General features: G+C 66.2%; 94 protein-coding genes and 2 tRNA genes. 45 read left to right on the top strand and 51 right to left on the bottom strand.

The window, feature by feature from the left end:
* The first annotated feature begins 113 nt into the window (after positions 1 to 113).
* Complete coding sequence (locus GXY47_17115) at positions 114 to 254, top strand: hypothetical protein (protein NLV32862.1); 141 nt, start codon at positions 114 to 116, stop codon at positions 252 to 254.
* A 347-nt stretch (positions 255 to 601) separates the two neighbouring features.
* Here the strand turns inward: GXY47_17115 and GXY47_17110 are convergent, their stop codons facing one another.
* The 3 genes from GXY47_17110 to GXY47_17100 all read right to left on the bottom strand — a co-directional run bounded on the left by GXY47_17110 (position 602) and on the right by GXY47_17100 (position 4,134).
* Positions 602 to 2,452, bottom strand: coding sequence for a hypothetical protein (locus tag GXY47_17110; protein NLV32861.1), 1,851 nt, complete (start codon positions 2,450 to 2,452; stop codon positions 602 to 604).
* Positions 2,449 to 3,219: an ABC transporter ATP-binding protein gene (locus GXY47_17105; GenBank protein ID NLV32860.1), complete on the bottom strand. Its 771-nt coding sequence runs from the start codon at positions 3,217 to 3,219 to the stop codon at positions 2,449 to 2,451. The genes GXY47_17110 and GXY47_17105 overlap by 4 nt, the downstream gene beginning before the upstream one ends.
* A 465-nt stretch (positions 3,220 to 3,684) precedes the next feature.
* Positions 3,685 to 4,134, bottom strand: coding sequence for a DNA-binding protein (locus GXY47_17100; GenBank protein NLV32859.1), 450 nt, complete (start codon positions 4,132 to 4,134; stop codon positions 3,685 to 3,687).
* A gap of 154 nt (positions 4,135 to 4,288) precedes the next feature.
* On the opposite strand from GXY47_17100, the gene GXY47_17095 reads away from it, so the two are divergent.
* Positions 4,289 to 5,791, top strand: coding sequence for a long-chain fatty acid--CoA ligase (locus GXY47_17095; protein ID NLV32858.1), 1,503 nt, complete (start codon positions 4,289 to 4,291; stop codon positions 5,789 to 5,791).
* Positions 5,792 to 6,173: 382 nt separating this feature from the next.
* Here the strand turns inward: GXY47_17095 and GXY47_17090 are convergent, their stop codons facing one another.
* Positions 6,174 to 10,295 carry a DUF3857 domain-containing protein gene (locus GXY47_17090; GenBank protein NLV32857.1) on the bottom strand — a complete coding sequence of 1,374 codons (4,122 nt, stop codon included), beginning with the start codon at positions 10,293 to 10,295 and terminating at the stop codon, positions 6,174 to 6,176.
* 336 nt (positions 10,296 to 10,631) lie between these two features.
* Between GXY47_17090 and GXY47_17085 the strand changes: the two genes are divergently transcribed.
* The 4 genes from GXY47_17085 (at position 10,632) to GXY47_17070 (ending at position 14,026) form a co-directional block, all read left to right on the top strand.
* Positions 10,632 to 11,267 (top strand): RNA polymerase sigma factor, encoded by a 636-nt coding sequence (locus GXY47_17085; protein ID NLV32856.1) that lies wholly within the window; start codon positions 10,632 to 10,634, stop codon positions 11,265 to 11,267.
* Positions 11,264 to 12,553: a hypothetical protein gene (locus GXY47_17080; GenBank protein ID NLV32855.1), complete on the top strand. Its 1,290-nt coding sequence runs from the start codon at positions 11,264 to 11,266 to the stop codon at positions 12,551 to 12,553. Before GXY47_17085 ends, GXY47_17080 begins: the two co-directional genes overlap by 4 nt.
* Positions 12,550 to 13,452 carry a hypothetical protein gene (locus tag GXY47_17075; GenBank protein NLV32854.1) on the top strand — a complete coding sequence of 301 codons (903 nt, stop codon included), beginning with the start codon at positions 12,550 to 12,552 and terminating at the stop codon, positions 13,450 to 13,452. The genes GXY47_17080 and GXY47_17075 overlap by 4 nt, the downstream gene beginning before the upstream one ends.
* Positions 13,453 to 13,855: 403 nt before the next feature.
* On the top strand, positions 13,856 to 14,026 hold the full coding sequence (locus GXY47_17070; GenBank protein NLV32853.1) for a zinc ribbon domain-containing protein: 171 nt from the start codon (positions 13,856 to 13,858) through the stop codon (positions 14,024 to 14,026).
* A 310-nt stretch (positions 14,027 to 14,336) separates the two neighbouring features.
* On the opposite strand, the gene GXY47_17065 is transcribed toward GXY47_17070, so the two are convergent.
* The 4 genes from GXY47_17065 to GXY47_17050 all read right to left on the bottom strand — a co-directional run bounded on the left by GXY47_17065 (position 14,337) and on the right by GXY47_17050 (position 19,681).
* Positions 14,337 to 15,347 carry a radical SAM protein gene (locus tag GXY47_17065; GenBank protein ID NLV32852.1) on the bottom strand — a complete coding sequence of 337 codons (1,011 nt, stop codon included), beginning with the start codon at positions 15,345 to 15,347 and terminating at the stop codon, positions 14,337 to 14,339.
* A gap of 87 nt (positions 15,348 to 15,434) precedes the next feature.
* Positions 15,435 to 16,517 carry a methyltransferase gene (locus GXY47_17060; protein NLV32851.1) on the bottom strand — a complete coding sequence of 361 codons (1,083 nt, stop codon included), beginning with the start codon at positions 16,515 to 16,517 and terminating at the stop codon, positions 15,435 to 15,437.
* A 138-nt stretch (positions 16,518 to 16,655) separates the two neighbouring features.
* On the bottom strand, positions 16,656 to 18,044 hold the full coding sequence (locus tag GXY47_17055; protein NLV32850.1) for an esterase family protein: 1,389 nt from the start codon (positions 18,042 to 18,044) through the stop codon (positions 16,656 to 16,658).
* Positions 18,045 to 18,124: 80 nt separating this feature from the next.
* Entirely contained in the window at positions 18,125 to 19,681 is a 1,557-nt protein-coding gene (locus GXY47_17050; protein ID NLV32849.1) for an FAD-binding protein, read from the bottom strand.
* Between the two features lie 298 nt (positions 19,682 to 19,979).
* Between GXY47_17050 and GXY47_17045 the strand changes: the two genes are divergently transcribed.
* Positions 19,980 to 20,861, top strand: coding sequence for a hypothetical protein (locus GXY47_17045; GenBank protein NLV32848.1), 882 nt, complete (start codon positions 19,980 to 19,982; stop codon positions 20,859 to 20,861).
* Positions 20,862 to 21,074: 213 nt separating this feature from the next.
* On the opposite strand, the gene GXY47_17040 is transcribed toward GXY47_17045, so the two are convergent.
* Positions 21,075 to 22,079: a glycosyltransferase family 8 protein gene (locus tag GXY47_17040; GenBank protein ID NLV32847.1), complete on the bottom strand. Its 1,005-nt coding sequence runs from the start codon at positions 22,077 to 22,079 to the stop codon at positions 21,075 to 21,077.
* Between the two features lie 94 nt (positions 22,080 to 22,173).
* On the opposite strand from GXY47_17040, the gene GXY47_17035 reads away from it, so the two are divergent.
* From GXY47_17035 to pbpC, 6 genes are read left to right on the top strand one after another with little or no spacing between them, the layout of a single operon-like run.
* Complete coding sequence (locus tag GXY47_17035; protein NLV32846.1) at positions 22,174 to 22,746, top strand: hypothetical protein; 573 nt, start codon at positions 22,174 to 22,176, stop codon at positions 22,744 to 22,746.
* A 45-nt stretch (positions 22,747 to 22,791) separates the two neighbouring features.
* Positions 22,792 to 25,047, top strand: coding sequence for a DUF2339 domain-containing protein (locus GXY47_17030; protein ID NLV32845.1), 2,256 nt, complete (start codon positions 22,792 to 22,794; stop codon positions 25,045 to 25,047).
* Positions 25,044 to 26,321 (top strand): DUF3999 domain-containing protein, encoded by a 1,278-nt coding sequence (locus GXY47_17025; GenBank protein NLV32844.1) that lies wholly within the window; start codon positions 25,044 to 25,046, stop codon positions 26,319 to 26,321. Before GXY47_17030 ends, GXY47_17025 begins: the two co-directional genes overlap by 4 nt.
* A 16-nt stretch (positions 26,322 to 26,337) precedes the next feature.
* Positions 26,338 to 27,672 (top strand): sigma-54-dependent Fis family transcriptional regulator, encoded by a 1,335-nt coding sequence (locus tag GXY47_17020; protein ID NLV32843.1) that lies wholly within the window; start codon positions 26,338 to 26,340, stop codon positions 27,670 to 27,672.
* A gap of 44 nt (positions 27,673 to 27,716) precedes the next feature.
* A complete protein-coding gene (locus tag GXY47_17015) occupies positions 27,717 to 33,398 on the top strand; it encodes an alpha-2-macroglobulin (GenBank protein NLV32842.1) in 5,682 nt (1,893 codons plus the stop codon).
* 26 nt (positions 33,399 to 33,424) lie between these two features.
* A complete protein-coding gene (gene pbpC / locus GXY47_17010) occupies positions 33,425 to 35,620 on the top strand; it encodes a penicillin-binding protein 1C (GenBank protein ID NLV32841.1) in 2,196 nt (731 codons plus the stop codon).
* A gap of 28 nt (positions 35,621 to 35,648) precedes the next feature.
* Here pbpC and GXY47_17005 read toward each other — a convergent pair whose 3' ends face one another.
* The 7 genes from GXY47_17005 to GXY47_16975 form a co-directional block, all read right to left on the bottom strand.
* Positions 35,649 to 36,377, bottom strand: coding sequence for a hypothetical protein (locus tag GXY47_17005; GenBank protein NLV32840.1), 729 nt, complete (start codon positions 36,375 to 36,377; stop codon positions 35,649 to 35,651).
* Positions 36,378 to 36,467: 90 nt separating this feature from the next.
* Entirely contained in the window at positions 36,468 to 37,352 is an 885-nt protein-coding gene (gene htpX, locus GXY47_17000; protein ID NLV32839.1) for a protease HtpX, read from the bottom strand.
* Positions 37,353 to 37,437: 85 nt separating this feature from the next.
* Positions 37,438 to 37,638: a DUF2892 domain-containing protein gene (locus GXY47_16995; GenBank protein ID NLV32838.1), complete on the bottom strand. Its 201-nt coding sequence runs from the start codon at positions 37,636 to 37,638 to the stop codon at positions 37,438 to 37,440.
* A 20-nt stretch (positions 37,639 to 37,658) separates the two neighbouring features.
* On the bottom strand, positions 37,659 to 40,877 hold the full coding sequence (locus tag GXY47_16990; GenBank protein ID NLV32837.1) for an efflux RND transporter permease subunit: 3,219 nt from the start codon (positions 40,875 to 40,877) through the stop codon (positions 37,659 to 37,661).
* Positions 40,878 to 40,890: 13 nt separating this feature from the next.
* Complete coding sequence (locus GXY47_16985; GenBank protein ID NLV32836.1) at positions 40,891 to 42,087, bottom strand: efflux RND transporter periplasmic adaptor subunit; 1,197 nt, start codon at positions 42,085 to 42,087, stop codon at positions 40,891 to 40,893.
* 29 nt (positions 42,088 to 42,116) lie between these two features.
* Positions 42,117 to 43,514: a TolC family protein gene (locus GXY47_16980; GenBank protein ID NLV32835.1), complete on the bottom strand. Its 1,398-nt coding sequence runs from the start codon at positions 43,512 to 43,514 to the stop codon at positions 42,117 to 42,119.
* Between the two features lie 39 nt (positions 43,515 to 43,553).
* Positions 43,554 to 43,883 carry a winged helix-turn-helix transcriptional regulator gene (locus tag GXY47_16975; GenBank protein NLV32834.1) on the bottom strand — a complete coding sequence of 110 codons (330 nt, stop codon included), beginning with the start codon at positions 43,881 to 43,883 and terminating at the stop codon, positions 43,554 to 43,556.
* A gap of 143 nt (positions 43,884 to 44,026) precedes the next feature.
* Between GXY47_16975 and GXY47_16970 the strand changes: the two genes are divergently transcribed.
* The 7 genes from GXY47_16970 (at position 44,027) to GXY47_16940 (ending at position 52,720) form a co-directional block, all read left to right on the top strand.
* Positions 44,027 to 45,691, top strand: a complete 1,665-nt coding sequence (locus GXY47_16970) for a GAF domain-containing protein (protein ID NLV32833.1) — start codon at positions 44,027 to 44,029, stop codon at positions 45,689 to 45,691.
* 87 nt (positions 45,692 to 45,778) lie between these two features.
* Positions 45,779 to 46,423, top strand: coding sequence for a nucleoside deaminase (locus GXY47_16965; protein NLV32832.1), 645 nt, complete (start codon positions 45,779 to 45,781; stop codon positions 46,421 to 46,423).
* Positions 46,424 to 46,538: 115 nt separating this feature from the next.
* On the top strand, positions 46,539 to 48,935 hold the full coding sequence (locus tag GXY47_16960; GenBank protein NLV32831.1) for a TonB-dependent receptor: 2,397 nt from the start codon (positions 46,539 to 46,541) through the stop codon (positions 48,933 to 48,935).
* Positions 48,936 to 49,265: 330 nt separating this feature from the next.
* The gene (locus GXY47_16955) at positions 49,266 to 49,583 is read left to right on the top strand and encodes a heavy metal-binding domain-containing protein (GenBank protein NLV32830.1); all 318 of its coding nucleotides are present in this window, start codon (positions 49,266 to 49,268) and stop codon (positions 49,581 to 49,583) included.
* A gap of 44 nt (positions 49,584 to 49,627) precedes the next feature.
* A complete protein-coding gene (locus tag GXY47_16950) occupies positions 49,628 to 49,972 on the top strand; it encodes a carboxymuconolactone decarboxylase family protein (protein NLV32829.1) in 345 nt (114 codons plus the stop codon).
* Between the two features lie 22 nt (positions 49,973 to 49,994).
* Positions 49,995 to 51,698, top strand: a complete 1,704-nt coding sequence (locus tag GXY47_16945; protein NLV32828.1) for a potassium channel protein — start codon at positions 49,995 to 49,997, stop codon at positions 51,696 to 51,698.
* 20 nt (positions 51,699 to 51,718) lie between these two features.
* Positions 51,719 to 52,720 carry an Mrp/NBP35 family ATP-binding protein gene (locus GXY47_16940; protein ID NLV32827.1) on the top strand — a complete coding sequence of 334 codons (1,002 nt, stop codon included), beginning with the start codon at positions 51,719 to 51,721 and terminating at the stop codon, positions 52,718 to 52,720.
* A gap of 17 nt (positions 52,721 to 52,737) precedes the next feature.
* Here GXY47_16940 and GXY47_16935 read toward each other — a convergent pair whose 3' ends face one another.
* The 14 genes from GXY47_16935 to rph form a co-directional block, all read right to left on the bottom strand.
* Positions 52,738 to 53,766 carry an arsenic efflux protein gene (locus GXY47_16935; protein ID NLV32826.1) on the bottom strand — a complete coding sequence of 343 codons (1,029 nt, stop codon included), beginning with the start codon at positions 53,764 to 53,766 and terminating at the stop codon, positions 52,738 to 52,740.
* Between the two features lie 37 nt (positions 53,767 to 53,803).
* On the bottom strand, positions 53,804 to 55,513 hold the full coding sequence (locus GXY47_16930) for a ferrous iron transporter B (protein NLV32825.1): 1,710 nt from the start codon (positions 55,511 to 55,513) through the stop codon (positions 53,804 to 53,806).
* Between the two features lie 7 nt (positions 55,514 to 55,520).
* Complete coding sequence (locus GXY47_16925; protein ID NLV32824.1) at positions 55,521 to 55,730, bottom strand: ferrous iron transport protein A; 210 nt, start codon at positions 55,728 to 55,730, stop codon at positions 55,521 to 55,523.
* Positions 55,731 to 55,888: 158 nt separating this feature from the next.
* Complete coding sequence (locus GXY47_16920) at positions 55,889 to 57,187, bottom strand: MFS transporter (GenBank protein ID NLV32823.1); 1,299 nt, start codon at positions 57,185 to 57,187, stop codon at positions 55,889 to 55,891.
* A 173-nt stretch (positions 57,188 to 57,360) separates the two neighbouring features.
* Complete coding sequence (locus tag GXY47_16915; GenBank protein ID NLV32822.1) at positions 57,361 to 58,509, bottom strand: aminotransferase class V-fold PLP-dependent enzyme; 1,149 nt, start codon at positions 58,507 to 58,509, stop codon at positions 57,361 to 57,363.
* Between the two features lie 31 nt (positions 58,510 to 58,540).
* Entirely contained in the window at positions 58,541 to 58,885 is a 345-nt protein-coding gene (locus GXY47_16910) for a 4a-hydroxytetrahydrobiopterin dehydratase (protein ID NLV32821.1), read from the bottom strand.
* 102 nt (positions 58,886 to 58,987) lie between these two features.
* Positions 58,988 to 60,349: a phenylacetate--CoA ligase family protein gene (locus tag GXY47_16905; GenBank protein NLV32820.1), complete on the bottom strand. Its 1,362-nt coding sequence runs from the start codon at positions 60,347 to 60,349 to the stop codon at positions 58,988 to 58,990.
* A gap of 3 nt (positions 60,350 to 60,352) precedes the next feature.
* Positions 60,353 to 60,757: a C_GCAxxG_C_C family protein gene (locus tag GXY47_16900; GenBank protein NLV32819.1), complete on the bottom strand. Its 405-nt coding sequence runs from the start codon at positions 60,755 to 60,757 to the stop codon at positions 60,353 to 60,355.
* A 7-nt stretch (positions 60,758 to 60,764) separates the two neighbouring features.
* Complete coding sequence (locus GXY47_16895; GenBank protein ID NLV32818.1) at positions 60,765 to 60,962, bottom strand: hypothetical protein; 198 nt, start codon at positions 60,960 to 60,962, stop codon at positions 60,765 to 60,767.
* Between the two features lie 5 nt (positions 60,963 to 60,967).
* Entirely contained in the window at positions 60,968 to 63,214 is a 2,247-nt protein-coding gene (locus tag GXY47_16890; protein ID NLV32817.1) for an NAD(P)-binding protein, read from the bottom strand.
* A gap of 14 nt (positions 63,215 to 63,228) precedes the next feature.
* Positions 63,229 to 66,060, bottom strand: coding sequence for a molybdopterin-dependent oxidoreductase (locus tag GXY47_16885; GenBank protein NLV32816.1), 2,832 nt, complete (start codon positions 66,058 to 66,060; stop codon positions 63,229 to 63,231).
* Between the two features lie 191 nt (positions 66,061 to 66,251).
* Positions 66,252 to 66,328: transfer RNA gene (locus tag GXY47_16880), tRNA-Pro, on the bottom strand.
* A gap of 51 nt (positions 66,329 to 66,379) precedes the next feature.
* Positions 66,380 to 67,003, bottom strand: coding sequence for an RdgB/HAM1 family non-canonical purine NTP pyrophosphatase (rdgB, locus tag GXY47_16875; GenBank protein NLV32815.1), 624 nt, complete (start codon positions 67,001 to 67,003; stop codon positions 66,380 to 66,382).
* The gene (rph, locus tag GXY47_16870; GenBank protein ID NLV32814.1) at positions 67,000 to 67,755 is read right to left on the bottom strand and encodes a ribonuclease PH; all 756 of its coding nucleotides are present in this window, start codon (positions 67,753 to 67,755) and stop codon (positions 67,000 to 67,002) included. Before rph ends, rdgB begins: the two co-directional genes overlap by 4 nt.
* A 123-nt stretch (positions 67,756 to 67,878) precedes the next feature.
* Here rph and GXY47_16865 point away from each other — a divergent pair, with 123 nt between their 5' ends.
* On the top strand, positions 67,879 to 68,601 hold the full coding sequence (locus GXY47_16865) for a rhomboid family intramembrane serine protease (protein NLV32813.1): 723 nt from the start codon (positions 67,879 to 67,881) through the stop codon (positions 68,599 to 68,601).
* A gap of 27 nt (positions 68,602 to 68,628) precedes the next feature.
* Here GXY47_16865 and GXY47_16860 read toward each other — a convergent pair whose 3' ends face one another.
* Positions 68,629 to 70,806: a BamA/TamA family outer membrane protein gene (locus tag GXY47_16860; GenBank protein ID NLV32812.1), complete on the bottom strand. Its 2,178-nt coding sequence runs from the start codon at positions 70,804 to 70,806 to the stop codon at positions 68,629 to 68,631.
* 162 nt (positions 70,807 to 70,968) lie between these two features.
* Between GXY47_16860 and GXY47_16855 the strand changes: the two genes are divergently transcribed.
* Positions 70,969 to 71,487: a hypothetical protein gene (locus GXY47_16855; GenBank protein ID NLV32811.1), complete on the top strand. Its 519-nt coding sequence runs from the start codon at positions 70,969 to 70,971 to the stop codon at positions 71,485 to 71,487.
* A 59-nt stretch (positions 71,488 to 71,546) separates the two neighbouring features.
* Complete coding sequence (locus GXY47_16850; GenBank protein NLV32810.1) at positions 71,547 to 72,239, top strand: methyltransferase; 693 nt, start codon at positions 71,547 to 71,549, stop codon at positions 72,237 to 72,239.
* An 11-nt stretch (positions 72,240 to 72,250) separates the two neighbouring features.
* Here the strand turns inward: GXY47_16850 and ftsZ are convergent, their stop codons facing one another.
* The 12 genes from ftsZ to GXY47_16790 form a co-directional block, all read right to left on the bottom strand.
* Positions 72,251 to 73,405 (bottom strand): cell division protein FtsZ, encoded by a 1,155-nt coding sequence (gene ftsZ, locus GXY47_16845; GenBank protein NLV32809.1) that lies wholly within the window; start codon positions 73,403 to 73,405, stop codon positions 72,251 to 72,253.
* A 27-nt stretch (positions 73,406 to 73,432) separates the two neighbouring features.
* The gene (gene ftsA / locus GXY47_16840; protein ID NLV32808.1) at positions 73,433 to 74,659 is read right to left on the bottom strand and encodes a cell division protein FtsA; all 1,227 of its coding nucleotides are present in this window, start codon (positions 74,657 to 74,659) and stop codon (positions 73,433 to 73,435) included.
* On the bottom strand, positions 74,656 to 75,597 hold the full coding sequence (locus GXY47_16835) for an FtsQ-type POTRA domain-containing protein (GenBank protein ID NLV32807.1): 942 nt from the start codon (positions 75,595 to 75,597) through the stop codon (positions 74,656 to 74,658). The genes ftsA and GXY47_16835 overlap by 4 nt, the downstream gene beginning before the upstream one ends.
* A 4-nt stretch (positions 75,598 to 75,601) precedes the next feature.
* A complete protein-coding gene (locus GXY47_16830) occupies positions 75,602 to 76,963 on the bottom strand; it encodes a UDP-N-acetylmuramate--L-alanine ligase (protein NLV32806.1) in 1,362 nt (453 codons plus the stop codon).
* Between the two features lie 2 nt (positions 76,964 to 76,965).
* Positions 76,966 to 78,075, bottom strand: coding sequence for a putative lipid II flippase FtsW (gene ftsW / locus GXY47_16825; GenBank protein NLV32805.1), 1,110 nt, complete (start codon positions 78,073 to 78,075; stop codon positions 76,966 to 76,968).
* The gene (murD, locus tag GXY47_16820; protein ID NLV32804.1) at positions 78,065 to 79,486 is read right to left on the bottom strand and encodes a UDP-N-acetylmuramoyl-L-alanine--D-glutamate ligase; all 1,422 of its coding nucleotides are present in this window, start codon (positions 79,484 to 79,486) and stop codon (positions 78,065 to 78,067) included. The genes ftsW and murD overlap by 11 nt, the downstream gene beginning before the upstream one ends.
* Positions 79,483 to 80,913: a UDP-N-acetylmuramoyl-tripeptide--D-alanyl-D-alanine ligase gene (locus GXY47_16815; protein ID NLV32803.1), complete on the bottom strand. Its 1,431-nt coding sequence runs from the start codon at positions 80,911 to 80,913 to the stop codon at positions 79,483 to 79,485. Before GXY47_16815 ends, murD begins: the two co-directional genes overlap by 4 nt.
* A complete protein-coding gene (locus GXY47_16810; GenBank protein NLV32802.1) occupies positions 80,910 to 82,400 on the bottom strand; it encodes a UDP-N-acetylmuramoyl-L-alanyl-D-glutamate--2,6-diaminopimelate ligase in 1,491 nt (496 codons plus the stop codon). Before GXY47_16810 ends, GXY47_16815 begins: the two co-directional genes overlap by 4 nt.
* A gap of 13 nt (positions 82,401 to 82,413) precedes the next feature.
* Positions 82,414 to 84,507: a transpeptidase family protein gene (locus tag GXY47_16805; GenBank protein ID NLV32801.1), complete on the bottom strand. Its 2,094-nt coding sequence runs from the start codon at positions 84,505 to 84,507 to the stop codon at positions 82,414 to 82,416.
* A 96-nt stretch (positions 84,508 to 84,603) separates the two neighbouring features.
* Complete coding sequence (locus tag GXY47_16800) at positions 84,604 to 85,044, bottom strand: cell division protein FtsL (protein NLV32800.1); 441 nt, start codon at positions 85,042 to 85,044, stop codon at positions 84,604 to 84,606.
* Entirely contained in the window at positions 85,025 to 86,059 is a 1,035-nt protein-coding gene (gene rsmH / locus GXY47_16795) for a 16S rRNA (cytosine(1402)-N(4))-methyltransferase RsmH (protein ID NLV32799.1), read from the bottom strand. Before rsmH ends, GXY47_16800 begins: the two co-directional genes overlap by 20 nt.
* A gap of 47 nt (positions 86,060 to 86,106) precedes the next feature.
* Positions 86,107 to 86,547 (bottom strand): division/cell wall cluster transcriptional repressor MraZ, encoded by a 441-nt coding sequence (locus GXY47_16790; protein NLV32798.1) that lies wholly within the window; start codon positions 86,545 to 86,547, stop codon positions 86,107 to 86,109.
* Positions 86,548 to 86,823: 276 nt separating this feature from the next.
* Between GXY47_16790 and ychF the strand changes: the two genes are divergently transcribed.
* The 8 genes from ychF to GXY47_16750 all read left to right on the top strand — a co-directional run bounded on the left by ychF (position 86,824) and on the right by GXY47_16750 (position 92,162).
* Positions 86,824 to 87,933, top strand: a complete 1,110-nt coding sequence (ychF, locus tag GXY47_16785) for a redox-regulated ATPase YchF (protein NLV32797.1) — start codon at positions 86,824 to 86,826, stop codon at positions 87,931 to 87,933.
* A 103-nt stretch (positions 87,934 to 88,036) separates the two neighbouring features.
* Entirely contained in the window at positions 88,037 to 88,354 is a 318-nt protein-coding gene (gene rplU / locus GXY47_16780) for a 50S ribosomal protein L21 (GenBank protein NLV32796.1), read from the top strand.
* 12 nt (positions 88,355 to 88,366) lie between these two features.
* Positions 88,367 to 88,621, top strand: coding sequence for a 50S ribosomal protein L27 (gene rpmA, locus GXY47_16775; protein NLV32795.1), 255 nt, complete (start codon positions 88,367 to 88,369; stop codon positions 88,619 to 88,621).
* 79 nt (positions 88,622 to 88,700) lie between these two features.
* Positions 88,701 to 89,699 (top strand): GTPase ObgE, encoded by a 999-nt coding sequence (obgE, locus tag GXY47_16770; protein NLV32794.1) that lies wholly within the window; start codon positions 88,701 to 88,703, stop codon positions 89,697 to 89,699.
* Between the two features lie 68 nt (positions 89,700 to 89,767).
* Positions 89,768 to 90,451 carry a nicotinate (nicotinamide) nucleotide adenylyltransferase gene (gene nadD, locus GXY47_16765; protein NLV32793.1) on the top strand — a complete coding sequence of 228 codons (684 nt, stop codon included), beginning with the start codon at positions 89,768 to 89,770 and terminating at the stop codon, positions 90,449 to 90,451.
* Positions 90,448 to 90,876, top strand: coding sequence for a ribosome silencing factor (gene rsfS / locus GXY47_16760; GenBank protein ID NLV32792.1), 429 nt, complete (start codon positions 90,448 to 90,450; stop codon positions 90,874 to 90,876). The genes nadD and rsfS overlap by 4 nt, the downstream gene beginning before the upstream one ends.
* A gap of 15 nt (positions 90,877 to 90,891) precedes the next feature.
* Complete coding sequence (locus GXY47_16755) at positions 90,892 to 91,368, top strand: 23S rRNA (pseudouridine(1915)-N(3))-methyltransferase RlmH (protein NLV32791.1); 477 nt, start codon at positions 90,892 to 90,894, stop codon at positions 91,366 to 91,368.
* Positions 91,369 to 91,379: 11 nt separating this feature from the next.
* The gene (locus GXY47_16750; GenBank protein NLV32790.1) at positions 91,380 to 92,162 is read left to right on the top strand and encodes a ComF family protein; all 783 of its coding nucleotides are present in this window, start codon (positions 91,380 to 91,382) and stop codon (positions 92,160 to 92,162) included.
* Between the two features lie 9 nt (positions 92,163 to 92,171).
* Here the strand turns inward: GXY47_16750 and GXY47_16745 are convergent, their stop codons facing one another.
* The 4 genes from GXY47_16745 to GXY47_16730 form a co-directional block, all read right to left on the bottom strand.
* The gene (locus tag GXY47_16745; protein NLV32789.1) at positions 92,172 to 92,549 is read right to left on the bottom strand and encodes a hypothetical protein; all 378 of its coding nucleotides are present in this window, start codon (positions 92,547 to 92,549) and stop codon (positions 92,172 to 92,174) included.
* Between the two features lie 21 nt (positions 92,550 to 92,570).
* Positions 92,571 to 93,035 carry a zf-HC2 domain-containing protein gene (locus tag GXY47_16740; protein NLV32788.1) on the bottom strand — a complete coding sequence of 155 codons (465 nt, stop codon included), beginning with the start codon at positions 93,033 to 93,035 and terminating at the stop codon, positions 92,571 to 92,573.
* A 131-nt stretch (positions 93,036 to 93,166) separates the two neighbouring features.
* On the bottom strand, positions 93,167 to 94,204 hold the full coding sequence (queA, locus tag GXY47_16735; GenBank protein ID NLV32787.1) for a tRNA preQ1(34) S-adenosylmethionine ribosyltransferase-isomerase QueA: 1,038 nt from the start codon (positions 94,202 to 94,204) through the stop codon (positions 93,167 to 93,169).
* A gap of 30 nt (positions 94,205 to 94,234) precedes the next feature.
* Complete coding sequence (locus GXY47_16730) at positions 94,235 to 95,224, bottom strand: YihY/virulence factor BrkB family protein (GenBank protein ID NLV32786.1); 990 nt, start codon at positions 95,222 to 95,224, stop codon at positions 94,235 to 94,237.
* 47 nt (positions 95,225 to 95,271) lie between these two features.
* Between GXY47_16730 and folE the strand changes: the two genes are divergently transcribed.
* Positions 95,272 to 95,832, top strand: coding sequence for a GTP cyclohydrolase I FolE (folE, locus tag GXY47_16725; GenBank protein NLV32785.1), 561 nt, complete (start codon positions 95,272 to 95,274; stop codon positions 95,830 to 95,832).
* Here folE and GXY47_16720 read toward each other — a convergent pair.
* Together GXY47_16720 and GXY47_16715 are read right to left on the bottom strand one after the other, a co-directional pair.
* The gene (locus GXY47_16720; GenBank protein NLV32784.1) at positions 95,829 to 97,124 is read right to left on the bottom strand and encodes a DUF2029 domain-containing protein; all 1,296 of its coding nucleotides are present in this window, start codon (positions 97,122 to 97,124) and stop codon (positions 95,829 to 95,831) included. The genes folE and GXY47_16720 overlap by 4 nt on opposite strands.
* A 157-nt stretch (positions 97,125 to 97,281) precedes the next feature.
* Positions 97,282 to 97,863: a hypothetical protein gene (locus GXY47_16715; protein ID NLV32783.1), complete on the bottom strand. Its 582-nt coding sequence runs from the start codon at positions 97,861 to 97,863 to the stop codon at positions 97,282 to 97,284.
* 179 nt (positions 97,864 to 98,042) lie between these two features.
* On the opposite strand from GXY47_16715, the gene atpH reads away from it, so the two are divergent.
* Genes atpH through GXY47_16690 form a run of 5 tightly spaced genes read left to right on the top strand, consistent with a single transcriptional unit; the run spans position 98,043 to position 102,929 of the window.
* On the top strand, positions 98,043 to 98,618 hold the full coding sequence (atpH, locus tag GXY47_16710; protein ID NLV32782.1) for an ATP synthase F1 subunit delta: 576 nt from the start codon (positions 98,043 to 98,045) through the stop codon (positions 98,616 to 98,618).
* 31 nt (positions 98,619 to 98,649) lie between these two features.
* The gene (locus GXY47_16705; GenBank protein NLV32781.1) at positions 98,650 to 100,173 is read left to right on the top strand and encodes a F0F1 ATP synthase subunit alpha; all 1,524 of its coding nucleotides are present in this window, start codon (positions 98,650 to 98,652) and stop codon (positions 100,171 to 100,173) included.
* Positions 100,174 to 100,183: 10 nt separating this feature from the next.
* Positions 100,184 to 101,035 carry an ATP synthase F1 subunit gamma gene (atpG, locus tag GXY47_16700; protein ID NLV32780.1) on the top strand — a complete coding sequence of 284 codons (852 nt, stop codon included), beginning with the start codon at positions 100,184 to 100,186 and terminating at the stop codon, positions 101,033 to 101,035.
* A 40-nt stretch (positions 101,036 to 101,075) separates the two neighbouring features.
* A complete protein-coding gene (gene atpD, locus GXY47_16695) occupies positions 101,076 to 102,485 on the top strand; it encodes a F0F1 ATP synthase subunit beta (GenBank protein NLV32779.1) in 1,410 nt (469 codons plus the stop codon).
* Positions 102,486 to 102,500: 15 nt separating this feature from the next.
* Positions 102,501 to 102,929 (top strand): F0F1 ATP synthase subunit epsilon, encoded by a 429-nt coding sequence (locus GXY47_16690; protein NLV32778.1) that lies wholly within the window; start codon positions 102,501 to 102,503, stop codon positions 102,927 to 102,929.
* Between the two features lie 64 nt (positions 102,930 to 102,993).
* On the opposite strand, the gene GXY47_16685 is transcribed toward GXY47_16690, so the two are convergent.
* A complete protein-coding gene (locus tag GXY47_16685) occupies positions 102,994 to 104,010 on the bottom strand; it encodes a tetratricopeptide repeat protein (GenBank protein NLV32777.1) in 1,017 nt (338 codons plus the stop codon).
* A gap of 348 nt (positions 104,011 to 104,358) precedes the next feature.
* Here GXY47_16685 and GXY47_16680 point away from each other — a divergent pair, with 348 nt between their 5' ends.
* The 7 genes from GXY47_16680 to GXY47_16650 all read left to right on the top strand — a co-directional run bounded on the left by GXY47_16680 (position 104,359) and on the right by GXY47_16650 (position 109,242).
* Positions 104,359 to 106,095, top strand: a complete 1,737-nt coding sequence (locus GXY47_16680) for a glutamine--tRNA ligase/YqeY domain fusion protein (GenBank protein NLV32776.1) — start codon at positions 104,359 to 104,361, stop codon at positions 106,093 to 106,095.
* 64 nt (positions 106,096 to 106,159) lie between these two features.
* Positions 106,160 to 106,233: transfer RNA gene (locus GXY47_16675), tRNA-Gln, on the top strand.
* A 79-nt stretch (positions 106,234 to 106,312) separates the two neighbouring features.
* Positions 106,313 to 106,549 carry a type II toxin-antitoxin system prevent-host-death family antitoxin gene (locus GXY47_16670; GenBank protein NLV32775.1) on the top strand — a complete coding sequence of 79 codons (237 nt, stop codon included), beginning with the start codon at positions 106,313 to 106,315 and terminating at the stop codon, positions 106,547 to 106,549.
* Positions 106,533 to 107,009, top strand: coding sequence for a type II toxin-antitoxin system VapC family toxin (locus GXY47_16665; protein NLV32774.1), 477 nt, complete (start codon positions 106,533 to 106,535; stop codon positions 107,007 to 107,009). The genes GXY47_16670 and GXY47_16665 overlap by 17 nt, the downstream gene beginning before the upstream one ends.
* Before the next feature lie 45 nt (positions 107,010 to 107,054).
* Positions 107,055 to 108,095: a hypothetical protein gene (locus GXY47_16660; protein ID NLV32773.1), complete on the top strand. Its 1,041-nt coding sequence runs from the start codon at positions 107,055 to 107,057 to the stop codon at positions 108,093 to 108,095.
* Between the two features lie 117 nt (positions 108,096 to 108,212).
* On the top strand, positions 108,213 to 108,770 hold the full coding sequence (locus GXY47_16655) for a 2Fe-2S iron-sulfur cluster binding domain-containing protein (GenBank protein NLV32772.1): 558 nt from the start codon (positions 108,213 to 108,215) through the stop codon (positions 108,768 to 108,770).
* 46 nt (positions 108,771 to 108,816) lie between these two features.
* The gene (locus GXY47_16650) at positions 108,817 to 109,242 is read left to right on the top strand and encodes a pyridoxamine 5'-phosphate oxidase family protein (protein ID NLV32771.1); all 426 of its coding nucleotides are present in this window, start codon (positions 108,817 to 108,819) and stop codon (positions 109,240 to 109,242) included.
* Here GXY47_16650 and GXY47_16645 read toward each other — a convergent pair.
* Positions 109,239 to 109,622, bottom strand: a complete 384-nt coding sequence (locus tag GXY47_16645) for a TerB family tellurite resistance protein (protein NLV32770.1) — start codon at positions 109,620 to 109,622, stop codon at positions 109,239 to 109,241. The two genes, GXY47_16650 and GXY47_16645, sit on opposite strands and share 4 nt — an antisense overlap.
* 508 nt (positions 109,623 to 110,130) lie before the next feature.
* On the opposite strand from GXY47_16645, the gene GXY47_16640 reads away from it, so the two are divergent.
* Positions 110,131 to 110,461, top strand: a 331-nt coding sequence (locus GXY47_16640; protein ID NLV32769.1) for a 2Fe-2S iron-sulfur cluster binding domain-containing protein, incomplete at its 3' end; no start/stop codon positions are given.

Here is a 110,461-nt window from a genome sequence, read left to right as displayed (position 1 = left end):
TTCGGACCCATTTCAATGGTCCTTGGTCACCGTTTTCTCTGAAGTCACCACCGCAATCTTGTTTCCAAGGAGCCAGAACCGCATTACAATGCTGTTTTCGGTGCGCTTCGTGAATGAAGCGGTTTAAAACCCACTTCTACAAATTGGAGGGCTGGGATACCGACCACGGCTGGCCGACCAGAAAGACCTTGGAAGATTTGGGCATGAAGAGGATGGCAGATACCATGGCCGCCAGGGGGAGGCTGGGCGTCTGACTCAACAACGCGAGGGGGATTCCTGGAGTGAGTGGCGCAACGGGCGGTAACCGCCTCGCGATAGTTCCGAGGCCGCTGCAAAACATGCCGGTGCGTCTGCAATACAAACGGGTGCGGCCAAAATCGATGTCGATCGCCCCGATCTTCGGGTAAAATGCGCCCCATAGTCAAGGTGGTGCTTTTGCAGTCGACACAATGAGGGTTATTCGAAGACGGCAGGGGGAAGAAGATACCGGCTGCCGGAGAGAAACGGCGGCTGATGCTTCCTATCCTTCTCTGCAAGAGACAGATCAAGGACCATCGCAGGTTTATTGCCGGGGTTGAGCGTGCGGCCCCATGGCGCACTCTCATTCCACCTTGGAACAGACGACTTCCAGTATCTTCTTCTCGTGCCGCTCGAGCAGGCTCCCCTGCCAGGGGATTGCGGCGCGGTACAGCCACAGTACCCCGGCGGCCTGAAGCATTCCCAATACCAGGAAAGCCGGAAACCATGCGACCCCCTGCACCAGGGAGAGCAGGGTCGCGATGCCCAGGGGCGCAAGCGTCAGCCCGAGGAGAAGGGGCACGACCAACATGAATACGGCCTGGAGGAGCACCCGCATCCCCTGATGCGGCGCCGGCTGGCTGGAACCCGCCTTGAGGGCCACCGGGGACAGGATCGACAGCAGGTTGCCGGCCAGGCAGAACAGGAGGTACATGGGAATCGTCTGCACCAGGACGGCCGCCAGGTGATCCGGCCGCATCGGCTGCATCCATTGCGACAGCCCTGCCATGCACGCCATCAACGGAACGGCGATCGGCAGCATGGAAAGGTTCTTTCCCAGCACTATGTCGCGACGCGGCGCGCAGCCAAGGACATAGGCGCGGAATCCCCCACGGTCGAGCGCAAACTGGTTTCCGACGAACCCGGTGAAACCGAACACGAGAACGCCTGCGGCCAGCCCCAGGGCGATCAGCGGCCGGACAAACACAGCGGCTTCCCCCTTCCCGCCCGCGGCCACCCCTCCGAAAACCACGAGCATGATCACGGGCGTCAGGAGCATCATCTTCATCTCGGGCGCGCGCATCAGGGCGCGGAAGCCCGCGAGCGAGACCGCCGCGGCCTGTTCCGGTATCCAGGGAATTCCCATCTCCAGCAGCCCCGCCCGGCCTCGGTCCCCGGCTCCACCCGTCACGGGCGGCTTTGCTTCTCCCCTCTCCGCGCCCTTCGCCCGGGACCTCCCCCGGCGAAAACCGCCGGTATAGAGGCGAATGGCGTTCCGATAGGAAAACCACAGGCTGGCGATGCCGATCAGGCTCATTCCGGCAAACCCGGCCAGCGCTGGAAACACCCTCCCCGCGCCCGCTTCGGCGGCGCCGTACGCCAGCCAGCCCGGCGGCACCGTCCTGCTGATCGACCTCAGCATTTCCCGGTCCCTGTCCTTCTGCCGGTCGCGCGCCGCTTCCCACGCGCTCCTTTCGGCCGCAAGTCGCTCCTCGTATTCCTGCAGGCCGATCCGTCCCTCGGCATGCTCTTCCTCCAGTGAGGCGATCCGCCCTGATGCGTCCCGCATCGCCCGGCGCCCGGCTCCTGCATCGGGATTCAGCCGGGCCAGGAAATAGGGGATTTGAAATGCCAGGACGAACAGCAGCGTGAGCACGGCTATGATGGTCCTGCGTCGCCTGGGGTTGGTCATCATGCCGGCGAGCCACCCGCGGAACAGGTAGGTCACCGCCGTAATCATCAGGAAGAACGCGGTCACGAGCGGAAGCGTCAGGATCATCCCGGGACCCCGCGCCAGGGTGATGCCCGTCCCGAGACCCAGCATCGCAGGGAAAAACAGGATCAGGCTCAACCCCATGCTGGAACCGACGAAGTTGATCAGAAAAGCGCCGGCCGGCGATACGGGCAGGTGCATGAAATTGTCGAGCGACAGCAACTCCGTTCGCTGCAATTCCACCATCAGCCCGACCAGCCAGAAAAAGAGAAAAGCGGCGGCCACGCCGTCCCAAACTGCCAACAGCGCCCATGGCTGGGCATGACGCAGCGTCAGCAGGCCGGCAAGCAGGCCGGCGATGAAGGCGACGATTCCGCCCATCACCCTGGCTGCGGCCATGATGGCGACAAGGATCGCTCCCAGGAAACCGGATCGGCGGACCTGGTTCGCGGATAGGCGCCACCTTACCCAGACATAGGTCTCGAGATGTTCCCGGTTCACGGTGTTTCCTCGTGCAGCCAGGAAAGCTTGTGAGTCGCTTCTTCATCGACCCCGACCCTTTGCAGGAAGCGCTCCTCCAGGGAGCTTCCCCGGCGCAGGGTGTCGAGTTCCGCCTGTTCGACCAGCCTGCCGTTGGCTATGATGCCCACGTGCGTGCAGAGCTTCTCAACGACATCCAGCACATGGGAGGTCAGGAATACCGTGGAACCGCGCCGGATATAGTCCTTCAGGATATCCCGGATCGTGCGGGAAGTGACCGCGTCCACCCCCTCGAACGGTTCGTCCAGGAAGAGCAGGTCGGGGTTGGGAAGGAGCGCAGCCGCCATCGCGAGCTTCTTCTTCATGCCGTGCGAATACTCGAGCGTGAGCTTCTGCCCGGCATCCTCGAGTCCCAGCAAATGGAGAAGCTCATCCGTGCGCGAACGGATCAGGCCGACCGGCATCAGGTGCATGCGCCCGATGAAGGTCAGGTGTTCCCGCGCGGTCAGGTTCTCGAACAGGGCCAGATCCTCGGGCACCACCCCGATCCGCCTCTTGGCCTCGAGCGCTTCCCGGACATCGAACATGTTTTTGCCCAGGACAAACGCCTCGCCGCCCGAGGCCGCCAGCAGGCCCGTCAGCATTTTGATGGTAGTGGATTTCCCCGCCCCGTTTGGACCGAGAAATCCGTAGAACGTGCCCGGTTCCACCCGGATATGAATGCCGTCAACGGCGCAGAACTGATCGAAAAACCGGGTCAACCCCCTGGTTTCGATGGCGAGTTCCATAAAAGGTTCTCCCGCGGCTTGTTCCCCTCGCGCCTTCCGCAGGGTCAGGGCCGGAATGATTTCCAGGCCACACCCGTGCAAGGGACGTGAAAATGGGCCCATTGTAACAGACTCGCTGGATATGGCGCATCCCGGATTCAGACACCCTTTCCGCGCCCTGTCGTCTGATGGTGTTGGGAGGGTTCCGCCATGACACCGAACGGACCGATGAAGGCCGCCGCCATCCCGGCGGGCTGCAACAAATACCGGTGCGTTAAAGGTCCATATGTATCGCCCCGATCTTCAGCCAAAATGCCTCCATCGGGACTCATCTCCTGATGCTACGCCGGGCGCTCGCCCCAAGTCATTTGAAAATCCCTGCAGGCTCTGCGGATCTCCGCCCATGACGATGGCCTCAACGCCCTGGCTCGGCCCGGTCGGCAAAACGACCTTGAAGCCTGCGCCGGCACGGAACAGGGGGTGTGATCAGTCCCTGATTTCGAGCAGGGTGAGCTTCGCCGTCTTGTCCGTAGCCCTTGCGGCATCGGCTTCACTGAGGATTTCATGGATGACCGCTTCGCCGACAAGCCAGACGGACAGACCCCGCTGGAAACAGCCGGCCGTCGTCTGTCCCGCCCGTCCGAGAGCGCCGTGCATGTGCAATACCGGACGCCCGTTTTCATCAGGCGCGATGAGGCCCGCCGCCATCGTTTCGTGGGCCTCGCTCACTGGAAGCACAATCGGATCCGGCTCGGGATCGGCCGTGACCCGCGGGCCCGCCACGATATTCCCCCGGTAGATCCCGCCGATGAACACCACCTGGCCGAATCGTATCTTCTTTTCAGCGGCGAAATCCTCCAGGCACCCGGGTATCGGATCATCCTGTTCCAGACGCACCACAAAGACTCTTCCCAGTTTCCCTTCCATCGTTTTCATGTGGGAAAAATACCATATGACAAAAAGGAATCTTTCTTTTTCCTCACGCCGCCGCCCTCGATCGACCCGCTCGGGACGCGGCCCGTCGGAGCGATCAAATCAGGCTACTCGGTCGGAGGCATACTCTTTATAATGACCGCGAAAGGAACCAACCATGAACATCGCCGACGAGTTCAGGAACGCGGCCCTTTACTGCCCCGGGAAAAAGGCTCTCATCTTCGAGGATCGCAGCTATACGTACGCCGACATGGAACGGTTCATCTCTGCAACAGCGGGCCGCCTGCGGAATCTCGGCGTCGAAAAAGGCGACCGGATAGCCATCTACATGCCCAACCGGCCCGAGTGGATCGTGTTCTACTACGGGATCGCCCGGATCGGCGCTGTTTCCGTCTGCGTGCCCGCGGCCTACAAAAAGGAAGAGATGAAAGGGGTGGTCGTGGATTCACGCTCTTCCGTCATCGTGACCTGCCGCTCGCTGCTCCGGCACCTGCCGTCACGGGAAGAGATTCCGCTTGTCCGCGACACCATCATCGTCGAAGAAGATGCATTTGTCCGGAGACTGCTCCACGGGAACGGGCAGCCGCCCGCCCTGACCGGCGCCGTAACAACCGGCCCAGCCATATCAGGCGACGATACGGCCGCCATCCTGTACACCGGGGGGACGACGGGAATTCCCAAAGGCGCCATGCTGACGCACCGTAACCTCCTCTACAGCGCGCAGAATGTATCCTTTCACGAAAGGATGACGCCTTCCGATATCGGGACCTGTTTCCTTCCCCTGAACCATGTCTTCGCCCAGTGCCATATCATGCACACCTTCTTCGGCGGCTGCGGGACCCTCGTTCTTTTTCCGGGCTTCGACATGGACGGGATCGTGGCGGCCGTCAGGCGGCACCGCGTGACCCGTTTCTACGCGGTTCCCACCATATTCATCCGCTTCCTCAACTCCCCTGAGAGCAAAAAGCATCTGGAGAGTCTGCGCTACGTCTTCTCCGGCGGCACCAGCCTTCCCGCCGAAATCGTCCGTCGATGGGTGGACATGTTCGGCATCCCCATTCACGAGGCGTATGGGATGACGGAAACCGCTTCGATCGTGACCTTCAACCATCTATTCCGTCACAAAATCGGCTCCATAGGCATGCCGGCGGGCATCATCGAACTGAAGGTCGTGGACGCGGACGACAAAGAAATGAAAACGGGGGAGCGGGGAGAGATCATCATCCGCGGCCCCAATATCATGAAAGGGTATTACGAACAGCCAGAGGAAACCGCGCGCGCCATGCGCAACGGCTGGCTTCATTCCGGCGATGTCGGGGTCTTTGACGAAGAGGGGTATCTGTATATCGTCGACCGCATCAAGGATATCGTCATAACCGGCGGCGAAAACGTCTACCCCAAGGAAGTGGAAGATCTGCTGCACCAGCATGAGGCCGTCAACGAATGCGGAGTTGTCGGCATGCCGCACGCCGAGTACGGAGAAGCTGTGACCGCCTTCGTGACGATGAAACCGGGCAAGAACGTGGACGAAAAGACGCTGCTGGCTTTTTGCCGGGAACGCATGGCGTCCTACAAGGTGCCCAAGGCGATACGTTTTGTCACGGACCTGCCGAAAACGCCTCAAGGCAAAATCCTGCGCCGGGAACTGAGAAAATTCTGATTTGCCGTGCCCGATTTGGCTATTTGAGCAAAGCCTTGCTTGGCAAATCAAGCCCCGGCGGGAAACGTTCGGACCTCCGCGCCGCGGCTTTGTGTTTCTCGGGACTGCACGAGGGGCTTTTAAGGATTGCACCAGGACAGGACGCATCCGCTGCCGTTTTCGCCCCGGAGCCGTCGCCCCCCCGATACGCTGCAATAAATACCGGTGTAGAGACCTTATTTGGCGCCCCGATCCTCAGCTAAAATGCCTCCATAGTCAAGATGTAGCATTTACAGGCAACCTATCAAGGGTTGTCAGAAGACGGGAGGGTGAAGAAGATGCCGGCTGCGAGAGAAACGGCAGCTGATGCTTCCTATCCTTATGACGATCCGCCGTACTCGGTTTACTTTCCGGGATCTTTCCCCAGTGCCCGCAGCCTTCGGGATGCAATGGCGTAAGTGGACGAATCCGTTCCTTCCCCTTCAGCGGGCGGTTCCACTTTCTCGTAGGCTTCGATCGCGGCGTCCGGCACGCCGTACAGTTCGCCGATCCGGCCTATAATGTACCAGTCCGGGGATTCGAGCTCCCTGCTGGGTCTGTTCTTCAGAAGGGCCATGAGGACATCGCGCGCCTGGGTCACGTGTCCCAATTCTGCATAGACGGTGGCCAGCGTATGCAGGGACGCCTCATCCGAATGATTCGTCAGGGTGACCGCGTGCTGGGCGTTTTGGAGGGTATCGGCCGAGGTGCTTCCTTCCATGACATCGAGCCATGCCAGGTTGTTGTATTCCATGGCGGTCGCCCGGCCTGACTGGATCAGGCTGGCGAGGCGCCCTCGATGTTCGGAAAAATCACCCTTCCAGCGTGGTATTTCCGCATACAGGCTGGCGGTCACCGGCTCTCCGGGTTGGCGCTCCATGCGGCGCGAGAGTTCCCGTTCCGCATCCACAAAGCGTTTTAAATGCTGCAGGGCCAATATCTTAAGCCCGAATGCTTCCATGGAACGGGGATGGGCTTTCAGGAGGCTTTCAGCGGCTTTCAAAAGGATCTCGGGTTTTTTTATCGACTGTCCCAGGTTCGCCAGGGCAATATTCAGCCCCGTGTTGATGTCGCCTCCCAGGTTGGAACGGATTCCTTTTTGTATGACCGGGACCGGAAATTCCCCGTAGGTCCCGTCGTCCATGAGACTGGCGGCCGCCAGGCGCATTCTTTCCCGGTTGTTTTTCCCCGCTTCGGTCCAGATCCACTCCAGCGGAGTCCGGTCCAGTACATCGCTGGCGTTCGCGCTGTAAGTGTCCTCGGTCAGCCAGTCCAGCCATTGCCGGACCCTTTCCTTTCGATCCTCTTCAATCCACCGGAGCAGCAGCTTGCCGATCACCGCCGTCGTCCTGCCCAATCCGACGATTCGATATCCGTTTTCGGACCGGAACAGGTACATATGGATCGATGCATTGTTGCCCGCAGGAAGCCCGAATAATTTCACGCGGGCGCGATAGCCCGTTTCCGGGTTTCCTTCCAGGGAAATGCTGTTGGGGCTGAACATCATATCCAGAACCTGGTCCTCGGATAAATCCTGCTGGTTCATCAAGCGGAGGAATACTTCGCGAAGAGCTTCCAGTTCTCCGGAAAACCTGTCGATATCGATCGAGTCCGTCAGAAAGGGCGGAAACAGCCGGTGCAGCTCTTCCGGCGCCGTGTTTTTGCCCGACAGGAGCGCGAGGGTAAACGAGCGTATCACATCTTCGGGATCGTCCGGTTGGAGATCGGCAGGCTCGTGCCTTTGGATATCGCGAATGAAATTTGCCAGGGACAGGCGGGCAACAGAATCGGAGGCGCCCCTGGCGCTTGCCGAAAGCAATTCGGCGGCTTCAGGGTAATATCTCCTGGCGGTGAGAAGATTCCCCGCGATCCCGAGAATCTCCCGATAGGCCTCCGCCTGGTCGGCGATGCGCGACCCTTCGCGGACCGCCTCGTCGGTTCCATTGACGACGGCCGTCGCGGCCAGGTACAGCCCGTTCCGATAGGAATTTTTCGGCGCTTCTTTCCAGAGCTCGCGCAGTTCGGCAAATCGGGACCGGTTGAGGAGCGCTACCATGAGGTTCGTGGTCAGATTCTCGATTTTCAGGTCCGATCTCAGAAAAGTGTATTCGGATATCGCTTCGTCAAGTCTTGAACCGGGACCGTACCGATGGCCGTCGGCATCGTGTTCCAGGAGGATTGCCAGTTCTCCGCGCGCTGAGAAATCCTTCGGATCGATCTCCCTGGCCTTCCTGAGCGCTGTTTCGGCTCCCTGATACTCGAAGCCGCTCATGAATTTCCGGCCCAGTTCGTCATGCGCCAGGATTATCCCGAGAGTTCTCTGCGCGACGAGGGATTCCGGAGCCAGTTCGACGGCGCGCCTTGCCTCCCTCCGGGCGTTGCTTCCAAGCCCGGCTTCAAGGTAGGCGCGGGCGACCTGGGTGCGATAGAGCGCCGTGTCGGGAAAACGTTCCACCAGTCCCTGAAACTCCTTGAGCGCCTCCGGAATACGGCCCGCCTGCAGATGGGCTTCTCCCACATGATGAAAAACGGCCTGAGGCATCGTTTCCTCGTAGAACCGGCCGATTTCGGATTTGACGGCGGCGGCTTCTTCCGTCGAGTAGAGAGCCTTCACGGTGTCGAAGCGCAGGCGCGCCGTAACAACGGAGTCCGGGGAGGTTTCATATTCCTGCGTCATCACCGCCGGCCCGAAAAAGCGTTTTCCGTTTTCCGGAACGGACGCAACCGCATATCCCGGGGGCGGATGAATCCGGTAGAGGATTTCCATCACGTAGGGGGTCTGCAAGAGAACGGGATACTTCCTCTCCTTTTCAGGTTTCCTGGCGTCGGAATCGTCCGGCTTCAAAATGTCCGGCAGGCTGCCGATCAGATTGCCTGACAGAATGGGAACCGATGCCGCCGTTTGCGCGGTCCATAATTTAGCGCAATCTTTTCCTTCAATCCGCAGCGACATGGGTATGGACAGGTCCTCCGTGTCCGATAGATGGATCTCTCCGAGGGACTGCGCCTGAAACTGGTTTTTGAGGTATCGCCCGAGCTGTTCCCGGTTTTCCTTTTCCGTGTTTCTGCCGAAAGTTCTCCTGTAGCTCCGTTCAAAGGATCCGGAAACGGTCGTCGTTTCCACGATGCGTCCGCCTCCCTCGATGGCGAGGAATACTTCGCGCTGCTCGCTCTGGACATTTTGAGCCGGCACGCTTTGAGGCGTCCGGATCAGCGCGGTTGTCCCGTGCGAAGCGACAAGGGCCAGGCGGCCCTGATCGTGGTCCGGAAGTTCACCCAGGCGCGCGTACTCGTCGGTCGGATCGATCCACAATTCCGGATTGGAGGGGATATGAACGATGGCATGGTCGAATCGACCCATGCCGGGGAGCCCCGGGTCCGTATCGTTGCCGGGACCGGTGTTCAGCAGCGCCACGAAGGATTCGATGCCCGCTTCCCTCAACAGCGCAACGAGCGCCGTCGCCTTGTCCTTGCAGTCTCCGAAACGCCGCTCCATGGTTTCCACGGGCGTTGACGGAACGATACTGCCGTCGCCGAATTCGACGCCCGTATAGCGGACGTTCTTCTTGAGAAATGAGAGGAAACGGTTGATTTTCTCATCCCGGTCTGCGGCATCGCCGGCGATTTCGGCCGACAACTCCCGAAGCTCTCCGGCACGAATGCGGCCATCGACAATATCGGAATAGGAGGACGCGATCGAATTCCACGAGGATGCCGTTGAGAAACGGAGAACCGGTCTCCGGGCGATGTCGGCGGGAGCGTAGTCCAGGTCTTCATCCTGGGGCTCCAGCAGGCCGGTTTCAAAGTGAAGCCGAATCCTGCCCGCCTTGGTTTCCCGCGCCGGTTCAAGCCCGGGCAGCCTGTGCACGACATATTTCATCGGGATGGCGGCCGGTGCGTCGAGAATCACATGCGATTTCCGGACGGGGACCGAGGCGCCGAAGGAAAAGAAGCCGACGACTCCTGCCGGGAAATACGATTCCCTGTCATGGATCCGGTGAATCTCCTCGACGATCGCCCCGACCTCCACGGCGGGAAGGGGGCCCTTCAGGGTTTTTTCGTCGCCGTAAACCTGAGGTCCGTCTTCGGCGTCGTTGTATTCGCCGAGGTCTGCCGGGTTGAGCCGGTACTCGGAGCCGTCGGGGGTGATGACCCGGGCCTCGATTTCCGGACGATCCTGGTACCAGGGGCGCCAGGTCTCGCTCACGCGGGACCAGGAGGGGATGGCTCCGGCGGAATCCACGCGATATATCAGCCTGTAGGTGCTGTCGACGCGGCCGGATTCATCAAGAACAAACCGCTTCTCTTCCAGGAAGATCTGGGCCTCATAGTTTTCGTCGATCGGTATTTTCCCGGCAGCCGCCAGGATTTCCTGGGGAGTGCCGGCGAATGGCCCGCCGTTCCATGGGCCGTCGGCCACATTTTCCGCCGATACGGGAAAGATGTTCACAAACAGCAACAGTGCCGGGATTGTCAAAAATCGCATGTATTGCCTCTTGTAGATGTTCGCCGGCGCAAATCAGTGCTCCGGAAGCTCCGCATCGGCTGCAATAAATACCGGTGTAAAGACCTTATTTGGCGCCCCGATCTTCAGCTAAAATGCCTCCATAGTCAAGATGTAGCATTCCCAGGCAATATATTAGGGGTTATCAGAAGAAGGGAGGGTGAAGAAGGTGCCGGCTGCCGGAGAGAAACCGCAGCTGAAGATTCCTATACTTTGCGTGTCCCAGTTCTCCCGCGTACGAACATCGGTTTTACGGAGGCTTCATCGAAAAGCCATGATGCACTGTAACCTTTTCCGCTTACCGGGACATTATCCATCATGGTGAAAAGGACAACGGCCCAATCCGAACCGGAGATCGATTTCCGCAGGCTTCGCCGGCGGGACAAGGAAGAAGTCGGGCGCTGGTTTGACGCCTATTCCGATCCGGTCTACGGTTTCATCTTCTACCGCGTGGGACGGGATGCCGATCTGGCCGGTGACGTGGCCCAGGAAACCTTCGTTTCTGCGCTGGAAACCATTGAACGATTCAACCCGCGCCGGGGCGAGATGTTTCCCTGGCTGACGTACATTGCCCGGAACTGCATCCGAAAAGCCCTGCGCAGGCGGGGCAGGGACGAGGCCCTGCCTGATTTCTGGAATGCCGTGGATCATGAACTCGCCCGGGCGATTATGGGCATGGGCTCGCATATTTTCCCGGAAGAACTTCTGGCGCAAAAAGAGATTGCGGAACTGGTGCGCATGGCGTTGACCAACCTGCCTTTACGGTACCAGACGGCCTTGCGCAGATGCTACTTTGAGGAACTGTCGCTCCATGAGATAGCCGCTATGGAAGGGATCAACCAGGGCGCCGCGAAAGTTCTGCTTCACCGTGCAAAGCTGGCTTTTCGAGCCGCGTTTGAAACGATATCCGCTTCGATATTCAAAGGCCAGGGAGAAGGGAAGGCAACCCCATGAGCGGCATGGATAAAAACAATGATCAGAAACGCCTGGACGAAAACCTGGATCGGTTGCTCAGGCTGGGCGAGCCGGCGCCGCGGATGCCGGAGGATCTGAAATCCGGGATCCGGTCAAAACTGTTCGAAGTGGAACAGGGGTCCGGTAAAAAGAACATCCCTCCCGGTCGCCGGACTGTATGGGCCCTGGCCGCCGCCGCAGCGCTGGTTTTCTTCTTTATTGCAGTCTGGAACGGTGGGGCGCCGGCCGGTATCGTCTGGGCTGACGTGCAGGGGCATCTCGACCAGGTCCACACCCTGACCTTCAACGGCCTTACCAGGACCGGGATGCAGGTAACCGGACGCAACAAGGTCTATTATAAGGACCCCGGGCTTTCAAGATCTGAGGAGTATCCTCCGGATGCCGGTTCCGGCCCGGTAAAAGAAGGACCCAGGAAGATAACCATCATCAGACGAGAACCGGGCCGTAATGAGGGGGTGACTCTGTACCCCGGGGCCGGTCGGGGGGAGCTGTTTGATTCTGTCGTCCTTACGGACGGAACCAAGCCGCCTTCCCAGCCTCCCATGGATCTCGCTTCGTTTAACTGGGAACTGATGAAGGAAACCGCGGCGGACAAAACCAGGCGTATCGGAGATCGGGTAATCAACGGCATCCCCGCCGTCGGCTTCGAATTCGAGATCCCGGACCGGGTGTACGTCAATCCGGAAAGGCAGGTCCATGCGAAACTCTGGGCGTCTGCCGACGGCGGTGCGCCCCTGCTCATTGAGGTGGAGTCTCGGGATCCCCAGGGACAAAACATGCGTACGGAATACTCGGACTTCCGGTGGAATGTTCCACTTGATGAAAGCCTTTTTGATCTTGCCGTACCTAAAAGCTGGGGCCTCAGCCGCACCCGGGCTGAAACGGCGGAATATTCAGATGCCGGGCTCGCTCCCGGCGTCACCCTGCAGATAGGTCCGCATGGTAGGGATCCGTTGACCGAAACCGAAGACGTGGCCGGAGTGGTCCGGGGAGAACAGTTGACCCATCCAGATTCGGTCATTCCCCGTGACGTGCGTCTTACGATCGAACTGAATCCGGAAGCCATCCAACGGCTGCGTGACTATGCCCGCGCCAATCGGGACGAACTCCTTGTGGTCGATTTCAACGGGCAGATAAAAGTGGTTCCGAATCTCTATGGGACCGGTCCTTCTCAGCTGAGCTTCAATCTCAGCCTGCTGGACCTTCCTCTGGCTGAACTGGAAGAAAGATATTTCACGACCACTATCGAAAGGAACGGATTATGACCGTCCGCGTGAATCGACAAAAACATTGTCTTTTCCTCTATACAGTCCTGGCCTTTGCGGTTATTTTCACAACCGCTCTAACGGCGGCAGGGTTGTCCGGCGACCGGACCGGCAATCATACGTTCGAAGCCCGGCTCGCTTCACATGACAAAGTGGAGGGGTGGAAGATGGTTCCCGGGCCCGATCCGGGGAAAACTCCCTTATGGATCTCGCCCGAAGCGGCTCTGACCAACGCCGATGTAGCCCTGGCCTATGTCGATCGGACGCCTGAGGGCAAGCCGTGCCTGGGAATTCTTTTCACCGAGGAAGGTGCGCTGAAGCAGGCACGCCTGACCAGGTCTCACGTCGGAAGATTCGTGGCTGTTATGCTCGACGGCCGGGTTGCCATGGCCGCCAGGATCGTGGATGAAATCACCGGTTCACGGGCCATGATAATCGGCAATTTTTCTGAAGAAGAAGCCGAATCGATAGCGGAGGGATTGTCCGGCGACCAAAAACGGAAAATTAGAGTCGAACCCGGGAAGATTGACTTCCAACTCCGGCTCGCTTCCTATGAAAAAGTGGAGGGATGGGAGATCGGCCTCGTTCCCGGACCGCCGAAGACTCCCGTGTGGATTTCGCCCGAAGCTGCCCTGACCAACGCCGATATAGCCCGCGCCTGGCCTCAAGCGGATGCGGACGGATTCGGTGTGGGATTTATGCTCACGGAGGAAGGGTCCCTGAAGCTGGCGCGGTTGACCAAATCCCATATCGGGGAGATTCTGGCCATTATGCTCGACGGCCGGGTCTGCTCGGCACCCAGGATCATGGATGAAATCACAGGTGGCCGGGCCATAATCAGCGGCAAATTCACCGAGGAAGAGGCCGGATCGCTGGCGGAGGGGATCCTGTTGAAGTAATCAATGGGCCGAGGTCCCAGTGTTCCCGCAGCATCCACCCGCAATTCTCAATGGGCAGGAGGGGGAAGAAGATACCGGCCTCCGGAGAGAAACGGCAGCTGAACCTTCCTATCCTTATCCGCTTCCCGCACCTGGATTCCGCCGCAAAGCCGGCCTGCAAAGAGTTCCCAGGCATCGAAGATCCCATCGCACGGATATCCCGGAAGGCTCCTCGTGTACCCGGATTATCGGTGGATCGACACGGCCATCCATGCCGGGGCGTCGACCGGGAATATATCGGTACGTGCACCGGTACGGAACGGGTCGGACCCTTGTGCGCCTTTGAGGAGCTCATGCGCAATGCTATCATGATCGTATAAACCACAGCCGGAATTGCCGGCCCCCTTAAGCAAGGAGGATCGTCATGCCCGTCTATGAATTCGAATGCGAAGAATGCAGCCACAAATTCCAGGAAATGATCCCCGTGAGCGATTGGGAGAAGAAACAGAAGGATGGATTCTCCTGCCCCGAATGCGGAAGCAGGAAGGTTGAAGAAGTGTTGTCCGCGAACGTGCAAACATCCAGAAAGTCATAAGCCCCTCGTCACTGCAGAGGCGCAGGCAAAAGCCTCTGCGGTGACGCCTTTCTCCCGCTCAGAACCAGTTCCTGCGCCGGCCCGGCGCCTGCACCATGGCTCAATGAATTCCTGTTTCCATACAAATGTCCGCAACCCCTTTCCTCGGAGTTCCGGCGATTCACCGCTCCCCGCACCCGGACTCTGCCGTAGAGTCCGCCTGTAGGGACTCACATGCCGGGATTTCGCCGACCAGGTGCCATAGGCGCAGATACCCTTGATATTGCCGGTTTTGCCGGCGAGCGGCCCCTTGTGCGGGAACACCGCGCATTCAGACGCGGGAAGAGTCTTTCCGACAAGCTCCATCGGGGTTTCTTCGAGGCCGGATGCCGGCGGCCGTGTCCGAGCCCGTCCTCGGGAACCCGAAGAGCCTTCGCGGGGGCTCGACCCATTCATGGAAGTCGCCCGAGGATCGGCGCCATGGGTGGCCGTAGGACCGCCGGGAGACCCGGCAATAGCGGCAGAAGGGCCTGGGTTCGCTCAGGAACTCCAGGATGCCCGCGGCGGTTACGGGGCGATGGATGTCCAGCCAGTCCCCTTCCTCGAGCCGCATGCCGGTTCCAAAGCGTCGGTTGAAATGGCGCACGTTGGGAGCGACGGTACAGGCGTAGAGCCTCCCCTGCGCGAGCAGCGGGTAGGTATTGGCATGAAAGCAGTTCCTGAAGCTCTGCCGTGGGTCCTGAGTGCCGCGGAGATCGAGGGCCATCCGGTAGGAGGTCTTGATGACGGCATCCGTCCTGCCGTAATGGCGGAAGCGGACGCCGTGAGCGGCCGCGGTTTGCCGGATCGCCCCGTAATCCAGGTTTATGGGGTATCTCGTGTTGACGATGACGATGTCGTTTTCGCGGCAGGCACGCCAGAACGACTCCCCCATTTTCGGCAGCAGGATCCCGTTGGTGACGAGCATGATGTCCGTTTCCGGCAAAAACCGCCTTGTCCGGGCCAGGATTTCCTCCAGCCGGGGGTGCAGCAGCGGCTCGCCTCCCATAACCCCTATGCTGGCGACATCCCCGCGCAGAATCTCCGCGATGCGGGCCAGGTCGCGGGCGATGTCCTCGACCGGCACACATCTCCTCTCCGCCAGGGGCGCAAAATGGTCGCACCCCGCGCAGCCCAGGTTGCAGTGGTCCAGGATGTTCAGGATGAAATAGGACAGCCGGCGCTGCGGCGTGAGCCGCCTCCTGACGTCTTCCCGATAAGCCCGCCGGTGCAGGGTCCGGAGGGCGAGAGTCCGGATTGCGGGATAACGGCCGAGACGATGTCGGATCTTGCGAAAGATCATCTCACCCTTTCCGCGGGCCGGGCCGGGCCGGCGCCGGCAGCGGGGAAGGTACCCGGCCGCCCAGGCTTGTTGCGGGGGATCCGTTTGTCACCCGCCGTAATTCATCCTCGATCGCCGGTACAGCTCCTCGCAGAAGGCCGGGGTGGACAGGTTCAGGGCATTCAGGTTGAAATAGGAAGGCTTTTGCGGATTGCAGAACCTGTCCGCGTATCTCCTCGCCGCCTCCCGCTGCTCTTCTTCCGTCGAGGTCGCCGGATCGAAGGAATCGGGCATCACGCCTATGAGCAGTTTGTCACCAAACAGCGCATAGATCTTATGGGTATCGTTCATGGCCTGCGGGCACCATGAATCCCAGCCCGCGGCTATTATGTTCGGAACCTGTTTCATCAGCTGCCCGCAGCTGTGCAGATCGCAGTATTTGCCTTTCGAGTGCAGGAAATCCGTCACCCTCTTCATGTAGGGAACGATCATTTCACCGACTACGGAGGGAGAAAAAAAGGTCTCTTTCTGCGAGCCCCAGTCGTCATGGATGCAGAACCCGTCGAGCGCCGGGAAATGGGTGCAGAATTTATCGAAGATTTTTATGTATAGATCGGTCGCCTTGTCGAAGAAGGCCTTGATGGCATCCTTCTGGTCTTCGTCGATCATGGCCACGGCCGCGTTTTCGAATTCCATGAAGGTGATCAGCCTCTCGTACCAGCCCGTCATGAACCAGCAGACGTTGAATTTGCCGTCATCAAGATAGGAGGCGTTGGCCCTGGCGCTCCCTTCCCAGTCCCAGGCCTCGATGTCGGGCCAGACGATCTTGTCCGGCCATTCATTGAAGTCCTCCATAAACGGCTTGCCGGGACGGATCATGGAGCCGCCGGCCACGGGGACATACTCCCATATCATTCCAAACATGTCCGGTCCGCCGCCCGTATTCGGGTCAAAGGGATCGGCTTCAAAAACAAACGAACGGGCGATCGCGTCCGGGAGAATTCTCGGGCTGAGCAGACGGGTCTCGATCATGTCCGAGACCTGCCAGACCGGTTCTCTTCTCAGCAGGCCTCTCACCGCTTCCCTGGGTGAAACAGGATAGCTGTAGATTTTTCGCGCAGGCATGAAAGGGGATGCGGGGATCTCCTCTCTGACTTCCATTTCCTTGGGATCGAATTTGGGCACTGCCATGGTCGGTTCCTTATGAAAATTTCCGTTGGTAGCCATCGGATGGCGGTTTGCTCCTTCTCGAGGGGCGCAGAATACCACGGGACCGGGCGGAAAACATCAATGGAGGAGGGCTTTTTCAGAAAGCCCCCCTCTCCCTGGTTATTCGGCCTGATTTGTCTTCGGAGCGGCTCCGCGGCCGGCGGGCGGCATGCCCATCCCGCCCCCTACCTCGCGCTTGAACTTGATCTCGTCCCCGGTGAGTGTTCCCGTCCAGGATATGGTCATATCCTGGCCGTTGACCTGACGCACATAGCTGAAGGAAACCTGGTTTCCTTCCACCTTGCCGTCCTTGAACTCGATCGCCCCGGGCATTTGACGGTTTTCGATGGTTCCCGTCCACCTGGAGCCTTCGGGCTTCAGCTCCAGCTCGATTTCGCCGTCGCCATCCTTTATGAGCCATTTCCCCGCAGCCCCTGACGGTGCGGCGGCGCCTTTTTCCTTCCTGGCGGTGAGTTCGGTACTGGCGCCCCCTCCCATCATGCCGCGCCCCGCGCCGATCCCCCTGCCGCCGGCCATGCCCATGCCGCCGAATCCGCCCCCTACCGGTTCTCCGTTATAGCTCCCGATGGAGGGGGGGGGCGTGACCGAGCCGGCCGGCTGGAACAGCATCTGCGCCATCAGGTACAGGTTGTTGTTCCACACCATGACCTCGTGGCCGCCGGTGTCGACATACCAGACATGATCCAGGTTCGCCTTGACCAGGGCCTGGTGGAGATTCCAGCTTCCCGTTATCAGGTTGTCCTTGTCGCCGCAGCCGATCCACAGCAGGCTCAGCGGGTCTTTGGCCTGCTGGATCTTGGGGATATGGACGGCGGGCTGCTGGAGATTCGGTGCGGAGGAGAAGCCGCCGACCCACGCGAACTTGTCGATGTTGTTGATTCCGAAATTGAGACCCTGCCCGCCTCCCATGGACAGGCCGGCGATGGCACGGTGGTCCCGGTCCGCTTTCACGGGATAGCGCGATTCGATGTAGGGCATCAGGTCCTGCAGCAGGTCCTTCTCGAAAGTGGCGTAGTGATTGAAATCCGCCATGAAATTGCTCGAGGGAGGCTCGGCGGAAGCCCGGCCGTTAGGCATCACGATGATCATGGGCACGGCCTTTTTGTCGGCGATGAGGTTGTCGAGGACCTTGTTCGCCGCGCAGAGGGTGGTCCAATGAGTTTCGTTGCCGCCGATGCCGTGCATCAGATAGAGGACGGGGTATTTCTGATTGGGATCGTAATTCGGGGGGGTGTAGACGACGGCCTTGCGGTCGACGCCGATGCTCTTGGAATGGTACGTCAGGGTTTCCAGGCTGCCCTTCGGTGTGCCCGGCCGGACCTGGATGAAATCGGCGGGTGCATGGTTGGGCAATGTGACCGCGGCATACGCCGCCGCCGTCCCCGTGGAAGGCACCATCGGAAGAATCCCGATGGCCGTTTGTACCATTGCCGCCCAGAGCAGGCAGCCGGCCCCGAGTGGCCAATTCGGCTTGGTGAATCGCTTCATGAAAAACCTCCTTAAAATTATGGATGGCTGCGCAATCACGCCGGCGCGACGATCGGGCGGCGGATCCTTCCGTTACGGCGTTATGGACGCTGACTCCAGGGCTTTTCCGCCGCAACCTGCTCCCCTGCGATATGACCGAAGACGATGCACTCCAGGATGTTGCCGCCGCCCTGGTACCCCCAGCTGTAGATCGCCCCCAGTTCCCCGCCGGAATAGAGCCTGGGTATCGGTTTGCGATTCGTATCGAGCACCTGGGCCCTGGCGTTGCGCCTCGGCCCTCCCTGCGTGTTGGTGAATGCCGGGACGAACTCCGCGGCGTAGAAGGGGGGCGTTTGAATCGGCGCCATCCTTTTGGGGTCGCGGCCGTATTCCGCGTCGTTCTTCTCCGCGCAGGCCTTGTTCCAGGCGGCCACGGTTTTCTCGAGGGCCTCGGGATCCTTCCCGATTTTCGCGGCCAGTTCCTTCAGGGTGTCCGCCTTGAGGATCCAGCCCTTTTCTATTTCCGCCAGGTTGTCGGCGCTCCAGTCGTATTTTTCTATCTGCGCCCACCAGCAGAAGAAATAATTCTTCGGGTACAGCGGTCCGCTCTTTCTCATCGGCTCGTCGAAGACCAGGTGGACGGGAAGGGGGGTGGGCACGTGGATGTAGATGCCGTGGAAGGGGATTTTGCCGTGCTTGGTGAAATAGGTCTCGTTGGTAAACCGGGTGGCGTCTTTCGCGACCCAGATCCAGCCGTTTCCCGGGGGGGCGAAATTGTATCCGAAAGCCCAATCCTTCCCCGGAATCCTGAAATTGAAGTCGGGTCCCGCCTGATTGTCCATGTGCCAGAGATCGGCGCCGACGGCCATCGCCATGCGGATCCCGTCGCCGGTGTTGTATGGGCTCCCCTTGGGATAGGCGTAGGGCATGCCGAGGTAATCGCGGATCATCTCCTGGTTGTTTTCAAAACCACCCGTGCAGAGAACCACGGCCTTCCTGGCCTTGACATAGATTCTCTTCCCCCCCCTTTCGGCGATCACCCCCCGGACCTCTCCGGTTTTGACGTCCCGGATCAGTTCCACCCCGGGTGTCTCGTACTGAACCCGGATCCCTGGCTTCCGGAGAGCGTTTTCCATCATGAGGAGCCACAGGCGTTGAAACCCGTTCCCCTCGGCGGACCAGCAGACGTTTCCGGCGCCGCCCGGAAATTCCGGGTACTCGCCCTGGGTGGGCATCGTTCTTACATCCATGCCCATTTTCGTGATCCATTCGGTCACCTGGATGGAGTGTTCATGGAAGGCCCTGGCTACATCGTCCGGGATGGGGTAGCCGTCACTCATGGCCATCTGGTAGGTGACGGCCTTGTCCGAATCGGGAGGACACCACCAGCCCTGGCCGCTGACCCTCGTATTGCCGCCGGCGTGAGCCTCGGGCGCTTTCTCCAGGATCAAAACGTCCTCCCCGCGGTCACGGGCCGTGATCGCGGTCATGAGACCGGCCGCGCCGAGGCCCAAAACCACGACCCCGGCTTCAAGGTCCCACTCCCTGATCTGATCCGCTTCCACGACGCCCGCTTCCACGGCTTTGATTCCCGCCAGCGCGGCCGAGCCTATTCCCGTGGCGGTGGTTTTGAGGAAGAGTCTTCTCGTTGTATGCATGATTCCCTCCCTTTCCGAATGGTTTCCAAGGACGGGGTCCCCTGCGAAAAAGGCACCATCATCACTCTGCTTCGGCGGCGTCGGCCCCTTGCGGCGGCGTGCAGGTCGTTTTTCCCGCTTGGACAGCAGGCTATAGAAGTCGTCAACGCCTTGTCAAGAAATTTGGCACAAGGATGTGACAGCTATTATGTGACGTGCCTGCTATCATTTGGAAACGGCAACATTTGACATTTGAAACCTGGCTTTTTGGGTTATGCTGTACCGGCTTTATCCAGGAAACCTTTCCAAGGAGGATGGAATGATCAGGAGAAACACCCTCGTTATCTGCGCACTGCTGATGATGGCTTTGCCCGTTGCCACGCAGGCGGCGCCGTGCGACCGGGAGTGCCTTGCCGGGTTCGTCACCGGGTATGTCGACGCGCTTCTGGCCAAAAATCCGGGCGCCCTGCCCCTGGCCGCCGATGCCAGGTTCACCGAAGACACCAAGGAATTGAAGCCGGGCGAAGGCATGTGGAAGAAAGACCTGAAACCGACCCGGTACCGCAGGGACATCCTGGATGTCCGCCAGGGTGTTGCGGTCTCCTTCCTGGTGCTGGAAGAGAACAACGCCCCGATTCTCTATGTGGTGAGACTGAAGGTCGCCGACAACAAAATCACCGAAATCGAGAGCACGGCCGTGATGAACAGGGAGGAGGGGATGCTGTTCAACCCGGACAACCTCAAGACGGTCCGCCCGGAGATGCTGGCCAAACCGGAAAAGGGCCGGCTGAACACCCGTGAAGAGATGATCAAGATCGCCGTCACCTACCCGGAGGGGCTGAAGGTGGGAAGCTTCGTCAAGGTCGATTCCCCCATGGTGCCCCATGCCTACCGCTATGAAAACGGGAACCTCATGGCCGGCCCGGGCTGCACCTTCTTCAAGGGCTGCGACGTGATGAAGACCCAGACGATCCCGAGACTGGCGGGAATCCGGTACCGGGTCATGGCGGTCGACGAGGAACTGGGGGTGGTGGCGGTGAGGATGAACTTCGGCCCCGGCTCCCTCTTCTCGGGCCAGGGGGAACTGGACGTGTGGCACTCCTTCAAGATCTTCGACGGCAAGATGCACGCCGCCGAGGCTTATTGTGAAACCGTTCCGCCGGGCACGAAATCCGGCTGGGAGAACGGGGCGGAGTACTGACTCTGCCGGCCACCGATTTTACGCATGACACCGATTTCAAGCACCGGGATCGGTGTCCTGCGTGGCGGCCCGGGAAAGACAAGAGATTGGGTGGAACCAGCGCCTTTTGCCGGCGGAATACTCCCCGAGTTACCCGACGATTTCAAGCGATCCATCAGCAGAGAAAACAGCTCCTCCTTATGCCCCGGTAGGGCTCATGCCGGCAGGAGACTGCTACCCGCGTGCAGGGGAGGAGGGGCGCAGGAGGGCGAGCAGTTTCCGGCGCGCCAGGCCGGCGGCGGCCGCGGGGCCGTGCCGGTGCAGGTAGCGGGCGAAGGTGCCGATCGGGCGCAGGCGGATGGAGCGGCGGCGCAACCTGAAGGAGCTGGCCGGGGAGAGCGCGCGGTAGCGGTCCCAGAGGGGGGTCGAGACGCTGTCGAAATAGAGCCAGGGCTTGTCGTGGCCGGCCAGGTGGAGGATGGCCGCATCCTCGCCGAGGGCTTCCAGGGTGGGGTAGGAGGTCCCGAAGAAGCGGTTGATGCGCCGGACGGGGTAGCGGCGTTTCAGGCGCAGGAAGATGCTGTAAAAGCAGTTGTACCGCATCGGCAGCAGGCGCACCCTGCCGGCGAAGAGGATGTTCGAGCAGTCCTGGTCCATGTAGGTCAGGTCGGTCCTCGTCCGGCGCATCTCCTCCAGGGCCGCCGGCGCCCCCTCCTCCCGCAATTGTTTCAGGTTCAGGAGCATGACCCCGGCGTTGAAGTAATCGGGGATGCCGAGCGCGTTGTCGTCGAGGCCGATGTCCCTCACGGCCGCCGCCGGGCGGTCCCCGAGCCCGGTCTCGTACAGGGCGCGGAGGTCTTCCCGGACCAGGACGTCGCCGTCGAGGTAGAGCACCTTGTCCAGGTGCGGGAGCAGATGCGGCAGGTCGAACTTCAGGCAGGCGGCGCTCGTCACGTGGAAGGCGTCGGGGAGGCCGGCGTATTTCCCCGCCGGGGCCTCGACGAGGTGAATGGTGGCGCCCGGAGCGTCGAAAGCGCCGAGGATGCCGAGGTCGGCCGAAGGGTCGGCGGCGACGATGTAAATCTCATAGCGGGTGTCCCGGTGGCGGTGGTGCAGGAGGGAGGCGATCGCGACCGCGGTGGGGACCACGTAATGGCGGTCGCAGATGAAGGCCACGGCGACCGGGGTGGCCGGGGCGGCCTCCCGGGACGGTTCGTTGAAAGGACCGGCGCTGTTCACGGGAGCCATCATATACAAAATTGCGATTCAAATGAACCCCCTCGCGCCTTATACTGGAAGGAACATCGCGTTCAATTCAAAGGGGGTGACGGTCATGCAGAAAACGCTTGCGGTCTTCCTCTTTTTTGTCCTGGTGCTGGGTTCGGGGTGTTTCGTGCGGTCGCTCCACCCGATCTACATGGAGCGGGACCTGGTGTTCGAGCCGGCGCTGCTGGGGGAATGGTCCGAGGCCGGCTCGAAGGAGGTCTGGACATTCTCCCGCGAGGGGGCGAACGGCTATCTCTTCGTCCACACGGACGAGGAGGGGCGGCGGGGGGACTTCCGGTCCGGGCTGGCGAAAATCGGGGACGTCTTCTTCCTGGACCTGGTCCCGGTGGGCCCGGATGCGAGGGGAAACCTGATCCACGACCTGCATTTCCTCCCCGTCCACTCTTTTCTCCACCTCGAGCGGATCGCGCCGACGCTCCGGATGCGGGCGCCCGACCCGGACTGGCTCGAGCGGTTCCTGGCCGCCCACCCGGAGGCCCTCGGCCATGAAACGATCGACGGCGACATCGTCCTTACCGCGCCGACGGGCGAACTGCAGGCCTTCTGGTTGAAACACCTGGGGACGGAGGGCGCCTTCGGGGACGCGAGCGAGATGACGCACCGGGCCGAGGCTCCCTGACGGGGCGCGTGTGGTATACTGCCGGCATTCAGAAGGAAAACCGAAATGGTGGTCTTGCTCCTGTGCGTCCTTCTTTCCTGGATAGGCATCACCCTCTTCTGTTTTGTTTCCGTCATCAGGACCCGGGTGGCCCTGTCGCGGATCGAGGCGGAACTGGGGGGCCTGAAGGCTCGCCTGTCGGCCGGGGGAATGGAAACCCGGGCGGCTGCCCCTGTCGCGGCCGAGCCCGCAGCGGCCGCCCCCCGGGCGGAGACGCCCGCGCCGAAGCCGATTCCGGCGGCGACGCCCACGCTGAAGCCGACTCCGGCGGCGACGCCGGTCCGGCCGGTGAAGACCCGGGCGGAGCGGCTCGACGCCCTGGAGCGGATGGTGGGGACCCGCTGGCTCAACTGGGTGGGGGCCCTAGTGACGCTCGCCGGCACCGCCTTCCTGCTCAAGTTCCTCTACGACCGGGGCTGGATCGGCCCCGCCGGGCGAGTGACGATCGGGATGGGGATCGGCGTCTCCCTGCTCTGGCTGGGCGAACTGCGCCTGAGGCGGTTTCACCCGCTCCTGTCCCAGTCGGTCTCCGCGGCGGGGTGCGGCGCGCTCTTTCTGACCACCTTCCTCAGCTACAAGTTCTATGATTTCGGCGGCCGGGCGGCCACCTTCGGCCTCCTCTGCTGGTTCGCGCTCTTCACCGTCCTGCTGGCGGTGGCGCGGCGCGCCCCGGTGCTCGCCTATCTCGGGCTCCTCTGCGCCTATCTCACCCCCTGGCTCCTTTCGACCGGGGAGGACCAGGCGGAGATCCTCTTCGCCTACCTCGCGATCCTCGCCGCGGCTTCGGCCGGGGTCTCCGTCCTCTGCGGCTGGCGCGGGATCGTACCGCTCGGTTTCGTCTTGAGCCTGGCCCACTACGCCGGATGGTATGTCCGCTTTTATGCTCCCGACCGGCTGGGGACCGCCGTGACCGGGGCGGCGGGGCTCGTGATCCTGTTTGTCGCCGCCGCGCTCTGCCGGGGGGTGCGGCACCGCAAGGGCGTCCGCCCGGAAGAATGTGTCGTCGCGGCCGCGGCCCATGTCTCGGGACTCTGGTTTTTGTGGGACCTCCTGGTGCAGCGACACGAGGCGGCGCTCGGACTCTCGCTCTGCGGATTGTCGCTCGCGGCCCTCGTCGCGCTGCGGGCGGCCCGGTCGAGGCGGGCGTCCTCGCCGCCGCTGGAATCGACCCTCCTCGGTCTTGCCGCCGGGTCGCTCCTCGTCGTGATCCCCGCGGTCCTTCGGGCCGAGGGCGCCATGCTCGCCTGGGCCCTGGCCGGCGTCGTCTTCGCCGGCATCGGAATCCGCGCGCGCGCCGCGGTGCTCGAAGGTGCGGCCGCCTTCTGCCTGCTGGCGGGACCCTGGGTCGGGCTGACCGGCGGCGTCTTTCACACCGGCGTGTTCGTCCCGGCGGCCAACCCCGTCTTTGCAGCCTGGCTGGGGGTGGCAGTGTCCTGGTTCCTGGTCGGACGCCGGTATGGGTCCGGCGGGGCCGGGCAGGGCGCGCGGGCGGCGGCCGGGACCGCGCTCCAGGTCGCGGCCAGCTTCATGCTGATCCTTCTGTTGAGCGCCGAGGCGTGGGCGTGGTTCCGGGGCCGGATCGGGGCGGGCGGGGACGCGGACGCCCTGCGCGACGGACGCACGATCGTGCTGTGCGTCCTCTGGGCCGCCTTCCCCTGGCTGTGGCTGCTGCGAAAGAGGGTGTCGGCGCGGCTCGAGGCGCTTTCCGCGGTGCATTACGGTGTTCTCGGCCTGGCGTGGCTCGCCCTGCTGGCCGACCTGCACCACCGGGATTCCATCGTATTCCTCAACCCGGTCTTCTGGGCCGCGCTCCTCCTGCCGGCGGGCGTCTACCTCCTCGCTTCCCGGATGGAGCCGGGGGGGAAGCGGAGAACCGCGCTCGAACTGGGGGCCCACTTCCTCGTGGCCGTCCTGGTCGCCGCGGAACTGGGCCAGGGGGCGTATCCCGGCGCGTGGACGGAAGCGAGCCGGGGCTGGTTGAAAATGGCTCTCATTTCGGTCGCCTGGGCCTTTTGGGCCACGGCCCTGCTGGCCGCCGGCATCTCCCGCAGCCTGCCGGCCTGGCGGTGGTTCGCGCTCGCCCTGCTCGGGCTCACGCTCCTGAAGGTGGTGTTTGTGGATATGGCCGAGGTGCGGCAGATCTGGCGGGTCGTTTCGTTCCTGGCCCTGGGCGCGCTTCTGATGGCCTGCTCCTACGCCTACAGCCGGCGCGAACGACGGCGCGCCGGGGACCTGGAACCGGATACTCGGGAGGATTCATGATCTTCGTACTGCTGTTCATCTTCGGCGCCGGCACGGCCGCCGCGGCCGGGGACTTCGGGGAGTGGAGATATCACGCCGCCCTCGAGGCGCCCGAGGCGGGCTTCGCCGCCCTGGTATTGTCCCCGCAGAACCTCGACCGCTGCGAAAAGGGGGACCTTTCGGATTTGCGCATAACGGACGAGCGCGGTGTCGAGGTCCCCTACGCGGTCGTCCACGACGCCGGCCGGTCGGTCGAGACCGTCCGCGCCGGGACCGTGCTGAACCGGGAATATCCCGATGGCGCCACCAGCCGGGTCACGGTCGATTTCGGGGCCCCGGTGGAAAAGAACCGGATCACGGTCCCGACGGAGGGGGACGGTTTCCGCCGTCGGGTCCAGATCGAGGGGAGCGACACGCTCGAGGCCTGGAGCACGCTCCTGCCCGAGGGGTGGGCGATGGCGGCGGGGACGGCGCCCGAGCGGCGTTTCGAGACTTTCGACATCGGCCTCAACACCTATCGCTACCTGCGCCTTTCCGTGCAGAAGATGCCGGAGGAGACCGGCCCGCCCGAAATCGGGCGGGTGAGCTTCGTCCACCGGCAGGTGGTCGAGCCGGTGGAGACGGCCGTAAGCGGTGCGCTGCTCGAGGCGCGGATCGAGGATGGGGCGACGGTGATCGAGGCGGACTTCGGACGGCGCAACCTGTCGATCGGGCGCTTCCGGCTCCTGCTCGGCCGCGACCCCGGCAGGATATTCGAGAAACGGTGCGTCGTTTCCGGGCGCAACAGCCTGGAGCGGGCCGAGAGGGTCCGGTTCGAAAGCGGCGAATACGGCAAGGAGCGGCGGGTGGCGACTCCCTGGGAGCGGCTGGGGGAGGGGGTGATCCGCCGCGATGTCCGGGGGGAGCTGTCGCTCGGCCTCGCCGTCCCCTCGAGATTCCGTTACCTCAGGATCGAGATCGAAAGCCGCGACGGCCCCCCGCTGGAAGTGGCCGGCGTGACGGCTTATGCCGCCCCCGTCTATCTCGTCTTCGAGCCGGCGGGCCAGTCGCGCTTCCGCCTCTACGCGGGAAACGCCTCGGCCCCCGCGCCGCGCTACGAGTCGGCGCGGGCGCTCGCTTCCCTGGACGTCCGGACCCTGGCCAGGGTATCCCCGGTGGAACTGACCGGGAGAGACCGGCCGCCGGAGAGAGCCCCGGAGGGGCAGCGCCTGGTGTGGGTCGTGCTCGCGCTGGCCGTGCTCGCGACCGCCTGGATCCTGCGGAGCACCGCGGTGAGTGTGCGGAGAGCGGGATAGCTTCGAACGGGGCCTTATGAAACACAGAATCCTTGTGGTGGACGACGAGCCGGGCCAGCGGCAGTTTGTCGGGGGCGCGCTTGCCCGCGAATACGAGGTGGTGACGGCGGCCGACGGGCGCGAGGCGTCGGAGCTCCTCTCCGCCCGCAGCTTCAGCCTGGTGATCACCGACGAGCGGATGCCCGACATGGGGGGGATCGAGCTGATCCGGTGGATGCGCGAGCACGCCCCGGAGACCCCCGTCATCGTCCTGACGGCCTACGGGTCGGTGGAAACGGCCGTGGAAGCGATCAAGCTGGGGGCGGAGGAGTACCTGACCAAGCCGCTCAAGAGCCCGGAGGAGCTGCGGGTCGTGGCCGGCAGGGTGATCGGCCGGAGCGGCCTGCGCGACCGCAGCCTCCTCCACCAGCAGGAGACGGACGCGGCCTTCCCCGCGGACATCATCGCCGAGAGCGACGGCATGAAGCGCGTCTTCCGGCTCGCGGAGCAGGTGGCGCCGCAGCCGACCACGGTCCTGCTGACGGGGGAATCGGGGACCGGCAAGGAGGTGGTGGCCCGCTTCATCCACCGGCGGAGTCCCCGGCGCGCGCACGCGTTCGTCGCCGTCAACTGCGCCGCGATCCCGGAGACGCTGCTCGAATCGGAGCTGTTCGGGCACGAAAAGGGGGCTTTCACCGGGGCGACGCAGACGCGCCGGGGGCGCTTCGAACTGGCGAGCGGCGGCACCCTCTTCCTGGACGAAATCGCGGACATGGGGGTGGACCTGCAGGCGAAACTGCTGCGGGTGCTCCAGGAGCAGCAGTTCGAGCGGGTCGGCGGCGACCGGTCGATCGCCGTGGACGTGAGGGTGCTCGCCGCGACCAACCGGTCGCTCCGCGAGGCCATCGCCGGGAAAAGCTTCCGGGAGGATCTCTATTACCGCCTGAACGTCTTCCCGATCCCCATCCCGCCGCTGCGCGAGCGGCGCGAGGATATCCTGCCGCTGGCCGATTTCTTCGCCCGAAGCCTCTCCGCCCGCATGGGGAAGCCGGCTCCGGGGTTCACCGCCGGGGCCCGGGAACTCCTTTTGCGCCATGACTGGCCCGGGAACGTGCGGGAGCTGTCGAACGCCGTCGAACGCGCCCTGATCCTGGCGCCGACCGGGGCGATCGACGCCGACGGCCTTCCGATGAAGGCCGCCGCCGCTGCCGGACCCGGGCGGACGGGACTGCTGGCGCGGGCGGAAAGGGAAACGATCCTTGCCGCCCTCGAGCGCCACGGGGGGGACCGGCGCGCCACGGCCGAGGAACTGGGGATCAGCCTGCGCACCCTGCAGTACCGACTCAAGGAATACGGCGTGGCCGGGCGTTAGGGGGCGGGGACCGGAGGGCCGGGGAAACCATTGCCGGAGGGGATATGCGACTTTACGGACTCGTCGTTCTGCTTGCGTGGTTGTCGGTTCTCCCGGCTCATGCCCAGGAACCGCCGGCCGTGATCGAATCGTTCGGCCCGGAAGGGTTCGTGAAAAACGTCCGCCAGGTGCGGGCGCGTTTTTCCGAGGCCATGACGCCCCTGGGCGACCCCCGCGACCGCGTGAGCCCCTTCCTGATCGAGGCCCCCGTCGCCGGGTCGGGCAAGTGGGAGGACGAGACCCACTGGGTCTACGACTTCGAGAAGGACCTCCCGGGCGGCGTCCGCGCGACCTTCACGGTGCGCCCCGGCCTCATGACCCTCGCCGGCCGGCAGGTGGAAGGGGGGCGCGTCTTTTCCTTCCACACCGGCGGCCCCGCCGTCCGGACCTCGCGCCCCTGGGAGGGGAGTTCCTCGATCGACGAGGAACAGGTTTTCGTTCTGAGCCTCGACTGCGATCCGGATGAAGCCTCCGTCCTCAAGTCGGTCCATTTCCGGGTTGACGGAATCGGGGAGCGGGTGGGTGTACGGGTGCTCGGGGGGGAGGAACGGTCCAGGGTGCTCGCGGCGGTGCGCGGCCTGCGCGCGGCCCCCGATGCCCCGCTCCTCCTGCTGAAAGCCCGGCGCCGGTTTCCCAACGGGTCCCGGGTGGAACTGGTCTGGGGGCGCCAGGTGCGTTCGCTCTCCGGACTGACGAACGAGGCGGACCGGATCCTGCGCTTCAAGGTGCGCCCGGTTTTCCGCGCCGGCGTCGAATGCCGGCGCGTCAACGCCGACGCCCCCTGCCTGCCGATGACGCCCCTGAGACTCGAGTTCACCTCTCCCGTGGCCTGGGACTCGGTCCGGGGGGCGGTGCTCGAGGAGCCGGGGGGAAAGCGGCACGCGCCCGCCAGGGGGGAGGAGACGGCCGACCACGTCACGGCGGTGACCTTCATCGGCCCCTTTCCGGAAAAAGCCACCCTGCGCCTCGTCCTCCCCCCGGAGCTCAGGGACGACGCCGGGCGGACGCTCGACAACCAGGGGCGCTTTCCCCTGGAGATCCCCGTGGACGAATATCCCCCGCTGATCAAGTTCGCGGCCGATTTCGGGATCCTGGAACGGAACGCTGATCCCGTCCTTCCCGTCACCGTCCGGAACGTCGAGCCGACCCTGGCCGGGTCGCTCCTGGAGGTGCGGGAAGGGGCCCGGAGCATCCACCCCGCGGAGGTCCTCGATCCCGGCCGGGGCCGGAGGATCCTCAACCCCGACCAGGCCCGCGAGGCGGAGGCGATGGAGGCGCGGATCCTCCGGATCGCGCCCGACCGCCCGAACCAGGTCCGGCTCTGGCTGAAGAAGATGTCGGATCGTTCCGGCCCCGGGGGGAAGCGGGGAGAACCGCTGCTCGGGGGAGCGGCCGGGTCGACGTCCCTCTCCGTCCCCCGCATCCAGGGGGCCCGGAGCTTCGAGGTCATGGGCATTCCGCTCGGCGGGCCCGGTTTCTACGTCGTCGAAATCCGGAGCGAGGTGCTGGGAGCCGCGCTGCTGGGGCAGCCGCGGCCCATGTATGTCTCGACGGCCGCCCTGGTGACCAACCTGGGGGTCCATTTCAAGTGGGGGGCCCAGTCCTCCCTGGTCTGGGTGACGACGCTCGATGGCGCCCGCCCGGTCGGGGGTGCCGGGGTGGAGGTGCGCGACTGCGCGGGGGAGGTGCTGTGGCGGGGGGAGACCGATGCCGACGGCATCGCCCGGCCTGCGGGGCTGCCGAAGCAGGATGAACTCGAGGACTGCCTCCCGAGCCGCCTCGGCGGCGGGCTGATGATCACGGCGCGAAAGGCCGACGACTTCTCCTTCGTCTTCTCCGGCTGGAACGACGGGATCGAGCCTTGGCGCTTCAACCTGGGGGGGTACGGCGACAACCTGTCGATGTCGGCCCACACGGTGCTCGACCGGCCGCTCTTCAGGGTGGGGGATACGGTGCACATGAAGCACTTCCTCCGCAGCCGGGTGCTCGAGGGGCTGGCACTCCCGGGAGAGCGCCCGGCCAGCGTCGAGATCGAGCATCTCGGCAGCGACCGGAAGTACGAGATCGAGCTCCGGTGGGGGGCCGACGGATCGGCCGAAAGCGAGTGGACCGTGCCGTTCGGCGCCCACCTCGGCGCCTACCGGATCTCCATGCCCCTCGCCGCGGAGCGCTACTACCAGCCGCGCCTCTACACCGGCACCTTCCGCGTGGAGGAATTCCGCCTCCCGGTCCTGCGGGCGTCGATCCAGCCCCCCGCGGAGGCTCCGGTGGCTCCCTCCCGCCTCTCCTGCGGCCTCGAGGCGGCCTACCTGTCAGGGGGCGCGGCCGCGGGGCTTACCGTCCGGTTCCGCCACCAGCTCCAGGATTCCCGCGCCCCGGCGCCGGACGGTTTCGACGGGTTCGTCTTCGCCAACGGCCCGGTCAGCGAGGGGGTCACCCGCACCTCCGCCGAGGATTACGAGGAGGAGGGCGGGAGGCTCCCGGCGCTGGAGAGCCGGGAGCTGGTGCTCGACAAGGCCGGCGGCGCGCGGGTCGAGATCGCGGATATCCCGGCCATCGACCGGCCGAAGGCCATCCTGGCGGAGATGGAGTTCCCGGACCCCGCCGGCGGGATCCAGACGGTATCGCGCCGGATCCCGATCTACCCCTCCCGGTGGCTCGTGGGAGTGCGGCCCGACGACTGGGTGGGGGCGCGCGACAAGCTGAAGATCCAGGCGGCCGTCATCGACGTCGGGGGGAAACCGGTCGCCGGGGCCCCGGTGGAGGTGGACCTCTTCACCCGGAAATACTATTCCCATCGCAGCCGCCTCGTCGGGGGGTTTTACGGTTACGAATCGGTCGTCGAGACGAAAAGGGAGGGGCCGTTCTGCAGCGGTGTGACCGACACTCGGGGGCTGCTCCGGTGCGAAGCCCCCTCCCCCGTCGAGGGGAACGTGATCCTGGTGGCCCGCGCCAGGGATCCCGAAGGGAACCCCAGCGCGGCCAACCGCGGGGTATGGGTGGCGGGATCGGAGGGGTGGTGGTTCGAGGCGTCGAGCGACGACCGGATGGACCTGCTCCCGGAAAAGACCCGCTACGAGCCGGGGGAGACCGCCCGCTTCCAGGTGCGCATGCCGTTTCGGGAGGCGACGGCGCTGGTGGCGGTGGAGCGGGAGGGGGTGTCGGACGTCTACGTCCGTACCTTGACCGCCCGGGAGCCGGTGGTGGAGGTGCCGATCAGGCCCGGCTACGCCCCCAACATCTATGTCTCGGTGCTCGCGGTGCGCGGGCGGACCGGGGAAACGCAGCCGACGGCGGTGGTGGACCTGGGCCGGCCCGCCTACAAGCTGGGGATAGCGGGGATCGAGGTCGGCTGGCGGGGGCACGAGTTGAAGGTCGAGGTGGAGACCCCCCGGGAGGTCTACCAGGTCCGCGAAAAGGTGCCGGTGCACATCCGCGTCCGGCGCGCGGATGACGGCCGGTCGGCCGCCGGCGGGGAGGTGGCGGTGGCGGCGGTGGACGAAGCGCTGCTAGAGCTCCTGCCCAACGACAGCTGGGACCTGCTCGACGCGATGATGGGGCGGAGGTCCTACTCGGTTTCGAACGCCACGTCCCAGATGCACGTCGTGGGGAAGCGCCACTTCGGCCTGAAGGCGGTGCCGACGGGGGGCGGGGGCGGACGCGAACCGACGCGCGAGCTCTTCGACACCCTCCTCTTCTGGAAGGGGCGTGTGCCGCTCGATGCCGCGGGGGAGGCCCGCATCGACATACCGCTCAACGACTCCCTCACCGGTTTCCGTATCGTCGCCGTCGCCCATGAGGGCGCCGGCCGCTTCGGCACCGGGTCCCGCTCCGTCCGCTCCAGGCAGGACCTGATGGTGATTTCGGGCATTCCGCCCCTGGTCCGGGAGGGCGACCGCTTCACCGCTTCCTTCACGGTGCGCAACAACACGGCGGCGACGATATCGGTGGAGGCGCGGCTGGTGGCGCCGGCACTGGGGCGGGAACTCCCGCCGCGGCGGCTTGCGCTCGGGGCGGACGAAGCCTCGGTCGCCAGCTGGGAGATCGCGGTCCCGCGCGGCGCGGCGGAGATCGACTACCGGGTGGAGGTGGACGCCTCCTCCGGGCTCCGGGACCGGATCCGGGTCCGGCAGGAGGTCCTGGCGCACCCGCCGGTCAGGCCCTGGCAGGCCACCCTGGTGCAGCTCGACCGGGAGGAACGGATCGAGGTGGAGCGGCCCTCCGGCGCCGTCGCGGGGCCGGGTGGGATCGAAGTCCGGCTGCAGCCCGACCTCGCCGGGGGGCTCCCCGGCGTGCTGGACTATATGAGGAATTACCCCTATTCCTGCCTGGAGCAGGAGGCCTCCCGCGCCGTCAGCCTGAGGGACAGGGCGCGCTGGGATTTCGTCATGGACCGGATGCCGGCTTACCTGGACGGTCACGGCCTGCTGAAATATTTCCCCTCCTCCCGGTGGGGCAATGTCGCCCTGACGGCCTACGTCCTGAGCCTCGGCCACGAGGCGGGCTGGGCCGTCCCCGACCCCGTCCGGGGACAGTTGATCGCGGGCCTGCGGGCCTTTCTCAACGGCGAAATCCCCGGCGCGGACTCCTGGGGCGGACGGGACCTCGACATCCACAAGCTCCTGGCGCTCGAGGCGCTCTCCCGTTACCGGGTCCCGGTCGTGGACTGGGTGCGGACCCTCAGGATCGATCCCAACTCCTGGCCGACTTCCGCCCTCATCGACTGGCGCGACATCCTCCGACGGGATCCGGGCATTCCGGACGCGGCCCGGCGCTCGGCCGAGGTCGAGCGGATCCTGGGCGCCCGGCTCGATCTCCGCGGCACGACTCTCGGCTTTGCCACCGAGGCGGGCGACGCCCGCTGGTGGCTGATGGCGGAGGGGGACTCGAACGCCAACCGGCTGATCCTGTCGGTGCTCGACGCGGCCTCCTGGCAGGGGGACCTGCCGCGGCTCGTGCGCGGCTCGCTCGCGCGCCAGCGGCGCGGGAGGTGGCTGACGACGGTGGCCAACGCCTGGGGCGTGCTGGCGCTGGAGAGATTCTCCCGCCGCTTCGAGGGAGAACCGGTGACGGACGCCACCGCGGCGCGGCTGGGCGGGCGGCGGGAGGTCTGGGACTGGGGGAAGGAACCCGGGGGTGCGACCCGCCTCCTCCCCTGGCCGGAAGGGAGGGGGACGGTCGAACTGGAGCACGCGGGGAAGGGCAAACCGTGGGCGGTGGTCACCTCCATGGCGGCGGTGCCGCTCGAGGCCCCTTTCGAAAACGGGTACCGGGTCAGGAAAATCATGACGCCGGTGGTGCAGAAACGCCCGGGCGCCTGGAGCCGCGGTGATATCGCGCGCGTGCGCCTTGAATGCGAAGCCCAGGCGGGCATGGGCTGGGTGGCGGTCAACGACCCGATCCCCGGCGGCGCCTCCATCCTGGGGGGCGGACTGGGACGCGATTCCAGGCTGGCGGTCCAGGGGGAGGAGCGGCGGGGCTGGACCTGGCCCGCTTTCGAGGAACGGTCCCGGGAGGCGTTCCGCGCCTATTACGATTATGTTCCCAAGGGGGCCTGGGTGGTGGAGTACACGGTGCGACTGGACAATCCCGGGAGCTTCAACCTCCCGCCGACGCGGGTGGAGGCGCTCTACGCGCCGGAGATGCTGGGGGAAAGCCCGAACGCGCCGGTGACCATCCTCCCCTGAGCGGACCGGAGAGGAGAACGACAGGGATGAAGATCCTCATCGCGGCCCTTCGCGGGAAGATCCTGCTCGTCTCCCTGCTCGCGCTGTCGGCGCTGGCGGCGGTCTTCGCCGCCCGGTTCGGGCTCGACGCGGGGCCGGACCTGCCGACCGCGGAGGAGGTGCGCGCCCGCTACCTTCCGAGCGAAGGGGTCCTGCTCGACCGCAACGGGGAGGAACTCGACCGGGTGCGCCTCTCCTACGAGGGGCGCAGGGCCGGATGGACCCCGCTCTCGATGATGTCCCCGGCGCTGCTCGAGGCCGTCGTCGAGGCGGAGGACCGGCGCTTCTACAGGCATCGCGGGGTCGACTGGCGCTCGGCCCTGGCGGCCGCCGCCGGGAGCCTGGGCGGGGGGGCGCGCCGCGGCGCCAGCACCATCACGATGCAGCTCGTCTCCTTCCTCCTCCCCGAATCGGTTCCCCCGCCCCCGGGCCGCACCCTCGGGCATAAGTTCGACCAGATGCGCCTGGCGCGGCGGCTGGAGCGGGAGTGGACCAAGGGCGACATCCTCGAGGCCTACCTGAACCTGGCCCCGTTCCGGGGCGAACTGGAGGGGGTCACGGCCGCCGCCCTCGGCATTTTCGGCAAGGCGCCCCACGGCGTCGTCGCGGCCGAGGCGGCGATCCTGGCCGCGTTGATCCGCGCCCCGAACGCCCCGGTGGCCAGGGTCGGCGCGCGTGCGGAGGCCCTGGGGCGCAACCTCGGCTGGCGGCTCTCCGCCGCGGACCTGGAGCGGCGCTGCCGCGAGGCTTTCCGCCGGGCCCATCAACTCCCGGACGGGAGCCGGTGGGCCCCCCACGCCGCCCGGATCCTTTTCGCCGAGTGGCGGGGCAAGGGGCCCGCGCCGGGCCGGGGCGGCGCGGTCACGGTCCGCTCCACCCTGGACGGGGCGCTGCAGCGGCGCGTGGTCGAAGCGCTCGGCCGCCGCCTGGCCGAACTCGCCCCGCGCAACGTCCGGGACGGCGCGGTGCTCGTCGTCGACAACCCGAGCGGTGAGGTGCTGGCCTACGCCGGGAGCGGGGGGGATTTTTCCAGCGCCCGGCACGTCGACGGCGTCCGGGCCCTCCGGCAGGCGGGGTCCTCGCTCAAGCCCTTCCTCTACGCCCTCGCGATCGAGCGGCGCCTGATCACCGCCGCCTCCATCCTCGAGGACGCCCCGCTCGAGATCGCCCAGGCGGGAGGGGGGATGTACCGGCCGGAGAATTACGACCGCCGTTTTCGCGGGCCGGTCACCGCCCGCATCGCCCTGGCTTCCTCCATCAATATCCCGGCCGTCCGGGTCCTGGAGCTCACGGGGGTGGAGCCCTTTCTGGACAGGCTCCGGCGGATGGAGTTCCGCGGCCTGCGCCGGGCGGATTATTACGGTCCCTCGCTGGCGCTCGGCTCGGCCGACATCACCCTCTGGGACCTGACGGGCGGTTACCGGGCGCTGGCCGCGGGGGGCGTGTGGACCCCCCTGCGCCTCCTGCCCGGGGGTCCCGGGCCGGGAGAGGGGCGGAGGGTCTTTTCCCCCGGGGCCGCCTTCATCGTCGGCGATATCCTGTCCGACCGGGAGAGCCGCAGCTACGCCTTCGGGCTGGACAGCCCGCTGGCCACCCCGTTCCAGGCGGCGGTCAAGACCGGCACCAGCAAGGACATGCGCGACAACTGGTGCGTCGGGTACTCCGGCCGCTACACCGTGGGGGTCTGGATGGGGAATTTCACCGGCGAACCGATGTGGAACGTCCTGGGGGTCACCGGGGCGGCCCCCCTCTGGGCGGAGATCATGCACGACCTCTCCCGGGAAGATCCCGCCCACCGCCGCGAACCGCCTCCGGGGCTGGTCGCCCGGGTAACCGCGCTGCCCGACCTGGGCATCACGGGGCGGGAATGGTTTCTCGCGGGGACGGAGATGGAGGTGGTGGAAGCGGCCGCCGGCGGCCCCGGGGGGAGGATCCTCGCCCCGGCCGACGGGGAGATCATCGCCTGGGACCCCGATATCCCGTCCGACCGGCAGAAGGTATTTTTCGAGGCGCGCCCGCCGGCGGCGGACCTCTCCTGGGAACTGGACGGCGCGGCCATGGGGGGTGCCGGAAGCCTGCTGTTCTGGACCCCGGCGGCGGGCGCGCACACGCTCCTGCTGCGAAGCGCGGACGGGGAAACCGTCGACCGGGTCCGCTTCACCGTCCGGGGCGGGCCGGACTGAGCCGGCCCCGCCCCTGCGGACATGCCGGCTATCGGCCGGCGAAGACCTTCTGCTGAGCGGCGAGCGTTTTCAGTTGCCGGTCCACGACCCTTTTGGCCCGATCGGCCACATCCCCCTGGCTTTCGGCCACCTTCTTCTGCATCTCGAGCGTCGCCCGCTCGAGATCGGCCACGATGCTGGCCGCGCGGGCGGTCTCGGGGCCGCTGACGTTGATATCCGCCTGCTCCCCGCGCTTGATTACCAGCTGCCGCTCCAGGTCGAACGCCTGCTTCATCCGTGCGGCCAGCTCGATTCGCTTCTTCGCAAGGTCGATTTCGGCCTCCCGGAGCGACTCCCGCTCCTCGTGCAGGCTCTTGTCGCGCTCCAGGGCTTTCTTCTCCGATTCGAGAAGCAGGACCTCGGATTGATTTTTGGCGTCTTTGGCCGCCTTCAGTCTGTCCTTGTTGTCCGAGAGCGCCCGTTTCTTTTCGTCGATCCTTGATTTCGAGGCCTCGCGCCCCGCCTGGGCTACGCGTTCCGCTTCCCTCGCCGCGATTTCGAGCTGGCGGGCCATCTCGATGTCGCGGTCGATCTCGGTCAGGTCCCGGGGCTGAACCAGCATGAGGAACCGGTCCTGGGTCGGGGAAACCACCACCGGCCCCGCCTCCCCGGATGCGGCTCCGGGCGGCAGGAGCTGCGCGGCGGCCGGCAGGGCAAGGGCGGAGGCAAAAGCCAGCGCCGAAATCATCGATCGGGGGATGCGGCTGGAGATCTTCATACGGTCAACTCCCTTTCCGAGAGGGTACTGCGATGCACTACGGACAGCTGAAATGTTACGCCCACACCTAGGCGGGCGTCCAGCCCCCTGTCAGTGGAGACGCCGGAGGGCTTCGATCCGCTCCTCGAGCGGGGGGTGGGTCATGAACAGGCGCCGGATCCCGCCGGCCCCTTTCCCCGAGATCCCGAAGGCCGCCATCTGGTCGGGGAGCCCGGCCCGGCCGGAGGCGCGCCGGAGTTTCTCCAGGGCGGCGATCATCGGCTCGCGCCCGGCGATGCGGGCCGACCCGGCGTCGGCCCGGAACTCCCGCTGCCGGCTGAAATAGAAGACGACGACGCTGGCCAGCAGTCCGAAGAGGAGCTGGGCGGCGATGGAGGTGATGTAGAAGGCGGGCCCGTGGCCGCGCTCGGTCTTCAGCACCACGCGGTCGACGAGGTGCCCCACGACCCGGGAGGCGACGATGACGAAGGTGTTGACGACCCCCTGGATCAGGGCCAGCGTCACCATGTCGCCGTTGGCCACGTGGCTGATCTCGTGGCCCAGCACCGCCTCGACCTCTTCCCGGTTCATCGAACGGAGCAGCCCCGTGCTCACGGCCACCAGGGCCGAGTTGCGCCGCATACCGGTGGCGAAGGCGTTCGGGTCGGGGGAGTCGAAGACCGCCACTTCGGGCATCCCTATGCCCGCCTGCCCCGCCTGGCGCCGGACCGTTTCGAACAGCCAGATCTCGGTTTCGCTGCGGGGGGAGGCGATGACCTGGGCCCCCATCATCCGCCTGGCGGTCCATTTCGACATGGCGAGCGAGATGAAGGACCCCCCCATGCCGAACACGGCGGCGAAGACGAGGAGGCTCCTCATGTCGAGCCCGACCCCCTGTTCGTCCAGGATGCGGTCCACCCCCAGGAGGCTCAGCACCACGCCGAGCACCAGGACGACGGCCACGTTGGTTACCAGAAACAACAGGACTCTCTTCATGCGACTCTGCCTCCAATACGGGATCCGCCCGCCATTCGCCTAAGGGTACCAGACGCCCGGCCCCTTTTTAAGACGCCCGGCGGGGTCACGGGTTCCGCTTTTTCGCCACGCCCAGGCGGGCCAGGATGTTCTCCATCAGGCACCAGCGGGTCAGGGCCGATTGCAGGAGGTTGGCGCCCACGAAGGCGGTGAACCAGAGCCACCCGGGGTGCACCCAGTGGGCCAGGGCGAGGCTGAGGAGAATGAAGCTGCCGGCGATCAGGCGGATCCATCTTTCCATCGTCATCGTCGTCATCGGGAACTCCTTCATTGGCTGACCGGCGCGGGGGCGTGACGCAGTTCCCGCCGCCGCATCCGGTAGAACAGGATCGGGACCGTCATCCGGCTCAGGAGGAGGGAGGCGACCTCCCCCGCCATCAGCGAGATGGCCAATCCCTGGAAGATGGGGTCGGCCAGGATTACGGCGGCCCCCACCACCACGGCCGCCGCCGTGAGCATCATGGGGCGGAAGCGCACGGCGCCGGCGTCCACCACCGCCTCGGCGAGCGGCACCCCGGCCGCCAGGCGCAGTTCGATGAAATCGACCAGGATGATGGAGTTGCGCACCACGATGCCGGCCCCCGCGATGAAGCCTATCATGGAGGTGGCCGTGAAGAAGGCGCCCATCGCCCAGTGTCCCGGGAGGATCCCCACCAGGGAAAAGGGGATGGCGGCCATGATCACGAGCGGGGTCTTGAAGCTCTGGAACCAGGCCACCACCAGGATATAGATCAGGATGAGGACGGCGGCGAAGGCCAGGCCGAGGTCGCGGAAGACCTCGTAGGTGATGTGCCACTCCCCGTCCCACTTCATCGCCAGCCGGTCGCTCGAGGAGGGCTGGCGGGCGGTGAAGGTCTCGAGACGGTACCCCTCGGGGAGCTCCATCGCCGCGATCTTCCTGTTCATGGCCAGGATCGGGTAGACGGGGCTCTCCTCGCGCCCGGCGACATCGGCGGTGACGTAGACGACGGGCATCAGGTTCTTGTGGTAGATGTTCCGCTCCCGCTCCCCCCGCTCCCACTCCCCGAGTTCCCCGAGCGGGACCAGGGCCCCGGAACTCGAGGCGACCCGGAGACTGTCGAGCGCCGTCACGCTGGAGCGGTCGGCCAGGGGGAGCCGGACGACGATGTGGACGTCCTCCGCCTCGCGGTCCTGGTGCAGCAGCCCGGCCCGGGCCCCGCCGAGGGCGATGGTCACCGCCTGCTGGACTTCGGCCGCCGACACCCCCGCCAGGGACGCTTTCAGCCGGTCCAGCCGGAAGAGGAGCTCGGGCTGCGGGTCCTCGACGTACCAGTCGATGTCGACCACGCCGGGGGTTTCCGCCATCATCGCGCGCAACCGCGCGGCCAGCTCGACCTGCCGTTCGTAATCGGGCCCGTACACCTCGGCCACGAGCGTCTGGAGCACGGGCGGCCCCGGGGGGACTTCCGACACCTTCATCCGGACCCCGTGGGCGGCGGCGACCGGTTCGAGGATCTCCCTCACCCTGCGCGCGATGTCGTGGCTCTGCCGGGAGCGCTCCCCCTTGGGGGCGAGGTTGACCTGGATGTCGGCCACGTTGTCCCCGCTGCGCAGGTAGTAGTGGCGCACCAGCCCGTTGAAATTGTAGGGGGACGCGGTCCCGATATAGCTGATGGTCTCGGTGATCTCGGGGATCCGGTCGAGTTCCACGGCCAGCGCGCGGGTCGCGGCCGCCGTCCTTTCCAGGCTGGTCCCTTCCGGCATGTCCACGATGACCTGGAATTCGCTCTTGTTGTCGAACGGGAGCATCTTGACGATGACGAACTTGAAAGCGACCATGCTCATGGCCCCCAGGAGCAGGAGCAGGACCAGCCCCAGGAACGCCCACTGGTTCCTGTCGCTTGAGAGGACCCTGCCCATGAAGCGGCGGTAGAGCCGGGTCGAGCGGTCCTCCTTTTCCCCCGCCTCGTGCTTCGGGGAGATTTTGCGCATCAGGCGCACCGCGGCCCAGGGGGTGACGACGAAGGCCACCAGCAGGGAAAAGATCATGGCCGCCGAGGCGCCGATCGGGATCGGACGCATGTAGGGGCCCATCAGCCCGCGCACCAGCGCCATCGGCAGGATGGCGGCGATCACGGTGAAGGTGGCGAGGATGGTCGGGTTGCCGACCTCGTTGACCGCCTCCACCGCCACCTCGGTGAAGGAGCGATGGCGGTTTTCCGGCAGTCGCCGGTGCCGCACCATGTTTTCGATGACGACGATGGCGTCGTCGACGAGGATCCCGATGGAGAAGATGAGGGCGAAGAGCGTGATCCGGTTGAGGGTGTATCCGTAGAGGAGGAAGACCACCAGGGTGAGGGCCAGGGTGACCGGGATGGCCACGGCGACGACGCCCGCCTCCCGCAACCCGAGAGCCAGCCAGATCAGCAGCGTCACCGAGACGATGGCGATCATCATGTGGAGCAGGAGTTCGTTCGATTTCTCCGCGGCCGTCTCGCCGTAGTTGCGCGTGACCGTCATTTCGATCGAGGCGGGCAGATGCCCCCGGCGGAAGCGCTCGGCTTTCTCGAGCACCGCTTCCGAGAGCGCCACGGCGTTTTTCCCCTTCCGCTTGGCGAAGGTGAGGGTGACGGCGGGCGCCGGGGCGCCGGCCCCGACCCCCGTCCCTTCCGCGGCGGGCCCGGGGGAGAAGAGGACGTAATCGGCCGGTTCCTCCGGCCCGTCGATGACGCGTGCGACGTCGCCGAGGTAGACGGGGACGCCGTCCCGGGCGCCGACGACGAGGCGCTCGAGCTCCCCGGCGTCCCTGAAGAACCCGTCGATGTGGACGGCGATCGCCTCGTCACCGCGGGTGACGGTGCCCGCGTGCGCCTCGCGGTTTTCCATCTCGAGCAGCCCGGCGATCTCGGTGGGTCCGATGCCGTAGGAGGCCAGTTTCGAAAGGTCCGGCTCGACCCGCACCATGCGGCGCTGCCCCCCGAGGATGCGGGTTTCGGAAATGTCGGGGATCCGCTCGAGGTCGTGGCGCAGTTCCGCCGCCGCGCGCCGGAGGGCGAAGCCGTCCAGTTCCCGGCTCCAGAGCGTGAGCGCGAGGAAGGGGACGTCGTCGATCGAGCGGGGCTTGACCAGGGGCTGCGAAGCCCCGGGCGGGATCAGGTCGAAATTGGCGAACATCTTCTGGTTGAGGCGGACGATGCTCTCTTCCTCGTCCTCCCCCACGTAGAAGCGGACGATGGCCATGCTCGACCCCGGGCTGGAGGTGGTGTAGACGTACTCCACCCCGGGGATTTCCCACAGCAGGCGCTCCATCGGCCGGGTGATGCGGGTTTCCACCTCCCGGGCGGAGGCGCCGGGGAAGGAGACCATGACATCGATCATGGGGACGATGATCTGGGGCTCCTCCTCCCTGGGGAGCATCACCACGGCGGCGACGCCGAGCGAGACCGACGCCAGCAGGATGAGGGGAGTGAGCTTGGAGTGGATAAAGGCCCGGGCCAGCCGGCCCGCGATCTGCGGTTTGCTCATGAGGAGAGTCTCCTTATCGGCCTGCCTGTACCCGGATCCCGTCGGTGATGCCTCCGTCCGGGCGTGCCACGATGGTTTCCCCGGGCCGCACGCCGGACAGGATCTCCACCCGCGCCTCGTCGTAGGGGGCCAGCTTGACCAGGCGGAAGAAGGCCCTCGAGTCGGCGGCGATGACGAACAGCCCGGTCAGCTGGCCCGTCGTCCGGACCGCTTCCCTGGGCGCCAGCAGGACGCTGCGGGTCCCGACCGGCACCTCGACCTTCATGAACCGGCCGCTCGGCGCCGAGGCGCCTGCGGGCAGATCGACCTTGAACTCGACCGTGTGCGTCCCCGGGTCGGACACCGGCACGATCTCCGACACCCGCCCCTCGATGGCGTCCTCCCCGGCGCCGCCCCGGACCCGGACCTTCATCCCCGCCCGGAGGGCGCCGGCATGAGCCGAGGGGAGGTGGGCGACGACCTGCGGACGGTCGGTGGTCTCGATCACCAGCAGCGGGGTGCCGGGAAACAAGGCGGTTCCCGGGTCCACCGACAATTCGACGATCCTCCCGGCGGCAGGGGCCTGGATCTCGCTCCAGCCCAGCAGCACGTCGGTCCGCCCGGATTGCGCCGTCGCCTGGGCTATCCGGGCCTCGACCTGCCCGATGCGCTCCATCGCCGCCGCGGCCTGGGCCTCGCGCGCGGCCAGTTCCGCCCTGGCGGTTTTCTGCCGCATGCGGACTTCGTCGATTTCCTGGGGGGAGACCGAGCGGGAGGAGAAAAGCTTTTCATAGCGGGCCAGGGTCTGGGTCGCGAGGTCGTCCGAGGCCTCGGCCGCCGCCTTCATTTCGAGGGCGGCCTGGTGCGCCCTCCGCGCTTCCGACAGGGCGCCCTCCGCCTCCCTTATCGCGGAGAGCGCCGCCGTTTTCTGGCTTTCGGCGTCCCTCGCGTCCAGCGAGGCCAGGAGTCTTCCCCGGGGGACGGCGTCCCCGACCCGCACGTGGACCGCGCGGACGTGCCCCTGGACCTGCGACGCCAGCCGGATCCGCTCCCTGGGCTGGACGCTCCCGGGGGCTTGCGCGACGGTGGGGACCGATTCCGGCCGGAGTTCGACCAGGGGCGCGGCGACCGGCTCCGGGGCGGAGCCGGCGGACGGTTCGGGCCGTCCGCCGCACGCCCCCTGCAGCATGGCGGCCGCCAGAACGGTCCAGAGCAAGGTTTTGGTTTTCATAGGTCGGTCCTTTTCTCCCGTGAGGGTATTTACCGCAGGCTCATCGCCGGGGATGAGGGCGCGAGCGTCCCCGCGGCGTATTCCACCTCGGCGCAGCTGACGCGATAACGGTAAACGGCCTCCGCCAGCCGGGTGCGCGCGCCGCTGCGGGCGGCCTCGGCCGACAGCAGGTCGGTCATCGTCGCCAGGCCCGCCTCGTAACGGTTCTCGAGGATCCTGAGGCCTTCCTCGCTCTGCCCCTCGGCGGAAAGCGCCGCCTGGACCTGCTTTTCCGCCGCCCGCTGCCGGATGAGGGCCCTCCTGATCTCGAGCGCCATCGCCGATTCCATGGCCTCCGCCTGTCGCTTTTTCCGTTCCTGTTCCTGCCTCGCCGCCCCGAGGGCGGCCCGGTCGGCGCCGCCGGCGAACAGGTTCCAGTCGAGGGAGAGCCCCGCGCTCCAGTTGTTTCCCCCCGGTCCGTCAAGGGAGGGGTGGTTCGCTTCCCACGCGCCGAAACCCGCGATGACGGGGTAGAACTCCTTCTTCCTCGAGTCGGCCAGGGCTTGGGCCTGCCGCAGTTCGGCGAGGAGCGCCTGGTAGTCCGGCCGGCGGCGTTTCTGCTCCGAAAGCAACCCCTCCTCCGCGGGGAGGGGGAGGAGCGTCGGGGCGAGGGGGGCGGTCGCTCCGGCAGGGAGGTCGAGCGGCCGTCCCATCAGCCGGTTCAGGTGCGCCCGGGAGCTTTCCAGGTCGCCCTCGGCCTGGATGAGGCGCTGCCGGGCCTCGGACAGGTGAACCTGGCTGCGGAGCAGGTCCGAATCCACCGCCACCCCGCTCTCCACGCGCGTGCGCGCCTGCGACTCTATGGCCTCGGCCGAACGCAGGGCGATCCCGGCGGTTTCGAGGGCCGCCCGGGCGAGCGAATGGGCGTAGTAGGCCTGGAAAAGGTCCATCAGGACCCGCTGCCGATGCGCCTCGTGGGCGAGATCGGCGACGGCGATCCCGGTTTCGGCCTGTTTCCTCAGGCTGCGGGTCCGGCCGAAGTCCCACACGACCTGCCTGGCCGTGACGCGCGTCTTGAGGTTGTCGAGCGGGTCGGGCGTGTTGAGTTCCTCCAGCGCGAAGTTGGCGGCCGTGAACCGCTCCTGGCCCAGCAGGGTGCTGAAGACGAACACCGGGTTGTCGCCCGCCTCGTAGGAGTGTTGGAAATCGATCCGGGGGAGGTACCCCGCCCGGGTTCCCTCGAACCGGAGATGCGCGGCCTCGAGTCCCGGCAGGTCGACGGCAAGGTCCGGGTTGTGCGCGAGCGCCCGCTCGGCCGCCTCGGCCAGGCTGAGCGGTTCTTCGTCCGCCGCTGCGGCCGCGGGTGGAAGGGACAGCAGCGCCATGGACAGCAACGCCATGGACGGCAGCGCCATGGACAGGGTCCGTAGTCTGGGTTTCGTATGCATGGTCGCACCTGAACGATGGGTTCGAATCTTTTCCGGCGGTCAGACTGCGGCCGGATGCATCGCGGAGGCCAGCCTCTCCCCGGCTTTCAGCCTCCGGTAGAGGATGGAGCGCATGATGGCGCAGGCCTTGTGGATCTCCGGGTCGGTGAGGCGGTAGAAGATGCGCCTCCCCTCGCGCCGCGGCTCGACGATCCCCTCGCGCGTCAACAGCGACATGTGTTTGGACAGCGTCGCTTTCGAAAGCTCCAGGTCGGCGATCAGGTCCGCGGCGGGGGCCTCCCCCCCGCTGAGCCGGTCCACGATGGCCAGCCGCAGGGGGTGCCCCAGCGCCTTGCAGATGGAGCATTGCATCCGGAAAATTTTGTCCATCACCGACTTGCTAGGGTTTCCATGTTTCATAGTATTATAGTTCCCCAAAACAGGAACAATATAACGGTTCCCCTTCGCGCTGTCAACCGGAACCGGACCCGTGATACGATAGGCCGGATTTCCACGAGCGCGCGGAGACGCGTATGCCCAACACGAGAACCGGGAAGGGCGGAGGCGAGAGGCACCGTCGCCCGGGGCGAAGGCCCCGGCGGGGGCACGAGCTGAGACTCGCCCGGGCCGAGGCGATCGCCCACATGGGCAGCTGGGAACTGGACCTCGTCCACGGCACCCTTTCCTGGTCCGACGAAGCCTACCGCATTTTCGGCGCCGAGCCGGGGGAGTTCGCCCCCTCCTACGGGGCGTTCGTCGAAAGGGTCTTCCCCGAGGACCGCGAAGCCGCGCGGGAAGCCTACGCCCGCTCCCTGCGACCGGGCGGCGGGGGGTACGAGATCGCCTACCGGGTGCTCCGCCCGAAGACGGGTGAAATCCGCTGGGTGCTGGAGAAGTGTCAGCACACGCGAAGCGCCACGGGACGGGTAACCCGGTCGGTCGGGATGGTGCTCGATATCACCGCCCGCAAGCTGGCCGACGAGGCGCTCGAGCGCAGCATGCGCCGGTTCGAACTCCTGGCGGGAACGGCGGAGCAGCTGCTGCGGTCGGCCGAGCTGCAGCCGGCCGTGGAGTCGATCTGCCGGAGGGTGATGGAATACCTCTCCTGCCAGGTGGCGCTCTGTTTCCTCGCGGATGAAAGATCGGGTCGGCTCCGGCTCGCCGTCGCCCTGGGCGTTTCGCGCGGGGAGAGGGAGCGGATCGAGTGGCTTGACTACGGCCAGGGGATCAGCGGCGTGGCCGCCCGGGACGGCCGCCGCGTCGTGGCCGAGAACATTCCTGCGGAACCCGAAGGGGAACTCGCCCTCCTCTGCGGTGCGGGCCTGCGCGCCTACGCCTGCCACCCCCTCGAGGCCGCCGACGGCCGCGTCCTGGGGACGCTTTCGTTCGGAACGCGCGACAAGGCGGCCTTTCCCCCCGATGACGTGTCTCTCATGAAGGCGATCGGGGGCCAGGTGGCGGCGGCCCTGATCCGCATGCAGGGGGAGCTGTCGCTGAGGCACACGGCGGAGGAACTGGCCCGATCCAACCGGGACCTCGAACAGTTCGCTTATGTCTCCAGTCACGACCTGAGGGAACCGCTGCGCACGGTCACCGGTTTCGTCCAGATCCTCGAGGACCGGTACCGCGACCAGCTCGACGCCCGGGCCCACGAGTACATCGGTTTCGCCGTCGACGGCGCAAGGCGCATGCAGCAGCTGATCGACGACCTGCTCGCCTACGCGCGGGTGGGGAGCGCGCTGTCGATCCAGCCCGGGAACGCGCGGGATTCCCTCGACCGGGCGCTCGACGCCCTCAAGGGGATGATCGGGGAATCGGGGGCCGTGATTACGACCGACTCGATGCCGGTCGTGCACGCGGACGCGACGCTTCTCTGCCAGGTATTCCAGAACCTGGTGGAAAACGCGATCAAATTCCGCTCGGCCGACCCCCTGCGGATCCACGTCGGCGCGCGGCGGGAGCGCGGCGGCTGGCTCTTCCGGGTCACCGACAACGGGATCGGGATGGAACGGGAGCACGGCGAGCGGATCTTCGTCATCTTCAAACGGCTGCATTCCCGGGAGAAGTACCCCGGGACCGGCATCGGGCTGGCGCTGTGCAAGAAGATCGTGGAGCGCCACGGGGGGAGAATCTGGGTGGAATCGGAGCCCGGGCGGGGGTCCACCTTCTACTTCACCCTTCCCGACCGGACGGAATAGTCCTGCCTTCATCCCCCGGCTGCACTTTCCCCTTTCCCGCGCCGTCCGGCCCGGGTATCATCTGATTTTTTTCTCTCGGTGACGATCATGGGTGATCTGGGGTCATTCTTTTTCCCGAAGGCGGTCGTGCTCTGGGCCCTTCTGGGCCTCCCCGCCGCTCTTCACGCCGAAGGGACGGAGGAGATCGCGGCGCTCGAGGCGGAGGTGGCGGCGCTCCGCCCCGACTCCCGGTATCCGCACGATCCCTTCATCCTGGTCACCCTCCAGGAGGCGGTGGTCGCCAAGCGCGAAGGGAGCGGGGGCGTCGGGGCCTGCCTCGCGCACGAAGGGTCCGGCGGCATCGTGGCCCGGGGGCGCAACCGGCAGTATGTCCCCTACTGGCGCAGCGACCTGCACGCGGAAATGGACGTGCTGAACCGCTGGGAGGACCGGATCCGTCTCCTCAGGGGTTCCGCCAACCCCCGGGAGACCGGGGACCTGGTGCTCTACAGCTCCATGGAGCCCTGCCCCATGTGTCTCACCCGCCTGATCAACACCGGCCTCAGGAAGGTGTACTACGCCGCCATCGACCCCGACGGCGGCATGGCCCGAAGAATCGACCTCCTCCCCCCCTTCTGGCGCGAAGCCGCCCGGGGCGCCGCCTACGAGGAGGCGGCGTGCTCCCCCGCCATGAAGGCCCTGGCCACGCGTCTCTTCCGCCACGGCGCGCGTGCGAAAGCCTTTGCCCGCTAGCGCTCCCCTCCCGCGGGCGGCGGCCACTTTCTGCGCTTAGCTATTGCAATCCGGTAATAATTTGTTATTAATTGTGGTTTTGTGTAAGCAAAACCGATAATTAGGAGAGTCCACAATGAGTCTTAAAATGAAGATGGGATCCTGCCTGGTGCTCGCGTGCCTGCTCGTCCTCGCGGCGGGGGGCGGTCTCCAGGCGCAGACCAAGCAGTTCATGACCTGGGTGCAGGACCTCAACTATCTCGAACGGGTCGCCGATGAAGACCTGGCGCGGGAGGCCGACGGGATCGAACAGATCCGCTCCGCGGTGGAGCTCTGGATCCGGATGCACCCCGAGACGGCGGTGACTCTCCAGGCCGCCCCGGCCCGCCCCTGGGACGCGGCCGCGCTGCGGAGCCAGGTCACGGACCTGAAGACGGCGGTGACGGCCATCCTCGCCGAAGACCCTGCCCGCCCCTTCCAGCTCGGCGTCACCACGGTGAGCGTGACTTCCGAGGCCTCCCCCCTCTCCCCGATCGCCGAGAGCGTCGACCAGGAGAAGCTGGAGCAGCTCAACCTGACCAACGTGGGGACGGCGCTCGATTACGTGCCCGGGGTGTCGCTCGACCGGAGCGCCAACCGGAACGAGGCCCAGATCCGCCTGCGCGGCTTTTCCAACCGCGGGCAGATCCCCCTCTACCTCGATGGCATCCCGATCCAGGTGCCCTATGACGGGACCCTCGATTTCAGCCGTTTCCTGACCGGCGACATCTCCGAGATCCAGGTGGCCAAGGGGTACTCCTCCCCCCTGATGGGGGCCAACAACCTCGGCGGGTCGATCAACCTGGTGACCAAGCAGCCGGAGGACAAGCTCGACGGGGAGGCCATGATCGGGACCGGCTCCGGGGACGCCCTGCTGGCCTCGATGCGCCTCGGCTCCCGCTGGGAAAAGTTCTACCTCCAGGGCTCGCTCGACTGGAACCAGAAGGACTACATCCCCCTTTCGGGCGATTTTGCGGCGCCGGCGCCCAACCAGCCCGACTATAAGCTCAACCATTCCGATTCGCGCGACGCCAAGTACAGCGGCCGCATCGGTTTCACCCCGCGGGGCGAGGACCAGTACGTCTTCAGCTACATCAACCAGAAGGGGGAGAAGGGGCAGCCGCTCTACACCGGCTACGGGGCCAACGCCCGCAACCGCTACTGGAGATGGCCGGAATGGAACAAGACCAGCTACTACGTCATCACCAACACCGGGATCGGCGACGCGAGCTCCATCAAGCTGCGCCTCTACTACGACCAGTTCAAGAATTCGCTGGGGAGCTACGACGACGACACCTACACGACGTTGACGCGAAGGTACGCCTTCTTCTCCGTCTATGACGACCACGCCGGCGGCGCCTCGGCCGAGTTCAATACCCGGCTCCTGCCGCGCAACAACATCAGCGCCTCCTTCTTCTTCAAGGACGACACGCACAAGTCCACCGACCTGGTCCCCTTCCGGACCGCCACCACGCTGGACCGGATCCAGACCTTCTCCTTCGGGTTCCAGGACGTGATCACGATCACCCCCAAGGTGCAGGCCATCGTCGGCTTCAACGTCGATCACCTGAAGGGGCTGCAGACGATGGAACTGACCGACGACGAACTGTCGACCCGGCCCATCATCTGCGAGTCCAACCCGGACAACGACAGCTTCGCGGGCTGTACGCCCGACGCCTGGGTCTTCAGCCCCCAGGTCTCGCTTTCCTACAGCTTCACCCAGAACGACAAGCTGTTCGCCACCTTCTCCGACCGGGGCCGTTTCCCGCTGATGAAGGAGCTCTACACCGCGGGCCTGGGGCAGAGGCTGCCCAACCCCGACCTCGATCCCGAACACAGCCGCAACTGGAATTTCGGCTGGTCCCACGTCTTTTCGTCGAAAACCATGGGACAGGTCGAGTTCTTCCGCAGCGACATGCGGGACGCCATCAATGACGTCTTCGTCGCCGACCCGGGCGAGTTCTGCTGGGACAGCGACGTCCCGGGCGCCTGCGAGCAGTTCGCCAACGTGGCCGAAGAGGATCACTACGGGGTGGAGGTGAGCCTCCGCAGCACCCCCTTTTCGCGCCTGACCCTGGACGGGAGCTACAGCTACCTCGAGCGCAGCATCACCATCAGTCCCGATATCCAGCTGTTCGACCCCGACTACATGATCCTGCCCACCCTCCCCAAGCACAAGCTCATCGCCAACGCGGCCCTCAACCTGCCGCTCGACATCCTGCTGCTGGGGACCTGGCGGTTCGAAGGGGGGCTTCACATGCAGGACACCAACGACAGCGTCGATCATGACGGCGATCCCGAAACGCCGCGGGTCGCCCCCCCGATCAACTCCACATCCTTCGGCACCGTGGACCTCGGGGCGGTGGCGCCCATCTACGGCGGGATGTCGCTGCAGGTCGGGCTGAAGAACCTTTTCGACCGGAACTACTACTACACCCCGGGCTACCCGGAAGCCGGCCGTAACTGGTATTTCAACATGCGCTACAAGTTCTGATTCGGCCGCGATGACGGACGGCCGGCCGCGGGGGGCGGGGGCGTGAGCCTCCGCATCCCGCGGCCGTTCTTTTTTGGGCTCCTGTCATGGCCGCCTGGATCTCCGGGCGGAGATAACAAAAATTAACAAAAAATAACTAGTTTTCCGATTATGTCTGATGTAATATGGTGCCATCTCTAGCCATTGGAGAGCGGAGGGCCGGCAGAGCATGGGGCTCTGAGCGACCCCGGCCCTTCCGCAGTTTCCTTCCCGGCATCCCTGTTTTTGTTCAACTTCAACCCGATTCCCCCTCCCGGGTGGTATAGTAGCTGGTCAAGAAAGGGGGGACCCATGCTTACGGTGACGACTCCGTCTCTGGAGGGGAAGAAAATTCTGAAGTATCACGGCCTGGTCAGCGGCGAGGCGATCCTGGGCGCCAACATCTTCCAGGATCTCTTTGCAGGGATCCGCGACATCGTCGGCGGCCGCTCCGCCGCCTACGAACAGGAACTGCGCAAGGCGAAGGAGATCGCCCTCAGGGAGATGGAGGGGGAGGCCGCGCGGCTCGGGGCCAACGCCGTGGTCGGCGTCGACCTGGATTACGAGACCATCGGCAAGGGGACGATGCTGATGGTGAGCGCGAGCGGCACGGCCGTGACCGCGGAATAACCCGCCGGCCGTCTTCACGGCCGCGCCTTCGGCAGGAGATCGGGATGAGCAAGGTACCGGAGAAATTCTGGAAGTTCGTGCGGCGTTATCCGGCCGTCGCCAGGGCCTACGAGGAATACGCGGGAGCGTGCCACCGGGCGGGCCCCCTGGGCGACCGGGAACGGGTGCTGATCAAACTAGGCATCGCCATAGGGAGCAACGCCGAAGGCTCGGTCAAGTCCCAGGTGCGCAAGGCCCTGGACCTGGGGGTGGCGCCCGGGGAGATCCGCCACGCCATCCTGCTGGCACCGACCGCGATCGGGCTGCCGATGATGATGGACGCCCTGTACTGGGCGGAAGAGATTCTCGGCGCCGAAGAGCCGGAGGGGGGGGCGCAGCCCGGACGATGACGCGCCCGACCGGGGACAGGACATGAAATCCCTGATATCCCAGACTGTTTCCCTGATGCACGGTGCCGGGGGCAAGAGCGACCTCCGGATGCTGGGACGTTACCTCGGGCTCCTGGCCGCCATCATCATCCTCTACAGCGCCGCCTTTCACGCTCTCATGCTGATGGAGGGCCGGCAGTATTCCTGGATCACGGGCGTCTACTGGACGCTCACGGTCATGTCGACCCTGGGGTTCGGGGACATCACCTTCTCGAGCGATCTGGGGCGCGCCTTCTCCGTCGTCGTCCTCCTGAGCGGCATCCTTTCCCTCCTGGTGGTGCTCCCCTTCGCTTTCATCCACTTCTTCTACGCCCCGTGGCTGGAGGCGCAGAACCGGGCGCGCGCGCCGCGCCGGCTCCCCCCCGGGACCCGCGGCCACGTGATCCTGACCCATTTCAACAATTCGGCCGCCAACCTGGTCGGGCGGCTGCGGCAACTGGGCATCCCCGCCGTGGTGCTCGTGCCCGATTTCCGGCAGGCGCTCGAACTGTTCGACCGCGGCTACCAGGTGGTCGTCGGCGAACTGAACAACCCGGACACTTACCGCGACCTGCAGGTCCACCAGGCGGCACTGGTCGTCGTCCTGAACAACGACCTGGCCAGCACCAACATCATCTACACCATCCGGGAGCGGTGCGAGCACGTCGTGACGGTGACCAACGCCGACCAGGACGATTCCCTCGACATCCTCGAGCTGGCCGGCAGCACCCACGTGTTTCAGTTCCACAAGCTGCTGGGGAGGGCGATGGCGCGGCGCGTGCTCGGCACCAGCCTCGAACCCAACGTGATCGGGCGCTTCGGCGCGCTCAGGATCGCGGAGGTTCCCGCCGCGGCCACCACGCTGGGGGGACAGACGCTGGCCGAGAGCCGCCTGCGCAGCCGGGTGGGGGTGAACGTGGTCGGACTCTGGGGGAAGGGGGAACTGAGGCTCCCGACGCCCGACACCCGTATCGAAAGCTCCATGGTCCTGGTGCTCGCGGGGACCGCGGAGCAGCTGGGCCGTTTCGAGCGGCTGGTGCGCCCCCCGGACCGGCAGGACCGGCAGGACGGGCCGGTGCTGATCCTGGGCGGGGGACGCGTGGGCCAGGCGGTGGCCGAGACGCTGGAGGAACGGGGGATCGATTACCGGATCGTGGAAAAACGCGGAAACATCCGCAAGGGGAACGCCCGGGTCATCGTGGGGAGCGCGGCGGATCGTGAAACGCTGGAGGAGGCGGGGATCGGGCAGACGCCGTCCATCATCGTGACCACGCACGAGGACGACCTGAACGTCTTCCTCACCATCTACTGCCGCCGGTTGCGCCCCGACGCCCAGATCATCAGCCGGGCCAGCCTGGACCGGAACGTCAAGACCCTCTACCGCGCCGGCGCCAGCCGGGTGATGTCCTACGGGACCATCACCAGCTCCACCATCGTCAACCTCCTCCGGCCGGAAAGCCTGGTCATGCTGTCGGAGAACGTGAGTGTTTTCGTCGCCCGCGCCGGAAGACGCCTGAAAAACCGCTCGCTCCTGCAGCTTTCGGTCCGCGAGCAGACCGGCTGCAGCATCATCGCCGTCAAGCATGACGGGGGAATGACGGTCAACCCCGAGCCCTCCGAGATCCTGCACGAGGACGACGAGCTGATCCTCGTGGGGGACACCGAATCGCTGGACCGCTTCGCCTCCTGGAAGCCGCAGCGGGCCTGAAATTGGAAAGGGAAGGGTTTATGGAAATCGAGGAACGGATCCTGAGGAGCCTGGACGGGGTCGTGGTGCCGGGCGTCGGGCGCGGCATCGGGGCGATGGGATTGGTGCGTGGCGTCGAGCTGGAGGGGGGCAGGGCGAAGGTCCTGCTGGCGTCGACCGGGCTGATCCCGGGCGCGCGGAACTGGATCGCCGACCGGGTCCGGGAGGCCCTGGAGCCGCTCGAGGGGGTCGACGGGGTCGAGGTCGAATACCGTGCTTTCAAGGCGAAGGAGCTGAACAGGGTGGGCCGCATCATCGCCGTCATGAGCGGCAAGGGGGGGGTGGGGAAATCGCTCGTTTCCGGCCTGCTGGCCATCGCACTCAGGCGCCGCGGGCACGAAGTGGGGATCCTCGACGCCGATATCACGGGGCCTAGCATCCCCAGGATGTTCGGCGCCTATCTCCCCCCCGGCGGGGACGAAAGCGGCATCCTCCCCGTCGTGTCCGGATCGGGGATCGGGATCATCTCGATCAACCTCATGCTGGAGGCCGAGGACGTGGCGGTCATGTGGCGGGGGCCGCTGATCGCCAACACCATCAAGCAGTTCGGCGAGGATGTCCTCTGGGGGAACCTGGATTACCTGATCGTCGATCTTCCCCCGGGCACGGCCGACGTACCGCTCACCCTGATGCAGTCCTTCCCGGTCACGGGCGCCGTCGTCGTCTTCACCCCGCAGAGCCTGGTGGAGATGATCGTGCGCAAGTCGGTCAACATGGTGGCGGAGATGGAAAAGCGCCTCCTCGGCGTGGTCGAGAACATGAGCTACCTCTACGTCCCCGAGATCGACAAGAAGATCGAGATCTTCGGCCCCAGCCGCGCCGAGGAGATCGCGCGCGAGACAGGGGCTCCGCTGCTGGCGCGGATCCCCATCGACCCGAAGCTGGCGGCGCTGTGCGACGGCGGCAGGATCGAGGAGTACGACGGGGAACTCCTCGACCTCCTGGGAGAGGGAGTGCTCCGGGAACTGTCCTTCGAGGTGTAGCCGGCGCCCGGCCGGAGTCAGGACCCGAGCGCCAGGAAGACGGCCCCGACCGCGAGGCCGACGATCAGGTTGATCAGCTTGACCATGAAGAAGGCCTTGCGCGAGTGGGCCAGCAGCGGCAGCATCCCGTGCCCGTCCTGGACGATGGAGCTCGCCAGCAGCGTGCCGAACGGCACCAGGTTCTGGGAGAAGAGGGTCACGAAGATGAGGTGGGGGCCCGATTCCGGCACCAGCCCTACCAGGCCGGCGAGCGCCAGGACGATCCATGGGCTCCCCTGGATCGTTTCCCCCACCCGCCAGTAATGAATGATGAGGTGCAGGAGGAAGAGGGCGCCGAACGTCCAGAAGAAGATGCGGGGGGTATGCTGGAGGACGACATGTTTCCAGAGATGTTCCTCCAGGAAATGGTCCGGGACGGTCGCCACGATGAAGAGCCCCACGCCCGAGGTCAAGAGCAGGGTCACCCGGACCCAGTCCCACTGTTCCGGCCCGATCTTTCCGAGGGAAACCAGGGTCATGAAGCCGAGCAGGGCGAAGGCGAGGGTCCCCCGGGCGGGGGAGCATTTCCTCCACTCGGCGAGGAAGCGGCCGGTGGAAAACATGCGGCGGTGCTCCTCGGAGTGGAGCTGGAAATCCTCACGGCAGGAGAGGAACGCGGTGAGGCGCGCTCCCGCCAGCTTGTCGGTCAGGGTCCCCGCCGCGAGTCCCACCAGGAAGAGGATCCCGTGCAGAAGGAAGGCGGTGCGGGGGATCAGGGCGAACATGACGAACGATTCGTCGCCGCTGGTGGCGATCATCGCCGCCACCACGCTCCCCAGGGTCAGGCGCCGGTGGGTGTACATGGCCACCACCGCGAAGGCGCCCAAACACCCGGGGGTGAGCCCCAGCAGCGTCGCCAGCGCGTACTGCCCCAGGCGGTGCCTGGACAGCTTCTCCTGCCAGGCGCCCTGGCTGATCACGTTGACATATTCGATGACCAGCATGATGATGGCCACGAATCCCGTGATCAGCAGGGCGTGGCTCATGACCGGGAGAACATGTTCCATTTAGTCGGCTCCTTTCCGCCCGGTTCCGGGCCCTTGTTCAATCGAGCAGGAGGTTCAGTATCCCCCCGGTCACCAGTGTCGCCGCCAGCATGATGCCGGTCGACTTGGCGAGCCCCCGGAGCCCGATCTCCCTCAGGAGCACGATGAAGGTGGCGATGCAGGGGAAGAACATCGCCAGCACCACGCTCCCGACCACCAGTTGCCCCGCTGTCAGGCCCAGGGGGGCCAGCATCCCCAGGGCGACATCCTTCCTCAGGAATCCCACCGCGAGGGCGGCGACCGATTCCCTGGGCAGGCCCAGGACCGTGGTCACCACCGGGGCGAAGAAGTCGGCGATCGCGTCGAAGAGGCCGAAGGAATAGAGGAGGTTGACAGCGAGGACCGCCCCCAGAACCAGGGGGATGGCTTCCACGAAAAACCCCCGCACGCGCGCCCACAGTTTCTGCGCGATCGCGCGCGGCGAAGGGAGGCGGTAGGGGGGGATCTCGATAAGCAGTTCGGGGGTGAAACCGCGCACCAGCCGGCGCAGGACGAACCCCAGCCCCATCCAGACGAGGAAGAGCACCGCGTAGACGAGCAGCACGTAGCGCCCCCCCCGCTGGCCGACCAGGCCGAAGATCATGGCCTGGAGCGAGGCGCACGGGATGGCTATGGAGATGAGGGTGGCCGCGATGAAACGTTCACGCCGGCTCTCCAGGACCCTGGTGGCCATGACCCCGGGTACGTTGCATCCGAAACCGAGCATGGTGGGGATGATGGCGTACCCGTGCAGCCCCAGCCGGTGCATCAGGGTATCCAGCATGACCGCCAGGCGCGGCAGGTAGCCGGAATCCTCGAGCAGCCCCAGGGCCAGGTAAAAGGAGAGGATGTAGGGGAAAACCATGGCGATCGGGACGTAGAGCCCGCTGGTGAGGAGGCCGAACGATTCGACGAAGTGGACCTTTCCCCCGGCGAGGTCCCCCACCACGATGTCGTGCAGCAGCCCGCCCCCCCCGAGGAGCCGGCTGACCTGGAGGACCACCGGGGCCCAGACCCCCTCGAAGAGCGGGTCCATCACCCGGGCGATGAGGCCTTCGCTGGCGAGCCGGACCCCGACAAAGATCCCGGCCAGTACCGCGGCGGCGATGAGGCCCCCGGAGACGGGACGGAGGGTGGCGTCGGCCAGGCGTTCCCTCCAGGTGTGGTGTCGGTGGGACACCTGCTGCACGCGCCCGACGATCTCCCCGACGGCCATCCACCGCTCGGCGCTCGAGCGCGCGGGGTGGGCGGGGACCGCGGCGCGCGGCAACGCCTCCACCAGCTGCTTCATTCCCTCGCCGGAGACCGCCACGGTGGGGATGACGGGGACCCCCAGCGCCGCTTCCAGCTTTCCCAGGTCGATGTCGATCCCATGGTGCCGGGCGTCGTCCCACACGTTGAGCGCCACCACCACCGGGGTGTTCCGCTCCAGCAGCTGCAGCGTCAGGTAGAGGTTCCGCTCGAGGTTGGTGGCGTCCACCACGTCGATGATCAGGTCCCCGTGCCCCAGCATCTCCCGGGCGACCTTTTCCGCCTCGCAGGTCGGGTCCAGGGTGTAGGTGCCCGGAACGTCGGTGATTTCGACCTGCTCCTCCCCCAGCTTCATGAAGCCGTTGGTGTAACTGACGGTGGACCCGGGGTAGTTGGAGGAAAGGACGTGGACCCCCGTGAGGCGCGAAAACACGACGCTCTTCCCCACGTTCGGGTTGCCCACCAGGAGGATCTTCATGAGGGGTCTATTCCGTTCTGGCGTAAATGCGGCTGGCCATGCCGAACCCGATGGCGATGGAGCACCCTTCGACCTCGATCACGGAGGGCCCCTTCAGGAAAGCGGAACTCACTTTCCTGATCTTCCTTCCCGGGCGGATGCCGAGGGCCTCCAGCCGGCTCTGCATCTTCTGGCCCCCCTCGATGCGGGTCACGATCCCACTCTGCCCGTCAGACATCTCCGCCGCAGTCACCAGGTTCCCCTCCTGCATACACCCTCTCCTTTGCCTTCCGCCCCCCCCGTCGGCGTGTTGGACGCGGTGAACATTCTCCCAGCAAACGCCCGCGAGTGCAACGGCCGTTTCGGGGAATCTTCCCGGCCCCGGAGCCCCGGGCGTCAGGCCTTCTGGAGCTTGAGAAAGCAGAGGACGGCGGCCCCGGCGATGGCCCCGGTGCTGATGATCATGCTGACCGCGGGGAGGCTGAACCCCCACTGGAACAGGAACCCGGCGATGATGGGGGAGAGGATGGCGCCGCCGCGCCCGATGCCGACGGAAAAGCCGGTCCCGGAGGCGCGCACGTGGGTGGGGAAGGCCTGGGCGAACAGGGCGAACATCCCGACGATGGCCGTGTTGCCGAACAGGCCGCAGAGGACCGCCACCGCCGACATGGCGGTCAGATCGGCCGGCATCTGCCCGAACAGGGCGATGCACACCCCCCCCAGGGCCATCACGGCGATGGTGAGTTTCCTGAGATCGAAGCGGAGCGTCAGCAGGCCCAGGGTGGCGCCCCCCACCGCTCCCCCGATGTTGGCGAACACCAGCACGTCGCCGGCCGAGGCGGCCGAGAACCCCATGTCCGCGACGATCTTGGGCACCCACTTGAGGATGAAGTAATAGCTCGTGATCTGCAGGAAATAGGCCACCGTCACGATCAGGGTTATGGGGAGCAGGGCGGGGGAGAAGAGGTCGCCCATCGATTTCCTGCGCATTTCGAGCGACACCTCGGGGAGGGCGCCCACGGGCGGGTGGCCCAGACGCTGCATGGCCCGGCTGACCCGCTCCAGGGCGGCGCGGGGCTGCTTGCGCACGAGCCAGTGGGGCGATTCCGGCACCAGGAAGTAGACCACCGGGATGAACAGGGCCGTGACCCCGAATCCCAGGTAGAATACCGAGCGCCACTCGTACTGCGTCAGCAGCCAGGTGGCGAGCTTGCCCCAGAGGATCCCCCCGACGGGGTAGCCGATCGACATGATCGCGACGCACAGGTGCCGGCGCCGGACGCACGAATACTCCGCCGTCAGCGCGTTGATGGCCGCGAGCAGTCCCCCGAGGCCGAAGCCGGTGAAAACGCGCCAGGCCGACAGCTGTGCGACGCTCGCGGAGGTGGGAGTCATCAGCATGCCGAAGGCCATCATCACCAGGCAAAGCAGCGAGATGGAGCGCCGCCCGAGGGTGTCGGCGATCCAGCCGAACAGGATCGAGCCGAGGGCCATGCCGATGAGTTCCATCGGCAGGATCATGCCGAGCGCGGCGCGGTCGAGGTTCCATTCGGCCGCGATCCCGGGAGAGGCGTAGCTGATGGAGAGGACGTCGAACCCGTCGATGCCGTTGAGTCCGAACATGATGAAGATGATCAACATCTGGAGCCGCCCCATAGGGGCCTTGTCCAGGGTTTCGCGCGGGTCGTAATTCATGGTCTCGAGACTCCGTGGCTTCGTGGTTCCGGTCCGGCGCCGGGGATCCGTGGGATGGCCGCCGGCATGGCTGGGATATTGTATGCGCAAACGGGCGCAAACGATACCGAAATTCTCATAAAAAAGACGGAGTCTCCGTGGGGAGATTCAGGGGCCGGCTCGCCGGGCGGGGGTCAGGCGCGCAGGACCTTCCGGACGGCGGCGACGGCGGCCTCGACCTCTGCCATCCCCGTCGCGGCGCCGAGGGCCAGCCGGACCGTCCCCTCCGGGAAGGTGCCGATGGTGCGGTGGGCGGCCGGGGCGCAGTGCAGCCCCACCCGGCAGAGGATGCCGAACTCGTCGTCCAGCCGGAGGCCGATCTCGGAGGGGCGGCGCCCCGCCGCGGTGAAGGACACGATCGATGTGCGCTCCTCCGGGTTTTCCGGGCCGTAGACGGCGACCCCCGCGATGTTGCGGATCCCCTCCGCGAGCGCGCGCGCGAGTTCCAGTTCACGGGCACGCAGCGCGTCGATGCCGCGGTCGAGAACCCAGCGGATGCCGGCGCCCAGACCGGCGATCCCGGGGCCGTTGAGGGTGCCGCTCTCGAACTTGTCCGGGAAGTCCTCCGGCTGGATCTCGTGCTCCGAGCGGCTGCCCGTTCCCCCCCGCACCAGCGGCGCCATCCGAGAGGCGGGGACCCCTTCTCCCAGGATCAGCCCGCCGGTGCCGGGCGGTCCCTGCAGCCCCTTGTGCCCGGTGAAGGCCAGCAGGTCGATGCCGGTCAACTGCATGTCGATGGGGAGCACCCCCGCCGTCTGGGCGGCGTCCACCAGCAGGAGCGCCCCGCGCGCGTGCGCGGCGCGGGCGACGTCGGAGACCGGCAGGATGGTGCCCGTGACGTTGCTCGCGTGGGTCATGACGACGAGGCGTGTCGACGGGCCGATGGCGGCCGCCATCCTCCCCGGGTCCAGGGACCCGTCCCGGGAGCAGGGGACCACCGTGAGTCGCACCCCTCCGCTTTCGAGGTGGCGCAGGGGGCGCATCACGGCGTTGTGCTCCATGCCGGTGGCGACCACGTGGTCCCCGGGCCCGAGGAGGCCCGAGAGGGCGAGGTTGAGCGCCTGGGTGGCGTTCAGGGTGAAGAGCACCCGCAACGGGTCGGGGGCGCCGAAGAGCGAGGCGACCGCCTCGCGCGCGTCGTAGACGATGCGCCCGGCTTCGAGCGAAAGGCGGTGCCCGGATCGGCCGGGGTTCCCCCCCGCCCGCTCCAGGAAGGCGGCCATGGCCCGGAGCACTTCGGGCGGCTTGGGCCAGGAGGTCGCCGCGTGATCGAGATAGATCATATGTTTTCTCTGCCCGCCTTCGGATGCCGGCTCACGACCGGTAGAGTTCGTCCGCTTTCGCCGCCAGCACGAAATCGGCCTCCGAGAGGCCCGAAATCTTGTGCGTCCAGATGGCGAGTTTCACCTGGCCCCAGGCCAGGTGGATGCCGGGATGATGGCCGACGCTTTCGGCCAGTTCCCCGACCCGCACGGTGTAAGCGAGCGCCTCCTTGAAATTCCTGAATTTATAGGTTTTTTCCAGGCGCTGGTCCTCGACCACCTTCCAGTCGCCCCCCAGTTCGGCCTGGTACCGGGCCAGGGTTTCCCCCTCGAGCGGAGGTACCCCCCCGCGGCAGGGGACGCATTCCCGCTCAGCCAGTGGCTTTTCGTCGCTCATAGGATTCCTTTCCCGGCGCGGGCCGCCCGTGCGGGCGGCCACGCCGTCCCGAACAACTGCTCATGAATACCTAATAACAGCGAAAGCGCCCGCGAGCAAACATTAACGCCCCGACCGCGGGATGTCGAGGGGCTTCGCGGACCGCGCCGGATCCCTGCGATCGGCGATGCGGCGCTTGGCCGTGCCGGTCGTCGGGAAGGCGGCGGCTCCCGGGAGGATGTCGAGCTCCAGGCGGCCGCGGCGGACCAGGTCGTCCACGACGGGGATGGCGCGGACCCGGGCCGCCCAACGGCGCGGGTCGGCCGGCCCCCGGATCGTGCGCACCCGGAGGCGGAGACGATCGCGCCCCCCCCGGCGCTCCATCGCGGCGGAGAAGGTCGACACGCCGGGGTCGTCGAGGAGCGCGTCGTCGAGGTCGGCCATCGACAGGGAGAGTCCTCCCTCGAGCCCCACGGCCTCCCGCATCCGGCCCCGGACGCGGTCCAGCCTTCGGAGGGGGGACCCGCAGGAACAGGTTCCCGGCAGGATGCGGGAAGCGTCGCCGGTCCGGTACCGGATAAGGGGCATGGCCCGGCGCGTCAGGGTGGAGAACACCACCTCGCCGTATTCCCCGTCCGGGAGGGGCCTGCCGCTTGCGCCATCGACGACTTCGAACAGCAGGTCGGCCTCCCGCAGGTGATACCCCTGCCGCTCGCGGCACTCGACGGCGCCCCCGAGCCCCATTTCGGTCATCCCGTAGTGGCCGTACACCGTGCACCCCCACGCGGCCTCCAGCGCCCGCACGACCGCCGGGGAGACATAGTCCGAACTCAGGAGCACGCTCCTGGGCCGGACCGGTTTTCCCGGCGCGCGCGACGGGGCGTACCTCGAGAGCGCCAGGAGCTGGCAGGGGATCCCCACGACACAGGTGGCTTCCGACCGGCGGAGGGTTTCGAACGCCCTCCCGTAATCGGACACGGGGCCGGAGACGACGGCGGCGCAGCCGAGGCGCGCGAGCGCCCGCCGGAGGAGGTCCCCCACGCTCCCCTCGGCCGCTCCCGGCATGAAGACGACCACGCGGTCGGTCCGGTCCGTGAAGGTCGACATGCCGTGATGGAAGAAGTCGACGGTCCGTTCCTGGTCTTCGGAAGCGAAGGCGATCCTCTTGGGCGGGGCCGTGGTGCCGGAGGTCGCGAGGGTGACGATCCGCTCCACCTCCCTCGGGGAGACGCAGAGGAATTCGTGGAACCCGGCGGCGAGATCCTCGGGAAAGGTGAAGGGAAGCCGGGCGACATCGTCCAGGCTGCGGATGGAGGCGCTGTCTATCTGTGCGAGGCGGTCGCGGTAGAAACGGCTCCGGGATCGGGCGTAATCCAGGGTTTCCCTGAGCCGGGCCAACTGGTACAGCCCGGTGTCGGTTCCGGGCGGCAGCCCGTGAGCGCGCAGCCTGCGGGCCATCCAGCCATCGAGCGGCGTCCGCGGCATCGGTCAGAGTTCGTAGCCGAAAGGGGCCAGCAGTTCCCTGCAGCGGGACAGGGTCTCGGCCATCATCCCCGGGCAGAGCTCGCTCCTAGCGAGGGGGTCGTCGCCGAGGATGTCGCGGCATTCGATGCCGCCGCGGGCCGTCCCGTAGGTCGAACGGAACCACCGCGCCAGTTCCGGGATCATGGCGGACGCCGCGGCGCTGCTGTCGTAGAGCGACAGCAGGCAGGCGGCCCCGGTCAGGATGCCGCAGCAGAGGCCCGAATGCAGTCCGCCGCACAGCCCGGCGACCGCTTCGAGCAGCTGCTCGTTCTCCTCTCCCCGCGCGTCGAGCCCCGCCTTGACCATGATCTGGCTGCAGCAGTACCCCCTGGCGGTCAGGGCAATAATGTCTTCGGCGTCGTATGCCATGGGTTCCTCACTTGTCCTCGAGCTGCCGTTCCGCCTCCGCCATTTTCCCCTCGGCCATGTCGCGGGGGACGAAGACCTTGCCGCAGCCCGGGCAGACCTCGACCTCGTGGGCCAGCGTCAGCCCCATGTAGGTGAACACCGTCTTTTTCGGTACCAGCTCCCGGTCGCACCGGGCGCATTTCCAATGTCTCTTCCCGGTTTCCATCGGCCTCATTCCCCCCGGGTGAAGCGCATGCGATGCGTATAGGCGTCGAGGATCTCAAAGGTTCCGTCGGCGATTCCGCGGTATTCGACCCAGTAGGTGATCACCTCCTTCACCATGCTGCAGAGACAGGCGCCGGTCCCCTCGTCGAGGAACCTGTCCCCGGTGGACTCCGCGCGCCAGACGGCTTCCTTGATATCGACGGCCGAAATGAGCTTCCGGTCCAGGGTGCGCCGGAGCCCCCCGTCGATGACCAGGGTCAGGGTGTCCCATGGGTGCGACGGGGCCTCGAAGTCGGCGCCCTTTATTCTTTTCATCAGCTCCCTTTTCACCTCCAGGCTGTTCGCCCGCTTTTCGTCGAGGCCCGGGACCCCCTCCCGGACCGGGAGGTCGAAGATCATGTCCAGGATATGGGCGCAGGCCTTGCCGCGGGAAGCGAAAACCTCCCGGCAGTTGGCGCAGTAGACGACATAGGGGCGCGCGTCCGCTTCCGCGCGGTTTCGGGCGATCTCTTCGGCCAGGGCGGGGTTGGCCGGGTAGATATGCCCCCCGTGACCGCAGCAGCGGTTCTTCTCCGCGAGTTCGGCGCAGGCGGCCCCGGAGCGGGAGAGGAGGGTGCGCACGGCGGCTTCCATCCGGTCCGCCCCCCGGGCGGCGCACGGGTCGAAGACCGCCGCCTCGGGGAAGAGGCGCGCGGGCCGCACCTCCTCCGCTTCGGCCAGGAGCTCGTAGAGCGAGACGGTCCGGATGCCGGGGAGGAAACCGGCCAGGACGGTCCGGCAGGTGGCGCAGGCGCACACGAGCACCGGCCGCCCCATCCCGGTCCAGGCCCGTTCGATTTCCTCGATATTGGCCCGCAGGCGGTCGTCGTCCCCGGCCCAGTAGGCGGGGGCGCCGCAGCACCCCAGCATGACGCCGGCGTCGTGACGCGCGGCGAGGAACTCCCACGACCTCAGCACGTGTTCGGGGCTCGACGCCCCCAGCTGGCAGCCGGGGTAGAAGGCGTAGGCGCACTCCTCCCGTCCCGCGGGGGGGGAGGCGAAGGCCCCCTCGGAAACGGCGAAATCCATTTCGCGCAGCCAGAAATCGTGTAGCGCCGCCGGGTGCACCCCCGCGCTCGCGCGCACGCGGCGCGAGAGCTGCAGGAGCGGCCCGATGTTCACCCCTACCGGGCAGACGCTGCCGCAGTAACCGCAGATGTTGCAGGAGTAGGCCTCGCGGGTGATGGTGTGACTGGAAAAGGGGGCGTTGACGTGGGTGTCGGTGTAGACCTCGACCGCGATCTTGTGCGGGTCCTTGCGGAAGAGCCGGAGCATCTCGCACGCTTCCATGCAGATGTTGCAGTCGCACTGCATGCAGCGCGCGGCCTCGGCCCGGGCCTCCTCCCCGCTGTAACCGGAGGGGTCGGCCGGCCGGACGGCCGGGGCGGGGGGCACCCCCTCGTGAGGCACCGCGTGCCCGCCGTAACCCCGGGGAAAGCGGCCGAAGGTGGCGGCCGCCTTGCCGGTCTGGAGAAAGACCTCGATCGACCGGGACGCCTCCGTTCCGGCGGCCAGCGCCTCCATCACGGAGGATCCGCACAGCTCCCCCCCCAGAAACACCCTCGGATCGGCCGTGGAGTGGAGCTGGTCGTTCCAGGAGTTCTCGAGCCCGAACGCGTCCCCCCCTGCGCCCGTGGCGACGTAGACCGCCTCGAACCCCGAGAGCTCCCCGAGGCCGCCGACCTCCGCCCCGAATCGGAATTGCGCCTCGAGCGCCGAAAACTGCAGCCCGATGTCCTCGTCGAACTCCGCGAAGCGCGGGTGTTCCCGGAGCCGGCCGCCCCACCCCTCCCCCCTTTCGAAGACGGTGACCCGGAACTTTTTCTGGGCGAGGGCGAGGGCGCAGGCGAGGCCCGAGGGGCCGGCCCCCACGACGGCCACGCGCTCCTTTTTCGGGGGGATGACGTAGCGTTCGGGCTTGCGCTCCTTCACGTTCCGGAGGCAGGCGGCCTCCAGTTCCCTGAGTTCGAGGGCCTCGTCACCCAGCAGGGTGCGCTGGCACGCCCCCCGGCACGGCTGGTCGCAGAGGACGCTGACGACGGCGGGAAAGACGACGGCGTCGCGCAGCGTCCGGTAAGCGGCCGGCCACCTGCCCCGGGCCGCTTTATCCAGGAAGGACCGGATGTCCATCCTGAAGGGGCAGGCGAAGGTGCAGGTGGCCGGCTCCCCGCGAAAGCACCGGTCGGTGTGTTCGCGGGCGTCCTCGGGCTTCATGGCGCCGCTCCCTTCTACAGCGGGTTGGCCCGGATGAGGTCCAGTTCATCCTCGAAATCGGAACCGAGGAAGTACTTCGGCGGCGTCAGGTCCTCCCCCCGCTGCCGCGCCTCCCAGGCCGCCTTGACCTTGTCGGGGGTGGCGGGGAGGGAGTAGATGCGGACGCCGCAGGCGTTGCGGATGGCGTTGATGACGGCCATGTGGTTGGAACTCTGGAAGACCTCGGAGCACCCGCAGGAGCCGTGCGGACCTGCCGGCCGCGGCGTCTCCATGAAGATGAGGTTGAAGTCGTCCGGGATCATGTCGATGGTGGGGATGCCGCACCCGACCATGCTGCCGTGCCTGTCCTGGGCGTCGTAGTCCTCGCTGAGGGCGAAACCGATGCTGTGGGAGATGCCGCCGTAGCCCTGCCCCTCGACCGCCAGCCGGTTGCCGATGGTGCCGACGTCGGTGACGCAGGTGAACTTCAGTACCCGGGTCTTGCCGGTCTTGACGTCGACCTCGACCTGGGCGAGGTTGAGCCCGTACATGTAGGTGGGGTTCTTCTCCCCTTCGCCGGTGTTGGGGTCGAGTCCCGGGGGGAGGCCGATGTGAAACTGGTCGTAGTGCCCGACATGTTTTGTCGGGATCCCTTCCGCCTTCATCTCGTCGTAGGTGCGCCAGGAGCCGTCCGGTTTGCGCATGGAGTCCATCAGCTTGCCGGCGGCGTCGATGGTGGCGTTGCCCGCCATGTAGTGGGAGCGGCTGGCGGCGGCCAGCCCCGTGTCGGGGCAGGTCTTGCTGTCGTTCATGACCAGCCGCACCCGGTCGGCGGTGACGCCCATGGGGGCGAGCGCCTTCACCGTGTGGGTCAGGGTGCCGATGTCCCCCCCCTGCCCCATGTCCTCCCAGGTATTCCAGTGCGTGATCGTGCCGTCGGGGTTCAGCTCGAGCGCCACCTCGGCCGAGTCGAACATGCCGACGGTGATGATGAACCCTCCCATGCTCAGCCCGACCCCCACGTGACGGCCCTCGGCCCGCGCCGCCTCGGCCTCGGCCTTGTAGCGGTCGTAGTGGGGCTTGATCCGCTCGAGCATGGCGGGATAGACGTAATCGTGGTAGGGGCGGCTGTTGATGGTCAGGTCGCCGGGGCGGGCGGCGTTCCTGTAGCGGAACTCCCACGGGTCGATCCCGGCCTTTTCGGCCAGCATGTCGATGAGGGCCTCGGTGGTCGTGTAGACCTGGGGCGAGCCGAAGCCGCGGTAGGCGGTGTTGAAGGCGTGGTTGGACGACCCGCCGCGGGCCAGGGCCTTGAAGTTGGGGATGTTGTAGCCGTGGAAGCCGACGGAGACCAGGTTGTTGAAGATGTGGCCGGCGACGACGGCGTAGGCGCCGTGGTCGAGGGCGATGTCGTACTCGGCCGCCGTGATCTTCCCCTCCCGGTTGCAGGCGATGCGGCCGTTGGCGAAGGTGGCCGACCGTTTCCCCGTCATGTGGTTGAACTCCTCGTAGCCGAGCGTCAGGGTGCAGGGGATGCCGAGGTTCTGCACAGCGGTGGCGACCAGGGCGAAGGTGTTCGAGCTGGTGGAGTACCCGAAGGACCCGCCGACGTGGTTGAGCATCATCCGGAGGTTCTCCATCGGGATGCCGCAGGCCATGGAGACGACCTCCCGGGACTCGGTGATCGACTGGGACTTGCACTGGATCGTCAGCATGCCGTCGACGCCCCAGTATCCCTGCACGACGTCGGGCTCGATCGGCAGGTGAGGCTCGTGCTGCGAGTGGAAGCTCCCCTCGGCGACGAAGGCGGCCTCCTCGAACACCTCGGCGGTGTCCCTCCCCTTGAAGACCGGCTGCTCCATGTAGAAGTTGGGCAGGCTCTCGTGGAGCTGGATGGCGTTGGGCATCACCGCCTCGGGGAAGGTCATGTAGGCGGGGAGGACCTCCAGGTTCTGCTTCACCTTTTTGGCCGCCTCGCGCGCGTGCTCCTCGGTGTCGGCCGCCACCAGGGCCACCACGTCGCCGCGCCGGCTGATTTTGGTGCCGGCGATGACGGGGAAATCGGTCACCCCCTTCCCCTTCTGGCGCGGGATCACGGCAGGGGAGGCCATGTTGTTGGTCCCCTTGACGTCCCTGGCCGTCATCACCTTGAACACGCCCGGCATCTTTTCGGCCTCTTCGGTATCGATGCCGAGGATCTTCGCGTGGGGGACTCTTGAAATGACCACGGCCAGGTGGGCGGTCCCCTCGGGCATCTTGAGCTTGATGTCGTCGCCGTAATCGGCCAGGCCCGTCACCTTCACGAGCGCCGTCGGCCTGGGGCGCGCCGACCCGTAGATGTCCTTTTCCTCGGACTCCCGGTAGGTGATCTCCTCCATGGAGCTCTCGCCCCGTACCACCGGGGCGGCGGCCATGACGGCGTCGACGAGGGGCTTGTACCCGGTGCAGCGGCAGATGTTGCGGTGCTTGCGGAACCACTCGCGCACCTCCTCCCGGCTCGGGGAGGGGTTTTCGGAGAGGAGCCCGTGGGCGGAGACGATGAAGCCGGGGGAGCAGAAGCCGCACTGCACGCCGCCGTGGGTGATCCACGCCTGTTGCAGCGGGTGGAGGTGTTGCGGGGTCCCGATCCCCTCGATGGTGAGGATCTCGCTCCCCTCCGGGACGCTCTTCATCTTCCGGGTGCAGGAGCGGACGACCTTCCCGCCCAGCAGCACCGAGCAGGCGCCGCACTGGCCGGTGCCGCACCCGATCTTGGTCCCCGTCAGGCCCAGCCGGCGGATGACGGTGGCGAGAGTGTCTTTTTCGGGATCGCAGACCGCGGCGCGTTCCACGCCGTTGATCTTCAGGGTCAGTCTTGTCAGTTTCATGGCTTCATCCTCTTCGCGGTTGTTGTCGGGGTCCTCCTGCGGCCGGCGTCGCGTCTACGGGCGGATCGAGCGCAAAAGACCCAAAAATAATACCCCAAAATCGCAAAATAGGAGAATAAATGACTCGAAAATACGAAAAATCGCTCCTGGTGGGGGCACGCGGTCCCCGGAGGGCGGCACTGAAGGGGGATTGGTCGGGGCACCCAGATTTGAACTGGGGACCTCCTGCGCCCAAGGCAGGCGCGCTACCAGGCTACGCTATGCCCCGACCGGGTGAAGAGCGGGTATTTTAACGCAGTTCGCTCCGGGCCGCCAGTCATCAATTGGCGGGCTGCCCGATGAGTGCGGAGAGGCTGTCGGTGGCGAGAAGGGCGCGCACGGCGCGCGCGCGGTGGCTGTACCGGTTCTTCTCCTCTTCGTTCAGCTCGGCGAAGGTCCTGCCGAGTTCGGGGAAGAGAAAGACGGGGTCGTACCCGAAGCCCCTGGTCCCGCGGGCCCGGTCGATGATGACGCCCCGGCAGGAGCCCTCGGCTTCGAGCAGCGTCCTCCCCGCGCGGGCCAGGGCCAGGGCCGAGACGAAGCGCGCGGTGCGCGGCGCCCCCGGGACGGCCGCCAGTTCCCGGAGAATCCTGCGGATGCGGTCGGCGTCGGTGGCGCCGGGACCGGCGTAGCGGGCCGAGTGGATCCCGGGGCGACCCCCCAGCGCGTCGACCATCAGCCCCGAATCGTCGGCCAGGACGGGGAAGGGAACCAGGCGGGAATGACCGACGGCCTTCAGGCGCGCGTTTTCCGCGAAGGAGGCGCCGTTCTCTTCGACCTCTTCCGTGATGCCCAGGTCCGCGAGGCTGCGGACGTCGCACCCGAGCGGCCGGAGGAGCGCCTGGAATTCACGCAGTTTTCCCGCGTTCCGGGTGGCGACGACGAGGGTGGGGGCGGGAGTCATGCCGGGAGCGGGGGAAAGAGGCGGGCGAGGTCCGCCCGGGCCTGCAGGATCGATTGCTGCATTTCGACCAGGTTCCGGATCCCCAGCTGCCCCAGCTGCTTCATCTCGGCGAGCCGATCCTCGCCGAAGGGCGTCTTTTCGGCCGTCCCCTGGATTTCCACGTAGCGCCCCGCGCCGGTCATGACCAAATTCATGTCGACCTCGGCCCGGGAGTCCTCCCGGTAGTCGAGGTCCAGGCAGGCGACCCCGTCGATGATGCCGACGCTCGTGGCCGCCACGCAGTCCAGGAGCGGGGAGGCGGGGAGCAGCTTCCGGTCCATCAGCCTGATGACGGCCGAGCAGAGGGCCAGGAACCCGCCGGTGATGGAGGCGGTCCGGGTCCCGCCGTCGGCCTGGAGCACGTCGCAGTCGATCAGGAAGGTGCGGGTCCCCAAAAGCGAGGGGTTGACGATCGAGCGGAGCGAGCGCCCGACGAGGCGCTGGATCTCGACCGTGCGGCCGGTCTGTTTGCCCCGGACGGCCTCGCGCGCCGAGCGGCTGTGGGTGGCCGCCGGGAGCATGCCGTATTCGGCCGTGATCCACCCCTGGTTCATGTGGTTGAGGAAGGGGGGGACCTTGTCCTCCACGCTGCAGGTGCACAGCACCCGGGTGTCCCCCACCGAAATCAGCACCGAGCCCTTGGCGTGCTTGGTGTAGTCCATCTCGATGCGCACCTCGCGCATCGTGTCCTGGCTGCGGCCGCTTGGTCTCATGGCGCTCCCCCCGTGCCGTCATCGGCACCTCATGATACCAGCGGCGCCGGGGGAATGGAACGGGCCGATTTCGGCGCGCAAAGGCGATTGCATTCGGGCCGCGATTCTCCTAGCATTGCATCGATGCGAACCTATTTCTTCGGCGGGCCCGTGACGCGCACGGTCAAGACCCTCATCATCGTCAATGTCGCGGTCTACCTGCTGCAGGAGGTGGCCGGCTTGCTCGGGAGCCGCGCTCTCGACCTGGCCCTGGGGCTGGTCCCCCTGCGCGTCACCCGCGATTTCCACGTGTGGCAGTTCGCGACCTACATGTTCCTGCACGGCGGGGTGTTCCACCTCTTCTTCAACATGTTGACCCTGTTCATGTTCGGCAACGAGCTGGAGCGGTATTGGGGGACACGGCGTTTCCTCAGCTATTACATGATCACGGGGATCGGGGCCGGGGTCTGCTCCTGGCTGGTGTCCCCGCATTCCTTCGCCATCGTCATCGGGGCCTCGGGCGCCGTCTACGGCATCCTCCTCGCCTACGGGGTGACCTACCCCAACCGCGTCGTCTACCTGAACTTTCTCTTCCCGGTCAAGGTCAAGTGGCTCGTCCTCATCATGGGCGTCATGGCTTTCCTTTCCTCCATCCGGGGCGGCGATCCGGGCGTGGCCCACATCGCCCACCTGGGCGGCATGGTGGTCGGCTACCTCTTGCTGAAGGGGAGGAACTGGCGGGACAGGTACCGCCAGTTCAACGAGCAGCGGCGGCGGGAGCAGCTCAAGCGCCAGTTCGAGGTCTACTACGGCGACGTCCGGCGCAAGGTCGACCGGGAAAACAAGAAAGGGCCCACCATCCACTGACGCCCTGGTTCCGGCCCCCGCGCCGGGTCAGAACCTGGGGCCGAAGGAGAGGTGGAAGTTCAGCCTCCCCCCCTCCCCCCACCCGGCCTGGACGTGGAGCGGGCCGATCATGGTGTCGGCCGCCAGCCCTACTCCTATCCCGTTGAAATAGCGGTAATCGTAGGGGGGGGCGGAGCGTTCGCCGAGGAAGGCGCCGTTGTAGGTCGCGGTCAGGTAGCCGCGCTTGACCAGGTTGAGGGGGCGAGCGAAGATCTGGCGCCGGTAACCGACGCCCACGACGGCCAGTTGGCGTACCCGGAACTCGTCCCTGCGGAGCCCGAGAAACTGCCGGGAGGCCGCGTCCGCGAACGAGTGCCCCCCGACGAAAATGAGGTCGTAGAAGGGGACATCCCCGTCCGAATACGCGCCGCCGGCCATGAATTGCAGCGTGGACCCGGGCCAGGGGGTCAGGTGCTGGCGGTATTCGGCATGCCAGCGGGAATAGTCGAAATCCCCGCCGAGTTCCCGTTCCTGCAGGTCAGCCCCCAAATCCACCCTCACCCCGCTGTGGGGGAATTCGACGTCATCGAGCGAATCCCAGTGAAGGCGGAAGAGGAGCCCCGCATGCCGTGAGGAGCCCTCCACCCGGAAGGGATCGGAGCCGCCGGTGATGCGCACCCGCTCGAAGCGGTACCCGCCGGAGAGTTCCAGCTGGCGGCAGAGGAGGGCGCCGACGGTCAGCTGGCCGCTCTCGCGCTTGTCGGTGAACTTGTCGATGCGCTCCTCCTCCCGGATGTCCAGCCGCTCCAGCCTGCCGACCTCGACCCGCGGCTCCACGAAGAGAAACGGGAGCGATGGGGGGACGATGCGGAGGGAGGCGAAATGGCTTTCCAGCCCCCCGAACTGGGTCGAGACCGTCAGCTTCGAGGAGGTGTGAAAGAGCTGGCGCGCGGTGTACTCCGCCAGGGCCACGAACTGGTAGTCGTTGTCGTAGCGGAGGCTCGCTCCCAGGGTGTTCAGCAGCGCCTCCCGGACCACGAATTTGAGGTGATAGGCGTCGTCCTTCAGCGGCTCGAGGGTGTAGGAGACGCTCTCGAAAAACCGGGTCGCGTACAGCCGGCTGACCTCCGCGCCTATGGAGGCCGGGTCCGCCCTGTCCCCCGGCCGGACCCGCATCCCCGCCTGGAGCTGGGAGGCGGGGATCTGCGCCAGCCCCTCGAAGGAGATGGAGCCGATGACGGGGGGGGCGGACCGGGGGGAATGGGGGAGCGCCCGCGGGAGGGATTCCCGGGTCAGCTCTTTCAGTTCCTCCATGCGCGCCCGGGCCGCTTCCTCCCCCCGGCGGACGATTTCGGGGATCTTCCCGTAATCGCTGCCGGAGAGCCCCTCCAGGTCGGGCTTCAGGAGCAGGGAGGCGAGCCGCCGGTTCACCCGCACGTTGTCGCTCATCTGGAGGCTGATCGACTGGTCGATGACGTTGAAGAAGGTCCGGAGGTCCTCCGCGTCCAGGAGCGGGGAGGTGACGTCCACGGCGATGAGGATGTCCGCGCCCATGGCGTGGGCGACGTCGGTGGGGAGGTTGTTGGCCAGCCCCCCGTCGGCCAGCAGCATGCCTTCGTGCTGGAGCGGCGTGAACAGGAGCGGGACCGCCATCGATGCCCGGAGCGCCTGCGTCATGGACCCTTGCCTGAACACGTAGGGAGTGCCGTCGAGGAGGTTCGTGGCCACGGCGCGGAAACGGACGCGGAGCCGGTCGAAGTCGTACCCCGCCTCGAGCATCTGGCGGGTGGTCAGGATATCCAGCGTTTCCGTCAGGCGCTGGCCTCCCCACAACCCGCTCGGGAGTTCGGGATTCCAGCCCCGAAAGGTGACCTGGCCCTGGTAGCGCGTGTCGCTCCGTTCGATCAGGGGGGTGAGGCGGCGCTGCGGCGCGTCGCTGAAAAGGTTGTTCCAGTCCTGGCTTTCCAGGAACCGCTCGATTTCGTCCGGGCTGTGCCCCACGGCGTACAGCCCCCCGACCAGGGCGCCCATGCTCGTTCCGGTGATCGACTCCACCGGGATCCCTGCCTGCTCGAGCACCCTCAGGACTCCGATGTGCGCGGCGCCGCGGGCACCCCCCCCGCTGAGCACCAGCCCTACCCTGGGAGACTGTGGCTGCGCCCCGAGGCGGTCCCCGGCGGCCAGCAGGACGAGGAGGGAAAGAAGAACGGGCATGCGACGCTTCATGATGCTTCATACATTATCATCTCATGAGCGAAATCCTGATCCTTATTTGGCCCCCTCCCGACCGCGGAACAGGTAACACCCGGGTCCCGGCTGCGTAATCATCGGTAACAGAGTCATCACAGGAGTGAAGGAAACCAATGAAACGGGGAGGAAGGGTATTCCATGAGAAGATCGATGCTTTTAGCGGGGGCGGCGCTGGCGCTGGCCCTGGTGGGGACGGCGCCCGGCGCCGACGTGACCGGGAAATGGGTCGCGGAGTCCCAGGGGATGCAGGGACCGGCAGAGACCGTGTTCAACTTCACGGTGGCCGGGGACACCTTGACCGGGACCGTCAGCGGCCGCAGGGGGGATAGCGAAATCACCGAAGGAAAGGTGGACGGGGATGAAATCAGGTTTGTCGTCGTGCGCAGGTTCGGCGAAAACGAGATGAAGACCATCTACACCGGCAAGGTCGCTGGAGATGAAATCACCTTCACGATCGACCGGGAATTCTCGGGCCAGCCGGGCGGAGGCATGGGCGGCCCCGGCGGCGGGATGGGCGGTCCCGGCGGCGGGATGGGCGGTCCCCCTCCGGGTGGCGGGATGGGCGGTCCCCCTCCGGGTGGCGGGATGGGCGGTCCGGGCGGCCCCGGGGGCGGACCCCGGGCTCCACGGGAAATCGTGGCGAAGCGGGTTCAGTAGGCGACTCCCAATTTCGCGGGCAGGCGGGCGGATGGCGCCTGCCCGCACAGGAAGGACTCATGACAAAAGGCACCGTCATCGCGGCGATGTTCTGCGCCCTCCTGGCGTTCGGCATGATGTCGTCTCTCCCGGGGGCGGGCACGGAGGGGACGGAGGCGTTCGACGCCCGGGTGCGGGAGACCCTCGAGAGCCACAACCGCTCCTGGGGGGGGATGAACGTTCCCGAGGCGGACGGCAGGGCGCTCTACGACCTCATCGTCCGGAACAACTACAAGCGCGCGCTCGAAATCGGGACCTCGAACGGGTACTCCGGAATGTGGATAGCCTGGGCGCTGTCCAAAACCGGCGGGAAACTGATCACCGTCGAAATCGACGCGGGGCGCCACAGGGAGGCGCTCGGGTATTTCGCCCGCGCGGGGCTGGACCGGTATATCGACGCGAGGCTGGGGGACGCGCATGAAGTGGTGCCGGCGCTCGAAGGCCCCTTCGATTTTGTGTTCTGCGACGCGGACAAGGAGTGGTACGCGAGGTATCTGGAGGCCGTCCTTCCGAAACTGACCGTGGGGGGGATCTTTGCGGCCCACAACGTGTCGCAGCGTCCGGCGCGCGGCGGCCGCATGGGCGGACGGGGCTTCGGCGGCGGTCCCGCCGGCGATTTCCTGGAATTCGCCCGCAGCCTGCCGAACCTGGAAACCTCCATCGCGGACATTCCAGGTTCGGCGGGCCTCAGCGTCAGCCGCAAGACGAAATAGGCGCGGCCGGGCTATTCCGCCCTGCGGCGGCGGAAGGCCGGTTCGTCGAGGTTGTCCTTGAGCGACTCCAGCTGGTAGTCGATCGTCTTGCTCGAATCGGCCGGCGCCAGGGGGATGACGTTCCCCGTGCCCCGGGGGTGGTCGTTGATCCCCCGGGGGCGTTCCCCCGCGCCCTGGTTGAAACCGGTGGCGATGACGGTGATCTTGATCCGGTCCCCCATCTCCTCGTCGTACACGGCGCCGAAGATCGTGTCCTCGGCCCCGGCGACTTCCTCGATGATCTGCGCGGCCGCGGCCACTTCGTGCAGGCGGAGGCTCTCGCGGGTGGCGGTGATGTTGATAAGCACCCCCCGGGCGCCGCGGATGGAGGTTTCCTCGAGCAGCGGGCTCGAGATCGCCCGCTGGGCGGCCTCGACGGCGCGGTTTTCCCCTTCGGCCATCCCGGTTCCCATCAGGGCCATCCCTTTGCCGGACATGATGGTGCGGACATCGGCGAAATCGACGTTGACGATGCCGGGCATGGTGATGATGTCCGAAATCCCCTGGACCGCCTGGCAGAGTACGTCGTCGGCGTAGCGGAAGGAATCCTCGAGCAGGGCGTCGGCCCCCATGGCGCAGAGCAGCCGCTCGTTGGGGATGGTGATCAGGGTGTCGACCACCTCCTTGAGCTCGTTGATCCCCTCGTCCGCATGCTGCAGGCGCCTCCGCCCCTCGAAATTGAAAGGCTTGGTGACGACGCCCACCGTCAGCGCTCCCAGTTCGGTGGCCAGGCTGGCGATGATGGGGGCGGCTCCGGTCCCGGTTCCCCCCCCCATCCCGGCGGTGACGAAGACCATGTCGGCCCCGTCGAGGAGTTCGATGATGCGTTCGGTGTCCTCGAGCGCCGCCTGGCGCCCCTTTTCGGGGATGGCGCCGCAGCCCAGGCCGTTGGTCAGCTTGGTGCCGATCTGCAGCTTGATGGAAGCGTGCGAGTCCCGGAGCGCCTGGATGTCGGTGTTGGCGGCGATGAATTCGACGCCCCCGATCTTCGCCTGGATCATGCGGTTGACGGCGTTGCCGCCCGCGCCGCCGATGCCGATGACCTTGATCCTCGCCGCCGGCTGCCGGTCCTCGTCGAACCTGAATTTCAGGGGTTCCTCCTCAAAGCGCAATTTCTCCGTTTGCATCTGCTCCCTCCTCTCCGATACCAGAAGCTAATTCCCTGCCAATGACAGAATCCTGTTGAGCAGCCAGGGGGTGCCGCCCGCCCTCCCCCACTTCTTTTTGCGGACCACGGCCTCTTCGGCCCCGAAAAGGGCCAGGCCCACCGCGGTCGAGTACACGGGATGGGACAGTTCGGGGGGGAGGCCCCGTATGCCCAGCGGGAGCCCCTGGCGGACCGGCATGCCCAGGATTTCCTCGCTGAGTTCCACCATGCCGTCGAGCATGCTCCCCCCCCCGGTGATGACCACCCCCGCGATGAGGTTCTGGCTTACCAGCGCCTTCCTGAGCTGGTCGGCGACCAGTTCCAGGATTTCAACCGCGCGGTCCCGAAGAATGCTGCAGATCACGCGCCTCGACACGTTGCGGGCGGCACGGGTTCCCATGCCGGGGACCAGCACGGAATCCTCCGCCAGGATCCTTTCGGTGAGCACCGTCCCTGCATCCTTCTTGATGCGCTCCGAGTCCTCGATCGTGGTCTGCAGCCCGATCGCCAGGTCGCGGGTGAAGTGGGTCCCCCCCACCGGCAGGACCTTGGTGAAATGGACCGCGTCCCCCAGGAAGACGGCGATGTCGGTGGTGCCCCCCCCGATGTCGATGATGGCGGTGCCCAGTTCCTTTTCGTCCCGGGTCAGGACGGCCTCGGCGCTGGCCAGCGGCTGCGCCACCACCTTTTTGACCCGCATCTGTGCGCGGTTGACCGCGTTGATCAGGTTCTGGTTGAGCGCGATCTGGCAGGTCACGACGTGAATGTTGACGTCGAGCTGCGATCCGAACAGCCCGACCGGGTTTTTGATCCCCCCCCGGTCGTCCAGGAAAAATTCCTGCGGCAGCACATGGACGACCTCGCGGTCGGGTGAAATCGGCACCGACTGGGCGGCGGCGATCACCTGGGTCCTCGCCTCCTCCGTGACCTCGTGACGGTTCCCCCCGATGTCGATGGCGCCGCGGGAGTTGAAGCTCTGGAAATGATCCCCGGCGGCCCCCACGATCACCCAGTCCACCGAGACCTCCGACTTCAGTTCCGCCTCGTCGGCCGCCTTGCGGATCGAAGCCGCCGCGGCGTCGAGATCGATGACCACGCCCTTGTGCAGCCCCGCGCTGTCGGCGTAGCCCGTGCTGATCAACTCCAGCCCCCCGTCCAGGTGGGTCCGGGCGATCATCATGCAGGTCTTGGTGGTCCCGACGTCCAGTCCACAGATGATGCGATCTTTTTTCACGGGTTCCTCCGCTCCTGCTCTCCAAGTCCGGCCGTTTTGCCCTTCAGCGGATCGGTCTGCCGCAGCCGGTAGACGATCTGGCTGTCGAAACGGAGGTCGATGCGCTCGATCTCGGCGTACTGGTCCTTCAGCTTCCGGTATTCGGAAGGGTTGTTGATGAATTTGCTGAAGCGCTTCAGGTAGTCCTTTTCGCCGAGGATCACCTCGGCCGTGTCGTCCACCAGCACGACCTTCAGGTTATTGCGGTCGGCGATGTCCACCTCGGATATGATCCGGGTGTAGCGGGGCGATCCCGATGCGATCTCCGCCAGCATTTCCATCCCCCGGTGGATGCGGGCGCTGTTCTCCTCCTGGTACATTTCGTAGGTTTCCGCGTCCTCCCCCAGGACACCCCTGAAAACGGGGACGTCCAGCTTCCCGAACCTCGGGTCGTAGCGGTCGAGCAGGATCCCTTCGCTGTCCGTGACCATCAGCGCGCCTTTCATTTCCACGATGACGGCCGGGACGCGCTCCCGGACGTAAAGGACAAGGTCCGAGGGGAGAACCCGGAGGACCTCGACGTCCCGCACCCAGGTCTCCCGCCGGATGCGATCCCGGACCGCGGCGAGGTCGATCTTCAGGGTATTCACCGGGAACTCCCGGGCGACCATGGCCTCCAGGCCGGCGCTGTCGAGCTCGCGGCAGCCGTGGACCCGGACCTTGCCGAGGTTGAAGGCTTCGGCGTTCAGGGCATAGACATAGGCCGAAACCGCCGCCGCGACGAGGACCACGAGGATCCCCCCCCTTCCCGCCGTCCGGAGCAGGGCGGCGAACCGGCGCCCCGCCATGGGGCCCTGGCCCAGGTTCCGGGGGGGCTTTCTGCGGGATCGGGCCCTGTCCGGGGGCGGAACGATCCGGGCGTTACGCGCTTCCCGAGGTCTGTTGGTCTTGATCTCCATAACCCTATGTCTTCAAAAAGTCCTCTCCCAGTTTCCAGACGTCACCGGCTCCCAGGGTCAGCAGTATATCTCCATCCCGGAGCCTTTGCCCGAGAAGTTTCCGCGCGCTCCCGGCGTCCGGTGCGTACACGACCTCCCGGTGGCCGAATTTCTTGATCCCCTCGACCAGGCTTTCGGCGTCCACCCCCGCGATGGGGTCCTCGCCCGCGGCGTAGACGGGGAGCACGACAAGCACGTCGGCGTGGTAGAAGGAGCGGGCGAAGTCCTCCGCGAGCGCCCGGGTCCGGCTGTAACGGTGGGGCTGAAAGACCGCGACGATGCGGCGGTCGCACGCCTGGCGCGCGGCGCGCAGGGTGGCCACGATCTCCGTCGGGTGGTGAGCGTAATCGTCCACCACCAGGACGTCCCCCTTCTTCCCCCGGACCTGGAACCTCCGGTCCGCGTTCTGGAAGGATTCCAGGGCCCCGGCCGCCTTTTCGAAGGGGATGTCCAGTTCCAGCGCCACGGCCACGGCCGCCAGCGCGTTCAGGATCGCGTGGACCCCCGGCACCTGCAGCTTGAGAACGCCGAGCGGCCGGCCGTGGCGCCCGATGCGGCACTCGGAGCCGAAATCGCGGAACTGGACGCGGGAGGCGACGAGGTCGGCCTGGCTGCTGGTCCCGTAGGTGATCGTCCGGCGCTCGATGCGCGGAATGACCGCCTGGACGTTCGGGTCGTCCAGGCAGAGGACGACGCTCCCGTAGAAAGGGACCTTGTTCGCGAAGGCGACGAAGGTGGACTGGATCTCTTCGAGGTCCGCGTAGTGATCGAGATGTTCCCGGTCGATGTTGGTCACGACGGCGATGGCGGGATTCAGCTTGAGAAAGGAGCCGTCGCTTTCGTCCGCCTCGGCGACGAGGAAATCACCCTTTCCCAGCTTCGCGTTGCTCCCGAAGGCGTTCAACCTGCCGCCGATGACGGCGGTGGGGTCCAGTCCCCCGGCCACCAGCACGGTGGCGATCATGGAGGTCGTGGTGGTCTTGCCGTGGGCCCCGGCGACGGCGATGCCGTATTTCAGCCGCATCAGTTCGGCCAGCATCTCGGCCCTGGGGATCACCGGGATCTGCAGCCGCCGGGCTTCGGCCACCTCGACGTTGTCGGACCGGACGGCCGAGGAGATCACGACCACGTTCGCCCCCGCCACGTGGTCCGCCCGGTGTCCCAGGTGGATGTTCCCGCCGAGGGCCGTCAGGCGGTCCAGCGCCGGGCCCGGCTTCAGGTCGGAGCCCGAAACCTGGTAGCCGAGGTTGAGGAGAAGTTCGGCGATGCCGCTCATGCCGATGCCGCCGATCCCCACGAAATGCAGTCTCTGGATTTTCCGGAACATGCCTATCCCGCGCCCTCCGCCAGTTTGTTCTGGTACGACAGGTTGAGCAACACGCCCGTGGCCAGCATGTTCAGCCAGAGCGAACTCCCCCCCTGGCTCATGAACGGCAGCGCGATCCCCTTGGTCGGCGTCATCGCCAGCACCATGGAGATGTTGATGAACCCCTGCAGCGTGACCATGAGGGTGATGCCCAGGGCAAGATAGAAGCCGAAGCGGTCCCTGGAGCGGAGGGCGATGCGGGTCCCGCGGAGGAAATAGATCAGAAAGCCGGCCACGACCAGGGTGGTGCCGACCAGGCCCATCTCCTCCCCGATGACGGCGAAGATGAAATCGCTGCTCGCCTCCGGGAGGTAGAAGAGCTTCTGCCTGCCGGCGCCCAGGCCCAGGCCCGTCAGCCCCCCGCTGCCGACGGCGATCAGGGACTGGGTGATCTGCCATCCCGTACCCATCGGGTCCTCGAACGGGTTCCGGAAAGCCTGGATCCGGTCCCAGCGGTAGGGGACCTTGACCACGAAATAGTAAAAAGCCGGTATGGCCATGGCCGCGGCGCCGGCAAAATAGCGCCAGGAGAGCCCCGCGACGTACAGGAGCACGGCGACGATCAGGCAGAGGCAGAGGGCCTGCCCCAGGTCGGGCTCGACGGCGATCAGGACGGCGAAGAAGCCGACGGCCAATCCCAGCGGGAGCAGCCTGCGGGCGAACCGGTTGATCTCCCCCTCGTGCCGGTGGAGGAACCAGGCGACGAACATGAGCACGGCGAGTTTGGCGATTTCCGAGGGCTGAAAGGTGAAGCCCCCGAAGTGGAGCCAGCGATGGGCGGCGTTGATCTCGGGCTGGGTCAGGACCAAGAGGAGGAGGGCGGCGCAGACCGACAGAAAGGCCGCCAGGACCTTCGGTTTCTGCCAGTGGCGGTAGTCTATCTTCATCATGCCGTACATCAGCACCAGGCCCCCCGCCGCGAAGGCCAGCTGGCGAAGGAAGAAGTAGGACGACATGCCGTGTTCGGACGCGGCTTTGACCGAGGACGCGCTATACACCATCACCAGGCCGAAGATGGCCAGAAACCCGGCGGTGAAGAAGAGGACCTTGTCGCTGCTCGGTTTATAAGCCATGGGACTCCTCCCCGCTGGGACCGGGGCGCCGCCCGGCCTGCCCGCCCCGGATCGGGGCGCGGACCGCTTCCTTGAACGCGAGCCCGCGCTCTTCGTAATCCCGGAACATGTCGAAACTGGCGCAGGCGGGGGCCAGCAGGACCACGTCTCCGGGCCCGGCCGCCCGCCGGCAGGCCGACACCGCCTCTTCCATCGATCCGGCGGCGGAAACGGCCGTCGCGTCAGCCAGGGCCCGGCGGAGCTTGTCCGACGCCTCGCCGATCACCACGAGGCGCCGGACACGTTCGCGGACGAGGGGGCGCAGGGAGGCGAAATCGCCCTCCTTGTCCCGCCCCCCGGCGATCAGGAGGATGTTGCCGGGGAAAGCCTCCAGGGCTTTGGCGGTCGCGTCCACGTTGGTGGCCTTGGAATCGTTGTAATAGCGCACCCCGTCCAGCTCCGCGACGAACTCGATCCGGTGCTCCACCCCCCGGAAGGCGCGGACGCCGGCCTCGAGGCCCTCGGCCGGGACCCCGGCCAGGATCGCCATGGCGCAGGCCGCGAGCACGTTTTCCAGGTTGTGCCCCCCCACGAGGCCGACGGCCTCGACGGGGAAGAGGTCCCGTTCCCCGTCCTCGTCGCGGTAGAGGACGCGGCCGCCGCGCACGAAGGCCCCCCGCTCGAGAGACCGGCGCCGGCTGAACAGCACCGGGCGGGAGCTCACGGCGGCCGCCATGGCGGCCGTGCGCGGGTCGTCGGCGTTCAGCACCGCCCGGTCCCCGGCCCCCTGGTTCATGAGCAGGCGCTGTTTCGCGGCGACGTACTCCCCGAACCCGGGGTACCGGTCCAGGTGATCGGGGGTGAGATTCAGGATCGCGCCGATCGCGGGCCGGAAGGTGTCGATCGCCTCCAGCTGGAAGCTGGACAGCTCCACGGCGTAGAGATCTCCGGGAGCGGAGTCCCCGGCATACCTAATGAGGGGGATTCCGATGTTGCCGGCGGCGCGGCAGCGAAGTCCGGCGGCGGAGGCCAGGTGGGCCACCAGGGCCGTCGTCGTCGTCTTGCCGTTGGAACCCGTGACCCCGATGATCGTCCCCTCGATGTGGCGGTAGGCCAGTTCGACCTCGGCGATGAGGGGGACCCCGGCGGCCCGGCTGGCGTCGAAGAGGGGGAGCGACAGGGGGATGCCCGGGCTGACCACGACCAGGTCCGAGCTGCGGAAGCTCTCCTCCCGGTGTCCCCCGAGTTCCAGTGTCAGCTCCCCGGACCGGGCGGCCAGCTCTTCGAGCCCGCCGAGGGCGGGTTCCAGGTTCGCCCTCGGCCGGATGTCGGTGAGGGTGACGTGGGCCCCGCGCGACAGCAGGAAGCGGGCCGCGGCCACTCCGCTCCTCCCCGCCCCCGCCACCAGTACCGACTTTCCGCGATAGTTCATCCGTTCTTCTCCGGGCCCGGGCCGTCGGCCAGCGGGAAGAGGGAGCAGAGGCTCCCGACGATCTTTTCCATGTGCACGCCGCGCGAGCCCTTGATCAGTACCAGGTCCCCCGGCTGCACACATTCCGTGACGAAGCCGGCCGCCGCGTCGGCGTCCCCGAAAAAACGGGCCCGGGACCGGGGCATCCCGGACTCTACCGCCGCGCGGACGATCTCGGCCGCTGCGCCACCGACCCCTACGACCAGGTCCACCCCCCGGCGCGCGGCGTGGAGGCCGCACTCGAAATGGAGCCCCGCCGAACCCTCCCCCAGTTCGCGCATTTCGCCCGCGACCAGGATCCGGCGCGAAAAATAGGGCATTTCCGACAGGGTGTCAATCATCTGCGTGAGCGCCCTGGGATTGGAATTGTAAGAGTCGTCGATCGCCGCGAACCCCTCCCTGAAGCGGAGGATCCCCCCCCGCATCGCCACCGGGTGGAGCTTCCCGAGGCCCGCGACGATCTTTTCCGGCTTCATGCCGTAACGGCATCCGAGCGCCACTGCCGGAAGGGCGTTCATCACATAGTGGGCGCCGGCGAACGGGATCCCGGCCGGGCCGCAATAGCCGGGGCAGGTGAGCTCGAAGCCGGTCTGCTCCGGGCCGAGGATCCGGATTCCGTCCGCGCGGACCTCCGCGGCGGGAGAGCGCCCGAAGGAGATCTTCTTCCCGGGGTAGCGCCCGGCGATGGCGCGGACCCGCTCGTCATCAGCATTGAAGATGAGGAGCCCACCGGCGGGGAGGTTTTCCGGCAGCTCCGCCTTCGCCCGGGCGATCGAGTCCACCGAATCGAAAAATTCCAGGTGGACGGGGGCCACGTTGGTCAGGATGCCGACCTGGGGCCGGGCGATGCGGCACATCTCGGCGATTTCCCCGGCCGCGCTCATTCCCATCTCGAAGATTCCCATGCGGTGATGCGGGCCGAGGCCACAGAGGGCCAGCGGGAGCCCGTAGAGGTTGTTGAAGTTGCCGGGAGTCTGGTGCACGGGGAACTCCGCTCCGAGCAACTCGGCCGCAAACTGCCGGGTTGTGGTCTTGCCCATGCTCCCGGTGACGGCCACGAGCGTGCCGGACCAGCGTGAGCGCACCGATCCGGCCAGCGACTTCAATGCGCGGTGGGTGTCGTCGACCTCGATGAGCACGCATTCGGGGGGGAACGGGCCGGGGTGGCGGTAGCCTTTCTCCGCTACGACCCCCAGCGCCCCCGCGGAGAGCGCTGCCGGGATGAACCGGTGCCCGTCCTGGTTGGGTCCCCGGATGGCGAAGAAGAGATCGCCCGGGCGGAGGGTCCGGGTGTCAATCGAAACCCCGGCGAGGAGCGTGCCGCCGCTTCCGGCGACCAGCGCCCCGCCCGTGCCCGCCTGCACCTGTGCCGCCGTAAGCCGGGTCATGGCGCCTCCTCGCCGGGCGCGGTTCCCGGGCGGTTACGGAGGCATTGCGCCGCCACCTCCCGGTCGTCGAAGGGGAAGGTCCGGGTCCCGATGATCTGGTAGTCCTCGTGCCCTTTCCCCGCGATCACCACGATGTCGCCCGACCGGGCCATGGCGACGGCGGCGGCTATGGCCTCGCGGCGGTCGGGGATGACGTCGAAGGGGGCGGGGCCCTCCTCCAGGCCCGGTTCGATTTCCCTCAGGATGGAATCGGCGTCCTCGGTTCTCGGGTTGTCGCTGGTGGCGATCACGCGATCGCTCCATTTCGCGGCGATGGCGCCCATGACGGGGCGCTTGGCACGGTCCCGGTCGCCGCCGCAGCCGAAGACGGTGATGAGCCTCCGGCGGGGGAGTTCCCGGGCGGTGCGCAGGACGTTTTCGAGCGAGTCGGGGGAATGGGCGTAGTCGACGAGCACCAGGAAATCCTGTCCCCCCTCGACCCTCTGCATCCGTCCCGGGACCCCCGCGAGGGCCGCGACGCCGGCGCCGATGTCGTCGAGGCCGAGGCCGAGGCCGAGGGCGGCGCCGGTGGCGGCCATGATGTTGTAGGCGTTGGGGCGTCCGATCAGGGGGGACCGTAAACGGGCTTCCCCCGCCGGAGTCCCGAGGCGGAGCCGGGTCCCTTCGAAACCGCTCTGGAAGTCGAGGACACGGATGTCGGCCGCCCGGTCGAAGCCGAAGGTCAGGACGCCCGCGCCCGCCGCGGCCGCGAGTTTCCGGCCCCAGGTGTCATCGATGTTGATGACGGCGGTTTCCAGCCGGTTGCGGTTGCCGGGGGTGAAGAGGATCATCTTCGCCTCGAAGTAGGCGTCCATGGTCCTGTGGAAATCGAGGTGGTCGTGCGTCAGGTTCATGAACACGCCCACCGCGAACCGCGCCCCGTAGACCCTTTTCTGCGCCAGGGCGTGAGAGGAGACTTCGAGGGTTCCGTGCGTGCACCCCAGGTCGACCGCCCGGCGGAAAAACCGGTACAGGTCGGGGGCTTCCGGGGTGGTGTGCTTCGCCGGGAACTCCTCATCGCCGATCTTCATCCCGATGGTGCCCGCCAGGCAGGAGCGCAGCCCCGCGCCGCGGAGGATGGAATAGAGGAGGTAGGTGCAGGTGGTTTTCCCCTTGGTCCCGGTGACGGCCGCGAGCCGGAGCGACGCGCAGGGGTCGCCGTACCAGACGCGGGCGACGTCGGCCAGAAACGCCCGCGCATCTTCGACGACGATGCGCGCCTCTCCCGGGAGGGGGGCGGACGGCGCCTCGGAAGCCACGGCCGCGGCTCCCCGGGACAGGGCCTCGCCGATGAAGCGCGCCCCGTCCTCCTTCTCTCCCCGGATGGCGACGAACAGGTCCCCGGCCCGCACCAGGCGCGAGTCGTATGCGATCCCCCCGATGAGGATATCACCCCTCCCGTTCCACCTGACGCCGGGGATCCGTTCGAGCACTTCCTGCAGCAGCATGGGTCCGTTCTCCTCAGGGCCGATCGTTCGACGTTTGCGCATCCGCGCGCTCGGCCGCGTACTGCTCCTCCGCGGCCGCCATCGCTTTTTCGAGGTTCGCCTGGACAAAGGTCACGCTGCAGGTCTCTCCCCTGGGGATCCGGGTCCCGGGCGCGGGGGACTGGAAGACGGCGATCCCGGACCCCCTGGCCTCGAGGTGGATCCCGATATCGACGCACTGGTAGAGGACGTCGCGCTTGGACCGGCCCCGGAAGTCGGGCAGGGGCACCCAGTCCCCGTCCACCCTCACCGAGAGGACCCCCGGCGTTTCCCGCGTGGGCGGGCGCCGCTCGGGGAAGGGGGCCATGGGACGGACCGGGGTGGCGTCGGGCCGGTAATCCTGGGAACCCGAGGCCATCGGCTGCGGCTTCGGCAGCGGCAGGCCGGGGTCGGGGGGGATCCGGAGCTGCATCAGGACTTCCTGGGTCACCCTCTTGAAGACGGGGGCGGAGACATCGCCGCCGTAGTGCCCCCTGGAGGGCTCGTCGAGCTGCGCCAGCACCGTGATGCGGGGGCGCGGCAGCGGGGCGAACCCGATGAAGGAGGCGACGTAGCGGGTGGCGGAGTAGCGCCCGTTGACGATTTTCTGGGCCGTCCCCGTCTTCCCGGCCGCGCGGTACCCCTCGAGCGCCGCCCGTTTCCCGGTCCCGCGCACCACCACCCCCTCGAAGGCATGGGTCACCGCCTCCGCCGTTCTCGGGCTCATGATCCGCTCCCGCTCGGGCTCGTGCACCCTGACGAGGTCGCCGTTTTCATCGATCACGCGGTCCACGACCGAGGGGCGGACCCGGAACCCCCCGTTGGCGATGGAGTTGATGGCGCCGAGGATCTGCATCGAGGTGACCCCGACTTCCTGCCCGAAGGAGATCGCGCCGATCGACAACCCCGACCACTTGTGCCAGTCGCGCACCAGGCCGATGATTTCGCCCGGGAGGTCCACCCCGGTTCTGGAGCCGAAGCCGAAGGTGCGGAGCGCCTCGTGCAGCCTCTCCTCCCCCAGCCGGAGACCGAGCTTGGCGACCCCCACGTTGGAGGAGAATTCGAGGATCTGGCTGAAGCTCAGCATCCCGTAGGCCTTGTGGTCGCGGAAGCGGTGGCCCCCGATCTGGATCGAACCCATCTGGCAGTCGATCATCTCGTCCGGGTGCGTCAGCCCCGCCTCCAGGGCCGCGGTCGCCACGACCACCTTGAACGTGGACCCCGGTTCGAACATATCCGAGACCGCCCGGTTGCGCCAGTGGTCGGCCTTGTACTCGTTGTACTTGTTGCAGTTGAATTGCGGGTAGTTGGAAAGGGCGAGGATCCTTCCGGTCTCCGACTCCATCACGATGACGGTCCCGGCCTTCGCCCCGGACGCCTCCACGCCTGCCGCCAGCTCCCGGTCGGCGATGTACTGGATCGATTTGTCGATGCTGAGCACGAGGCTGCGCCCCTGGACGGGGGGCTTGTCGACCCTGACCCTGAAGGAGCGGCGGCGGGCGTCGACATCGAAGGAGTAGGCGCCTTCCGAACCCTTGAGCTCGCTGTCGTACTGGAGTTCCAGTCCCGCGCCCCCATCCCCGTTCATGTTGACGAACCCGAGCGTGTGGCTGGCCAGGTCCCGGTTGGGGTACACGCGCATGCTCTCGTCCACGAAATAGACGCCGTCCATGTCGAGGGCTTCGATGCGGGCCTCGGCCTGGGGGTCGATCCTGCGCTTGACGATCGTGAAGCTCCGGTGGGCGGGATCGGACATCCGGGCCAGGAGCTGCCGGGGGTCCAGTTCCAGGATCGACGCCAGCTGCCGGGCGGCGGCGGGGATGTCCTTCATCCTGCGCGGCTCGGCCACGGCCGTGCTCACGGTCACGCTGGAGGCGAGTTCGGCCATGCGGCTGTCGTAGATGACGCCGCGCGGCGCGTGGATGGAGCGGCGCACCTGCTGCCGCTCGGAGGCCAGGAGGCGGTAGGAGGGGTGCTCGAAGACCTGCAGCTGCACCAGCCGGAGCAGGATGAGAGCGCCCCAGAAGGAAATCCCCAGGATCACCAGAGCGATTCTCGAATTCCTGGAGCTGCGGCCGCTGTCGGACATAACGGTTTATGACGGACGAGATACGATCGACGATCCCGCGCGCGCGGGTCCTGGCGTCAATCGTCGATCATAGATCGTCGATCCTCTCTTCGGGTTTCAATTGCTGCGGTTGCCGCCCGATCGGGGTCCCTGGTTCAGCTTCCCCGGCCCTGTGTCCCCGGCATCGGCCAGCGCCAGGGCGTAGGCCCCCGGTTCGGCTCTGCGTGCGGACGGCAGGATGACCTGGTTCGGGCGCAGCGGCGCCATCTCGAGTTCGTTGCGGGCGAGGATATCGATCCGTTCGGGACTGGCGAGGGTCTCCTCCTCGAGGATCAGCCTCTTCTGCGTGCGCACGAGCGCTTCCTCCCGGGCGAACAGGCTCTGGCTTTCGTATCCGATATGGACGATCTGGCCGCGGACCCAGGAGTAGAAGAGAAAGGCTCCCGCGATCAGGGCGAGGGCGGCTATGGTGCCGAGCATTTCCCACAGCATGCGGGCATCGATTTCGCGCCGGATTCCGTAGTTGCGTGCTTCTATGCTAGCTGCCCAGTCTGTCATCGTGATCTCCAGGTTTTTCTTCGGGCGATCTGTTTCCGGCCCCCGTTTCCGGGCCGGGCGCTTCGGTTCGCTCCAGGGCCCTCAGCCGCGCGCTGCGGGCCCTGGGGTTGGTCTGCACTTCCTCCTCCCCCGGCGTCAGGGGACGCGGGGTGAGGATGCACCCCCTCTCCGTCCTGGGGCAGGTGCACAGTTCCGGCGCGGCATCGCACACGCACTGTCCGGCCAGCCGGCGGAACGCCCTCTTGACGATCCGGTCTTCCAGGGAGTGGAAGGCAAGGACCACGATCCTGCCCCCCGGCCTGAGGAATCCGAAGGCATCCGTGAGCAGCTCTTCCAGCCCTTCCAGCTCCTCGTTGACCGCTATCCGCAGCGCCTGGAAGGTCCTGGTCGCAGGATGGATGCTCTGATGCCCGCGGACCCTGAAGGCGCGGCTGACGACGGCCGCCAGTTGAAGGCACCGGGTGATCGGGGCCCGCTTCCGCTCCCGCACGATGGCGGCGGCGATGCGGCGCGAATGCCGCTCCTCGCCGTAGCGATAGATGATATCGGCCAGCTCCGTCTCCGACATGTTGTTGACCAGGTCGGCCGCCGTCCATTGCTGCGTCCGGTCCATGCGCATGTCCAGCATCTCGTCCGACTGGAAGCTGAACCCGCGCTCGGAGGAGAGCAGCTGGTAGGAATTCACCCCCAGGTCGAGCAGGATGCCGTCCACGGGCGGCAGCGCCAGGTTGTTCAGGATCAGCGGCAGGTTCTTGTAGTTGTCGTGAAACAGGCGAAAGCCCGATCCGAAGGGCGCGAGCCGGAGGGAGGCCCTTTCGAGCGATTCCTTGTCCCGATCGATGCCGATCAGCCGCCCGCCCGGCCGGATCCTTTCCAGGATCCCCAGGGAATGTCCCCCGAGGCCCACCGTGGCGTCGACGTAAAGCCCGCCGGGCTGGCACCGGAGCAGGTCATAGACCTCCCGCCGCATCACCGGAAGGTGTTCGGTTTCCGTATGTCCGCCGTGAAGTGTCATGGTATTCCGGGCCGGTGCAACCACTGTTTCCTCAATTCCGGTTTCTGCTAAAACCCCTGCTCCGCCAGCTTCTCGCGTTCCTCGATGGTGAGAGGGCTCTCCTTGAGGCTTCGACGGAACACCTCGTCGTTCCAGACCTCGAGATGATCCATCTTTCCGATGACGATCACATCCCCCGATATCTGGGCGTCCTCGCGCAGCGATTGCGGGATCAGGATGCGGCCCTGGGGGTCCATCTGCGACACCAGGCCGTAGTAGCTGGTGAACCGCTCCAGTTTCAGCTTCGCCGGGTCCATCCGCGGAGGCTCCTCGAACTTTTTGGCGATCCGCTTCCAGACGGGGATCGGATAGATCTGGGCGCACCGGCCGTCGTCGCTGGTCACGTAGTAGGTGTCGTCCTCGGTGTCCGGCAGGTCGCGACGGAACTTTGCGGGCAATCGAAGGCGCGATTTTTCGTCGATCCTCGCCGAATATCTACCCCAAAGCATATGGAATCCGCTCTGCTTCAGACGCGCAAATGAGTTATCATTTTCAGCGGAAAACTTAATTTCGTGGTCCCGATTGACCACTATGAACCACCCTGGACCACAATAATCCCCAGATTCATGGAGTGTCAAGCGAATTGTGATTATAAATGTGATCTTTATTGGATTTTTCCCCTGGTGGTGCCGTGGAGGGGGGCCGGGGCCCCATCCCCTCCCGATTTCGCCTGGCGGAACAGAGTCTGTGGTAACATGCGGATTCCTTAATTCGAGGACGGAATTATGAAAGTGGGAATTGTCGGATTGCCGCAGGTGGGGAAAACCACGATATTCACGCTGTTGACCCGGGGGCGGGTGGACACCTCCTCCTGGGGGGGTGGGCGCGACGCGCACATCGGTATCGCCGAGGTGCCCGACCCGCGCCTGGACCGGCTGGCCGAAATCGTGAAACCGCGGAAAACCACCTACGCCACCGTTGAATATGTGGATCTCCCGGGACTTTCCCGCGGGGAAGGGAAAGCGGCGCTCGAGGGCCGGAGCAAGGAGATGGCCGCCTATCTGGCCAGCCTGAAGAACGTGGAGGCGCTGCTGCACGTGGTCAGGGCGTTTGAGGATCCCAGCCTGCCGCATGTCGAAGGATCCGTGGATCCCGCCCGGGATATCGGGGTTTTTGAGCTGGAGCTGATATTTTCGGACCTGGCCGTTATCGAAAAAAGGCTGGAGCGCCTGGAAAAGGACCTGAAGAAGGGCCGGTCGCAGGAGCTGGAGATGGAAAATGAAATCCTTCTTCGTTTCAAGGCGGCCCTGGAATCGGAGCACCCCCTGCGCGAACTCGAACTCACGCCGGAGGAGGAGAAGCGGATCCGCGGGTTTACCTTTCTGTCGGCGAAGCCGATCCAGCTCGTCATCAATGTGGGCGATCAGGACGCGGCCAAGATCGACCGGGTGGTGGAGGCGTTCGGCCTCCAGAAGCAGGCGGCCATGCCCAATGTCGGCATCACGGCCGTCTGCGGCAAGATCGAGTCGGAAATCGCCTCTCTCCCCCCCGAGGACGCCCGCCTCTTCATGGAGGATTTCGGGCTTCCCGACAACGCCGTGGACCGCATCATCCAGCACTCCTACGATCTGCTGGGGGTTTTTTCCTACTACACCGCCGGCGAGCCGGAGGCCCGCGCCTGGACTATCCCGAAGGGCACCACCGCGGTCAAGGCGGCGGGCGTCATCCACACCGACATCGAGAAGGGATTCATCAAGGCCGAGGTCGTCGCCTACGACGACATGGTCGGGCTCGGCTCCTTCCCGGCGGCGAAAGCCAAGGGGGTCCTGCGCCTGGAGGGGAAGGAGTACCGGGTCCAGGAGGGGGATGTCATCCTTTTCCGGTTCAACGTGTAGGGGCGCCCGGGCGGGGCCGAAAAGTGCGGGGCCGGCGCATTTGTTGTTGCCTTTTTCCGCGCTTACTGGTTAAATCTCCTATTTCGGCCCAGGAGGTGAGACCGTGTATGCCGTAATCATGACCGGCGGGAAGCAATACCGCGTATCGGAGGGGGACGTCGTCGAGGTGGAGAAGCTCGACGCCGAATTAGGCGCCCCGGTGGAATTCAAGGATGTGCTCCTGGTGAAAACCGAGGACCGGACCCTTATCGGTCAGCCGCTGGTGCCGGGCGCCACGGTCCAGGGGGTGCTGCAGTCCCAGGGGAAAAGCGACACCGTGCTGGTGTTCAAGTACAAGAAGAAGAAACAGTACCGCCGCACCCGCGGACACCGCCAGCAGTTTTCGGAAATCCGCATCGACAAGATCAACATAGCAGGTTAGCGAGAGGGAGTCATGGCGCATAAAAAGGGAGTCGGAAGCTCCAGGAACGGGAGAGACAGCCAGTCCAAACGGCTCGGAGTGAAGCGTTTCGCGGGACAGGTTGTCACGGGCGGCACCATCCTGGTGCGCCAGCGGGGTACCAGGATCAAGCCGGGAGTCAACGTGGGAATCGGCAGCGACGACACGCTGTTCGCCATGAAACCGGGAGTGGTGAAATTTCAGGACAAGGGGCGCGGGGGCCGGTTCGTTCACATCCAGGAAGCCTGATGCCCGAAGCCGATGGTTCGATCTTGCCGGGACCCCTGTGCGGGGTCCTTTTTTTTTGCGACATTGAGGGACGGTGAACGTGTTCATTGATCGGGCCAGGATTCGGGTCGTAGCCGGCGGCGGGGGGAACGGCTGTCTTGCCTTCCGCAGGGAGAAGTTCGTTCCCCGGGGCGGTCCCAGCGGCGGGGACGGCGGTAAGGGGGGGGATGTCTACATCGAATGCTCCGACCGGGTGAACACCCTCCTCCACTTCCAGTACAAACGCGTGTTCAAGGCCCAGCGCGGGCGGCACGGGGAGGGGGACCAGCGCAGCGGCAGGGAGGGGGAGGACGTCGTCATCCTCGTGCCGCCGGGGACGCAGGTCTACCGGGAACCGGAGCACGCGCTTCTTTGCGACTTCGCCCGCCTGGGGGAGCGCCTGCTGGTGGCCGCCGGAGGCAGGGGGGGGAAGGGGAACGCGCGTTTCGCCACCTCCACCAACCAGGCCCCGCGCCGCGCCGATCCGGGGGAGCCGGGAGAGGAGGCGGACCTGTCGCTCAGCCTCAAGCTCATCGCCGACGTGGGGCTGGTGGGCTACCCCAACGCGGGCAAGAGCACCCTCATTTCGCGCATCAGCTCGGCAAAACCGAAAATCGCCGACTATGCCTTCACCACTCTCTCCCCCCACCTGGGGGTGGTCCGGGTGGATGCATACCGCACCTTCGTGGTCGCCGACATCCCGGGCCTGATCGAGGGGGCCCACGAGGGGCACGGGCTGGGGGACCAGTTTCTGAAGCACGTGGAACGGACCCGGGTCCTGGCCCACATCATCGATGTGTCCAACCCGGACCGCGATCCGGTCGCCGCCTACCGCGCCATCGTCAAGGAGCTCGGGCTCTACAACGAGGAACTGCTGGAGCGCCGGCAGCTGGTGGTGGCGGCCAAGATGGACGCGCTGGCCGACAAACGCGCGCTGGGCCGGCTCCAGGCCATGTGCACCCGCCGGGGCCTCCCCTTCGTGAAGATTTCGGCCGTCACCGGGGAGGGGATCGGCGAACTGGTCGGCGTCCTGGACCGCATGCTCCTGGATGCGGGGTAAAGGCGGCCTTGTGCCGTCGCGGCGCGAATTGGTATAAAGGAGCGATGTTTTCCGGGGAGGGGGGGCGATTGGGCGAGATCCGCATCGGGGTGCTCGGGGGGACGTTCAATCCCGTCCATGCCGGGCATCTCCACATCGCCCGGGCCGCGCGGCGCGCGTTCTCGCTTTCCCGGGTTCATTTTGTCGTGGCCTGCGCCCCCCCCCACAAGCGACCGGGGGACCTGATCCCCCTCATGCACCGCTACGCGATGGTGAGCCTGGCCCTGGCCGGGGAGAGGGAGTTCGTCCCCTCCCTGGTGGAACTGGAGCCGAAGGCGAGCGGCTTCACCATCGACACCCTTGGCAAGCTGGCGCGTCCGGCCGGGCGCACGGGGGAGAGGCTCTACTTCATCGCCGGGGGGGATTCCCTCGCCGAGGTGCACTCCTGGCGCGAGAGCCGGAAGCTCCTCGAATCCTATGATTTCATCTTCGTCACCCGCCCGGGAACCGGGACTCTCGAGCTCCCGCGGTTGCTCCCCCCGGGAGTGCTTCGGAAGGTGCGCGACTGGCGCGGGCTCGGGCCGGTTTCGCTCCGCCGCCGGATCGGGGCCGAACCGGGGGGCGAAAACAGGATCTACATCGTGGATGCGAAGGCGCCCGACATCTCCTCCTCCCGAATCCGGGAGCTGGTGCGCCGGGGAAAGACCCCCGGCCGCATGGTTCCGGCCGGGGTCCGCGAATACATACGCAAGCTCGAGCTCTATGGGGAATGAAGATGGACACTCTCAAGCTGGCCCTGAAATCGGCCGATGACAAAAAGGCGCACGATTGCGTGGCCCTGGATATCTCCGGGATCGCCTCCTTCGCCAGCCGTTTCCTGATCGTTACCGGCGATTCCTCCCGGCAGAACCAGGCCATCGCCGATGAGATCGAGAAGACCCTGGCCGGGGCGGGGGTGCGGCCGGAGCACGTGGAAGGCTACCGGAACGCGGAATGGATCCTGCTCGATTACGGCGACCTGGTCGTGCACATCTTCTCCCGGACGGCCCGGACCTATTACGACCTCGAGAGGCTGTGGCGCGACGGCCGGCGGCTGGACGTCGAGCGTCTCCTCGCCGACCCGGCCCCCGGGGCCGCCGGGCAGGGGGCGCGCACGGCGGGAGGCTCCGGCCGCAAGAGCGCGCCGGGGCAGGGGTGACCCTTCGGATCCGCCATGCAGATCAAGGTTTTCTGGGTCGGGAAAACGAGGCATCCTTCCCTGCGGTCTCTCCAGGAGGACTATCTCGGGAGGATCCGCCGCTGGCTCCCGTGCGAGACCGTGGAAATCCGGGATCTCGCCGGGAGGAGGTCGCTCTCCCCCGCGGAACTCGTGGCCGGCGAAGGCGCCGCCATCTCGAGGCGGCTGCCGGCGGCCGGGCGCGTCATCGCCCTGGATGAGGCCGGAACCGGGTATTCGTCCGGGGAGTTCGCGCGCTGGCTGGAATCGGAGCAGAACTCCGGTGTCCAGGCGCTCTCGTTCGTGATCGGCGGTCCCGCCGGGCTCGACCGCGCCCTCACCCGGCGCGCGGACCGGGTGCTGTCCCTGGGCAGGATGACCTGGACCCACGACATGAGCCGCGTCCTGCTGCTGGAACAGATCTATCGGGCGCTGTGCATCCTGCACAACGTTCCCTACCACCGGGGGGACTGACCGCACCGGCCATGGTTTCCATTCCGCGCGTGGCGACACCCAGGGACCTGCCCGATTCCGCGATCCGGAAGCTGCTGGACGGGGTGCTCAACCTGGTCTACCCGGAAGCGTGCGTCCTCTGCGGCGCCCCCTTGTCGCGCAGCCGTGAATACGGCCTCTGCGGCGGTTGCTGGCACCGGGTCCTCGAGCTCCGGATCGCCCCCCCCCGGTGTGCCTCCTGCGGGTTGCCCCTCCCCGGTTTCGACGCCGATCCCGCCCCCCTCTGCCTCGAGTGCCTGCGCCGGCTCCCCCCGTTTTCGGGGGCGCGCTCCTGGGGCCATTACTCCGCCCAGCTGCGGGGGGTGATCCACGCACTCAAGTTCGGGGGGAAACGGAACCTGGCCGAATGCCTGGGGCCGCTGATGGCGGCGGCGTTTCTCGAAACGTGGCGGAAGGGGGATTTCGACGGTGTCGTCGCGGTGCCGCTCTATCGGAGCCGCAAGCTCGAACGGGGATTCAACCAGTCGGAACTCCTGGCGGCGTCGCTCGGGCGGGTCCTCGGTATCCCCCGAATCCGCGCCCTCGGCCGTACCAGGCCCACTCCCCCCCAGGTCGGGCTCGGCGACGCCGACCGTTGGGCCAACGTCCGGGGCGCCTTCGAGTGCACCCTCCCCCGGGGGGTCGTGGGGAAGCGCCTCCTGCTGGTAGACGATGTGATGACGACGGGGGCCACGGTCTCGAGCGCGGCCGGGGCGCTCCTCGGGGCGGGCGCCCTGAGGGTTTCCGTGCTGACGGCGGCGCGCGCCGTTCTCTAGCTGCGGGGCTTAGCGGGAGGCCTTTTTCTTGGGGCGGTATTTCTTGAGCATCTCCTCAAACCGCTCCTTCTGGGTCCCCAGCAGGATCGCCCGGATCTTGTCATCCGACTCGTCGCGGATAGACTCGTACCGGGGCTTGAATTCCTTGTTGAGCCCCCGGTATTGAGACCGGCTTTCCTCGAAAATCGACTTGAGCTCCTCTTTCTGGGCGGCGTTCAGTTCGAGTTCCCGCGCCATGGCGTCCATGACTTCCTGGGCTGTGATCGAACTGGATGTCTTCGCGGGCTGCAGGTGCCCCTGGTACAGGCAGTGGCCCACCCAGCCGGCCACCCCCCCCATGACGAAGAAAAGACACCATAACAACGCGATGCTCAGCCTGGAATTCATCTCATCGGGTCCCCAAACTCGTTAACGTGAGGCGATGGCGGTCAGAACGCTTTCATAGGTGATGTCCGTCTGCTCGGCCACCAGCATCCGATGCGACTGATCATCCGACAGGTACACCCCGTCATAGCCCCGGAACAGCGCCGCGTCGGGCGCCCGCATCTGCAGATAGGCGAAGGCCGCGAGCAGCGCGAGCGTGACTCCGGCCATGGCCGGAATCATCCGGTGCGCCAGCATCCGGACGGAAGTCCAGAGGGCCATCCCCGGGGCCTCCTCTTCGATGCGGGCCCGCACTCCCTGGTAGAACCAGGGGGAAGGGGTGATCGGAGCGCCCGATCGCGCGACCAGCGAGGGAATCCGGAGCAGCCGGTACTCCCGGCGGCACGAGGCACAACCGGCCAGGTGTTCTTCCAGCCGGGCGTCCTCGTCGCGTGAAAGCTCGGCGTCGATCTTGCGAAACAGCAGGTCTCGTGCGGCTTTGCATTTCATACGACCCCCCTCGCCTCCTGAAATAAGAACTACGTCGGCGGTTGCGCGTTATTTCGGTCCTCTTTCCTTTTCAAGCGCTGCCAGCCATTTAGCCACAGACGGGGAAAGGGATCAACAGCAACCTTCACCTCCTAAAGGATCAGCATGCAGTCGCCGTAGCTGTAAAACCGGTACTCGGCGGCTATCGCCTCGCGGTAGCAGTCGAGCATCCGCTCCCTGCCGGCGAAGGCACAGACCAGCATGAAGAGGGTGGAGCGGGGGAGGTGAAAATTGGTGATCAGCCCGTCGATCATCCTGAACTCGAAGCCGGGGTAAATGAAAAGGTTGCAGTACCCCGAGGACTCTCCCCCGAGCGGCTCCTCCCGCCGGGCCAGGTATTCCAGGCATCGCGTGGAGGTGGTGCCGACCGCTACCAGGCGGCGCCCCTCCGCCTTGTAGGCGCGGATCCGGCCGGCGGTGGCGGCGTCGATGCTGTAGTACTCCGGCTCCATCCGGTGCTCTTCCACGATCTCGCTCCGCACCGGCTTGAAGGTTCCGTAGCCCACGTGCAGGAGGAGTTCGCAGACGGGCACCCCCCCGGCCGCGAGGCGGTCGAGGACCTCCGGGGTGAAATGCAGGCCCGCCGTCGGCGCGGCCACCGACCCGCTCCGGTCGGCGTAAACGGTCTGGTACCGGAGCCGGTCCGCGGCCAGGTCGCCGTGCCGTTCCCTCCGGATATAGGGGGGGAGCGGGGGCTCCCCGATCCGCTCCAGCACGTCCCGCACCCCTTCGGCCCGGTCAAAACGCAGCACCCTCCCGCCGGAGGCCGCCACCTCCAGGACGCGGACGGAAAGGGGGCCGATCCTCAGTTCCTGCCCCGGCGGGGCCTTGCGCCCGGGCTTGACCAGGGCCAGCCAGTCCCCCGGCCGTACCTCCTCCAGCAGCAGGACCTCGATCTCCTCCGCTTTCCCGGGGCGGGAGGCCCGCTGGCGGGCGGGGAACACCCGGGTGTTGTTGACGACCAGAAAATGCCCGGGGCCCAGGAGGTCGGGCAGGTCGCGGAACCGGAGGTGTTCCCGCCTCCCGCTGTCGCGCCACAGGACCATCATGCGGGACCGGTCCCGCTCGGCGGCGGGGTGCTGGGCGATCAGGCGGTCGGGCAAATCGAAGTCGAAATCGTCGAGTCTCATGGGAGTGCCGTCAGGCGAGGGGAGCCCCCGCTATTTCCTTGGTGAAACAATGGCGGAGCCCGATACGCTGACCCCGATCCAGTGGAACTGGGCGGAGAAATTGGCGCCGTAGAGCAGGATCAGGTTGGACGTGTAGACCCAGGCCAGCAGGGCGATGACGGCCCCCATCCGGCCGTACACCCGCTGGTAGTCGAAGAACGGGACCACCTTCAAAAAAATCATGCTGCCGATTTCCCAGAGGACGGTGGAGACCAGGGCCCCCGAGAAAGCCTCCTTCCAGAAAACCTTGCAGTGCGGGGTCCATTTGAACACCGAGGCGAAGACGAGCACGGCCAGCAGCAGCCCCGCCCCGAGCAGGACGAAGTACCAGAACCAGCCGAGAATGTAGGACGCCTGTTCGGAGACGGCGATATGGGCGGCCGCCCGGACCCGGGCGGCGCTGATGAAGGCGGTGATGGCGGCCGAACTCAGCAGGCTGATCCCCCCCATGGCCATCAGCAGGAAGGTGCGCAGCCGGCTCTCCCAGAAGGTGCGCTGGTTGGGGATGTCCCAGGCGCGGTTGATGGAGCTCTCGATGAAGGTGAAAATCCAGGAGGAGGCCCAGACCACCACCACGATGCAGCCGACGAGGACGGGTGTGGAGGGGGCGACGATCTCCTCGAGGTTGGAGGTGAGGAACTGGTGCGACCCGGGGAAGAGGTCGACGATGCTCTGGATGACGAAATTATGAAGGTCGAGCCACCCCAGGAAGGTGTCGGCCAGGGTGATGATGACCAGGATGGCGGGAAAGAGGGCCAGCAGGGTGAAATAGGAAATCCCCGCGGCGTCCCGGGGCGCCTCGTGCCGCAGCATCATGCGGCCGACCGAGGCAAACGATCGCCCCATCTGCCGGAAATAGCGGATCCTCGATTCCATGGCTGAGAGTGTATAGCACCCCGCCGTGGAAGTACAATAGGCCGCCGCCCGTTCGATGTGGTACACTTTCAGGTTTTGCCGCGGGGGTGCGCGACGGGTGTCCATGGTCCCGCGGCTGTCATGCGGCCCGAACGAGGCCGCGCGGGGGACAGATGCAGGACTTGATAGAGAAGATGCTGGTGGAACTCGGGGAGGACCCGAACCGCGAGGGCCTGCAGGGGACGCCGCGGCGCATGGAACAGGCGCTCCGTTTCCTGACCAGCGGCTACGGCCAGAAGCCGGAAGAGGTGCTCAACAACGCGCTGTTCGAGGTCCAGTACGACGAGATGGTGGTGGTGTCGAACATCGACTTTTACAGCATGTGCGAGCACCACGTCCTCCCCTTCTTCGGGAAATGCCACGTGGGCTACCTGCCCGACAAGAAGGTCATCGGCATCAGCAAGATCGCGCGCCTCATCGAGATCTACAGCCGGCGGCTGCAGGTCCAGGAGCGGCTGACCACCCAGATCGCCAAGACCATCGAGGACACGATCAAGCCCCTCGGGGTCGGCGTCATCATCGAGGCGCAGCACATGTGCATGATGATGCGGGGGGTGCAGAAGCAGAACTCGCGCGCCACCACCAGCTCGATGCGCGGCACCTTCCGCAAGTCGGTGGAGACCCGGATGGAGTTCCTCGACCTCGTCTTCAAGAACGGGCACCGGAACGGTTAGCGGAGGAGCGCGGGGCGCCCCCGGCGGATCTCCCACGCCATCAGGGCGTACATGGGGACGTACTCGACCAGCAGCGCCCAGGCCGGCTCGTGGACGGGGTGGAAGGCGTAGGCGGCGTAGGACAGAAACGCCGCCGCGGTCCAGTAGATCATGAAGGCGTAGGGGAAAAAGGGGAGGGCCAGCGCCGCCCAGGAGAGGTACCACGGGTGCACGGTGGTGGCCAGGCAGAGGTCGGCCGTCATCAGCCAGAAACCGGCGTGAAGGAGATCGCGGGCGTCCCGCTGCGGGAATTTCAGGTAGACGCCGGCCGCGACCGCCACCAGCAGCGCCGCGAGCCAGGGGCCGATGAGCTTGTCCCAGGACTGGTCGAAGGCGGCGCGCCCCACGAACCGGACGAGGTAGTGGACGGAGGCGTTGAACTCGAAGAGCCGGAAATAGAGGCCGAGCGAGGAGAGGTAGCGCCCGAGCGACTCCACGTTGAAATAGACCAGCACGAGCCCGATCCCCGCCCCGATTCCGGCCGCCTGCGCCTTCCACCCCGCGCGGCGCCAATAGAGCGGAAACCAGAGCGCCGGGTGGAGCTTGGCCAGCACGGCCCCCGCGTAACCCGCCATCGCCCACGCTTTCTTCCCGCGCGCGAGCGCCCACACCGACAGCAGGATCAGGAGCATCATCGCGCTGTCGGAATGTCCGGAGTGGGCGAACTCGAAGATGAAAAACGGGTTCCAGGCCGCGAGGAGGAGAAACCGGAGCGGCCGCCCCCACAGGATCAGCAGCCTCCACGTCACGAGCAAAGCCAGAAACTCGCAGAGGGCGAAGAGGGCCTTCATGGCCGTCACGCTCGGTCCGAACAGCCCCCAGGAGATGCGGAACAGTACCTGCGACAGGGGAGGGTAGGCCGTGACGTACGGCTTGGAGTTGATCATCGGGTAGATGGTTTCATCCCGGTAAGGCACGAGCTCCGGCGCGTCGGGGGGGTACGCGTAGGGGTCGACCCCCATCGCGGCGATGCGCGCGTCCCACAGGTAGCGGTAGACATCTTCGCTCTGGGACGGGGGCGCGGGGAGCACGATGAGGCGGAAGAGGAGGGCGAACCCGAGCACCAGCGCCTGGGCATGGCGCACCCCTTCGGGAAAGCGGAAAAACGCCAGGAGCCCCAAACCGGAGGCGACAAAAACCAGAATCAGAAAAGCCGCCGTGTTCTCCCGCAACGGCCCGAGCGAACAGACCCCGACCCAGGCCGCTCCCTGCGCCGCCCCGATCCCCCCGAGTTCCCACAGCCGCTTCCGCACCGGGTCAATATACTGTAACCACCCACGGAATGCCGACGGTTTTCAACGATGGTTCCGAACGTCAGGAGGCGGTGCGCCCTGCCCGCACAACGAGGTCACCCTCGACGAAACCGGGAACGATGGGCAGGAACCGGTCCCTGGGGTCCAGGGACATCGCTCAGGGTTGGGGATCGGGCGCGAAGACCTGTTTCAGCTTGACCAGTCCCCGGGGGGTGGCGATCAGGGTCTTGACGGTCAGGGTCTTGCGGTTCCGGGAGAGGGAGAATTCCTCCCGGACGTTGTGCTCCTCCCGCACGGGCCCGTCCGCGATCGTCTGGGTCCCGGAGTTGAGGAGTTTTCCCTTCTTCCATTCCGAGCGGGAGGCGAACTCGCCGCGGCCGTCGGAGGCGACATTGAGGCAGCGGCCGCCGTCGAAGGTGAACTCCTGGGTGACGAGGCCCATCCTGCCCTCGAGGGTGAAGCGGCGCACCACCCGGATCCGGTCCTCCGCCTGGGTGATCTCGAGGCGCAGGTCGGTGATGAGGCCGGCGGGGGAGGGATCGGGGAGCGGCTCCGGGGCGCTCCCGGTGGTGGTGACGGGCCCCCCGGTAACCCGGAGGTTGCGCAATCCCGGCCTCACCTGCTCCATCTCGCTCTTTTCGGGGACGAGGACCCAGGTCCCGCCCAAATCGGAGCGTTTTTCCCCTGCCGATGCTGCCGTTGCCAGGGCGGCGGACAAAACCCAGACGGCGATTTTCATGAAGCGTCCCCCCGTGCGCACGGGCCCTTTACGCCAGTCTACTCCCTGGCGCCCCGTCGGGGAAGGGGTGCGTCTAATTTGTTGACGTATTTGGCTATGCGGGTTTTCCGGCGGGCGATCATTCTTGACGCCCGGGTACGCCTGTGATAGCGTAAACGGTTTATGTCGGGAGAAAACGGGTGATTTCCTCTGCGGTTGCCGGAAGGTACGCCAGGTCGCTGGCCGATGTCGTGTTTGAGGAGAGGGTGGAGGCGCGGGTGCTCGAGGACCTCGAGCGCTTCCGGGAGATCTTCGCCGCCGTGCCGGACGTCCTCGAAACCTTCGATTCCCCCGCCGTGGCGCGCGAGGCCAAGGGGAGGCTGCTCGAGGGGCTGCTCGAGCGCTATCCCGTCAGCCCGGTGGCGGCCAATTTTTTGCGCGTTCTGCTCCAGAACAACCGGATGCGTCATTTTTCACCCATACTGGATGCGTTCGGGAAGGCGGTCGATGCGCGCAGGGGGGTGGTACGCGCCCGGGTGACGTCGGCCGCGCGGCTCGGGGAGCCGGAACTGAAAATGGTGGAGGCCGGCCTGTCCCGCTTCACGGGCGCCCGCGTCCAGGTCGAACCCCGTACCGACCCGGATTTGATTGGAGGATGCGTCGTCGAGATCGGGAGCACCGTCTTCGACGGTTCGATCCGGACCCGGCTCGCGGAGGTGAAGCGGCGCCTGGCCGATGCGCGGCCGGAGCGCGCGCCGGAGGCGCGGCAGGACTGAACCCGCACGGCTCGCAGAGAGGGAATGGGGCATGGAAATCAAGGCTGATGAGATAAGCAGGATCCTGAGGGAGCAGATCCGCGACTACCGGGCGGGCGTGACGGTCAACGAGGTCGGGACGGTGATCAGCGTCGGCGACGGCATCGCGCGCGTCGACGGGCTGGACAACGTGATGGCGGGCGAGCTGCTCGAGTTCCCCCACGGGGTCAAGGGGATCGCGCTCAACCTCGAGGAGGACAACGTCGGGACGGTCCTCTTCGGCGAGCATACGCGCATAGGCGAGGGGGACGCCGTCAAGCGGACCGGGCGGATCATGTCGGTGCCGGTGGGCGAAGCCCTGGTGGGCCGGGTGGTCAACGCCCTGGGGGAGCCGGTCGACGAGCGGGGGCCCGTCGACAGCGACGAATACGTCAACATCGAGCGCGTGGCGCCCGGGGTGGTCGACCGCCAGCCGGTCAAGGAGCCGCTCCAGACGGGGCTCAAGGCCATCGACTCCATGATCCCCATCGGCCGGGGGCAGCGGGAACTCATCATCGGCGACCGCCAGACGGGGAAGACGGCCATCGCGGTCGACACGATCATCAACCAGAAGAACACCGACGTCGTCTGCATCTACGTCGCGATCGGGCAGAAGCGCTCCACGGTGGCGCAGGTGGTGAAGACGCTGACCGATTCCGGGGTGATGGACAGGACCATCGTCGTGTCGGCCTCGGCTTCCGACCCCGCGACCATGCAGTACATCGCCCCCTATTCGGGCTGCACCATGGGGGAGTATTTCCGCGACCGCGGGAGGCACGCGCTCGTCATCTACGACGACCTGTCCAAGCACGCGGCCGCCTACCGGGAGATCTCCCTGCTGCTGCGGCGGCCGCCGGGGCGGGAAGCCTACCCGGGCGACGTCTTCTACCTCCACTCGCGGCTGCTGGAGCGGGCGGCGAAGATGAACGCCGAAAAGGGGGGGGGCACCCTCACGGCGCTCCCCATCATCGAGACCCAGGCGGGGGATATTTCCGGCTACATCCCGACCAACGTCATCTCGATCACCGACGGGCAGATCTTCCTGGAGTCCGACCTGTTCCACGCCGGCATCCGCCCGGCGATCCACGTGGGCAACTCCGTGAGCCGGGTCGGCGGGAACGCCCAGATCAAGGCGATGAAGCAGGTGGCGGGCACCCTGCGCCTGGAACTGGCGCAGTACCGCGAGCTGGCCGCCTTCGCGCAGTTCGGGTCCGACCTGGACAAGGCGACCCAGGCCCAGCTGGCGCGCGGGGAACGGCTGACGGAGATCCTGAAGCAGGACCAGTACCGGCCGCTGGGCGTCATCGAGCAGGTGGTGTCGATCTACGCCGGCACCCGGGGGTTCACCGACAGCCTGAAGGTGGAGGCCGTGCACGATTTCCTCGAGGAGATGCTCCGGTTCATGGAGTCGTCGAAAAAACCGCTCATGGAGAAGCTCGAGGCGGAGAAGGCCCTCAGTGACGGCCTCAAGGGCGAACTGGAGGAGGCGCTCCGGCAGTTCAAGGAGAAATTCACGGCCGCGCAGGGCGCGGCGTAGGGCGGAGCCCATGGCCAACATTCGCGACATCCGCCGCCGCATCCGCAGCGCCCGGAACATCCAGCAGATCACCCGGGCCATGAAGTTCGTTTCGGCCGCCCGGCTGCGCAAGGCGCAGGAACGGGTGATCGCCGCCCGCCCCTACGCGCGGCGGATGACCGAGGTGCTCGAGAGCCTCGCCGCCAGGGTGCCGGAGCACTCGCACCCGCTGCTGGCCCGCCGCGGGGACGAGACGATCGAACTCGTGGTGATCACGGCCGACCGGGGGCTGTGCGGGGCCTACAACACCAACATCATCCGCCAGGCGCTGGAGTTCCTGAACGCTCACTCCGGCCGCAAGGTCGAACTGAACATCCTGGGGAAGCGCGCGCGCGATTTCTTCCGCCGGCGCCCCTACGCGGTCCGGCACGAGGCCGTCGGCGTCCTGCAGCAGCCGACCTTCGCCGACGCGGCCGCCATCGCCCGGGACCTCATCGAGGAGTTCACCTCGGGGCGCAAGGACCAGGTCTGGCTCGTCTACAACGAGTTCAAATCGGTGGTGAGCCAGCAGGTGGTCGTGGAGCCGCTCCTGCCGATTCCGCGCATCGAAAGCGCCGACGAAGCCGGCCGCCTGGAGTACATCTACGACGAGGCGCCCGAGCGCATCTTCTCCCGCCTCCTCCCCCGCCACGTCGAGGCGCAGGTCTACCGGGCGATGCTGGAGGCGGCGGCGAGCGAACAGGGGGCGCGCATGGCGGCGATGGAAGCGGCGACCAACAACGCCGCCGAGATGATCGAAGGCCTGACGCTGTACGCCAACAAGGTGCGGCAGGCGGGAATCACCAATGAACTCATCGAGGTCGTCAGCGGCGCCAGCCGGTAGGCGGAGCCCGCGCGCGGCGCGGATCGAAGGAGAAACGGGAATGGCACAGGTCGGGAAAGTGGTTCAGATCATCGGTCCGGTGGTGGACTGCCAGTTCGAGGAGGGGCACCTCCCCTCGATCCACAACTGCGTCGTCGTCGAGGGGGACGCGGGCGGCCGGGCCAGGCGCGTGACGACCGAAGTCCAGCAGCACCTCGGCGAGAGCCGGGTCCGCTGCGTCGGCATGCAGCCCACCGACGGGCTGGTGCGCGGCATGAAGGCGACCGACACCGGGGAGCCGATCACCGTGCCGGTCGGGAAGGAGACGCTGGGGCGCGTGATGAACGTGATCGGCGAGCCGGTCGACGAGAAGGGGCCGATCGAGGCCGTGAAACGCTACCCCATCCATCGCCCCGCCCCGAGCTTCGACGACCAGAGCACCGAAACGCGGATGCTCGAGACCGGGATCAAGGTCATCGACCTGCTGGAGCCGTACGTCCTGGGGGGGAAGATCGGGCTGTTCGGGGGCGCCGGCGTCGGCAAGACGGTGGTGATCATGGAGATGATCCACCGGATCGCCCTGCACCACGGGGGCTTTTCGGTATTCGCCGGGGTGGGGGAGCGCACGCGCGAGGGGAACGACCTCTGGCTCGAGATGAAGGAGTCGGGCGTCATCGAGAAGGCGGCCCTGATCTACGGCCAGATGACGGAGCCGCCGGGAGCGCGGCTGCGCGTAGGGCTGACGGGCCTGACGGTGGCCGAGTTCTTCCGCGACGAGGAGCACCAGGACGTGCTCCTCTTCATCGACAACATCTTCCGCTTCACCCAGGCGGGGTCCGAAGTCTCCGCGCTCCTCGGGCGCATGCCCTCGGCCGTGGGGTACCAGCCCAACCTGGCCACGGAAATGGGGGAGCTGCAGGAGCGGATCACCTCCACCCGCCACGGTTCCATCACCTCCATCCAGGCGATCTACGTGCCGGCCGACGACTACACCGACCCGGCCCCGGCGACCACCTTCGCCCACCTCGATGCCACGACCAACCTCGAGCGGCGGATCGTGGAACTGGGGATCTATCCCGCGGTCGACCCGCTGGCGTCGACCTCGAGGATCCTGGACCCCCGCATCATCGGGGAGGACCATTACGGCGTCGCGCGCGAGGTGAAGCGGATCCTGCAGCGCTACAAGGACCTGCAGGACATCATCGCCATCCTGGGGATCGACGAGCTCGGCGAGGACGACAAGCTGACCGTCAGCCGGGCGCGCAAGATCCAGAAGTTCCTGTCCCAGCCCTTCTTCGTCGCCGAGCAGTTCACCGGGATCCCGGGAAAGTACCTCCCGGTCAAGGAGAGCATCGAGGGCTTCCGGGGGATCTGCGAAGGGAAGTACGACCACGTCCCCGAGCAGGCGTTTTACATGGTCGGCGGCATCGACGAGGTCCTCGAAAAGGCCAAACAGATCGACGCCGCCTGACGGCGCGGGGGAACCATGTCATTGCCCGATACGATTCATCTGGAAGTGGTCACGCCCGACGGGCAGGTCTACAGCGGCGACGTCGACTCCGTCGTGGTCCCGGCCCGGCAGGGGTACATGGGGATCCTGCCGGGGCATGCGCCCCTGCTGGCGGAACTGGGGATCGGCGAGATCTCCATCCGGACCGGCGACGGCACCGACTACATGTTCTGTTCCTGGGGTTTCCTGGAGGTGCTCCCCGGCCGCGTGGTGCTGCTGGCGCAGACGGCGGAGATGGCGTCCGACATCGACGTCAGGCGGGCCGAGGAGGCCAAGGCGCGCGCAGAGAAGATGCTGGCGTCCACCGACCCCGGGACCGATTTCCGGGGCGCGGAGCTGGCGCTGATGCAGGCGATTTCCAGGCTCAACGCGGCGCACCGGATGGTCCGGAGGCCGCGTCCCTGACATGAAAAAAGCCGCCGGCGGAGGATGGCCCCTCGCCGGCGGCTTCCGATCCGTCCCGGAGTTCCTACTCGATCCCCAGTTCCTCCCGGGCCCTCCGGTAAACCTTTTCGATGCCGATGGTGGTGTCGTTGTGGAGCGCCTTGTACAGCTGCTCCAGTCTCTCCTTGGCCTTGGGGGCGGTGTCGCCGCCGAGGACTTCGGCCTTGGCGAAGGATTCGATCGCCTCGTCCACCATCTTCTTTTCCCACTCGCACATGCCGATCCAGTAATAGCCCTCGGCGTACCGCTCGGCCTCGATCGCCTTGCGGAAGGCGTCGATGGCTTCGTCGAACTGGTTCTGGTCGTAGAGGTGGACCCCGATCACGTGGTAGGCGTCGTGGCGCGCCACGGCCAGGTGTTTCCGGGTGTCCTCCCCGGGTTCCTTCACCAGGTCGGCCGCCTTGATCGTTTCCCGGGCGAAGGCGTCGGCCTTGGCGATGTCGTTCTTGGCCGCGTGGAACTGCATGATCTCGTAGCGCAGCCGGAAGTCGGTTTCATATTCCGGGTACATCATGACCGAGTCGGCCCATTCCAGGTACTTGTCGTCGTTGCCCATCTTCTTGTAGAGCCTTGCGATCTGGTAGGCGATGCCGCCCGTGGGGCGCAGCTTGTAGATTTTCTCGTAGCACTCGACGCACTTCTGGTCGTGCCCGAGGATCTCGGTCGCCTTCGCCAGGTAGGCCAGGGTCTGCAGCTGGCCCGGCCGGAGCTCGCTCCACTGCTCCGCCAGGACCTCGAGCTCGCTGTACTTCTCCGCTTCGGAGGTTTCGAAGAGGAGGCGCTCATAGGAGGAGTTGATGTAGGGCATGAGCTTGGATTCCGGGTATTTGTCCACGAAAGCCAGGAGCATCGCCCCCCGCTTGAGCGGGTCGGGCTCCTTGTCGGCCTCCGCCCAGGCGTTGTATTCCTCTTCGGTGTACTCCGTCTCCTCTTCCTCGGCCTGGTCCTGCAATGCGGCGAACGAGGTGCCGCCGCCGATGACGAAGAAAGTCACAGCCGCCGCGAGAAAGGCTGCAAAAAAGGTCTTGCCGGTACGTTCCATCAATGTTTCCCCCTCCTGATTCTGCCTGGCGGTTCTCCCGCTTGATTCGTACTAAATCCTTAGAAGCTCGGGGTGCCCGCCACAATCCGCAGACAGACGCCAACGGGATCTCCTCCCCTGTCTTAGATGCCGCGCACTCCCCGAAAGTTTCAGGCGCATGCAAAGGACGGAGCCTCCGGGATTTATCGGAGCCCGCCGGCCGCCAACCCCAAACGCGAATTAAATCATAGTTTAGGCTTCATCGTCGAGAGAATTTCGGTGTCACCCCGACTTTCCTGAAAAGGGGTCCGATTATGGTATGATTCGGGCTTTCATTCCGGCTTCGGGCCGGGGGGCATCGGAGACATCATGGAATCGAGCCACGACAGTGAGGGCCCCGGGCGGGACGCCGGCGGGCCGGAAGGTGAAACCGGGTCCGGGCAGCCGGTCGATTTCGTTCGGGCGGCGGTCAGGGATGACATCGGAGCGGGGAAAAACGGGGGAAAGGTGTGCACGCGATTTCCCCCGGAGCCGAACGGGTACCTCCATATCGGGCATGCCAAGGCCATCTGCCTGAACTTCGGCATCGCGGCCGAGTTCGGCGGCAGCTGCAACCTGCGCTTCGACGACACCAACCCCGCGAAAGAGGACGTGGAGTACGTGGAATCGATCCAGGAGGATGTCCGCTGGCTCGGGTTCGAATGGGGCGACCGCCTCTACTATGCCTCGGACTACTTCGAGCGGCTCTACGAATGCGCCCTGGAGCTGATCCGGAGGGGGAAGGCCTACGTCGACAGCCTGACGGCGGAAGAGATCCGCTCCTACCGGGGGACCCTTACGGAGCCCGGGAAGGAGAGCCCCTACCGCGACCGTTCCGTGGAGGAGAACCTCGACCTGTTCCGCAGGATGCGCGCGGGCGGGTTCGAGGACGGGAGCCACGTGCTGCGGGCCAGGATCGACATGGCGTCGCCGAACCTGAACATGCGCGACCCCACGATCTACCGGATCCGCCGGGTGGGCCACCACCGGACGGGGGAGGCGTGGTGCATCTACCCGATGTACGACTTCGCCCACTCCCTGTCCGATTCCTTCGAAGGGATCACCCACTCGATCTGCACGCTCGAGTTCGAGGATCACCGGCCCTTGTACGACTGGTTCCAGGAGGCCCTCGGGCTCCCCTTCCGCTCCCGGCAGATCGAATTCGCGCGCCTCAACCTCAACTATACCGTCATGAGCAAGCGCAAGCTTCTCCAACTGGTGAAGGAGGGGCTGGTCCGCGGCTGGGACGACCCGCGGATGCCCACCCTGTGCGGGCTGCGGCGGCGGGGGTACACGCCGGAATCGATCCGGAACTTCTGCGAGCGGATCGGCGTGGGCAAGCGAGACGGCGTGGTGGACGTGGCGCTGCTCGAACACTCCCTGAGGGAAGACCTGAACGCCCGCGCCCCCCGGGTCATGGCGGTGCTGCGCCCGCTGCGCCTCGTCATCGACAACTACCCCGAGGGGAAGGTGGAAATGATGCAGGCGGTCAATAACCCGGAGGACGCCTCATCGGGCACGCGGGAGGTGGCGTTTTCGCGCGAACTCCTGATCGAGAGGGAGGACTTCATGGAGGATCCTCCCAAGAAGTTTTTCCGCCTGGCCCCGGGCCGGACGGTGCGGTTGCGCTACGCCTGCCTCGTCACCTGCACCGGCGTGGTCAAGGACGAGAAGGGGGAGATCGTGGAGGTCCACTGCCGGTACTATCCCCGCGGGGAGGCGGAAGACCTGCCCCGGGCGAAGGCGACGCTGCACTGGGTCTCGGCCGCCCACTCCCTCCCGGCCGAGGTCCGGCTCTACGACCGGCTCTTTTCGGTCGAAAACCCGGCCGACGACAAGGAAGGGAAGGATTTCAAGGCGCACCTGAACCCCGGTTCGCTCGAAATCCTCGACGGCTGCCGGCTCGAGGCGTCCCTCGGGGCGGCCCGGCCCGGGGACGGCTGCCAGTTCGAGCGCCTCGGCTACTTCTGCATGGACCCCGACTCCAGGCCGGGGAAGCCGGTATATAACCGCACGGTGACGCTGAGGGACGCCTGGGCCAAGATCGTCAGGAAGGCGTCCGCCTGATCGGGCGGGGGGCGCGCTTTGGGCTTGAATCCCGGGGGCGCTTTTCCTACAATGTCGACAGGGCTGGGAGATCGTCTAATGGTAAGACGGGTGGCTCTGGACCATCTGATCGGGGTTCGAATCCCTGTCTCCCAGCCAAAATCCCCCCCCTCTTCTTTTAATGGAACCGCACACGCAGGCGATTGACAGATTGTGCTACATGTAGCACAATCGCATCATGAAAAGGGCCGGAATCAGGGAAGCGCGTCAGAGCATCTCGGAGCTTATCGAGATGGTGCGTAAGGGAAGGGAAGTGTTGATCACCGACCGAGGCAAGCCGGTGGCCCGGCTGGTGCCTGCGGAGGCGTCCAGTGCCCGGGCGTTCCCTGGCCGGGCAGCGTTCCGGCGATCGATGCCCGCCTTGAGCCCGCCTTTATCTTCAGCCGTCTGTGAGGATCGTGAAGACCGTCTCTGATTCCGTCCATCCTTCAGAAGGGGATTGGATCGGCCCGTTATATCTGGATGCCAGCGCACTGGCCAAACTCTACCTGCCCGAACCGGGAAGTGACCTCCTGGATGCGGCCGTTCGGGGACGGCGCGATCTCGTGGTCTCGGATCTGGCCATCACCGAAATCGTCTCCGCCATCTCCCGCCGGCGCCGCGAGGGAAGCCTTGCCGCTGTGTCCTGCGTGCGCCTACACCGGAAGATTTCGGCCGATATCGGGGACGGGCTCTACATAAAAAGTGACCTGATGCCGGAAGTCCATCGCGAAGCCGAGAGGTTTCTGCTGGCAGTTGACGATGTTCCCTTGCGGGCGGCCGACGCTCTCCACCTCGCCCTTGCGAGCCTATCGGGAGCGTCGGCCATCGTCACGTACGATCTGCGTCTGGCGCAGGCGGCGCTCAGGATAGGATTGAACTCTCTGCCTCGGTAATGTGTCTGAAGCAATTAAAGCAATGACGATCGGGAGGATTCGAGGATGAAATTCAGGGTGTCGTGGATGATCGCTCTTACGCTGCTGGTTTTCGGAAGCCTGTCCAATGCCTTGGCCGACTGTTCGCGCGGACAGCTCGAAGACACGGTGGATAGGTATTTTGAATCGCTTGCGGCGCACTCCGCATCGATGCTGCCGCTCGCGGAGGGGGCCCGGTTCACCGAGAACGGTGTGACCAAAAACGCCGGGGAAGGATTCTGGCGGACGGCGGGCAAGCCCCTGCTCCGGCGGACCCTGATCGATACCGCGAAATGCTCCGCGGCCGTCATAGCCGTCATCGAAGAGCCGTTCGATTCGAAGACGGTGGGGGAGGCGGGCATGGGAGGTTTCGGCGGCGGCATGGGCGCCCCGGGCGGCGCGACGGCCAAGCCCAAGGGGATGCCGGCCGGCGGGGCCGGCGGCGCGATGGGCGCCCCGGGTGTCCCGACGGCCAAGCCCAAGCCAAGACCGGCGGAAGGGACGGTCCGGCCGATCCTGTTCGCCGCCCGGCTCAAGGTCGAGAAGGATAAGGTCAGCGAGGTGGAGACCATCGTGGCGCGGGAGAACGAATTCATGTTCAATCCCGAAGCCGTCCTCGCCACGAGGGACCAGGACTGGGACACCATCCTTCCCCCGGAGAAGCGCGCGCCGCGCAAGGTGCTGGCGGACGCGGCCAACAATTATTTCGCCCTGTTCGCGGAGGGCTCGACGGTCAGCGTCCCCTTCGCCGAGGTGTGCGACCGCTGGGAGAACGGCTTCCTGACGACGGGACAGGACCATGACTGTTCGCCGGTGACTTTCAGGAAGCGGATCGGCGTCAGCATGGACCACGGTCCGCGGCGCGTCCTGGTGGATACGGAAAAGGGGATTTCGATCGGCTTCATGATGTTCGGCGGGGGAGCGTCCGCGAGCAAGGACAACCCCACCGGCAGCGGGCTGGTGGATTGCCACATGTTCAGGATGAGAGACGGCAAGGTGGACCTGATCCACTCCATCGTCGGCCCCCGGGCGCAGACGATGGGCTGGCCGCTGGAGCCGATCGAATAGGCGGCCCCCGCCACGGACGGCCCTTCCCCCCCCGGCCTTCATTCCCTTGATCGCCGGGGGATTTTCTGTTTGGATGTTCGGCGGGGACACTTATGCTTATCTGAAGCATGGGAGGGAATGATGGAATCAGTCACCCTTGATATCGACGGGAAGCCGATCGAGGCGGCCGGAGGGACGACCCTGCTCGAGGCGGCCAGGGCCAACGGCATCGAGATCCCGACCCACTGCAACGACGAGAACCTGCGTCCCTACGGGGGGTGCAGGCTGTGCATGGTGGAGGTCGCCAGGGGCGATAGAAAGAGGCTGGTCGCGGCCTGCCTGTACGAAGTCGAACAGGGGCTGGTGGTCCGCACCCGAAACAGCCGGATCGACAGGATCCGGAAGATGATCATCGAGCTGACCTGGCCCAACATGCGCGAATATGCGGAGGAGTACGGCGCCGAGGCGGACAGGTTCGGCAACGAGAACACCGACTGCGCCCTGTGCGGGAAATGCGTCAGGTTCTGCGCGGAATCCCGATTGGGCGACATCGTCTATTTCAAGGGAAGGGGCATCCACCGGGACATCGACCTCACGCCGGGAAGGGATTTCGACTACGACGTCTACATGAAGTGCATGTCGTTCTGCCCGGGGGGGAGGCTGATGAACAAGATCGTGAAATTGTGGGAAGAATGAGGCGTCACGGGCGCCCGTTTTCGCCTCTCTTATCAAGGAGCGGAATATGAGTCTGAAGGAATACGCGGATTTTGCGAACGAGAACAAGACCTGCTACCTGGCTACCGTCGAGGGGGACCAGCCCCGGGTGCGTTGCCTCGGCATGTGGTACGCGGACGAGACCGGGTTCTATTTCCAGGCGCAGACGGTCAAGGCGATGGTCCGGCAGCTGGAGAAGAATCCGAAGGTCGAGGCCTATTTCAACGCGCCGGACTTCAGCCGGGTGATGAGGGTCTCGGGCAGGGTCCGGTTCATCGATGACCCGGGGCTGAGGGCGAAATGCATCGAGGAGCGCCCCTTCGTGAAGAATTTCGGGATCACCGAGCCGGACAACCCCCTGCTGGCCGTGTTCCAGATCCATACCGGGGAGGCCTATTTCTGGACGATGGGGGACAGCATGAAGGAAGACCGCATCCCCCGGGTCCGATTCTAGCCTGGAAACGGTTCGACGGGGGGGGGAGATCCCGCCCCGTCCCCGATTTCCCGGTCCGTCAGCCCGTTTTTCCTGGCGACCGCTCGTATCCAGGTCCATTCATCGGGATGGATCTCGCCGTCGATTCCGGCGATCATGAGGGCGTCGCGGACGAAGAGGCGGGCGATGCCGGGATCGGAGAACTTCATCGGCTTGCTCTTGATATGGGGGTTTTTCAGGACCTCGTCGATCACCCCCTCGCAGAAGCGCGGGTCGAAATCGAGCCCCTGCCCGAGCCGGATCATCAGGTCCCGTTCCCGGGCGCTGATGACCCGGTCCTTCCGGATCAGCACCAGCAACCCCCGGTAGTAGTTCCCGCGTTCCGCAAGCGGAATGTCCATCGGTATCCTTTCCGGCTGCGGAGCCCGTCCGCCGGCCTCCAAGAAAGCGCCCGCTCCAGTCTACCACCGACGGGGGGGGCGGGCGGCAATTAGATTGACACAAGGTCCGTCTTCGGAGTCAGATGGTACGGCAAGGCACGGGGAGTGCGTAATCGCTGGCGTTTGCCCCCCCCTTTGGCTAGAATGGGGCCGTTCGGCGCCATTTTTACGGGTGGCGGTCCAGACGAATAATTTCGGAGCCGGTGCAACATCCAGGGGGGTGTCATAGTATTCACTATCTGGACGGATCTGCCGCCCAACCGCCCGAACTGCGAAGGGCGGAAACCGGGATCCCCCGACCAGGCAATAATTTCAAGGAGGAGTATCCATGGCTGACGAAGAAACCAAAAGGAGCGAAGGGGGAAGCCTCGACCGCAGGAATTTCCTCAAGAGCGCGGGGGTGGTCGTCACCGGCGGCACCCTGGGGGCCGGACTGACCCTGGGCAAGAGAGCGGCCGAGGCGTCCTCGATGCCGGGGACCGTGGCGCCGACGACCCTGACGCAATTCCGCTGCCCCGTCTGCAGCGCCGATTTCGCCACCTTTTCCGCCCTGCAGGGGCACTTCGCCTCCGCCCACCCCGGGCGGGTGCTGCCGGTGACGACGAAACTCGACGTGAACGGGAAGGAGTGCGAAGTCCTGATCGAGCCGCACTGGACGCTGCAGCGCACGCTCCAGTACAAGCTCGGCCTCACGGGGGCGAAGCAGATGTGCGACCGGGGGGCCTGCGGCTCCTGCACCGTCATCATCGACGGCCGGGCGGTGCTCTCCTGCACGACGCTGGCGGTGGAATGCGAGGGGA

Source organism: Acidobacteriota bacterium (genome assembly GCA_012729555.1).
Lineage (GTDB): Bacteria > Acidobacteriota > UBA6911 > UBA6911 > UBA6911 > UBA6911.
This window is presented reverse-complemented; position numbering and strand designations above follow the sequence as displayed.

Bases quoted from the DNA above. Each gene is read 5' to 3' on its own strand.
- GXY47_17115 (NLV32862.1), top strand. From the start codon at position 114: ATGAAGCGGTTTAAAACCCACTTCTACAAATTGGAGGGCTGGGATACC.
- GXY47_17105 (NLV32860.1), bottom strand. From the start codon at position 3,219: ATGGAACTCGCCATCGAAACCAGGGGGTTGACCCGGTTTTTCGATCAG.
- GXY47_17100 (NLV32859.1), bottom strand. From the start codon at position 4,134: ATGAAAACGATGGAAGGGAAACTGGGAAGAGTCTTTGTGGTGCGTCTG.
- GXY47_17095 (NLV32858.1), top strand. From the start codon at position 4,289: ATGAACATCGCCGACGAGTTCAGGAACGCGGCCCTTTACTGCCCCGGG.
- GXY47_17090 (NLV32857.1), bottom strand. From the start codon at position 10,295: ATGCGATTTTTGACAATCCCGGCACTGTTGCTGTTTGTGAACATCTTT.
- GXY47_17085 (NLV32856.1), top strand. From the start codon at position 10,632: ATGGTGAAAAGGACAACGGCCCAATCCGAACCGGAGATCGATTTCCGC.
- GXY47_17080 (NLV32855.1), top strand. From the start codon at position 11,264: ATGAGCGGCATGGATAAAAACAATGATCAGAAACGCCTGGACGAAAAC.
- GXY47_17075 (NLV32854.1), top strand. From the start codon at position 12,550: ATGACCGTCCGCGTGAATCGACAAAAACATTGTCTTTTCCTCTATACA.
- GXY47_17070 (NLV32853.1), top strand. From the start codon at position 13,856: ATGCCCGTCTATGAATTCGAATGCGAAGAATGCAGCCACAAATTCCAG.
- GXY47_17065 (NLV32852.1), bottom strand. From the start codon at position 15,347: ATGATCTTTCGCAAGATCCGACATCGTCTCGGCCGTTATCCCGCAATC.
- GXY47_17060 (NLV32851.1), bottom strand. From the start codon at position 16,517: ATGGCAGTGCCCAAATTCGATCCCAAGGAAATGGAAGTCAGAGAGGAG.
- GXY47_17055 (NLV32850.1), bottom strand. From the start codon at position 18,044: ATGAAGCGATTCACCAAGCCGAATTGGCCACTCGGGGCCGGCTGCCTG.
- GXY47_17050 (NLV32849.1), bottom strand. From the start codon at position 19,681: ATGCATACAACGAGAAGACTCTTCCTCAAAACCACCGCCACGGGAATA.
- GXY47_17045 (NLV32848.1), top strand. From the start codon at position 19,980: ATGATCAGGAGAAACACCCTCGTTATCTGCGCACTGCTGATGATGGCT.
- GXY47_17035 (NLV32846.1), top strand. From the start codon at position 22,174: ATGCAGAAAACGCTTGCGGTCTTCCTCTTTTTTGTCCTGGTGCTGGGT.
- GXY47_17030 (NLV32845.1), top strand. From the start codon at position 22,792: ATGGTGGTCTTGCTCCTGTGCGTCCTTCTTTCCTGGATAGGCATCACC.
- GXY47_17025 (NLV32844.1), top strand. From the start codon at position 25,044: ATGATCTTCGTACTGCTGTTCATCTTCGGCGCCGGCACGGCCGCCGCG.
- GXY47_17020 (NLV32843.1), top strand. From the start codon at position 26,338: ATGAAACACAGAATCCTTGTGGTGGACGACGAGCCGGGCCAGCGGCAG.
- GXY47_17015 (NLV32842.1), top strand. From the start codon at position 27,717: ATGCGACTTTACGGACTCGTCGTTCTGCTTGCGTGGTTGTCGGTTCTC.
- pbpC (NLV32841.1), top strand. From the start codon at position 33,425: ATGAAGATCCTCATCGCGGCCCTTCGCGGGAAGATCCTGCTCGTCTCC.
- GXY47_17005 (NLV32840.1), bottom strand. From the start codon at position 36,377: ATGAAGATCTCCAGCCGCATCCCCCGATCGATGATTTCGGCGCTGGCT.
- htpX (NLV32839.1), bottom strand. From the start codon at position 37,352: ATGAAGAGAGTCCTGTTGTTTCTGGTAACCAACGTGGCCGTCGTCCTG.
- GXY47_16995 (NLV32838.1), bottom strand. From the start codon at position 37,638: ATGACGATGGAAAGATGGATCCGCCTGATCGCCGGCAGCTTCATTCTC.
- GXY47_16990 (NLV32837.1), bottom strand. From the start codon at position 40,877: ATGAGCAAACCGCAGATCGCGGGCCGGCTGGCCCGGGCCTTTATCCAC.
- GXY47_16985 (NLV32836.1), bottom strand. From the start codon at position 42,087: ATGAAAACCAAAACCTTGCTCTGGACCGTTCTGGCGGCCGCCATGCTG.
- GXY47_16980 (NLV32835.1), bottom strand. From the start codon at position 43,514: ATGCATACGAAACCCAGACTACGGACCCTGTCCATGGCGCTGCCGTCC.
- GXY47_16975 (NLV32834.1), bottom strand. From the start codon at position 43,883: ATGGACAAAATTTTCCGGATGCAATGCTCCATCTGCAAGGCGCTGGGG.
- GXY47_16970 (NLV32833.1), top strand. From the start codon at position 44,027: ATGCCCAACACGAGAACCGGGAAGGGCGGAGGCGAGAGGCACCGTCGC.
- GXY47_16965 (NLV32832.1), top strand. From the start codon at position 45,779: ATGGGTGATCTGGGGTCATTCTTTTTCCCGAAGGCGGTCGTGCTCTGG.
- GXY47_16960 (NLV32831.1), top strand. From the start codon at position 46,539: ATGAGTCTTAAAATGAAGATGGGATCCTGCCTGGTGCTCGCGTGCCTG.
- GXY47_16955 (NLV32830.1), top strand. From the start codon at position 49,266: ATGCTTACGGTGACGACTCCGTCTCTGGAGGGGAAGAAAATTCTGAAG.
- GXY47_16950 (NLV32829.1), top strand. From the start codon at position 49,628: ATGAGCAAGGTACCGGAGAAATTCTGGAAGTTCGTGCGGCGTTATCCG.
- GXY47_16945 (NLV32828.1), top strand. From the start codon at position 49,995: ATGAAATCCCTGATATCCCAGACTGTTTCCCTGATGCACGGTGCCGGG.
- GXY47_16940 (NLV32827.1), top strand. From the start codon at position 51,719: ATGGAAATCGAGGAACGGATCCTGAGGAGCCTGGACGGGGTCGTGGTG.
- GXY47_16935 (NLV32826.1), bottom strand. From the start codon at position 53,766: ATGGAACATGTTCTCCCGGTCATGAGCCACGCCCTGCTGATCACGGGA.
- GXY47_16930 (NLV32825.1), bottom strand. From the start codon at position 55,513: ATGAAGATCCTCCTGGTGGGCAACCCGAACGTGGGGAAGAGCGTCGTG.
- GXY47_16925 (NLV32824.1), bottom strand. From the start codon at position 55,730: ATGTCTGACGGGCAGAGTGGGATCGTGACCCGCATCGAGGGGGGCCAG.
- GXY47_16920 (NLV32823.1), bottom strand. From the start codon at position 57,187: ATGAATTACGACCCGCGCGAAACCCTGGACAAGGCCCCTATGGGGCGG.
- GXY47_16915 (NLV32822.1), bottom strand. From the start codon at position 58,509: ATGATCTATCTCGATCACGCGGCGACCTCCTGGCCCAAGCCGCCCGAA.
- GXY47_16910 (NLV32821.1), bottom strand. From the start codon at position 58,885: ATGAGCGACGAAAAGCCACTGGCTGAGCGGGAATGCGTCCCCTGCCGC.
- GXY47_16905 (NLV32820.1), bottom strand. From the start codon at position 60,349: ATGCCGCGGACGCCGCTCGATGGCTGGATGGCCCGCAGGCTGCGCGCT.
- GXY47_16900 (NLV32819.1), bottom strand. From the start codon at position 60,757: ATGGCATACGACGCCGAAGACATTATTGCCCTGACCGCCAGGGGGTAC.
- GXY47_16895 (NLV32818.1), bottom strand. From the start codon at position 60,962: ATGGAAACCGGGAAGAGACATTGGAAATGCGCCCGGTGCGACCGGGAG.
- GXY47_16890 (NLV32817.1), bottom strand. From the start codon at position 63,214: ATGAAGCCCGAGGACGCCCGCGAACACACCGACCGGTGCTTTCGCGGG.
- GXY47_16885 (NLV32816.1), bottom strand. From the start codon at position 66,060: ATGAAACTGACAAGACTGACCCTGAAGATCAACGGCGTGGAACGCGCC.
- rdgB (NLV32815.1), bottom strand. From the start codon at position 67,003: ATGACTCCCGCCCCCACCCTCGTCGTCGCCACCCGGAACGCGGGAAAA.
- rph (NLV32814.1), bottom strand. From the start codon at position 67,755: ATGAGACCAAGCGGCCGCAGCCAGGACACGATGCGCGAGGTGCGCATC.
- GXY47_16865 (NLV32813.1), top strand. From the start codon at position 67,879: ATGCGAACCTATTTCTTCGGCGGGCCCGTGACGCGCACGGTCAAGACC.
- GXY47_16860 (NLV32812.1), bottom strand. From the start codon at position 70,806: ATGAAGCGTCGCATGCCCGTTCTTCTTTCCCTCCTCGTCCTGCTGGCC.
- GXY47_16855 (NLV32811.1), top strand. From the start codon at position 70,969: ATGAGAAGATCGATGCTTTTAGCGGGGGCGGCGCTGGCGCTGGCCCTG.
- GXY47_16850 (NLV32810.1), top strand. From the start codon at position 71,547: ATGACAAAAGGCACCGTCATCGCGGCGATGTTCTGCGCCCTCCTGGCG.
- ftsZ (NLV32809.1), bottom strand. From the start codon at position 73,405: ATGCAAACGGAGAAATTGCGCTTTGAGGAGGAACCCCTGAAATTCAGG.
- GXY47_16835 (NLV32807.1), bottom strand. From the start codon at position 75,597: ATGGAGATCAAGACCAACAGACCTCGGGAAGCGCGTAACGCCCGGATC.
- GXY47_16830 (NLV32806.1), bottom strand. From the start codon at position 76,963: ATGTTCCGGAAAATCCAGAGACTGCATTTCGTGGGGATCGGCGGCATC.
- ftsW (NLV32805.1), bottom strand. From the start codon at position 78,075: ATGGCTTATAAACCGAGCAGCGACAAGGTCCTCTTCTTCACCGCCGGG.
- murD (NLV32804.1), bottom strand. From the start codon at position 79,486: ATGAACTATCGCGGAAAGTCGGTACTGGTGGCGGGGGCGGGGAGGAGC.
- GXY47_16815 (NLV32803.1), bottom strand. From the start codon at position 80,913: ATGACCCGGCTTACGGCGGCACAGGTGCAGGCGGGCACGGGCGGGGCG.
- GXY47_16810 (NLV32802.1), bottom strand. From the start codon at position 82,400: ATGCTGCTGCAGGAAGTGCTCGAACGGATCCCCGGCGTCAGGTGGAAC.
- GXY47_16805 (NLV32801.1), bottom strand. From the start codon at position 84,507: ATGTCCGACAGCGGCCGCAGCTCCAGGAATTCGAGAATCGCTCTGGTG.
- GXY47_16800 (NLV32800.1), bottom strand. From the start codon at position 85,044: ATGACAGACTGGGCAGCTAGCATAGAAGCACGCAACTACGGAATCCGG.
- rsmH (NLV32799.1), bottom strand. From the start codon at position 86,059: ATGACACTTCACGGCGGACATACGGAAACCGAACACCTTCCGGTGATG.
- GXY47_16790 (NLV32798.1), bottom strand. From the start codon at position 86,547: ATGCTTTGGGGTAGATATTCGGCGAGGATCGACGAAAAATCGCGCCTT.
- ychF (NLV32797.1), top strand. From the start codon at position 86,824: ATGAAAGTGGGAATTGTCGGATTGCCGCAGGTGGGGAAAACCACGATA.
- rpmA (NLV32795.1), top strand. From the start codon at position 88,367: ATGGCGCATAAAAAGGGAGTCGGAAGCTCCAGGAACGGGAGAGACAGC.
- rsfS (NLV32792.1), top strand. From the start codon at position 90,448: ATGAAGATGGACACTCTCAAGCTGGCCCTGAAATCGGCCGATGACAAA.
- GXY47_16755 (NLV32791.1), top strand. From the start codon at position 90,892: ATGCAGATCAAGGTTTTCTGGGTCGGGAAAACGAGGCATCCTTCCCTG.
- GXY47_16750 (NLV32790.1), top strand. From the start codon at position 91,380: ATGGTTTCCATTCCGCGCGTGGCGACACCCAGGGACCTGCCCGATTCC.
- GXY47_16745 (NLV32789.1), bottom strand. From the start codon at position 92,549: ATGAATTCCAGGCTGAGCATCGCGTTGTTATGGTGTCTTTTCTTCGTC.
- GXY47_16740 (NLV32788.1), bottom strand. From the start codon at position 93,035: ATGAAATGCAAAGCCGCACGAGACCTGCTGTTTCGCAAGATCGACGCC.
- queA (NLV32787.1), bottom strand. From the start codon at position 94,204: ATGAGACTCGACGATTTCGACTTCGATTTGCCCGACCGCCTGATCGCC.
- GXY47_16730 (NLV32786.1), bottom strand. From the start codon at position 95,224: ATGGACACCCGTCGCGCACCCCCGCGGCAAAACCTGAAAGTGTACCAC.
- folE (NLV32785.1), top strand. From the start codon at position 95,272: ATGCAGGACTTGATAGAGAAGATGCTGGTGGAACTCGGGGAGGACCCG.
- GXY47_16715 (NLV32783.1), bottom strand. From the start codon at position 97,863: ATGAAAATCGCCGTCTGGGTTTTGTCCGCCGCCCTGGCAACGGCAGCA.
- GXY47_16705 (NLV32781.1), top strand. From the start codon at position 98,650: ATGGAAATCAAGGCTGATGAGATAAGCAGGATCCTGAGGGAGCAGATC.
- atpG (NLV32780.1), top strand. From the start codon at position 100,184: ATGGCCAACATTCGCGACATCCGCCGCCGCATCCGCAGCGCCCGGAAC.
- atpD (NLV32779.1), top strand. From the start codon at position 101,076: ATGGCACAGGTCGGGAAAGTGGTTCAGATCATCGGTCCGGTGGTGGAC.
- GXY47_16690 (NLV32778.1), top strand. From the start codon at position 102,501: ATGTCATTGCCCGATACGATTCATCTGGAAGTGGTCACGCCCGACGGG.
- GXY47_16685 (NLV32777.1), bottom strand. From the start codon at position 104,010: ATGGAACGTACCGGCAAGACCTTTTTTGCAGCCTTTCTCGCGGCGGCT.
- GXY47_16680 (NLV32776.1), top strand. From the start codon at position 104,359: ATGGAATCGAGCCACGACAGTGAGGGCCCCGGGCGGGACGCCGGCGGG.
- GXY47_16670 (NLV32775.1), top strand. From the start codon at position 106,313: ATGAAAAGGGCCGGAATCAGGGAAGCGCGTCAGAGCATCTCGGAGCTT.
- GXY47_16660 (NLV32773.1), top strand. From the start codon at position 107,055: ATGAAATTCAGGGTGTCGTGGATGATCGCTCTTACGCTGCTGGTTTTC.
- GXY47_16655 (NLV32772.1), top strand. From the start codon at position 108,213: ATGATGGAATCAGTCACCCTTGATATCGACGGGAAGCCGATCGAGGCG.
- GXY47_16650 (NLV32771.1), top strand. From the start codon at position 108,817: ATGAGTCTGAAGGAATACGCGGATTTTGCGAACGAGAACAAGACCTGC.
- GXY47_16645 (NLV32770.1), bottom strand. From the start codon at position 109,622: ATGGACATTCCGCTTGCGGAACGCGGGAACTACTACCGGGGGTTGCTG.